Here is a 115,343-nt window from a genome sequence, read left to right as displayed (position 1 = left end):
TGGGGTTTATTGATTAAAGGCCCTTATAGTTGTGAAAGAAACAGCGAGCATAATAATCCAAGGGAAGCGATTAAACCAACAATTGCACCACCTTCTTCAAACGCTTCAGGCATCATCGTTGATGCAACCATTGCCATGATTCCTCCTGCAGCAAAAGCGGAAATAAACGATAAAATGGTTGTTGATGTATTTTGCAGCAGTGAATAGCCAAGCAATGAACTAAGTGAAGCGAGGAATACAACGATAAGCCACATCGAAATGAGCATTTTTTTACTATAGCCGTCTTTTTTTAGCCCTACCGTACTTGAGAGCCCTTCAGGAAAGTTGCTAATAAAAACAGCAATAACCATTAAATAGCTGACAGTGCCCTGCTCAAGTAAGCTTACGCCAATAATCACCGATTCTGGAATGGCATCGATGATGGTCCCGATAAAAATCGATAACCCGGAATGATTCGTGTTCCGCTTTTTTGTCCGTTTCCTCTCGTTACCGCCTCTTTTCGCGATGATTGCTTCCGAAATGGTAAAAATGGATGCGCCAGATATAAACCCAACCGATGTTGCGATAAGACCGCCCTCTTTGACAGCTTCTGAAAGCAGCTCAAAAGAAGCAGCCCCGATTAAAACACCGGTACCAAATGACATGATCAAGCCTGTTATTTTTTTTGGCAAATCTGTTAGCAGCCCGATTAGCGCACCAATTAAAATGGAAGAACCGGCAAATGCTCCCCAAAGTCCAGCTTGAAGCAAATTTCTCATCTCCCGTCACTTCTTTTGGTGTTATTTTCCCCGACTTTCTTTAGAAAAAACAATGAAAACCTCAAATCATAAATAAAAAAGGCGGCTAACATTTGTCAGCCGCCTAACGCTTATTCAGCTAAAATCTTTTCAAGATCGTCTAGTAATTTATTTGCCGCAATGACACCGCCTGCAGTGTTCCAAATAGCATCATCCACTTTATAAGCTTTTCCTTCTTTTACGACATTAAGGTTTTTCCAAAGAGGATCATTTGTCCATTCTTCCTCTGTTTTTGTTGCTTCTGTATCACCAGGAGGTGCATAAGTAAAGTAGAATAAAAGATCTGCATCCATTTTTGGAATGACTTCTTTACCAACCTCACGAACAAAAAGATCATCTGGATTATCTGCAAATAATTCTTGAACAGAGCTTGAGTGTTTTAAGCCAAGCTTGTCAAATATTACTCCAGAGAATGTATCAGTATAATAAACTCTTGTTAAACCAGCCATAAAACGAACGACAGAGACCTCTTGGTTCAATTTATCACCAGCTGTTTCTTTTAATTCTGTAATACGTGCTTCAAAATCTTCAATTACTTTGTTGCCTTCCTCTTCACGGTTTAAAGCTTTAGCATATAATTTGAAGTTTTCCTGCCAGTCGCCTCTTAATGTTTCAGCAAAAACAGTCGGTGCAATGGCACTTAATTTATCATAAATTTTTTCCTGACGCATTTTGTTGCCGATGATAAGATCTGGTTGAAGTGCGGCAATTGCCTCAACATTCACTTCACTTTCTGTTCCGACAACTTCCACATCCTTCATGTCATCTGCAATATGATCATACCATGGTTCACCTAACCAAGATTGAACTGCCCCAACAGGCTTAACACCCATTGATAGAAGGGCTTCAGTTCCTTCATTAGTTAAAATGACAACTTTTTTTGGAGTTCCTTTAATTTCAGTTGATCCCATTGCATGTTCGATTGTATAGGTTTCTTCAGCCTTCGCATCAGTACCTCCCTCAGCACCTTGAGATTCAGTGCCTTCTTCTGTTGCATTATTGCCGCAAGCAGCTAATAAAAGCATTACAAAGCTTAATACGAATAATGATAGCCATGATTTTTTATATGTAGCTTCCATTGTTTGTCCTCCTCGACATGATAATCATTTTCATTTACAAAGAGAATGATAAAAGTTATCAAGTAAAAAGTCAATATATAATTGAAAATGATTTTCAAGATCAACTGTTTTTGATATGATAGATATAGATATAAGTAGTGGTAGGGAGTACAACATGTTAATTAAATCTAATAAATTAAAAGTAGCTTGCCTTTTAGCAGGAGTTATCATCCTTCTATTTTTAATGTGTGGGAGTCTTATTTACGGCTATACAAATACAAACTGGAGAATGGTGTATGAAGCTTTTACTCAGTTTAATGGCTCTAATGAACATATCATCATTCAAAATGTTCGACTGCCAAGAGCATTAATAGGGGCGGTTGTTGGTGCAAGCCTGGCGATTGCTGGAGCGATTATGCAAGCATTGACGAAAAACCCGCTCGCATCACCGAGTGTTTTTGGGATCAACGCAGGTGCGGGATTTTTTATCGTTGTTGCCGTTTCCTTATTTTACGTTGACTCTTTGCAAGCCTATACTTGGATCGCATTTGCTGGAGCTGCTTTAACAGCCTTTTTAGTCTACTTCATTGGCTCCTTCGGAAGGGAAGGGCTGACTCCAATGAAGTTAACATTAGCTGGTGCTGCAATGGCGGCATTATTTTCTTCGTTAACACAAGGGCTGCTTGTTGTGAATGAATCAGCATTAGATCAAGTTCTATTTTGGCTCGCCGGTTCCATCCAAGGCAGGAAAATGGAAAGCCTAACGACTGTGTTACCTTATGTAGGAGCAGCGATTATTCTAAGTATGTTTTTGACGAAGAAAATCAATATCCTCACAATGGGGGAGGATGTGGCAAAGGGGTTAGGGCAGCGCACAGGAACTGTAAAGCTTCTTGCAGCACTTATTGTAATCGTGCTTGGCGGCGGTTCTGTTGCAGTAGCTGGACCGATTGCTTTTATTGGAATTGTGATTCCTCATTTTACAAGGTTTTTAGTCGGACACGATTATCGCTGGATTCTTCCGTATTGTGCTGTGCTCGGTGGGTCGCTTTTAGTATTGGCTGATATTTTGGCAAGATATATTATTATGCCTGAAGAGGTTCCGGTAGGAGTTATGACAGCCTTTATTGGAACTCCCTTTTTTGTCTACATTGCACGCAGGGGGTTCGGACAAAAATGAAAAAGTATTTAAAACTGCGGATTGGCTCAGATAAAATTTCGTTTTTAATTGATAAAAAAGCACTTATTACATCTGTTATTTTACTTTTAATTGTCAGCGCAATTTTTCTTATCAGTACCGGGATTGGAGAGGTTTTAATCAGTCCGGTGAATGTTTTTAAAACACTTATCGGATATGGAACGGACATGGAGAATTTATTTGTTTTTTCATTCCGTTTACCAAGGATTATGGTCGCTTTATTAGTTGGAATTTGCTTAGCAACAGCAGGCGCTATCCTGCAAGGCCTGATCAGAAATCCGCTGGCTTCGCCAGATATTATTGGGATAACGGGAGGAGGTTCAGTAGCAGTTGTTGTTTTCCTGATGTTATTCAGCGATAAAAACAATGCTTTAACTGTAAGTATTGAATGGATGCCTGTTGCAGCCTTTTTAGGGGCGACCCTTTTGGGACTGCTTGTCTATCTTCTGTCTTGGAAAAATGGTTCATCCTCAATCAGACTTGTCTTGATTGGAATTGGTTTATCCATGCTTACCCAATCATTAACAACTCTTTTTATGATCAGGGGGCCGATTTATCAAGCTGCACAAGCAAATGTATGGATTACAGGAACAGTATATGCAGCTACTTGGGAACAGGTTCGTGTGATGCTGCCAGTTGTTCTTATATTATTAGTTATCTGTATGATTTCGGTGCGAAATGTGAACATTCAGGAGCTAGGTGATGAATTAGCAACAGGTGTTGGGAGTGCTGTTCAAAAAAACCGGCTTTTCCTGTTGATTTTAAGTACAGCCTTAACAGGTATTGCGGTAGCATTTGCCGGTGCAATTAGTTTTGTCGGATTAATGGCTCCGCATATAGGCAGGAGGCTTGTCGGATCGTCTTTTGGTTCTTTATTGCCAGTTTCAGCGCTGATCGGAGCAATTCTGGTGATGGTCGCAGATTTAATCGGGAGGTCACTATTTTCTCCGTTAGAAGTTCCTGCAGGCGTGTTTACCGCGGCAATCGGGGCACCCTATTTTATATATCTATTATTTAAGACACGGAATACGTAAAGCCTTAAGAGTTTTTGATAAAAGGAGTGGTTTACAATGCATGCAATTGAAACAAATGCCCTCACACTTTCATACGGCGATACAATCATAATCAATGAATTAGATGTGAAAATTCCCAAGGGGGAAATTACGGTTTTTATTGGTAGTAACGGTTGTGGAAAGTCTACATTGCTTCGCTCAATTGCGAGGCTGCTAAAGCCAAAGGAAGGCTCAGTATTACTTGAAGGAAATGCGATTGCAAAATTACCGACAAAGGAAGTAGCGAAGCAGCTTGCCATCTTGCCTCAAGGCCCTGTGGCTCCTGAAGGGTTAACCGTTTTGCAGCTAGTAAAACAGGGAAGATACCCTTATCAAAGCTGGTTAAAGCAATGGACGAAGGAAGATGAAGAGGCGGTTACAAGTGCCCTTGAAGCGACTGGAATGGAAGCTTTTGCCGAAAGACCTGTTGACTCATTATCCGGTGGTCAAAGGCAGCGTGCATGGATTGCCATGACGTTAGCACAGAAAACAGATATTATTTTGCTTGATGAACCAACGACCTATCTTGATATGACACATCAAATTGAAATTTTAGATCTGCTCTTTGAATTAAATGAACGTGAAAAACGCACCATTGTCATGGTGTTGCATGATCTAAATTTAGCTTGCCGTTATGCGCATAATCTAGTGGCTCTAAAAGACAAAAAAATCTATGCTCAAGGCAGACCGGAGGAAGTCATCAATTGCAGTTTAGTTCAACATGTTTTTCAAATGAATTGTGAAGTAACGGTTGATCCATTATTTGGAACTCCATTATGTATACCGCACGGAAGGGGCAGATGCATCGTGAGAGAAGTAGGGGTTGTAAATGGTTAAATTAAACGAGATTGAGATTGCTGCATTAAAAAAGTATCGCTTAAGCACAGAAGAAGCTGCACCATATGAAACGATTAAAGGCTTGGATTTGTTAAATGATGATTTGATGAAGCGGATTTTTGATAAAAAGCTTCAAGAAAAGCTAAATACAGATAAACAAAATGTTATTGGTTCAATGCTTGTAAAAAGATATGCGTTTATCGCTGCATTAGTGTTATATTCGATGAGCGTGTTTGATAAAGGAATAAACAGCTCGATTGAAAATGTTTCCTTGCAAACAGATGAAAATGATCCTTTATGGCTTCCAAGCTTTAACTTTGGAAACCTTGAAGTAACTACTCCTGGCTCTGACCGGGCAGACTGGAGAGCTGAAGTTGTTCAAACTCTATTTTTGAAAAATATCACAAAAGTTGTTTCATCCATATCGAGTCAAACGAAGATTGCTAAATCAGTGCTTTGGGAAAATATTGCCGTTTATGTCTTCTGGATGTATGAAACCTTGTTAAAGGATGAGAGCCTAACTAATGAACAATATTCAAAGGTCCAAGAGGATTTTCACTATGTTGTCATTGATGCTCCTCCATCATTGTTCGGGACAAAGTCACGTAATCCGCTATCACAATTTTATCAGCCAAAACAAAATGATATCAGAACGCGAAAGACATGCTGTCTGTTTTATGTAACCTCAACGAATGGTGATCGCTGTACAACATGCCCTATTGAGTGCAGTAAAACGTTCATTAAGGAGGATGCTAAAAATGGATCATGAACTGGTTGAAAAGTTTGATGGACTCCTTGAAAAATATACAGAATTACTGTTAGGGGATGCATCAGATGAGCTAATGGAAAAGGTAAAAATGTGGGCGCTATATTCCCATATAGCAAAATCGATGCCGCCTTTAGTAAAGCATTGGAATGCAACCTATCCAGATGCCAAAAATGAATTAAAAACGTTGATTAACGAGATTAAAGCGCTTAATGAAAAACATCGTGAATCAGCTAATAAACAATAAAAAAACCTCAGCTTTGAAGAGAAAGTGAACTGCACCCCAATTGTTAGACACCATCTAACAGTTGGAGGTGCAGTTTTTTATGGCTAAATTTTCTGCAGAAGATAAATTACAAGCAGTTCAACGTTATTTAAATGGAAATGAGAGTTCATATGAATTAGCTAAATCTTTGGGAACTGATAATAAAGCAATTCTTAAATGGGTCAAACAATATGAATACAATGGTGTAGAAGCATTCGTAAAATTATATACAAATTACACCCAACAGTTTAAACTAGACGTACTAAATTATATGATTGAACACGGTACGTCCATAATGGAAACAGCGGCTATCTTTAATATAGCTGCTCCATCCACAATACTTGTTTGGAAAAAGCAATTTGAAACACAAGGATTAGATGCCCTTCAATCAAAGATAAAGGGGCGTCCATCCATGAAAAAAGATACGAAAAAACAAACTAAATCCACACCACTTGAAGGGTCTGTCGAGGCACTGGAATCACGTATTAAACAACTTGAAATGGAAAACGAGTATTTAAAAAAGTTGAATGCCTTAGTTCAAAACAAGAAAAAATCACCAAACAAGACAAAGCGCAAGTAGTCTATGAATTAAGGCATAAATATCCGGTGAAAGCACTCGTAAAACTCGCTGGCATTCCACGTAGCACTTACTATGATTTAGTGGAACGTATGAATCGTCTAGATCCAGATGCTGATCTAAAAGTGGAAATAAAGGCAATTTATGAAGAACATGAAGGGCGTTATGGCTATCGCCGTATTCGTGATGAACTTGCGAATCGTGGGCAAAAAGTGAATCACAAGAAGGTTCAACGGATTATGAAAGAACTAGGGTTAAAGTGTATCGTACGAATGAAAAAATACAAATCTTATAAAGGTTCGGTCGGTAAAATAGCGCCAAATATTTTAGACCGCCATTTTACGGCAAATACCCCAAATGAAAAGTGGGTAACAGACATTACAGAATTTAAGATATTCGGTGAGAAACTTTATTTTTCGCCTGTCTTAGATTTATTTAATGGGGAGATAATCACGTACACAATTGGTTCTAGACCAACCTATTCTCTTGTTTCAAATATGTTGGAGAAGGCTTTCGAACGTTTACCTGATATCCACCAGCTACTTCTGCATTCCGATCAAGGCTGGCATTATCAAATGAAGAAATATCGTCACGCACTTGAATCCAGAGGGATAGTCCAAAGTATGTCTCGTAAAGGAAACTGTTACGACAACTCTGTTATGGAGAACTTCTTTGGAATTATGAAATCTGAGTTCCTCTACATAAGAGAATTTGAGAGTGTAGAGCATTTTAAAATAGAATTAGAAAAATACATCGATTACTACAATACAAAGCGAATAAAGGCAAAATTAAAAATGAGTCCGGTGCAATACCGAACTCATTTTACCCAAGTTGCCTAATGAAATAACCGTGTCTAACTTTTAGGGGTCACTTCAAAGCTAAGGTTTTTTGTCTTATTGGGAAATACCGTTATAAGGTGATTGCTGCCCAAGATAGTTTGAAAATTGTTGATAAGATTGTTGAAGTTTTTGAGTTTCTGCTGCTTCAAGTGAGTACCAGCCATTTTTGAACATAAGATTGAAAAGGTCCCGCTGTGCTTGTTGTGTTTCATTGGTAATAGTTAAGATATCTTGATATAAAGCTTGATGGCTTGCTTCATTAAGGACTGTTGAATAAGCATCGGTCATATATTTTTCAGTCGATAAAAAATCGTTAACAAAGTCACGATCATTCATTTGTGAATTTTTTTGCATCTGTGTCGCAGGGTTCTGAATTTTCTGCTGATTATTATTCATGCCTATCACTCCTCACTTTATTGAAACTGTGAACTTGATTGTGATTGTTGCCCGGATCCAAGATGGGTTAAGATTTTCTGATAATGCTGATGGTGCATTTGACCAACTTGATCCAGTTGTGCTTTGATTTCTTGGTCCTGACATTGGGATGCATAAAAATGAGCTTTTTTCATCGCTAATAGATTCCAAGAAAGCATATCTGTCAAATAAAGCTGATCCTTTGTTGTTACAACCGCAGGCGGCTTCTGCATGATCCCTTGCTGCTGCATATTTTGTTGTTGCATCATATACCCTCCTAAGATCATAGTGTCACACATATCGTTCCACTAAACACAGGAATTATACACAATCTTTCACTCGAGGACATATTGATAAGATGGGCAGAATACAGTCTGTAATAAGACATTTTGCCTAAAGATTTAAATTCGCTCTTTATGTATGTAGTGTTGGATTAGAAACGGTATAAAAACGATTAAGGAGGGTTTTATGATGGAACAGCTTCTGCGAAACTCTTTTATGTTTTTATCCAAAAATAGAATGATAACGAAATTAGCAAAAAAATATGGCTTAAAGTTCGGAGCGGCAAGGTTTGTAGCTGGTGAAAACATTGAATCCGCCATAAAGGTCATTAAGGACTTAAATGAAAAAGGTCTAGATGTAACGCTTGATTATTTGGGAGAATTTATTAAAAAGGAACAAGAAGCAAATGAAATGGCTGATCATTGCATACAGGCAATCGAAGCAATTTCACAAAATCAATTAAAGTCACAGCTTTCTCTGAAGTTAACCTCAATGGGGTTGGATATTTCAAATGAAGTAGTATTAAACAATATGAAGCGCATTCTTACGGCAGCTAAGCAATATAAAGTGTTTGTCACAATCGATATGGAGGATTACTCAAGATGTGAAAAGACACTTACTCTATTTAAACAACTAAAAAAGGAATTTAACAATGTCGGGACTGTTCTTCAAGCTTATCTTTATCGTACAGGCAGGGATATTGAGGAACTAAAGCGGTTTAATCCGAATTTGCGGCTTGTCAAGGGAGCATATAAAGAATCCTCCAAGGTAGCATTTCCAGAGAAAAAAGCAGTTGATGAAAACTTTAAGCAAATCATAAAAGCTCATATGCTGAATGGAAACTTCACAGCAGTTGCCACTCATGATGATATGATTATCAACTATACAAAAAGGCTTGTAAAAATTCATAAAATACCGAAGGAGCAATATGAATTCCAAATGCTTTACGGAATTCGTCCGGAAAAACAGCTTGAACTGGTAAAAGAAGGGTACCGCATGCGTGTATATGTGCCATATGGGACCGATTGGTATGGATATTTTATGAGAAGACTTGCAGAACGACCAGCAAATGTTGCCTTTGTATTAAAAGGAATTTTGAAAAAATGAATGAAGGCTGGCCTTTTAAGTCAGCCCTCACACAACCTAAAAATTGTCATTCCCCATATTATCCTGCTTGTATTGCTGGTTTTGACTTGTGCGTTTACCGCCGCCAGTCTTTTCATTTGTAGGACCAGCGTTGCCCTTTACACTTGCAGCACTTACACCTGCTTTGGAAGGATTCTTTTTTAAACGTGCCATCAATTATCACCTCCTAACAATGTAGCTTTTCCAAAGTAGAAATTGATTATTTCGAAAAAAAGCGCTGAATGTATTGAAGAAATTTTCGAAATCTTTTATATTAAGGATAGAGGAACATATTTGCAATGAATTTTTTTTGGGAGAAAAATGAATGAGTATTCATTCAAATGGAGGGGAAGTAGCATGATCCAACGAATTAGAAAAGCTGCCGTACTAGGTTCTGGGGTAATGGGCTCAGGCATTGCAGCACATTTAGCGAATATCGGCATCCCGGTGCTGCTATTGGATATCGTGCCGCGTGAATTGGATGAAGGGGAAATCAAAAAGGGATTAACATTAGCAGAAAAGTCTGTACGAAACCGAATCGCTCAAACAGCAATTCAAAAGCTATTTAAACACAAACCAGCTCCATTAACTGTTTCCGAAAATTCTTCCCTCATTGAGGCCGGAAATCTTGAAGATGATCTGCATCGACTTTCTGAGGTAGATTGGATCATTGAGGTTGTTGTTGAGAATCTAGCTGTAAAGCAAAAGGTTTTTGCTGAGGTTGATAAACATAGAAAACCGGGGAGTATTGTTAGCTCAAATACATCAGGAATTTCTGTAGAGGCTATGGCTGAAGGGCGGTCGGAGGATTTTAAAAATCATTTCCTTGGAACGCATTTCTTCAATCCCCCTCGTTATTTAAAGCTTTTAGAAATTATTCCGACTAAGGACACAGATGAAAATGTTTTATCGTTTATGAAATCATTTGGTGAGGATGTTTTAGGAAAAGGTGTCGTCATTGCAAAGGACACACCTAATTTTATTGCAAACCGTATCGGTACGTACGGACTTTTAGTAACAGTACAACAGCTCATGGAGGAAGGCTATAGCGTTGGAGAGGTTGACTCTGTTACTGGACCTCTGATCGGCAGACCGAAAAGTGCCACCTTCCGTACACTAGATGTCGTTGGCTTGGACACCTTTGCTCATGTGGCCAAAAATGTTTATGACCAAGTGGAAGGAATGGAAAGGGAGGTTTTTGAGCTTCCTGGATTCATGCAGAAAATGCTTGATAATGGCTGGCTTGGAAGCAAAAGCGGGCAAGGCTTCTATAAAAAGGAAGGGAAGGAAATTCTCGAATTAAACCCGGAAACGCTTGAATATGAACAAAGAAAAAAGCTTTCTACCCCATCGATTGAAGCAGCAAAGCAGACTAAAGGTTTAGAAAATAAATTGAAAGCGCTTATCTATTCGGATGACCGCGCGGGTACCCTTCTGCAAAATATTACGATTCCTACACTCATCTATTCTGCAGAACTTCTTGGAACCATTGCAGACGATATCGTTGCGATTGATCGCGCGATGAAATGGGGCTTTGGCTGGGAAGCAGGGCCGTTTGAGCTTTGGGATGCCATTGGGGTTGAAAAATCAATTGAATTAATCGCGGCACGTGGCTTTGACGTTCCGGATTGGATAAAAGAAATGATAGCGAAAGGCTATGAGACATTTTACCGCAAGGAAAATGGGGTTCTTTTCTTTTATAACAATGGTGAATATCGTCAAGTGCTCCAAAATTCAAAGGTGATCGATTTAAAAACACATAAAGAAGTACATGGTGTCATTAAGAAAAACAGTGGAGCAAGTTTGCTTGATATCGGTGAAGGTGTTGCCTTGCTTGAATTTCACTCAAAAAGCAATTCAATTGGTTTAGATATTATTCAAATGATTAATTTTGCCATTGATGAAGTTGAAAAAAATTACAAAGGACTTGTGATCGGAAACCAGGGGAAAAACTTCTGTGTCGGAGCAAACCTTGGCTTAATTTTAATGGAAGCTCAAGATGATAACTATTTTGAAATTGATATGGTCATCCATCAATTTCAACAAGCGATGATGAAGATTAAATATAGTAAAAAGCCGGTCGTTGCAGCACCATTTGGTATGACGTTAGGCGGTGGTGCAGAAATATGCCTTCCAGCAAGCAGCATTCAGGCTTCAAGTGAAACCTATATGGGATTGGTTGAAGTTGGCGTTGGCTTAATTCCAGGTGGCGGCGGCAATAAAGAGCTATATATGAAGCATTTAAACAGCATGCCTAAAGGTATTGAATTTGATTTACAATCTGTTGCAAATAAAGTGTTTGAAACGATTGCAATGGCTAAAGTTTCCACCTCAGCAGCAGAGGCAAGAAAGAATCGATTCTTAAATGATAATGATAGAATTAGTGTAAATAGTGATCACTTGCTATACGATGCAAAGCAAAGAGTCATTGAACTCTATAATAACGGCTACCAGCCGCCAATTAGAAAAAAAGTACCTGTTGTTGGAGAAACCGGATATGCAACATTATTGCTTGGTGCGCAATCAATGTACTTGTCAGGTTACATTTCAGATCATGATTTAAAAATTGCCAAGAAGCTTGCCTATGTGATTGCAGGAGGAAAGGTTCCATTTGGAACAGAAGTGGATGAACAATATCTGCTAAATTTAGAAAAAGAAGCCTTTTTAAGTTTAGTAGCGGAAGGAAAATCTCAGCAACGTATGCAGCATATGCTTGTAAAAGGTAAACCGCTAAGAAATTAATGTTCCGTTTCTTGAGGAATTCCTTGAATGTTCTAATAAGCAAAGCTTTGATGATAGAGATCACAAAGGGAGGCATGAATGAATGCGCGAAGCTGTCATTGTAGCAGGTGCAAGAACACCTGTTGGAAAAGCAAAAAAAGGGTCATTAGCAAATATGCGGCCAGATGATCTCGGTGCGTTGGTCGTAAAAGAAACGTTAAAACGAGCAGGGGATTACAAGGGGAATATTGACGATTTAATCATCGGCTGTGCCATGCCTGAGGCTGAACAGGGATTGAATATGGCAAGAAACATTGGAGCGCTTGCAGGTCTTCCATATACAGTGCCGGCGATTACGATTAATCGCTACTGTTCATCAGGATTACAAAGCATTGCATATGGGGCAGAAAAGATCATGCTGGGTCATGCAGATACAGCCATTGCCGGTGGTGCAGAATCAATGAGTCTTGTCCCAATGATGGGGCATGTCGTGAGACCGAATGTACAATTAGCGGAGAATGCGCCAGAGTATTATATGGGAATGGGGCATACGGCAGAACAGGTCGCCCAAAAATATGGCATTTCCCGTGAGGAGCAGGATGCCTTCGCAGTTAGAAGTCACCGAAGAGCGGCTAATGCGATTAAGGAAGGAAAATTTTCTGAGGAAATTGTTCCAGTAGAGGTTCCGGTAAGAACAGTTGGCGCAGATCATAAGCTGAAAGAGCAGATTATTTCTTTCACTCAAGATGAAGGAGTACGAGAAAATACAACATTAGAAGTGTTAGCGACGCTTCGACCTGCGTTTTCCACAAAGGGTTCGGTAACAGCTGGCAACTCTTCACAAACCAGTGATGGAGCAGCGGCAGTGATGATAATGGACAGAGAGAAGGCAGAATCAGAAGGTTTAACACCAATGGCCAGGTTTCGATCATTTGCAGTAGCAGGCGTTCCGCCGGAAATAATGGGAATCGGCCCAATTGCTGCCGTTCCATTAGCTTTGAAATATGCTGGATTAGCACTAGAGGATATCGGTCTATTTGAATTAAATGAAGCGTTTGCTTCCCAATCGATCCAAGTGATCCGTGATCTTGGACTAGATGAAGAAAAAGTAAATGTCAATGGAGGAGCGATTGCTCTTGGGCATCCGCTCGGTTGCTCAGGCACCAAATTAACACTCTCTCTTATACATGAAATGAAACGAAGAAATGAGCAATTCGGAGTTGTTACCATGTGTATCGGCGGAGGTATGGGTGCTGCAGGGGTATTTGAATTAGTGTAAAAGCAGATTTTTAGATTTATTGAAGCCTAGCGTATTAAAAAAATGCATAAATGGGGGAGTTTTTCATGGCAAAAGCAACGGATGCAGTGATTAAAGGCGGCAGTTTTTTAATTGAGGATCTACCGTATGACCGTTTATTCACACCAGAGGATTTTACAGATGAACATAAAATGATTGCCAAGACAACAGAGGACTTTGTTGTAAATGAGGTGTTACCGCATCTTGAAGATATCGAAAATCATCAGTTTGATAAATCTGTAAAGCTATTAAAACAAGCTGGTGAACTTGGTCTTTTAGGTGCAGATGTTCCTGAGGAGTACGGTGGTTTAGGGCTTGATAAAATCAGTTCGGCTTTAATCACAGAAAAGATTTCAAGAGCGGGAAGCTTCTCCTTATCCTTTGGCGCACATGTCGGAATCGGCTCGCTTCCAATCGTGTTATTCGGTAATGAAGAACAGAAGCATAAGTACTTGCCAGGTCTTGCTGCAGGTGAAAAGCTTGCCGCATATGCATTAACCGAACCTAATTCCGGTTCAGATGCCCTTGGAGCAAGAACCACTGCAAAGCTTAACGCAGAGGGTACCCATTATGTGCTTAATGGTGAAAAGCAATGGATTACAAATTCAGCTTTTGCTGATGTCTTTATTGTCTATGCGAAAGTAGATGGTGAGCATTTTTCAGCTTTCATCGTTGAAAGGGAATATCCGGGAGTATCGACAGGACCTGAAGAAAAGAAAATGGGGATAAAGGGCTCCTCAACGAGAACGCTTATATTAGAAGATGCACTTGTACCGAAGGATAACTTATTAGGTGAGCTTGGTAAAGGTCATGTTATTGCTTTTAATATCTTAAATATCGGCCGCTACAAATTAGCTGTAGGCACTATCGGCGGGTGTAAACGGGTCATAGATCTTGCAGTTCAATATGCAAATCAGCGCCAGCAATTTAAAACACCGATCTCACGTTTTTCTCTGATCCAAGAAAAGCTGGCGAATATGGCAGCCAAAACTTATGCAATGGAAAGCTCGGTATATCGCACAGTTGGTCTGTTTGAGGACCGCATGGGCCGTCTAACAGATGAACAATTAAAAGATGGAAAAGAAGTAGCTGCCGCTGTTGCTGAATATGCAATTGAATGCTCGCTTAATAAGGTGTTTGGCTCTGAAGCGCTTGATTATGTTGTAGATGAAGGGGTTCAAATCCACGGCGGATATGGTTTCATGGCAGAATATGAAGTAGAAAGAATTTATCGCGACTCACGGATTAACCGAATTTTTGAAGGGACAAACGAAATTAACCGTTTATTAGTTCCTGGAACTTATTTACGAAAAGCTATGAAGGGAGAGCTTCCGCTATTCCAAAAGGCTCAAAGCTTACAGGAAGAGCTTATGATGCTTATGCCTGAGGAGGTTGGTGAGGGAACACTCGAGCAAGAAAAATACCTATTGAAAAACGCTAAGAAAATTGGAATCCTCATTGCCGGATTGGCAGCACAAAAGTTTGGAAAGGACCTACAGAAGGAACAAGAGATTCTTGTTAATATTGCTGATATCGTAAGCAATGTTTATGCGATGGAATCGGCCATCCTGCGGACAGAAAAGGCAATTGCCAAATCTGGAGAAGAAAAAAATAAACAAAAACTCTTATACACGCAAGTATATTGTCAAGAAGCCTTTAATGAAATTGAATCGAATGCAAAGGAATCATTAATTGCGGTAGAGTCAGGAGATGCATTACGCATGATGATGTCAGCATTACGCAAATTTACTCGCCATACCCCAATCAATGTTATTGCAAAAAAACGTGAAATTGCTTCTGCATTGATTGATAAAAACGCTTATCTAGCATAGGCAGGTGGCTGAGGCTGTTTTTAAAACAGCCTCTTTTTTACCTATAATAACAAAGAAAATAAATATCGCTAATTAGGCTTGTACGTCTTGATATGATAAGATAAAGTTAAATTAAGTAAAAAGAGTAGGTGGTGAGATGTATGGCTTTAAATTTTTATTGGTATCCTAAATGTGGTACTTGCCGTAAAGCAAAGAAATGGCTTGAAGAACATAATATTGCCTTCAATGAAATACATATTGTTGAAAATCCACCGAGCAAGGACGAGCTAGCGTCTTTTTTTAAAAAAAGTGGATTGGAATTAAAAAAATTCTTTAACACAAGCGGTCAGAAATACAGGGAGCTAGGCTTAAAGGATAAACTAGCGACAATGTCAGAGGAAGAAATGCTTGAACTGTTAGCTTCTGATGGCATGTTGATTAAGCGGCCAATTGCTGCAGACGAAGATGCGGTTACTGTTGGGTTTAAAGAAGAGCAATATGCTGAAATCTGGGGATCTTAATAGATAATTCTTGCATACTTTGCTGCAAACTGGTACAACATTATTGAATAACTTCAAAAGTAAACGAGTAATAACAATTGATCAATTAAAAATGAACGAATGCTGGAGGTAAAGAACATGAACACACCTAAAGAACTGCGTTATTCTGAAGAACATGAGTGGGTAAAGGTTGAAGGAGATAAGGTTCGCATTGGTATTACGGATTTTGCACAATCAGAGCTTGGTGATATCGTATTCGTTGAGCTGCCGCAAATTGGAGACGAAATCCAAGCGGACGAGCCATTCGGCAGTGTTGAGTCTGTGAAAACTGTTTCCGAACTTTATGCGCCAATCAGCGGAAAGGTTGTAGAAATTAACGAAGATCTTGATGATAGCCCGGAATTTGTTAATGAATCACCTTATGAAAAAGCGTGGATGATTGTTATTGAACCAGCAAATGTAGCTGACGTTGAGAATTTAATGACAGCTGAACAATATGAAGAAATGACAAACGAAGACTAATAAGGATGATAACATGATTTATGGACACCCTACAAATAGATAAGGAGGGTGTCCATATGTCTTTTGAAAAACAACGTTTAGCAGTGGAACGCTCCATTGCTCTTTTTAAAGGTGGTTTCTATCAATCGTTTTTTCCTGAAATTTTAAATTTGAGAAAAAACATTTAATAAAAAGGAAACAACCTCGACAAATCGAATAGTTTATAGAAAAGACTTTACTTTAAAAACAGGTGATGTTTATGTCGTTAGTTGAGGTTGAAAAGGTATTAATTGTTGAAGGTAAATCAGATAAGAAGAAAGTGCTTAATGTCTTAAATGAACCAATTGAAATTATCTGTACAAACGGGACAATAAGTGTGGCAAAGCTTGATGAGTTAATTGATGAATTATTTTTAAAGGATGTATATATTTTAGTTGATTCTGATGATGCAGGTGATCGCCTGCGTAAGCAATTTAAAAGAGAATTACCAGAGGCTTCACATCTTTATATTGATAGAGCCTACCGTGAAGTAGCAACAGCGCCAGATCACCATGTTGCATCTGTGCTATTAAGTGCGAATATTGATGTGAATACGAAATATTTATAGAAAGGTACTATTTTTTTACTTATGGTTGAATGGGAAAAAAAGCAGCTTACGATACAAAACGAGGGTCTTATGTTTTTGTATTTATATACCCCAATGTGTGGAACATGTCAAGTAGCTAAACGGATGTTATCTGTTATAGATGAACTATTACCGTCAATAACGATCCATTCTCTAAATCTTAATTATTTTCCTACTGAAGCAAAAGAATTGGAAATTGAAAGTGTGCCATGTCTACTTATTTATGAGAATGGTTTGGAAAAGGAAAGGGTCTATGCATTCCAATCTGTGAGCTATCTACATGAATTAATGAAGCAATATATCCATTAAACTGACATATTTCTTGGGAAATAGTAACGAAGGTAGCATGAAAATGATAAAAAGGGCAGAAAGTGTCGACTTATTTTTAAAGGATTCTTCCGTTATTCAATGAAGTTAGTAAATAACTTGGTTGAAATCGGGAGGTTTTTTTATGTTTATGAAAACATTTATTGCTAATTTTAATAAAGCGCAATTTTTAGCACCACTTTTCATGAAACACTCTCTTTTTATTGAAATAAAACCTCATCATGAGAATAGCTATTATATTGAATTGTCATCAGAAGGCGCTAAAACATTAGCATATCCCCCTAATCATATTGACTTTCTCATAGAGGGTGAGCTTGAGGACCTGGAAGAGGTTTTATTAAACCACGCTAGTTTAAAACAATTGATTGCCTCTGGAAAAGTGAAAATTAAAGGATCTTATCGTCATTTTTTAAAGTTTGACGCGATCATTAAGCTAAGCGCATGTTGATTATCCTTGAAATCTTCGATTGAAATCGCTTACCATATAAATAGTTGGAATATTCACAACTTTATATTAACGTTCTCTGACAAAAGCTTTATAAATAAAGAATGAGGAGGAAAACAGATGGAGAAGAAAAAGTATCGGCCTGAAACAATTACAATCCACGGGGGATTACAGAAAGATACGATGACTGGTGCTAGATCTGTACCAATTTATCAATCAAATGCTTATTTATTTGAGAGTACAGAACATGCGGCAAATCTCTTTGGATTAAAAGAACCAGGTTATATTTATACACGAATCCATAACCCGACAGCAACCGTTTTTGAAGAAAGAATTGCTCAGCTGGAAGGCGGGGTAGGAAGCTTAGCTGTTTCCAGCGGTATGGCAGCCATTACACTTTCTATATTAAATATAGCCGAAGCTGGGGATGAAATAGTTTCAGCAGCAACATTATACGGCGGAACCTATAATCTATTTGCTAACACATTACCTAAATATGGAATTAAGGCGGTTTTTGTCGATTCAAAGAATCCTGAAAATTTCCGCTCTGCTATTACGCCAAATACAAAAGCCATTTTCGCTGAAACGATCGGAAATCCAAGCTTAGATGTACTGGATATTGAGGCAGTTGCCGATATTGCCCATGAATCAGGGATTCCTTTAATCGTTGATAATACTTTTGCCACTCCTTTCCTTTGCAAGCCGATTGACCATGGAGCAGATATTGTTGTACACTCAGCGACAAAATGGCTGCTTGGAAATGGGACAACCCTTGGAGGCGTCATTGTTGATGGCGGAAAATTTGATTGGAATAATCCTAAGTTTCCTAGTTTTATAACTCCTGATCCAAGCTACCATGATTTAGTCTATGCGAAAGCATTGGGCGAACAAGCATTTATAATAAAGGCTCGGGTCCAATTGTTAAGGGATTTAGGTCCAGCAATCAGTCCTTATAACGCTTTTCAATTTAATTTAGGTTTAGAAACGCTTCACGTTCGAATGAAGGAGCATGTTGCAAACGCACGAAAAATCGTAAAGTATTTAGAAGAGCATCCAGCTGTTGAATGGGTGTTATACCCTGAACATTCAGACCATCCTGCAAAGGAATTGGCTGCTAAATATTTACCAAAAGGTGCCGGCTCGGTTGTTGTATTTGGTATAAAAGGTGGTCGTAAAGCTGGAGCTGCTGTGATTAATCATGTTGAATTATGGTCACATGTGGCAAACGTGGGTGATGCAAAAAGCTTAATCATTCATCCTGCCAGTACAACCCATCAGCAGTTAAGTGCAGAGGAATTAAAAGCATCAGGTGTGACAGAGGATTTGATTCGCTTATCTGTTGGTATAGAGCATATCCAAGATATCATGGAAGATCTTGATCAAGCAATTTACAAAGCAACTGGTGTAAAAGGACTAGAACAGCTTCAATCATAAACTATCAATTGGGGATGGCTTAGAAATCTAGGTCATCCTGTTTTATTTTCTTTAGCAAGGCCATCCACTTTTTCAAAATAGTTTAGTAGTAAATTAATTTTTGGTAGTTAAGGAGATTTTGTTGACATCCTTTTAAAATGCATGATACAATCACAAACGTATTTAAAGCTCATCATGAATTCTATGAAAAACTTTTATTATATAATTTGATCTCTTATCAAGAGAGGTGGAGGGAAGTGCCCTATGAAGCCCGGCAACCATCAACGCTGTTGAAATGGTGCCAATTCACGCAAAGCAAAAGCTTTGAAAGATGAGAGAAAGGACATTTGCTATGCCTTTCTGCTCATTTAGCAGAAGGGTTTTTTTCTTATCTTTGTCTTACAACCATTTTTTAGGTGAGATTTTAAGAATCGAAAGAAGGTGACACAATGATTACATTAAAGAATGTAAAAAAGATATATCAAACAAATTCAGGTAATGTAACGGCTGTAAATAATGTCAATTTAACGATAGATAAAGGGGAAATCTTCGGAATCATTGGTTACAGTGGTGCAGGAAAAAGCTCTTTAATTCGATTGCTGAATGGCTTGGAAAAACCAACAAGCGGAGAGATCAATGTCGCAGGAAGCCAAATTGACTCGATTAGCGGGAGTAAATTACGTAAAGCACGCTTGGAAATTAGCATGATCTTTCAACATTTCAATCTATTATGGTCACGAACGGTAAGAGAGAATATTGCATTTCCATTAGAAATAGCTGGCGTAAATAAAACCGAACGTTTAAAGCGTGTTGATGAGCTAATTAAGCTTGTAGGGCTGGAAGGCCGTGAAAATGCATACCCATCTCAATTAAGCGGCGGTCAAAAGCAGCGGGTAGGAATCGCTAGGGCATTGGCCAATAATCCGAAGGTATTACTGTGTGATGAAGCAACCTCTGCACTTGATCCGCAGACAACAGACTCCATCTTAGATTTACTGGTTGATATCAACAAAAGATTAGGTCTTACAATTGTTCTGATAACACATGAAATGCATGTTATTCGAAAAATTTGCCATCGTGTAGCAGTTATGGAAAATGGACAAGTTGTTGAGGAAGGAAATGTACTTGAAGTATTTAAGAATCCTAAACAGCCAATTACGAAACGGTTTGTGAAGCAAGTCACAGAATCGGAAGAAACAAACGAAGTGGTTGCCCATTTAGCGGAGCTATATCCAAAGGGCAAAGTGATTCAATTAACATTTGTTGGCGAATCAGCTGAACAGCCATTGATTACAAACTTAATCAGAAGGTTTGATCTTGATGTTAATATTTTGCAAGGGAAAATTTCACAAACACAAGGCGGCTCATATGGAAGTTTGTTCATCCATTTAGATGGGGAAGAAGAAGAGCTCAATAAGGCTTTAGAATTTATTTATCATCAACAAATTGAGGTGGAGGTGATTGCAAATGCTTGAACAGCTTCTACCTGAAGTGGATTGGGAAAAGGTATTGGAAGCCACGAATGAAACCATTTATATGACCGGCATATCTGTCGTGGCAACATTCTTTTTAGGAATTATCCTGGGATTATTGTTATTTTTGACAGCAAAGGGAAATATATGGGAAAACAAGCTTATCAACGCAATTGTAGCTGGGATCGTCAATATTTTCCGCTCCATTCCCTTTATTATCTTAATTATTTTATTACTGCCATTTACAAAAATAGTGGTGGGTACTATTTTAGGTGCTAATGCAGCCTTACCTGCACTGATCATCGGTGCAGCGCCATTTTATGCACGTATGGTTGAGATTGCCTTACGTGAAATCGATAAAGGTGTTATTGAGGCAGCTAAATCAATGGGGGCTAAAACAAGCACGATTATCTGGAAGGTTCTCATTCCAGAATCAATGCCAGCGTTGGTTTCTGGTATTACTGTAACAGCTATTGCGCTAATTGGATATACAGCAATGGCAGGGGCAATTGGTGCCGGCGGTTTAGGAAATTTGGCCTTTTTGGAAGGTTTTAACCGCGGCAATAACCAGGTTACATTTGTAGCAACGATAATTATTTTAATCTTTGTGTTTATTATCCAATTTATTGGGGATATCATAACTAAATCTATTGATAAGCGATAGGAGGAAAAGGAATGAAAAAGACTTTATTTGCAATCATTCTTGCGATTTTCACAACTGCATTAGCTGCTTGCGGCGGTGCAGCACAAGAAGAAGGAGCCGGTTCAGAGGGAGACACTAAAACATTAAAAGTTGGTGCATCACCAGTACCGCATGTTGAAATTTTAGAAGAAGCAAAACCTTTATTAGAGGAAAAAGGTATTGAATTAGAAATTGAAGAATTTACAGATTATGTTTTACCTAATAAAGCATTAGCGGAAGAAGACCTTGATGCAAACTATTTCCAACATGAGCCATACTTACAGTCACAAATTGCTGATAATGATTATAAATTTGTCAGTGCCGGCGGAGTACACATTGAACCTATTGGTGTTTATTCAAAGCGTTATAAATCATTAGAAGATCTTCCTAATGGTGCAAAGATCATTATGAGTAACTCTGTTGCAGATCACGGTCGTATGCTTTCAATGTTAGAAGAAAAAGGCTTAATTAAGCTAAAAGAAGGCGTAAATAAAACAGAAGCTACGATTGAAGATATTGCAGAAAACCCAAAAAACCTAGAGTTTGAAGCAGATATTGAAGCACCAATGCTTACAAAAGCATATGAAAACGATGAAGCAGATGCATTTTTAATAAATGGTAACTATGCATTAGAAGCAGACTTAAACCCAGCTGAAGATGCGATTGCTCTTGAATCTCCAGAAAACAACCCGTATGTTAACCTGATTGTTGTTCGTGAAGGTGACGAAAACAGAGAAGAAATTAAAGCACTTGTTGAAGTATTACAATCAAAAGAAATTCAAGATTTTATTAAAACGAAATATAAAGGCTCAGTTATCTCCGCTGCACAAGGAGAATAATTGTGACAAAGCTGACAGCATGGATGTATGCTGTCAGCTTTTTTAGTATGGGCTTTAGAAAAATGATAGGTGGTTCAATTATTAGTGAGAGTGGTTTGGAAAAAGCGGTGGATGGTTCGATTCTTTGTGAGAGTGGTTCAAAAAGTGTAATAGATGGTTCATTTCTTATTGAGTGTGGTTCGATTCACAGTATACTTTTCCCTATGTACAGCATACTAACCGTGAAAAATTACTGAATGGAGCTGATGATAAAATGGAACATACACATGAACCTCGAAATTCAACAGAAGCTGCTTTGTTAGAATTTAAGACGGGAATAGGAACGTTTACACAAAAAATGCCGGAAATTGCTCATCATTATAATGCATTTACAGAAGCCTGTTTTAAAGAAGGGGTTTTGTCTCAAAAGCAAAAGCATTTGATTGCTTTAGGGATCAGTATTCAATGTCAGGATGAATATTGTATGATCTACCATACAAAAGGCTGCTTAGATCATGGTGCAAGTGAAGAGGAAATTTTAGAAGCCATTGGCGTATCAGCAGCCTTTGGCGGCGGGGCAGCTATGAGTCAAGCAGTAACCTTAGTACAGGAATGTATAACTGAGCTTAATCAGTTAAAACAATAATTTTCAACTTGTAAGATTTTGTTACCGTAACAGCGTGAAAAGAACCTGAGGTCGAGGGATTCAAAGGATCGTTGAGGGAATGTGCGAAAAAATCACCTGTTTTTGCATAATGGATTCATAAGAAACATAAATCATCGTCACATTATCTTACGGACTTTGAATAGTTAGAAAATTCTTGATAAAGTTTTTATTGTAAATAAAAATTGAAGGGATTGGTTATTATCCACTCGAGTCAGGAATTACTTGACCTCACCTACACGTCCGAAATGGAAAAGGCGATGTATCACGCACATGGTATTGGCTATGCTGAGTACTCTAGGAAATTATCGAGACGTATGGATGTAGAAATCAGTCGTGAAGAGGACCATCGGAAAAGTCAGCTGCTATTTGCTGGTCTTGATAGACGAATGAAAAAATAAATGAGATGAAAACAAGGAGAATCAGTCATTCAAGGCTGGTTCTTTTTTCGCATATAATATCACTTAAAAAGCAGATCACGTTCACATTAAACCGGGCATATCGTCAAGAACGGAGAATGTTTTTTTTAGAAAAGTAAAAACTAATCTAGGTGATGAAAGGTAGATTCACGGGCAAAGATGTTATATAGTAGAAAAAGGCTCATTTTCTCTCTCTTAGTACATATGATGTGATGATTATTTAACTGGAACTTTCACATTTTGACATATTTCGAGTGAATTCCTAAAAGGTTGTGTTCACTTTTAATTTGTTATAAGATAAGAATGAGAATAAACTGAGAATCAGGAAACTTTATATATTATGGAGGTATAGTTATGGCAGGTTCTACATTAATCATTAAGGATTTACACGTAGAGATCGATGGGAAAGAAATTCTTAAAGGTGTAAATCTTGAAATAAAAGGCGGAGAGTTCCATGCAATTATGGGACCGAACGGAACGGGTAAATCAACTTTATCATCAGCAATCATGGGTCATCCAAAGTATGAAGTGACAAAAGGAAGCATTACATTGGATGGCGAAGACGTGCTTGAAATGGAAGTAGATGAGCGTGCACGTGCAGGTCTATTCTTAGCCATGCAATATCCAAGTGAAATTAGCGGTGTAACAAACGCAGACTTTTTACGTTCAGCGATTAACGCTCGTCGTGAGGAAGGCGATGAAATTTCTTTAATGAAATTCATTCGTAAAATGGATGCAAATATGGAAGAGCTTGAAATGGATCAAGATATGGCACAGCGTTATTTAAACGAAGGCTTCTCAGGCGGGGAGAAAAAACGCAATGAAATCCTACAATTAATGATGATCGAGCCAAAAATCGCAATTCTTGATGAAATTGATTCCGGACTAGATATCGATGCCCTTAAAGTTGTAGCAAAAGGTATCAATAAAATGCGCAGCGATGAGTTTGGCTGCTTAATGATTACTCACTACCAACGCTTATTAAACTACATTACACCAGATAAAGTACATGTTATGATGCAAGGCCGTGTTGTAAAATCAGGCGGACCTGAGCTAGCACAACGTTTAGAAGCAGAAGGATATGACTGGATTAAACAAGAACTAGGTATTGAAGACGAAACTGTTGGGCAAGAAGCTTAAGCGTAAGGGGGAGTAATGAGACATGGAAACAAAAACGTACAATCAGGACTATGTCACAAGCTTTTCAAAACAGCTTGGTGAACCGGACTGGCTTACTGATCTTCGCTTACAAGCTCTTGCGAAATTAGAGGATCTTCCAATGCCAAGACCGGATAAAACAAAAATTGACAAATGGAACTTTACGAACTTTAAGGAGCATACCGTTCCAGGAAAAGAATTAAGTTCTTTAAATGAGCTGCATGAAGAAGTAAAATCATTAATTGACATTGAGTCAGATACTAAAAACTTATATGTCCAAATTAATAATACAGCTTCATACACTTCTTTATCTGATGAATTAAAAGATAAAGGTGTTATTTTAACAAATATTCATACAGCTGCAAGCGAGCATTCTGAATTGCTGCAAAAATACTTCATGAAAGACGGCGTAAAGGTTGACGAACATCGTTTAACAGCTTTACATGCTGCTCTAGTAAATGGCGGAGTTTTTGTTTATGTTCCTAAAAATGTAGAAGTAGCGGAACCAATTCAGGCAGTGTTTGTTCACGACAACCCAAATACAACATTATTCAACCACGTCATCGTAGTTGCAGAAGATAATAGTTCTGTTACGTACGTTGAGAATTATATTTCAACTGTGGAAAATGTTGAAGGAATCTTCAACATCGTTTCCGAAGTATTTGCTAATACAAATGCAAAGGTAACATATGGTGCGGTTGATACCCTTGCAAAAGGAATCACAACCTATGTGAATCGCCGCGGTGTTGCCGGCCGTGATGCTCGTATTGAATGGGCATTAGGGTTAATGAATGACGGAGATACAATCTCTGAAAATGTGACAAATTTAGTTGGCGATGGATCTTTCGGTGATACAAAATCAGTTGTTGTCGGCCGCGGAGAGCAAAAGCAAAACTTTACTACAAAGGTTGTCCATTTTGGAAAACACTCTGAAGGCTATATCCTAAAACACGGTGTTATGAAAGATAGTGCATCATCTATTTTTAACGGGATCGGAAAAATCGAGCATGGTGCATCTAAATCAAATGCCGAGCAGGAATCACGCGTGTTAATGCTAAGTGAAAAAGCTCGTGGTGATGCGAACCCGATTTTATTAATTGATGAGGACGATGTAACAGCAGGCCATGCTGCGTCAGTCGGCCGTGTTGATCCAATTCAGCTTTATTATTTAATGAGCCGCGGTATTCCAAAGGTAGAAGCAGAACGCCTGGTTATCCACGGATTCTTAGCGCCGGTTGTAAATGAGCTTCCAATTGAAGGCGTGAAAAAGCAATTGGTGAATGTGATTGAAAGGAAAGTTCAATAATGAATATCCATGATATTCGTTCACATTTTCCGATTTTGGATCAGCAGGTTAACGGGAAAGACCTTGTTTATTTAGATAGTGCTGCAACCTCACAAAAGCCATTAGCTGTGATTGAAGCATTATCTACCTATTATCGTGAATATAATTCAAATGTTCACCGTGGTGTGCATACGTTAGGCACAAAAGCAACAGATGGTTATGAAGGAGCCCGTGAAAAAGTAAGAAGATTTATTGGGGCAAAATCGACTCAAGAAATTATTTTTACCCGTGGGGCAACAACAGCCATTAACATGGTAGCGCAAAGCTATGGATTAACGAATGTTCGCGAAGGCGACGAAATTGTGATTACGTATATGGAGCATCACGCAAATGTAATTCCTTGGCAACAGGTTGCAAAAGCGACAGGTGCGACCTTGAAATATATTCCTTTACAAGAGGATGGCACGATCGATCTAAAGGATGTTGAAGAGACGGTTACCGAAAATACGAAAATTGTTTCGGTTATGCAAGTTTCAAACGTCCTTGGCACGATTAATCCGATTAAGGAAATTGCCAAGATCGCTCATAAGCATGGGGCTATCATGGTAGTGGATGGTGCCCAAAGCACGCCGCATATGAAAATTGATGTTCAAGATTTGGATTGTGACTTTTTTGCTTTTTCGGGACATAAAATGTGTGCTCCTACAGGCATTGGTGTTCTTTATGGAAAGAAGGAGCTTCTTGAAAATATGGAGCCGGTTGAATTTGGCGGGGAAATGATTGACTTTGTTGGGTTACAGGAGTCATCGTGGAAGGAGCTTCCGTGGAAGTTTGAAGCAGGAACGCCAATTATCGCTGGAGCCATTGGTCTTTCGGCAGCAATTGATTTTCTGGAGCAAATCGGCTTAGAAAACATTGAAGCACATGAGCAAAAATTGGCTCAATATGCTTTAGAAAAATTAAGTGAAGTAGAAGGCATTGCCATTTACGGACCGAAACATCGAGCAGGTTTAGTAACATTTAATATCGAGGATGTACACCCGCATGATGTTGCAACAGTATTAGATGCTGAAGGAATCGCTGTTCGGGCAGGTCACCATTGTGCACAGCCGCTTATGAAATGGTTGAAGGTTTCTGCAACAGCAAGAGCTAGTTTTTACCTGTATAATACTGAGGAAGAAGTTGATAAATTAGTAGCAGGTTTAATTAAAACAAAGGAGTACTTCAGTAATGTCTAATCATATTAACCTTGATACTTTATATCGCCAAGTGATTATGGATCATTACAAGAACCCTAGAAATAAAGGGGTGCTTGAGGATAGTCTAACAATCGATATGAATAACCCGACATGTGGGGATCGTATCCGTTTGACACTTGATCTTGAGGATAATGTAGTAAAGGATGCGAAATTTGAAGGAGAAGGCTGCTCCATTTCAATGTCATCTGCATCTATGATGACACAAGCAATTAAAGGCAAAACAGTTGAAACAGCGCTGAAGCTTTCGGAAATCTTTTCGAATATGATGCTAGGGAAAGAGTATGACGACGATATTGACTTAGGTGATATCGAGGCATTACAGGGTGTAGCGAAATTTCCTGCACGCATTAAATGTGCCACATTAGCTTGGAAAGCTATGGAAAAGGGCGTAAATAGCAGTAAATAATAGTAATATCGACTCTTCTCCATGAGATTGTTGCTTTTAAATTGTAAGGGATATTTAAGTAAGGCAATTGGTGGTCGCAAATTGCTTCTAGTCCGGCTTCTGACATCTGACCTCAAGTGGATTAAGATGTTCGAAGCGATTGACATGAATAATAAGCAACAAAATTTCGAAAACAGTTTAAATTTAATAGGATAGGGGAGTGAGTGTAGATGGCAAAAAAGGCACCTGAAATCGGCGATTACAAATACGGGTTTGCTGACAAGGATGTTTCCATCTTCCGTTCAGAGCGAGGGTTAACGAAAGAAATCGTTGAAGAAATCTCTCGTATGAAAAATGAACCACAATGGATGCTAGATTTCCGATTGAAATCATTACAGCATTTTTATGAAATGCCAATGCCGCAATGGGGCGGTGATTTGGCTGCATTAAACTTTGATGATATTACGTACTATGTAAAACCATCTGAAAAATCAGAGCGTTCTTGGGATGAAGTACCAGAAGAAATCAAACGTACGTTTGATAAGCTTGGGATCCCAGAAGCTGAACAAAAATATCTTGCAGGTGTATCGGCACAATACGAGTCAGAGGTTGTTTATCATAATATGAAAGAAGACCTTGAAGAGCTTGGCATTGTGTTTAAGGATACAGACACAGCGTTGAAGGAGAACGAAGACATTTTCCGTGAGCACTGGGCAAAGGTTATTCCGCCAACAGATAATAAGTTTGCTGCTCTTAACTCAGCTGTTTGGTCTGGCGGATCATTTATTTATGTTCCTAAAGGCGTAAAGGTTGATACACCATTACAGGCGTATTTCCGTATCAACTCTGAAAACATGGGTCAATTCGAACGTACGCTGATTATTGTTGATGAAGGCGCACATGTTCACTATGTTGAAGGATGTACAGCACCGGTCTATACAACAAATTCACTTCATAGTGCGGTTGTTGAAATCATCGTAAAAGATGGCGGTTATTGCCGTTATACAACGATTCAAAACTGGGCAAACAACGTCTTTAACCTTGTAACAAAACGTGCTGTTTGCGAAGCAAATGCAACGATGGAATGGATTGACGGTAACATCGGTTCTAAGCTGACAATGAAATATCCTGCAGTTATACTTAAAGGTGAAGGGGCACGTGGTATGACATTATCGATTGCCCTTGCAGGTAAAGGTCAGCATCAGGATGCAGGTGCGAAAATGATTCACTTAGCACCTAATACTTCTTCAACAATCGTTTCAAAATCCATCTCAAAACAAGGTGGGAAAGTAACATATCGCGGAATTGTTCACTTTGGACGTAAAGCAGAAGGCGCAAGATCAAATATTGAATGTGATACACTCATTATGGATAATCAATCTACATCAGATACAATCCCATACAATGAGATTTTAAACGACAATATTTCTCTTGAGCATGAAGCAAAAGTATCGAAAGTATCAGAAGAACAATTATTCTATTTAATGAGCCGCGGTATTTCTGAAGAAGAAGCAACAGAAATGATCGTAATGGGCTTTATTGAGCCATTTACTAAAGAGCTTCCAATGGAATATGCAGTAGAGATGAACCGTCTGATCAAGTTCGAGATGGAAGGTTCAATCGGTTAATAAATGGGGGACTGACAGCTTGTCAGTCCTTTTTATACTATCAAAGTATAAAAATTTATGGATGATAGTATAAAAAAAACTAAGGCTTTCGCTATTAGGACTTGTACTCATAGAGCATAAGTCATTCTAAGCAAGCAAAATACGCTTGCTAAGTAATGCCATAGCGACAAGCCAAGTTTTTCTAATCTTCTTAAACAATATTCCCCTTTAACGATAAAATACAGTTCAATTTTCTATCTCCCCTAGTCATGGTATAGTATGTGTAGACAAACATTTCTAAAGGATGATTTGAATGTCAACAATTCAAATTGGTTTAACGGGGTGGGGTGACCATGATTCTCTCTATCCGTTAAAAACAAATACAACAAATAAATTGCAGGAATATGCTGCACATTTTCCGACAGTTGAGATTGATGCCAGCTTTTATGCGGTCCAGCCGGAACGAAATATCGTGAAATGGATAAATGATACTCCTGATACATTTCAATTTATCCCTAAAGCGTATCAGGGGATGACAGGACATCTTCGCGGGGATATTCCGTTTGAAAATAAAGAAATGATGTTTAAAGCATACATGCAATCACTAGAACCATTAAAAATAGCGAATAAGCTTGCTATGGTGTTGTTTCAATTCCCTCCGTGGTTTGATTGCCGGAAAGAAAATGTTGCGTATTTAAAGTGGTGCAGAGAACAAATGGGTGATATTGAAGTAGCTCTCGAATTTCGGAATAGGACTTGGTTTTCCGTTGAATATTTTGATAAAACCTTGCAGTTTATGGAAGCGGAAAAGTGGATTCACAGCATTGTAGACGAGCCGCAAGCTGGAGAGAGGTCGATACCTACAGTTCTTCATCCGACTGATCCTGCTAAGACACTCATTCGTTTTCATGGAAGAAATGTTCATGGCTGGAATAAGCCGGCTTCTGGAGATAATTGGCGAGATGTCCGTTATTTATACCGGTATAATCAAAAAGAACTGCTAGAATGGAAACAACATATACAGTCATTGCAAAAAGCGACAGATGTTATTTATCTGCTTTTTAATAATAACTCTGGCGGTGATGCCGCTGATAATGCAAAGATGATGATGAATCTATTAGACATCTCCTATTCAGGTCTTGCCCAAATGCAGCTAAGCTTGTTCAGTGATGAAGAGGAGAGGTAACGAAATATGGAATGGGTTATTCTTTTAATTATCGGTTTTATTGCCGGAACAATCGGCAGCCTTGTCGGATTAGGCGGCGGGATTATTGTTGTCCCGATGCTGCTTACATTAGGCTCTTATTTCCCGAATTTTCAAGATGTTTCTCCACAGGTAGCTGTGGGGACATCATTATTGGTGGTTATTTTTACAGGGCTTTCCTCCACTCTGACCTATATAAAATATAAGAAAGTAGATTATAAAAGCGGACTTATTTTCTTTATCGGAAGCGGACCAGGCGGAATTGTCGGAGCTTATGTGAACAAGCTTTTTGACACGGAATCGTTTTCCTTATGGTTTGGATTATTTATGATTTTTATATCGATTGTTTTAATGATAAAGGATAAGCTTCCAAAACGAAGAGAAAAACAACAATCAAAGAACGCAGTTGTTCGTTCCTATATAGGAGAGGATGGGAGTGAACGTTCATATTCCTATCATCCTGTTCCTGGCATTATCATCTCGTTTGTAGTCGGATTGATATCTGGTCTCTTTGGCATTGGCGGAGGGGCATTAATGGTTCCGGCGATGATCTTATTGTTCATGTTTCCAGCCCATATTGCGGTGGCGACTTCAATGTTTATCATTTTTTTATCAGCGTCGACAAGTTCGGTTACACATATCGCATTAGGAAACATTAACTGGATGTTTGCCGCTGTGCTTATTCCTGGTGCATGGTTTGGCGGTAGATTTGGTGCAATGATTAATACGAAGCTGAAAAATAAAACAATCGTTCATTTACTAAGAATTGTTTTAATTATTGCAGGTTTAAAATTAATTTATGAAGGATTCACAGGATAATTGGATGTGAACGTAAAAGTAAGGAAGTATGATTGTTAACAAGAAGAACCTTATGTGCAAGGAGAGAAGGACATGCTAGAGAAAATTCACCTTTACCATACAAATGATCTACATAGTCATTTTGAAAATTGGCCTGCGATCGTTCAATTTTTAAAAGGCAAAAAGGAATTGCATGAACAGAATCAAGAACAAATGATCCTTCTTGACATTGGAGATCATGCGGACCGTTTTCATCCATTAACAGAAGCAACTAAAGGGAAAGCCAATGTGACACTGCTAAATATGCTTCAATATGATGCGGTAACGATTGGGAATAATGAGGGAATTACGTTTTCTCATGATGATCTAAATACGTTATATGAGAGGGCAAACTTTCCTGTTATTCTATCGAATTTATATACAGAGCTAGGTGAACGCCCGCCATGGGCAGTGCCTTATAAAATCATAACGTTACACAGTGGAATAAAGCTGGCCCTGTTAGGAGTTACCGTCTTTTATGAAAAATTCTATGAATTGCTAGGGTGGAAAATAAAGGATCCTTTTCAAAGTCTCTTAGAAACCATCGGCCAAGTGAAAGAACAAGCTGATATCATTGTACTTCTTTCACATCTTGGGATTAGTGATGATGAGGTGATCGCAAGGGAATTTCCAGAAATTGATCTTATTCTTGGCGGCCATACCCATCATGTGTTGCCATCTGGTAAAAAAATTGAGAATACACTGGTCGCTGGTGCGGGGAAGTATGGGCAATATGTTGGTCATATTTCGTTAACAATCGACCATGAGCAAAAAACATTGGTTGATCGCAAGGCGACTCTCCATTCAATGTTAGAGCAACGAGAGATTTGTGAAGAAACAGAAGCATGGCTGCAGCAAGCGTTAGAGCAAAGCGAAACAGAGCTTGCTGAAACCGTAGGAATATTGGATAATGACCTAACCTTGGATTGGTTTAGCGATTCTCCCTTTCCGTTATTTTTAGTGAGAGCCATTCGCGAATGGTGTGATGGAGAGGTGGCAATGGTAAACTCGGGAATGCTTTTAGAACCATTAAACAAAGGGCCAGTGACGAGAAAGGATCTTCATCGAATTTGTCCACATCCTATTAATCCATGTAAGGTTTTTTTGAAGGGTGATGTGCTAAAGGAAATCATCGTTCAAGCACGAGAGGAAAAAATGGAACATCTAAAGTTAATGGGCTTAGGGTTCAGAGGAAAGGTAATGGGACGAATGGTGTTTGACGGTATTGAGGTGAAAATGGAGATGCTGGCAGACGGAAAAAAGCATGTTGCAGAAGTGCTCGTCCATGGAAAGCCTATCGATTATGATCGAATTTATGCTGTGGCAACCGTTGATATGTTTACCCTTGGCCCCCTGTATCCGGAAATCAGCCATGCAGAGAAAAAAATCTTTTATATGCCTGAGCTTTTACGAGATCTCTTAGCTTGGAGATTAGCGGAAAATTCACTAACAAAGTAGGCGAAACATCTACACGCATCCTTTCATTACTCATAAAGATATAGTAAGAAAGGAGTGTAGAGATAGCGATGATCAGCATGACTCCAATTGTCATTGAAGGAAAACAATTTACAGCAATCACAGTTGCTTTACCAAAAACGAACTTTATGGCAGTCACAAATGATAAAGGCTATATTATGTGTGGTGCCTTAGACGTAGCTTTATTAAATGAAAAGTTAAAAGATAGAGGAATCATTGCAGGCAGAGCAGTTGGTGTTAGAACAATTGAACAATTACTTGAGGCGCCATTGGAATCTGTCACATATGAAGCGGAAAAGCTGGGCATTGTTGTTGGGACAAAAGGAAAAGATGCCTTGGTTATGATGGCATAAGGATTACTGTTCCATTTAATTCGTTAAATGGTTTAATGTTTTTAATAAATAAAGAATTTGAGTTGATTGTAAAAAAATAATGCGTACATCCCTCCTTCCATGCATACACATAACATGTAAAGGAGGGATTTGTTTTGCCTAAGTTCCGCGCCCGTCGTCCGCGCAGAGGGCCATTGCCTCTTCGGTATGTATTATTACTAACCTTGGTTATTTTTATATTTTTAACAGCTACAAGCTTTTGGATTGTGAATGTTCAGATCGAAAAAACGATGATGGAAATTGCAACGTTAGAGGCGAATAAAGTAGCAACAACGATTATTCATGAGGCAGTCGAAGAGGAAATCCTTACAAAAGAAGAACAAGAGAGTTTAGTTGTTGTTGGCAAGGATAATGAAGGAAATATCAATTCATTTTCCTTTAATCAACGTTCTGTAGCTGCAGCCAAAAAAAGAGTAACAGATAATGTAACGAAAAAGCTAAGTGAAATTGAACGAAATAATTTTCATGATATATCGCCTAATCAGCAAAGAATTGATGGAATCGTCTATGAAATTCCGTTAGGGAAGATCACGGGTAATTCTATTTTAAGTACATTAGGACCAGGTATTCCAATTGAATATTATTTAATAGGTGATGTTTTTACAGATATTAAAAGAACGACAGAGGAATATGGCATTAATAATGCTATCCATGAAATAGAGATTTTTGTGGAGGTTAGTGTTCAGGTTGTCATTCCATTTGCAACAGATGTCATAAAAGCCAAAAATTCAATCCCGATTATTATCCAGACTGAACAGGGAGATGTTCCGCAATACTATAATGGAAACGGTGAGATGGATCACTCAATTGAATTACCAAAAAAATCATAGTTGTCGTATCAGTAACGAATTTACATTATTCATTAAAAGGAGTATAGATAGATTATTTTCTATCATTACTCCTTTTTACGTTTAGTCCATCCTTTAGCCCGCTAATAGAACCTTCTAAATGGTTACTTTTTAGTGGAATTACATCATATGTTAAGCTTTTTATCATCAGATAAAAAAGGTAGATATTATTTGCACCATTTTATCCAAATAATACCATTCATTGTTTTCTATTAATAGTTTTGCTTCTATGAATAAAATATATTAATATTACACTTGGAAAACAATTTACAGAAAAAAATAATGGTTTTATGCTTTACAGGAGTAATAAGCAAAAGGGGAAATAAGTGATTATAAGGAATAAGTTGAATCTATTCATACTCTATTTTGAAAAATGTGAAACTTCTGAAAATATCATATTAAAATAATATTTTTTAGAATTTTTTGTGGACATAGGCATAAAGTCCATTTATACTATGTATAGATTATAATAAATAATCAGAAAATTATATAATTTCAAATTGTTTCCACATTTTAGGTGAATTTGAAAAGGAGGAAAAAAGATGGAAAATCGTCCACAGTGGGGGACAAGGGCAGGGTTTATTTTAGCAGCTGTCGGTTCGGCCGTTGGTTTAGGAAATATATGGCGTTTCCCAGCGACAGCATACGAAAATGGAGGAGGAGCGTTTTTCTTACCTTATTTATTCGCGCTCTTAACTGCTGGTATCCCATTACTAGTTTTAGAGTTTGCTTTAGGGCATAAATATCGCGGTTCATCACCGATGACGTTTGCGAAAATAAGCAAAGGAAAAGAATGGCTGGGCTGGTGGCAAATTGCGATTGCATTTGTTATCTCTTGTTATTATCCTGCCATTATTGCATGGGCATCTTCTTATTCTGTGTTTGCATTTAATCAAAACTGGGGAAGTGACCCAGAAGGCTTTCTTTTTGGAGAATACTTAAAGTTGGCAGAAACGCCAGGACAATTCGGTGGTATGGTTCCAGGTGTATTGATACCGATTATAGTTGTATGGATTGTGACATTGGGTGTAATGTATGCCGGGGTTAAAAAAGGAATTGAAGCAGCAAATAAAGTCTTTATTCCACTTTTAGTGGTTATGTTTACAATTATCGTGATTCGGGCTCTTACATTAGATGGGGCAGTCCAAGGTTTAGAAGCCTTTTTCAAACCAGATTGGAGTAAGGTTTTAGACGGTAAAGTTTGGGTTGCAGCTTACGGGCAAATTTTCTTTAGTTTATCAATTGGTTTTGCTATTATGATTACTTATTCAAGTTATCTTCCAAAGAAATCAGATTTGACGAACAATGCCTTTATTACAGGATTTGGAAACTCGGCATTTGAAGTTTTAGCTGGGATCGGTGTATTTAGTGCTCTTGGGTTTATGGCAGCACAACAAGGGGTTCCTGTTGCAGAGGTTGTTTCCTCTGGAGTGGGTCTTGCATTCGTTGTATTCCCGCAAATTATCAATGAGTTTCCAGCATTTAACGGACTATTTGGATTCTTATTCTTTGGTTCATTAATTTTGGCTGGTTTAACCTCTTTAATCTCTATTATTGAAACATATGTTGCCGGAATTCAAGAGAAGTTTCATGTCTCACGGACAAAGGCTGTTACAATTGGTGGAGGTTTAGCGGCGCTTGCTTCTTTAGTATTTGCAACAAGAGGCGGACTGTACTTCTTGGATTCTGTCGATTATTTTATCAATACATTTGGAATTACATTAGCTGGATTCATTGAAGTAATTGCTATTGCTTGGTTTGCTAAGGAATTAAAAAATCTGCAAAAGCATGCGAATGATATATCTGACATTCAGCTTGGTGCATGGTGGAGAATCTGCCTCTCAGTCATCACCCCAATTGTTTTAGGTTACATGATGTTTGATAATTTAAGAACAAACCTTACTAGCGAATATGAAGGTTATCCACGAGAATTTCTATTTAATTGGGGCTGGACAGTTGCGCTAGGAGCTATCTTTGCAGGAGTTCTCCTATCAATTAGACGTAAAAATAAAATAGCTTCTTCAAATAAGGAGGTATCACAATAATGAGTGCATCTGCAATTACAATGATGGTAGTTGGTATTGTGGTTATTTGGGGAGGTTTGGCTGCAAGTATTACCAATGCAGTTATTAAGGCTAAACAAAATAAATAAACAGAGAAGATAGGCTGACTGCATGTGTCGGCCTATCTTCTTTTTCTTTCTGCACGCTCCCATGCCTTTAAGTGAGGATAAGGATCAAATGACCATTCTGTTCTCCCGTTATCCTTATAAAGTCCATAATGCAAATGAGGCGGGAATTTTCCTGCGGTACCAGGGGGACCATAGCCAGAGCTTCCTACAGAACCGATTAACTGTCCCGGTTCGACAATTTGTCCTGTTTGCAATCCGTCAGCAAAACCATTTAAATGGGCGAAATAATGGTACGTATTATCAATGTCCCGTATTCCAACTCGCCAGCCTCCATAGCGATTCCAGCCCTTCATTTCAATTACCCCATAGCATGTTGCCCTAACAGGTACTCCGTAACTTGCAAAAATATCTGTGCCCTCATGAATTCTTCTGCCGCCCCAGCCGCGAGCATCACCCCATGTGTTTTTGTAGCTATAATTGTGGTTTAGGGGAACAGGGAAGGCGTGCTTATCCAAGTCTAAGTGGCCATATTTTTTATATAGCTTCATATGCCCCATAATAAGTCCAACTGCTTTATCCCGTTGATAATAATCCCATAACCCAATTTTTAAATTGTCGAGATCTGTTCCATAGGATTGCAAATAATGAGCAAATGAATAAAGTACATCTTCATCATTTGTCGGGTCAGCGCGATTGTCACCATTTCCGTCCTCGCCAATTCCTCCGAATAACCCGATGCTTTTAGGATTTGTATCCTCTTTATTCGGATTAAGCGGTCCGGCCCATGCTTCTGGTTTGATATAGATTTCAATCAATCCATCAGCTTTGGGAATGTCCTTGCGTGAATGGCGGACATTTCGTTCATATTGATCAATAGCAGCTAAGACATACCATGGTATCGTAGTAATAGTTTCAACTTTTTTATACAAGCTCATTAGCCTTTTGTATTCTTGATTTTGGTCTGTTTCAGTTTCAGCACCATAAGCCAGAGGTTGAACTGAAAAACATATCACCGTAAAGATAAAAATGGTACTGAGAAATTTGCGCACAGTAATAAGCTCCTTTCAGCCGGTTTCATAGATCCCGTATGTGCTGGCAGTTATACCAGCAGCAAGCAAATAAATATTAGGGATACAACTGCCAGTAAATGCCGGATAAGATCAACTAACCTAATTACTTGGAAGTTTCTCTTACTAGTTTGGTGTTAGGGGTGCTTTTTCATTAATAGCAAATGTTAGAAATTGCATAAGCACCTTTTCTTGTCCAGCTTGAATTCATATGTTAAAGTGGAAACGGATATATTATTTTTTAGGGAAAATGAGATTATGTAATTGGAGATGAATCAGATGGCGAAAAAGGAAGAATACTTACGTAAGCCAGAATGGTTAAAAATAAAATTAAATACGAACGAAAATTACACAGATTTAAAAAAGCTAATGAGAGAGAAAAACTTACATACCGTTTGTGAAGAGGCGAAATGTCCAAATATCCATGAATGCTGGGCTGTACGAAGAACAGCAACCTTTATGATTTTAGGCTCTGTATGTACCCGCGCATGCCGATTCTGTGCAGTAAAAACAGGTCTTCCTAATGAGCTTGACTTAGCTGAACCAGAACGTGTGGCAGATTCTGTTGCTTTAATGAATTTAAAGCATGCTGTTATTACAATGGTAGCTCGTGACGATTTAAAGGATGGCGGTGCGAATGTATTAGCTGAAACTATTCGTGCTATTCGTCGTAAAAGCCCATTTACAACCGTCGAAGTATTACCGTCGGATTTAGGCGGTGTTTATGAGAATCTGAAAATGGTCATGGATGCAAAGCCGGATATTTTAAATCATAATATTGAAACAGTTCGTGAGCTAACACCAAGAGTTCGGGCACGTGCTAAATATGAAAGATCGTTGCAATTTTTAAAATGGGCAAAGGAAATGCAGCCTGAAATCCCGACAAAATCAAGTTTAATGATCGGTTTAGGGGAAACAAAGGAACAAATTATTGAAACAATGGATGACTTACGAGAAAATGATGTCGATATTATGACGATCGGTCAATACTTACAGCCGACGAAAAAACATCTTAAGGTGCAAAAATATTATCACCCGGATGAATTTGCAGAGTTACGTGACATTGCACTAAGCAAAGGATTCAGCCATTGTGAAGCTGGCCCGCTTGTACGTTCATCCTACCATGCAGATGAGCAAGTAAACGCAGCAGCAAAACAAAGACAAGCACAGGCGTAAAGGGAAAAAGGAAGAGAGTCTCTTCCTTTTTTCATACCATTATTTATTTCTCTCATTGTTATAGCGCGTTTTTTCATATTGATCCTTTTGATCATCATCAAGTTCTTCGTTTGTTTCGCCATAACCCTCTCCATTAGGATTCTCACCTTTATTTAGAGGCTTTCCCTGCGGAGATTTAAGCATTTCTTTAATTGTCTTGTCTAAAATCTGATTAATATCGCGGCTATTTGAATCGAGCGGGCTGTATGCCTCGATTTGCTGAATCATATTGGCGTTATCAGACACATAGACGTGGTAATATCTGGGAACGACAGATATCGCGGTTTTCTTTACTTGGTCTGCCGTATCATTACGATTTTTTGAATCTGTTTTATATGCTATTAATACTTCTTCATCTGTTACTAATGTAGCAACATCCTGTACGTTAGGAAGCTGAACAATTAAGCTGCTTATCGTGTTCGCGGTTTGTTCCCGATTAATGCCAGGTGTAGGTGTATGGGCGACATCTTGAGGAATCCCGCTCTTTTGATGTCGAACGTATCCAAAGTTTGCTGTATTCGAATCATCTCCATTTGGATGTCCTTCTTCATTGTAAAGATCGGTACGGTCCTGTACATTTATTGTATTACCGCTTTCGTGCATTAATTGAGCATCTTCTTCAGCACCATACTGACAAGCCGATAAAAGCGATAGACCAATGACACTTATGGCTAATTTTAATTTTATCAATATTAGCACCCCCTCAATTTTAGGATGACCAAAGCGGTTTGAATTTTTCTTAGTAATTGATGGTTAGGCATGTATAGATTATGATAAGAATAAGGAATATGGATGGGGTGATAAAGAACATGATCGTTGTACAAAACCAATGCTTTGAGTTGGTTAAAGAGGAAAGAAACGGCTTTAATGAAGAAGTCTTTAAAGAAAGATACAGTGATATCTTAAATAAATATGACTATATCGTTGGTGATTGGGGGTATAGTCAGTTAAGGCTGCGCGGATTCTTTGATGACCAAAATCAAAAAGCATCCTATGACACGAAGATAAGTACACTTGATGAATATATTTTTGAATACTGCAATTTTGGATGTGCTTATTTTGTCCTGAAGAAAATAAAAAAATAAGGTATGTTAAAAGAAAACGTGGCTAAGTAAAAAAAGCCACGTTTTGTAATCCCTAAATAATTTCATATAAAAAATCTCGAAGTTCTTCCGCATCTTCTTCCTTAAGCTTGTATGCATATTCTAAATAGCCTGGTTCTTTTAAGTCATCCTCGCCGATAATGGCAAAGCGATTACTTTGTATATCAAGAACGATATGCTTCCCGTAGTAACGGTCACTTTGGATAATGGCCAGATCAAATCGCTGGTTTTCCCCCATAAAGCTTACAAATCTTGTCTTCGTTTCAACAGTATCATCATATAAAAAAAACCGTTCAGACATCCTTTATCCCCTTTCTAAGTCCTCTTTAAAAGGTATTTTCATCATATCAAATAGTGGGTATTGAATGAAGCTAAAAAGATCATCAATCTATAGATGTATACAAACTTAAAACTTTTGTACGTAATGTTTGTGTCTAGCTTCAGGCTCCATCGGCGAAGAATAGGACATGCAAGTGCAATCAAGAGATAAGGGCGCCCTAGTCAAATCGGAATGGAAGGTAAAGAACAGCTTCTATTCCTATTCGCCTTATACTTGTCGCCGAATGCTTAGCACCTTGCGCTTTTCTAATTAAATTTTCCAAGAAATAAGTCGAAATATCCATATTTGTGGTAAAATATGATTACGCTGCGGTGACTACCAGAAGGGTTGAATGCTTATGGCCACTGGATTTTGGGAAAAGCAATACAAGAGGGTGAAAAAGTGGAGCAAGTTATTTCTGCCACACCAAAAATTACGTTATTTCCCACCCAAGTTTGTCTTAAGAGATCCTGTTTTAGAAGGGGTTATAGATGCGCTGTCTAATGGTCAGCAAGTGGCAGTTGTGGTGTTATCGATTTCAAATCTTAAGGAGTTTTCCCAACAATTAGAACTCGCTCAATTACATGAATACAAAGACGAACTAAGAGTAGGGTTTCAATTTATTTTTAAGGATTCTGCTTATAAAGATGATCTAATTATTGTTCATGATTATTATAGTGATGGATTAACGATTTTTTTGAGGATTCAAAGTGAAAAGCATCGGGTCATACATATTGAAAACATGTTAAAAACGATGATGCCAAAGCTGGAAAGGTGGATAAATACAAAATATCCATATTTTCAGCATACGTTTGATATTGGTTATATGTTTATTGAAAGGCAGTATTGTACGACACAGGATGCATTGTATATCGCACAGCAGCAAGCGGTCGCAATGGCGGAAAAGCGAATACATTCCCGGTATATCAATACATTATTAGAGGTGCGGCAAATCATTCAAAAGCGGCAAATTACCTTATTGGCACAACCTATTATTGATTTACCGAAAAATGAAATTATTGCCTGGGAATTTCTCACGAGAGGGCCAAAAGGAACCGCTTTGGAAACACCTCTTCAATTGTTTTCGCTTGCTAGACAATCCAACCTTATTTATGATTTAGAGCTATTAGTGTTGGAAAAAGCATTTAAGTTGATTAGTAAAGCTGGGTGCTTGGATGACATCTTTTTAAATTTCACACCCATTACTCTTGGGAATAAACGTTTTATACCTGCACTAGAAAAATTATTAGAGGAATTTCCTGAAATCGAGCCTACAAAGCTTATTTTTGAAGTAACCGAACGTGATTCGATTGAAGGATTAGCCTTTTTCCTTGATAATATAAAGCAACTGCGTCAAAAAGGATTTCGGATCGCTGTAGATGATACGGGTGCAGGTTATTCAAGTCTGCATACTATCAATGAATTAATGCCAGATATTATAAAAGTAGACCGTTCTGTCATTCAAGATATTGATACGAACAAACTAAAGGAATCCATGTTAAAGGGCTTAATTTTGATTGCAAAGGAAGCGGGGTCCCTTGTTGTTGCAGAAGGAATTGAGAAAAAGGAAGAGGCAGATGTATTGCTGCGAAATCAGGTTGATTTAGCTCAAGGTTACTTTTATGCGAAGCCTGGGAGGCTTGAGAAGGATCGAGTTGTGTTAGTATAAGGAAGGTGAATGATAATGTATTTTGTTGATCGTGAATTAATAGAAGCAAAGCTGAACTATCTTGATAAACAGGTCGAACTATTTGCCAAGCAAAAAGATTGGACTAGTGATATCGAAAGAGCGGCTCTTGAGAGGATCTGCCATATGTGCATTGAAACCATTCTGGATGTGGGAAATGCTATGATTGATGGTTTTATTATGAGAGACCCGGGAAGCTATGAGGATATAATTGACATCCTTTTAGATGAAAAGGTGATAAACAGCAGTGAAGCAGCGGGGTTAAAGGACGTCATCCTGCTAAGAAAAGTGATTGTTCAGGATTACTTAGCTGTTGATTATGATCATCTGGTGCAGGTTCTTTCTCTTCAAGAGCCCCACCTTAGAGCGTTTCCAACAAATGTTCGAACTTATATCCAGAATGAACTTGGACCTGTTTCAGCATTTAAACCATTATAAATTGGAAAGGGTGACTTATTTTCGGTCATCCTCTTTCAATTGAAATCCAAACGGAAGAAGTGATGTTAGATGAAGCAGTATAAAGGCTATTTAATCGATTTGGATGGCACCATGTATCGTGGAACTGAACAAATTGAAGCAGCAGGGGAATTTGTCGCATTTTTGGCTAAAAAAGAGCTTCCTTATCTTTTTGTGACAAACAACTCCTCACAAACGCCGGAACAAGTGGCAAAAAAGCTGCAGGAATTTAATATCCAGGCAACAAAGGAAAGTGTGTTTACCACTAGTCAGGCTACAGCAAATTATATTTGGGAGAAAAAGCAGGATGCAACGGTTTATGCAATTGGAGAAATTGGCCTTAAACAGGCATTGCAACAGCGGGGATTGAGGTTTGTCGACCATGATCCTGATTTTGTTGTAACTGGAATTGATCGGGAAATCACGTATGAAAAGCTTGCAAAGGCATGTATCGCTGTTAGAAACGGTGCAGTATTTGTTTCAACAAATGCAGATGTTGCGCTTCCGACAGAAAGAGGCCTTTTACCTGGAAACGGCGCCATGACATCTGTAATTACCGTTTCAACAAATACTCAGCCAATCTTCATAGGAAAACCGGAGGGCATTATTGTGGAGCAGGCCTTACAAGTTTTGGGAACTGCAAAACACGAAACCTTGATGGTTGGCGACAACTATGATACAGATATCAAGGCTGGGATTAATTGTGGACTCGATACGTTACTTGTTCATACTGGGGTAACCTCAAAAGAACACTTAAAAACCTATCCGATTCAACCTACTTATTCAATGGATTCTTTAGAGGAATATGTTCGTTGTGTATTGAAGTAAGTAAAAGGGACTGTCTTAAAAGGGTCATTCCCCCTATGTTAAGACAGTCCTTATTTTTGATATTAGTAGACTCTACCTATCGTTATTCTACATCTCTTGCTCGATGGGCAAGTCTGCTGGATGCCGCTGCGGCAATTGCCCCTACAATATCATCTAAAAACGTATGGCATTTTCCGGTTGATTTGTCATTTAAATATTGCAGAATACCTGGCTTAAGCTTATCGATATAACCGTAATTTGTGAAGCCGATTGAACCGTAGATATTTACAATTGAAAAAGCTAAAATTTCATCTACTCCATATAAGCTTTCATCTGTTCCAATAATGGTTTGTAACGGTTCCTCTAATTGACCCTTTTCAGCTAATATATCAAATTGAATTCCGGTAAGAACGGCGTTTTGTACCTCCCGCTTTGTCAGAACACGGTCAACATTTTCTAAACACTCTTGCATTGATAAATCAGGGTGATACTTTTCTTGTAAAAAGTATACGAGGTCAGCAATATCTTCGGGTTTAACTCCTCTTTTAACCATCCATTCTCGTGCAGTTTTTTCAACGATATCCATCTTTTCTTCACTTTTCATTAAAAATCACCCAATTCTTTTTGTTTTGCGCATTTATTTAGTTTATGAATCGTATCTATAAGATATTACACTATAAAAAATTTTTTTATGAAAGTTTCCCTTAACATTTTAAACCTATTTCGAAAGAATAAACCTTTATCCTATATTCTTCTACAAAAACATCTATTCTCCCTGCAGCAAATAATCATAATCATATGAATCGTCGCTTACGATAGAATAAGGGCAATTTGTTTACTGAGGAGGAGTGTTAATGAAAAAGGCGATTTATGAAGAGTACGGCATAAAGGTCCAGGATCTAAGAAAAATAGGAAAATTCGATTCCTTTCGTGTTCATCAAACTGATTTTTTAATTGTACCAATTACAAATATAGATGAGGAAGAAATGTACGAGTTATATCAATTAAGTGAATTCATGGTGGAAAAAAGAGAGCCTAATATCGCCCGTATTGTGGTAACGAAAAAAAACAACTTGTTTTTTGAAAAAGATAAGGCTAAATATGCGCTTGTCAAATACGCTGCGTTTACTCAAGGGAGATATCAGCAGATAGGGAGAAATTTAGCAAGGTTTCATCAAAAGGCAAGAACATATCCCTATCAATTATCCAAAACACAACGAATTGGACAGTGGAAGTATTTATGGGAAAGGAGGCTTGATCAATTAGAATCCTTTTGGAGCGGGAAGATTCATAGCCAACCTTTCACTCAGTTCGAAAAAATGTTTATCGAATCATTCCCATATTATTTAGGATTAGCGGAAAATGGAATTCAATATTTGGTCGATACGGAGCTTGATGAGGAGCCACAGCCAATTGATTCCGGAACAATTTGCCACCATCGCTTTCATCCCACTACATGGGGCTCTGCTCAAGGTGTAAAATTACCGACTGATTGGGTGTTTGATCATGCCAGTAGAGATATTGCTGAATATTTGCGCCATCTATTCTTTGAAAGACAAGAGGAGCTGCAGGAAAATGGCTTTCGTTTTTTAGATGATTATGATCGCACCACTCCGCTCTCCGCATTTACATGGAGATTGATATACAGCAGATTATTATTTCCGATCCACTATTTTGAGTGCGTAGAAAATTATTATTTATCATCTGACAACGATAAACCAATCTTTGAAGCAAAGCTAAAGGAAATTTTAACGGCTTCGGATCAGTACGAGTTATTTCTAAAGAGTTATTCCAACATGTTATCCATGAGGAAAAAAAGGATTGTTCTTCCAAGCTTGGAATGGCTATCCTCATAAGCTGTCAAATCGTTTGTGTGACTGATTCAAACAGATGAATCAGTCACGGTGTTCATCTTGTGGTAAAATAAGAAAAAACAATTTATGAACCTGAGGTGATCACATTGACAAGGCCGTTTATTTATGTGACAAGGAAATGTTCCAAAGAGCAGCTTCAACCACTTTACGAGATTGCAAATGTTGAAATGTGGCCAGAAGAGGAAATACCTTGTCCAAGAGAATTATTACTTGAAAAAGCAAAAAAAGCTGATGCATTATTGACGATGCTGTCAGATGCGATTGATAAACAATTATTAGATGAAGCTAAGCAATTAAAAGTGGTAGCAAATTTAGCAGTTGGCTTTGATAACATTGATGTTCGCTATGCAAAAGAACGAGGAGTTGTCGTCTGCAATACACCTGATGTCTTAACAGATACGACAGCAGACCTGACATTTGGCTTAATTCTTGCTACAGCACGCCGGTTAATGGAGGCTAGTGATTTTGTGAAAAATAACCAATGGAAGAGCTGGGGACCATTGCTGCTAGCTGGACATGATGTTCATCATAAAACAATCGGAATTGTTGGCATGGGGAAAATTGGACAAGCTGTTGCAAAACGGGCGACAGGCTTTGAAATGAACATTCTTTATCATAACCGTTCGAGAAATGAGGAAGCGGAATCAAGGTTTGGTGCCAGCTATGCTTCACTGGATGAATTGTTAGCAAAAGCTGATTTTGTAATATGTCTAACCCCGCTAACGGAAGAAACACGTGAGCTATTTAATAAAGAGGCATTTAAAAAGATGAAAACCTCTGCGATCTTTATCAACGTAAGCCGCGGTGCCGTTGTAAATGAAGATGACCTTTATGAGGCGTTAACCAAAAATGAAATTGCCGGAGCAGGACTTGATGTCTTTTTAAACGAGCCTATTGAAGCTGATCATCCATTAGTTGGCTTAAACAATGTCGTAGCATTGCCTCATATTGGCAGTGCAAGCTTTGATACAAGATATACGATGATGAATTTATGTGCGGAAAATATCGCATCTGTTTTAAAGGGAGAAGAGCCAAAAACAAGGGTAGTTGTAAAATAAGAAAAGATTTTAGTGTTTTACTATCGTAATAAATTTTCTACATAGTAATAACCTGGCTGTTAATAAAAATTCAGCTAAAAAATATATACTTATATATCAACGTAGGAAGCGTTTTCAAAATAAAAACTGAAAATTCGCCCTTGTAAAACAGTTCTTAGCATTTTATAATGACAAGTATATTAATAGTGTCTTTTATGAGGATACAACTGTACTCTCTAGATGAACATAAAGGAGTGGAAACCTGTGGAGGCAATACATGTAGGGCTTTTAGGTCTTGGAACGGTTGGAAGTGGTGTTGTTAAGATTATCGAGGATCATCAAGATAAGCTTATGCATCAAGTTGGATGTCCGGTAAAAGTGAAAAAGGTCGTAGTAAAAAATTTAAATAAAGCTCGACAAGTTCAGATTAATCAAGATATTCTTACAACAAATGTAGATGATGTCATTAAAAATCCTGATATAGATGTTGTGATTGAAGTAATGGGCGGAGTTGAAGAAACGAGACAACATTTAATTGAAGCATTACAAGCAAAAAAACATGTCGTAACAGCGAATAAAGACTTAATGGCTGTATACGGAACGGAATTGCTATCGATTGCTACTGAAAATGGCTGTGATCTTTTCTATGAGGCAAGTGTAGCAGGAGGGATCCCGATTTTACGAAGCTTAGTCGATGGTTTAGCCTCTGATCGGATTACGAAGATGATGGGGATTGTTAACGGAACAACAAACTTTATCCTAACAAAAATGACGAAGCATGGAAGTGCATACGAGGATGTTTTAAAGGAAGCCCAAGAGCTAGGATTTGCAGAAGCTGATCCAACATCAGATGTAGAAGGATTGGATGCTGCCAGAAAAATGGCGATTCTAGCCCGCTTAGGCTTTTCCATGCACGTTGATTTAGAGGACGTAAAGGTAAAAGGTATCTCATCTGTAACGGACGAAGATATCGGCTACAGCAAGCGTCTAGGCTATACAATGAAGCTGATCGGAATAGCGCAGAAGGAAAACGGGAAAATTGAAGTTGCGGTTGAGCCAACATTATTACCGGAAACACATCCATTAGCTGCGGTTAATGATGAATATAACGCTGTGTATGTTTATGGTGAAGCAGTTGGTGAAACGATGTTCTATGGTCCTGGAGCAGGAAGCCTTCCTACAGCAACATCTGTTGTATCTGATTTAGTCGGTGTTATGAAGAATATGAGACTTGATGTCAATGGCAGAAGTGCAGTCGCACCTCAATTTGAAAAACAGCTAAAAAGCCCAGATCAAATTTACGCACAGCATTTCTTAAGAATTAGTGCAAAAGATCAAGTTGGTGCTTTCTCACATATTACATCTCTTTTCTCTGAGAGAGGTGTCAGCTTCGAGAAGATCCTTCAGCTTCCAATTAAAAATAGCAATCTAGCTGAAATTGTCATTGTGACACATGAAGCAGCACAAAGTGATTTCGAGGAAATTTTACAACGTTTAAATGATCTAGAAGTAGTTGAAGAAGTAAAAAGTACGTATCGAGTAGAAGGGAACGGTTCAATATGATGTGGAAGGGTCTTATTCAAGAATTTGCAGAGTTTTTACCAGTAACAGATAAAACACCAAAATTAACATTACAAGAAGGAAATACGCCGCTTATCCATTTGCCAAAGCTTTCTGAAAAGCTTGGTGTCGAATTATATGTGAAAACTGAGGGGACAAATCCTACAGGGTCATTTAAAGACCGCGGAATGGTTATGGCTGTTGCTAAAGCAAAGGAAGAGGGCAGTGATACCGTCATTTGTGCATCAACAGGAAATACATCTGCAGCAGCTGCGGCTTACGCTGCGAGAGCAAACATGAAGTGTATTGTATTAATTCCAGATGGCAAGATTGCATTTGGGAAGCTTGCGCAAGCAGTTATGTACGGAGCAGAAATTTATGCAATTCAAGGGAACTTCGACCATGCGTTAACAATGGTTCGCAACTTAAGTGAAAAATTGCCGATTACATTAGTAAACTCAGTGAATCCATATCGAATTGAAGGACAAAAAACAGCTGCATTTGAAGTCTGTGAGCAGCTCGGCAGCGCTCCGGATTACCTTGCTATCCCAGTTGGAAATGCTGGTAACATTACAGCATACTGGAAAGGATTTAAAGAGTACAATGAAAAGAAACAAACAGGTCTGCCTAAGATTCATGGCTTCCAAGCTGAAGGTGCAGCAGCGATTGTTCGCGGTGAACCAATCGAAAACCCTGAAACAGTAGCAACAGCGATTCGCATTGGAAACCCGGCAAGCTGGGAAACAGCTGTAAAAGCAAAAGAAGAGTCAAATGGAAAAATTGATTCGGTTACAGATGAAGAAATCTTGGCAGCTTACCAATTAATTGCCCGTGAGGAAGGTGTGTTTGCTGAACCTGGTTCTTGTGCTTCAATCGCCGGTCTCATCAAGCATCGTAAATTAGGATTAATTCAAGAAGGCAGCAAGGTTGTAGCTGTATTAACTGGAAACGGCTTAAAAGATCCAAACACAGCCATCGATGTTTCTGAAATCAAACCGGTTGTGCTTCCAAATGATGAAGAAGTCTTCATGCAGTATTTAAACGGGGTAACAGTCCGATGAAAGAAGGCGACATGTTAAAAATTACAGTACCTGGCAGCACAGCTAATTTAGGTCCTGGATTTGACTCAATTGGGCTTGCGCTCGGTAAATATTTAACACTTGAGGTAAAGAAAGCCGATCAATTTCTTTTTATCCCAATGACAGAGCATGTCAAAGATATTCCTGCTAATGAAGATAATCTAATTGCAAAGGTAGCCATTGAGGTTGCCTCTTTGCATCATCAGCAATTGCCTCCATGCGAGGTAAAAGTATGGAGCGATATTCCGATGGCAAGGGGAATCGGCAGCAGTGCAGCAGCGATTATTGCTGGAATCGAGCTTGCTAATCAGCTTTGCAATCTGCAATTAACGAATGACGAAAAGGCGCGAATTGCCAGTCTTGAAGAAGGTCATCCGGATAATGTCGGGGCATCCTTATACGGAGGTCTAGTTGTCGGTCTTCACCAAGAAGAGCAAACCGAATTAGTTTGTGTAAAGGATATCGATGTTGATACCGTTGTGATTATTCCTAAATATGAGGTCTTTACAAGTGATGCGAGAAACGTCTTGCCTGAATCGCTTGATTATAAAACAGCCGTTGAAGCTAGTGCGATTAGCAATATGCTTGTAGCAGGACTGCTTACGAACAACTGGAAGCTTGCTGGGGACATGATGAATAAGGATCTTTTTCATCAACCGTACAGAAGCAGTCTGATCCCGGAAATTCAGGCTGTCCGTGAAAAAATTCGTGACCTTGGTGCATATGGCTCAGCCTTAAGCGGAGCCGGCCCTACGGTCATTTGCTTCACTGAAAAAGGAAAAGGTGATTATTTAGCCGAGAAGCTTTCCAGTGAATTTTCAAACTGTGATGTTGAGCGGCTTGATATTGACTTTGAAGGATGTAAGGTTGAACAAATACAAGAAGTAAAAAGCTAAAAAATAGGGGCTGTCTCATTGATGAGACAGCCCCATTGTATTAAAATACTTGCTCCACTTCTACAACACCAGGTACTTCTTCTAATAATGCACGTTCTATACCAGCTTTTAAAGTGATTGTTGAGCTTGGGCAGCTACCGCAAGCACCTAAAAGACGAAGCTTCACAATACCATCTTCTACATCCACTAATTCGCAGTCTCCTCCATCACGAAGTAAGAATGGACGAAGTTTATCTAATACTTCTTGTACTTGATCAAACATTGTTGTTTCAGTCATTTCAATCGACTCCTTTCCTTGATACATATTATATTTGAATTAAAGCGAAAAATCTAATCGAAAGATTTTGGCAATCAAGCCTATTATTTATTTTACCATATTTTTATGATGAAAAAAATGGTTCATCACCCGCCAAGAGGATGGAAACATTTCAGAAATTCGAATACAATGAGAGAAAAGAAGGGTGGAGGGAACTATGAAACCAGTAGAAATTTGTGTCTATGGAGCGGAAATTCTTTGTCCAAGCTGTGTGAATATGCCATCAGCTAAAGAAACGTACGAATGGCTGGATGCGGCTTTAAAACGAAAATACAAAGACCAGCATTTTACGATCTCCTATATTGATATCAACCAGCCGCCTAATGATCCAGATAAGCAGGAGATGGCAGAAAGGGTCTTGAATGATGAGTACTTTTACCCGCTCGTTGTCATTGAAGGCACGGTTGTTGGAGAAGGAAATCCAAGATTAAAAAGGATTTATGAAGTAATGGAATTACATGGGTATGTGAGTGAGGCGCTATAATGAGAAGAGGATGTCCACCGTTGGTTAGACATCCTCTATTTTAAAAGGTAAAAAGGCATAAAATTTGAACTTAGTTTTAGTGTCTAGCTCCAGCGACTAGCCCCTTGAGGTCATAAGCCAAATTGGAATTGAAGGCAAAAAACACCTTCTATTCCAATTCGTCTTATTTGCCCTAGGCTGATCAAGGCGCTTGCGCTTTTCTTATTATCCGTTATGATACTTGTACATCCAAAGTACCCCTGATTTTAATAAACGCGGAACCCGGCCCATTAGCGGGCGATCGTTAACAAGACCAAATCCCTGCTTTTTACCTAGTGAACCTAGAACACCTTTAAGCTTAAATGGAGGGAAGGATTCTGGCAGAGGCTCTCCATTCCATTTTTTTTGTAAAACCTGAACGATTTGTTCAGCTTGAGCTTCGGCAAGCTGGGCACTAGGAGCATGCGGGAGGCTGGCACAATCTCCTACGACAAATGCATCCTCATAATTTGGAATAAAATGTTGCGCTGTTAAAACAACACGACCTTGATTATCTTTTTCAACCTCCAGATCGCGAACAATTTTATTCGGCTGAATGCCTGCAGTCCATACAACGACATCACATTCAATCGGGTGATCATGGTTATAAACAATATTTGGTTCTACCTTTGTAATATTAGCCCCATTAATTATTTCAACACCATGCTCTAGGAACCATTTCTCAACATAACTGCTTAGTCGTTCCGGAAAGCTGGCAAGGATATGTTTTCCGCGATCAAACAGCTTGATGTTTAAATCTTTACGGCTTTCTCTGAGCTCACTGGCAAGTTCAACACCGCTTAATCCAGCTCCAACAATGGCAACGGTAGCACCTGCGCTTAAATTATTTAGATTTTGATACGTTTCCCGAGATTGGTCAATCGATTGGATGCTGTATGTGTATTCTTTTGCACCTGGAACATTATGATATTTGTCCTCACAGCCTAAGCCAATAATTAAGTCGTCATAAGGTACAACCTCTTCATCTTTTAAAACAATTTGCTTGTTATCAAGGTCTACCGAAAGTACTTCAGCAAATTTTGTTTGAAGTCTTGGATGTTCTGGAAATGAAACACGAATATGATGGTCAGAAATCGTACCGGCTGCAAGTGCATAATATTCGGTTTTAAGACAATGATAGGGATTTTTATCTATCAGCGTAATTTGAACATCTTCTGGCAAATGATTTGGTAATAATCTAAGGAGAATACGCATTCCACCGTATCCGCCGCCAAGGATCACTAGGTTCTTCATAATCGATACCCCTTTTTCCCCACGTTTTTAATAAAATTGATAAATTGAGAAATTATACGTAAATAATTCAAAATTCCATAAAAAAGTATAACGAAATTAAGCTAAAATAACAACACATTATCAGAAAAAACGTTTTATAAATGATGAACTTTATAAATAGATAAGAACATTAGTTATTGTTTACAATCCGTTAAATATTTTTGATGAGAAAATATCCCATTCAAAGTTGTATACCTTGACCTAACTATAATTGTATAATAAAGTTTGATATAAGTGTTTATTAAGATCGAGCGCATTGTGAGAGGTGTAAAAATTGAAGCCGATTATTGAATTTTGTATTAGCAATTTAGCAAATGGCTCACAAGCTGCTTTACAACAGCTTGAAAAAGATCCAAATTTAGATATTATTGAATACGGCTGTCTGGGATACTGCGGCAAATGCAGCCATTCACTTTATGCATTAGTAAATGGTGAAATTGTGACAGGAAACAGTCCTGATGAGCTTGTTGAAAATATCTATACTTTTCTTGAAGAAAATCCTATGTTTTAATATAGAAGGAGCTAGGGTCGTTACAATCAGCTCCTTTTCCACCTTGCGTTATCCTCGTATTTCCTTCCAAAAGTACCCTTCGATTCAGTAAAAAAGAAAAGCTCCCTACAATAAGCAGGAAGCTTTTACTTCTATAAAACGGGGGATATATGTATTGTGCTCATATTTCCAACATTTTATACTAATAAAAACAAAAGTTCATGGAGGACAAAATGAATTCATTTACATTCACAAAAATGCACGGATTAGGAAATAATTATATTTATGTTAATCAATTTGAGGAGCAGCTTGAAGAAGCAAGCCTGCCTGAAATTGCTAGACAAGTATCAAATGTGTATACAGGCATTGGCTCTGATGGATTAATTTTAATTTGTCCATCTGATCAGGCACCTGTAAAAATGAGAATTTTTAATAATGATGGCTCAGAAGGGAAAAATTGCGGCAATGGTTTACGATGTGTTGCGAAATATGCATATGAGCATAAATTAGTAACAAGTACAGAATTTCAAATTGAAACCTTATCTGGCCTTGTTCATGCAAAGGTGCATGTTGAAAATGATACTGTCAAATTAGTGACGGTTGATATGGGGCAACCGCGTTTAGAAAAAGCACAAATTCCGATGGCAGGAAACAGTGATGAAAAAACGATAAACGAAAAAATGGACTTTGCCGGAAATTTATATGATGTGACAGCCGTTTCGATGGGAAATCCGCATTTGATTTTTTATGTGGATGATATCCGTAAAGCACCTGTTACAACATTGGGGCCGATTGTTGAGAAGGATGAACGTTTTCCAGAAGGTGTTAACGTTGAATTTGTAGAAGTGGTATCAAAAAATGAGCTGCATTTTAGAGTGTGGGAGCGCGGATCTGGTGTCACACAAGCTTGTGGTACAGGCGCTTGTGCTGCTGTTGTTGCTTCCGTATTAAACGATCTAACAATTCAAGGTGAAGAAACAACAGTCCATTTAGCAGGCGGAGACTTAAAAATCAATTGGACCCTTGAAGGAACAGTACTGATGACAGGTCCTGCTGAGGTTATTTGTAATGGAACCTATTATTTGAGTGAGTGACAATGAAGCTGTATACTAAAGATAGAATCCTTTCATAAATGATTAAGGAGGTTGTAAAATGACAGATGTAGTGAAAATTACAGAAGCTGCTGCTTTTCAAATAAAAGATATGATGAAAGAGCATGAAGAAGAAAATGCATATCTTCGTGTAGCTGTAAAGGGTGGAGGCTGTAGCGGTCTATCCTACGGTATGGGGTTTGAACACGAAATGACAGATGAAGACCAAGTTTTGGAACAACATGGACTAACCATTCTCGTGAAAAAAGAAGATGCGCAAATATTAAACGGAACGACGATTGATTATAAGCAATCGATGATGGGCGGCGGTTTTACGATCGACAACCCTAACGCAATCGCATCATGCGGCTGCGGTTCATCGTTTAGAACAGCACAGGTTGCTGGTACACCTGAGGAATGTTAATTAATTGAATAATTGTTCGGGGTTATGAATTACAGACTTATTTTGGGTGTACACAAGCCTCAAAATGTGTGTTAACAACCCTAAAAGCTTCAAATCTAGGTTGTGAATTACATGCCTTCTCGGTAGTTAATGTCTAAAACATTACTATTTGAGGAGGCTTTTTTAATGTCTTTAAACAAGCGAATCAGAAAAAAACCCGTTGGAAAAATGTCTAACCAAAAGGAATATCCAAAATTAACAATGGAACAAGCAATTGACTTAGTTATTGCTGGGAAGAGTGCAGAAGGTTTAAGGGAACGAACGTTAAAAGATTATCGAAAGGATTGGAAGTATTTTGTTTTATGGCTTCAAAAGAACTATGAAATTGAATCAGTAGATGAACTATCACCACAGGTTTTTAGGGATTACATTAACTATTTAAAATATGATGCACCAAAGTATGACGGACATAAGTATATTCAAAGTGAACAAGGCATTGGCTTATCTGATACAACGATAAACATTCGCTTAAGGGTATATCGGGCAATGTTTAATTTTTTGGAGCGGGAGGATTTGATTGAAGTAAATCCAATGTCTGGTGTGAGATTATTAAAACAAGATATAGACCTTACAAACTGTTTTACAGATGAAGAGGTCAAAGAGGTTTTAAAGCAACCAAATCAACGAGATTATGTTGGATTTCGGGATTACGTAGCCATGATATTGTTGTTAGATAGTGGAATCAGAGCAAATGAACTTTTAAGCTTACAAGCGGGCGATATTGATTTCCAAACTAGGTTCATTACCCTTGGAGGAGAGAAAAATAAGAATCGAAAACCACGTATTGTTCCGATTTCAGCACATACAGTCAAATTACTATTGCAACTGATTAATGAAAATAAAAAGCATTTTTCAACTGATAGGATTTTTCTTTCTTCATATGGTGAACCGCTTGGACAAAATCACTTTAACAAGCGATTGAAATATTACGCAGATAAGGCTGGTATTAAGGATAAAAAGGTTACTGCCCATGTCTACAGACATACATGGGCAAAGAACATGACCCTTAATGGCTGTGATGCTTTTACACTCCAAAAAATGGGAGGATGGTCAGATATTCGGACAATGAGAAGGTATATACAAATGGATACTGATGACCTTCGAAAAAGTCATGATACATTTTCTCCAGTGATGAAGATGGTTACTAAGAAACGATGAGCAAAAAGTATTGTCTTCATGTATAATCCGTTAAATTCATTAGATATTTAAGAGTCCTCGAATGAATAAACAAATGAAGCACATTGCCTATTACACAAAGAAAGTTGCTCAAGAGGGTGCGAAGGCAAACCCACATATAGAGGGTATAGAAATTCCTATCGCAGTAATCGCTTGCTTTTGTATAAACGAATGTTGAATGAAATGATTAAAGCTACTATGTAACTTGAATTGATTGAATTACTTGTGGCAGGGGCAAGTTCCTGCTCACTAGTAATGAAAAAGAAAGCCAAGAGCTTTAAACAAACCAACGAAGTGGGATTCCTGTCCTTTCAAATGGTATTTATCAACTTTATGATAAGGAGTGGTCTTTTATATATTGGGAAAGGTAAAAAGGTTCTTAATAGAGTTCTTGACCATATGACAGGTAAAAGTTCAAATACGAGGCGTTTTTTCGAGGAATAGAGCGGGCAGAAATTTACTTATTAACTCTGTATAGTTCATTGAAGACAGAAAACCTTGAGCAATACCTAATTAAAGTATTAATCCAAGATACAATGAACTAAAATCGTCTGAACATGCCATTATGATTAGAAGTAAAGAGTTTGAAATATGAAACAAATTAAACCGTTCATCAATTACGGTGGACGGTTTTTATCGCTGCTATTGAATCAGTCCAAAAACCATCATAAAGGGTGTTTCCTAAGGCAGTTGCTGAACCATTAGGCATGAATACTTAAGGAGGGAAAAATTAGTAAATTGATTGATAAAAATGTGATGTGACTAAATAGCAGAAAGAAGTATCACAAAAGGACGGTATCGGGCTACAACTTACGTATTTATCTGTAAGCAGTTCTCCAATGTCAAGGAAAGACAGAAGAGGGAGAGAACCATTCTAAAGCTTGAGTGATTCTCACCTTCTATTTGTTTTTTTGTAATAAACCCGCACCGTAAATGTACAGGAAAATAGAATTCATATTTCATTTACATATCCAATGATACTTGTTCCACCTTAGAAACTGCCTTAGATTTCCTTTTCAGTACCTTTCGCTCTTGACTTAATAATGGAGTAAACAGATTTTCGTAATCCTTATCTCCTATAATCTCGATGAAAGGATGTTCTAGAGACATTTGATTTTCCAAACTAAAAATGTAGTTAAATACCTTCTCTAACTTCTCTCTAGCTTTAATATAAGATACATCAACTGCATCATGTATAATTCTGTGAATGGTTTCTGTTTTTTTATTGTTAGGAACGTCACCTAAGCCCATAGCACGTTCAAGGTTAGGGACTGAGCCAAAGATTCTAGTAGAATCTTCTTTTAAAGCGTATATGTTATAACAGTTTGTTTGTTGAGCCTTCAGCGTTGAATGTGTAAATCTCTCGTGATTGTCTATGTCATGCAAGATGTAATATCTGGTGTTAAATTGGTTAAGAATTTTCATGAGGGAGCAGATTGTTGCCTTGCCTCTTGCTCTAATAACATGAATGTTCAAACCACGCTCTTTAATAAAGTGCTTAAATGCAACATATTCAGTATCGCCTTCTACAACAATTATCTTATCAGCAAAGAAGAATTCATTGACATATGAATCCACATAATTCAAGAGCTTCATATTTTTTATATCATCTTCGTCAAACTGGGAGCTGGATGATTGATACAGCTCAATGGCTTCGGTTTTTCCAATTCTAAATACTTGAATAGTAGTATGGCTCTCAGAGAGGTCAATCAGTACAGGAGAGTGGGTAGAGATAATTAATGGCAACCTATTTCCGATAGCATAAAGCGACCTACTTAAAGCTCTAACAGCTTCTGGGTGTAAAAATGCTTCTGGCTCATCAATAAGTAGCATTTTCTGCGTGCTGTTTGTCCCCATTAATCCTTGTTCAATCATGTTTTGGATGATGTATATTAAACTCATTCTTTGTATTCCTGTACCTTGTGTAGAGAGGGGCATATCACTGCTTTGCGTGTTTCCAATTAGCACACTGGAGCTAGTAGACTTGACTATATCAGATACCGAAAAGCCATTACTTTCTCCACCTTGAACTGAAAGCTGAAGAGAGTTATTAGAAAATACACTTTGTAAACTTTTTGAAACGCTCTCACTAACATTTGAGAGTGAAAAATCTGTCTTGCTTTTTAATTTCTTTAATAATTTTGGGATTGAGCTTTTAAGCTCTAAGTATTCTCTCTTTATTGCTTGTAGCTCTTCCTCAACAAACTCTTCCATTTCCAACTTGCTTAATTCTGCCGTAATTATCTGTGAGTAAATTTCTTGAACTTGCTTGTCAATTTCTTCAGTAGTCATATAGGGTGTGATGTAATAAGGGCTATTTGCCAAAATTTCATCTAATGTTTCTTTCAGCTCATGAGTTCGTTTAATTTCAGCACCTTGCGTATCAAAGTATTTTCCATTATCATTCGAATACTTTTTCACAATGGTTACTGTTTCACCAGTCTCGCTGTCCACAACAAACTCAGCTTCTAATTCAATGGTTTTGTTCTCGTCTTGGTTGGAGTAGCACTCAACTGGTATCTTCCCTTTTGCGGTAGTAGGAAGATAAAACTGGTTAATTGCTTCTAGAAATGTTGATTTACCCGTATTGTTTCTTCCTGTCAAAATAACAATGTCCTCACTGGAAAAATCAATGCTGAACTTTGTATTAAAGACTTTGTAGTTTAAAACACTGAACTTTTTCAGTCGCAAGGAAACACCCCCAATATGTAAATGTATCTATAACAATCGTCCTAATTATAACAAAAAATTACATAAAAACCCATAATATTCTATAAATTGCGATTTATTAATGAATAATCTGGAGGATACTGGTTCGGAAGGGCTTTCAGTAACATGAATGTTCTGTTAAATTTACATATTGTGTTTAAGGATAATGTATTAATTACCATAAGGTAATTTGTGCAAGTCTTTTGAGAATAAGTAGAGAATAAACTTTGTTTTCAAGCCTTCAAAAGCGAATTTGTGGTTTTACTGATTTGTTTTAACACTAAACATCTGATTTGATACAATGCTAATGTAATTCTTTCACCATGAATTAGGCGAGAGAAATTACTACCCTAATTTCTCAATATCAATAAATCTCAGTCGATACTGAACATTGAAAGTGTAAATGCCACAATTTACCTATAAAAAAGTTCTTGGTTGGCACTTTTGCGAGATTAGTAAGCTTTTTCCTAAAGGTTTTAACGAAAATCATCATTTTTGAGTTTTGTATAATAGAAGTATGAACTGCATAAAGGTTACTAGTCCCAACGTGAATGGATGATATAGTGACCTTTGCTAATAGAAATAATCGAAACAGAAAGAGAGTGACCTTATTGGAAAATATGTTAAACCAAAAACCAATTAAAATAATAGATGCGACTTGTGGAAAAGGAAAAACTTCTTGGGCAATTCAACTTATGAATGAGGCTGATAAACCAGAGAAGTTTATGTTTATTACTCCATTTTTATCGGAAGTCAAAAGGGTTAAAAACGCTGTTACAAACAGGAAGTTTTCAGAGCCTGAGGTGGATAAAGACAACGTAACAAAACTAGACAGTTTAAAACGATTAGTAAGGCTTGGAAAAGACATCGTTAGCACTCATGAGTTATTTTCTAATATCGATGAAGCAACATTAACTTTTATCAAATCTCATAACTATACACTTATTTTAGATGAGGTAGCGAACGTTATTGAACAAGCACAAATTTCGAAAGATGATATTAAATTATTGCTTGGGCATGATGGGAATGAACCATACGTAACGGTTGATGAAAATGGTTTTGTTGCTTGGAAAAAAGAAAAATATGATGGAACGTTTAAACGAATTGAAAGGCTAGCTAAGACAAACAATCTAATGATTTTCAACAATACAGCTATGTTTTGGACATTTCCTGTGTCAGTATTCAAAGCGTTCAAGGATGTTTTCATACTCACTTATATGTTTTGGGGACAATCGCAGCGGTATTATTTCAAAATGTTTGAAGTGCCAATGTATTTCAATTCTGTGGAATTAATCCGTGAAACAGGTCGCTTTGAGTTAATTCCATATGTTAAACCAACGCAAGAGAATGTCGCATTCCTTAAACAAAACATCAATATTTATTACCCGACTAGATACAATGAAAAGGATATGAACGCTGTAGGAGATAAAAAAGGTGCTTTCAGTAAAGCATGGTTAACAGAGAATGTAAAGGATAAAGAGATGGTTAAATTTAATTAGCAGTCACGCTTATAACTTCTACTGGAACAAATGCAAAGTAAAGTCTGAAAAAGTAATGTGGACATGTTTGAAGGATTTCGAAAAGAAATTGACCCCTAAATCAGCAAAGAAACAGTTCGTATCACTTACTGCTAGAGCAACAAATGATTATATAGATAAAGAAGTTTGTATTTACCTTGCAAATCGATTTATGAATCCAGTTGAAGTGAAGTTTTTTCAATATCACAAAGTCAAAGTTGACGAGGATTTCTGGGCATTATCAGAGTTAATTCAATGGCTGTTCCGAAGCAGAATAAGACGTGGAGAACTAATCGAATTATATATTCCTTCGAGTAGAATGAGGGGTTTACTAGAGAAGTATTTAAATGGAGAAGCTGTTGCGTGGTTTGAAAAAGATGAAGTATTTGTAGTGCAGTAGAAGGTTTTAAACTTGATGTATAAAATTTTGCATAAGTGATTCTTCAAACCCTTGTGGTTGTTGTGGTTTGATTCATTTTCCTTATAGAAGATTATATGAAAAACGCATAAGTATTGATGGGAAAGAACCATATACATGTGTCTAATCGTAGCGTAGCGAAGATTAGCACATGGGCGGGGAGGAATGAGTGAGGAACGAACTCATGACGGGATGCCAAGCCTAAAAAGCTTTTAAAAGAGACTAAGAAGGCGTTGTCCACGCCCGTCACTACGCTATCGCTCCGTTCCTCCTCGGCAGTTGCTCGTTCTTCACTACGTTCAGAACGGCAACTATCATAATCATTATGGGGATAATTGGAGAGTTGTTTGAAGACAAATTTGGGTATTTGGTACTATAGGAAGTAATTAAGAAAGATGAGAAGTGACCATATACTGAAGCAGATAAGAAGCTAATAAAGGCATTGTATGAAGAGAACTTTTAAGAGGTTTATTCAAGTAGAAAATATAATGAGGTATTTATACTTCATGAGAATGACTAAGCGAACAACTCCAAGCGGAAAAGTAATATTTGAGCCTTATACTAGATTCTATTAGAGAGGAAAAACTGCCGTAGAGGCAATCATAAATCTTGCGACTGAAACTCCACAAGCATTTCAGCTACATGTCCCTGCGATAAAATGGTTAGAAACTACAAGAGAACACGTTCTAGAACCAATCTCAAAGGAGGTTAGTTCCTTACACCTCACGGTTAATCTCATGAAAAAGCCACCCTACCTAACCAAAGGAAAAAAGGGTGGCTCTTCTAAACGCAACAAGTAATCCTTTTTCAATATTGCTCCTCTTACCTACCTTCCCTCACACCTTTAATTCACCTATATGAAATCGCCCTGCAATCTACTTCGCCATCAATCCGTAGCTTAAAATACCGTAACCGAATTTCTATTATATACCAATATAGACTTCACAATGAAATGGATAACTACATTAAAATAAGAAGAAATTAAGATGAAAAGGAGTTGCTTTCCAATCGTTTAGATAAAAAGACAAAAATGGAATGAAGGTAAGGAATTGTGATAATCTATACAGCTACTAATAAGGTTAATGGCAAAATTTATGTGGGTCAAACAATTCAAGTGTTTAAAAATAGGAAGAAACAACATAGAGTTGTTGCATATAATCCCGAAGCAAAAAATTATAATAGTAAATTCTATAGAGCCATCAGAAAGTATGGTTGGGATGTCTTTGAATGGAAGGTTATTGACAAAGCTGATACACAAGGTGAGTTAGACAATAAAGAGAAATATTGGATAAGCCACTTTAACTGTCTTGACGATAGTTTTGGATATAACCAACAAGAAGGTGGCAGTGGTGGCTCTCCTACTAAAGAGGTTAGAATTAAAATATCAAAGGGAAGAGGTGGTAAACCCTTTTTAATATACAGGGCGAACGGAGTGTTCGTAAAAAGATATGATATTCAATTAGAGTGCGCAATAGAATTAGGATTGAGCGCAGGAAATTTGAATCAGATGTTAGTTGGAGAACATCATAATCTCAATGGATACTTTGCTATATATGAAGATGAATTTACAGAAGAATTACTAATAAAAAAGATTAAGAAAGCAAACTCAATTAGAAAAGGCTCTGATAATGGGTTTTCTAAATTAACTGAGGAAAATGTTATAGCAATAAAAGAGATGTTAGTGTGTGGTATTAGCCAATACATAATTGCAAAAGCGTTTAATGTAGGACAAACAACTATTTCGGCAATCGCAAGAGGAGAAATATGGGGTTATATAACAGTTGACAAGTGGATTCCAAGCAATAGAGGAAATAGTAAACATCTAAAATTAGATGAGGTAATTGAAATTAAGCGAATGCTGATTCAAGGAGTTCCTCATAGGAAAATAGCAAAAGAGTTTGGTAGAGGTAAAACAACAATAACTCAAATAAACAATGAGGAAACGTGGTCAAACCTAAAAATTGATGGATGGTATGAATATCAAGCTAAACGTCAAGATAAAATGAATAAGAAATCGTAAACGAGTGCCATACAGGTACTCTTTTTTTATGACTCACAGCATATTAACCGAGTTTCTTCTAACAATAACTAATAAAACTGTGATTTTATGAAGCGTACACTCCTTCACTCTCTAACCCTTTTCGATATTAAGATAAAATGAAAAAAGATAATCATCATTAGGAAGCAACGCTTTGTGTTTTTCCATGTTCCGAGCAATTTGAATTTAAGTACATTCACCTAACATAGTGCATAGGATAATTTGATAATCTGTGAAGGGATTGAGGAAAATGTACTACTATCCAAATATGTATCCACATCAATATCCTTATTATGTTAATGTACCAATGAATAACTATGGTAGACAGTCTGTTTATTGGAATATTCCTGTTGAGGGACATGCAAACAGTTCTTTTCGTTTTTCCAATGGTGATGCCAGAATTTCATTAAAAGATTATGGAGCAGAACCGTTTGTCGTTAATATCAATGAAGCTACGAAGCAAAACAACACGTACCGTACCGCTTTATGGACAGGAACTCATTTGCAAGTTACCTTAATGAGTCTAAATGTTGGCGAAGATATTGGTTTGGAAATGCACCCTAACGTTGACCAATTCTTACGTGTTGAACAAGGTCAGGGCATTGTTCAAATGGGCAAGCGGAAAGATAATTTAAATTTTAAAAGAAATATCTATGATGATTCTGCAATCATGATACCTGCTGGAACATGGCACAATGTAATCAATACAGGTAATATCCCGCTAAAACTTTACTCAATATATGCTCCTCCCAACCATCCGTTTGGTACTGTTCATAGGACTAAAGCAGACGCAATGGCTGCAGAAGAAGGCTATGGTAACGAAAATGGAAATACAGTAGTTTTTGGAAGGACTCCAGATGAATGGATAAGATATACGGAATTTTTGGTAAAAGAAGGCTTGGAAGACGTTAAAAGAGGAATTAATATGACACACATTCTTCAAGAATTTATTCTAATGGGAGTTCTTGTAGGGAAAGGGTATTCTCCTGAGAAAGCATATGAAACAGTTGAAGAATGGGAACGTACAGGAGAATCCAAACTTCTACAGAAAAGCAAAAAGATGCAGAATTAGAGTAAAAGCATATAGTTAAAAGAAAAAATCCTCTTGATAAAAGATTTACTTAACCTTTGCTAACTTTAGGTTCTACTAGTAAACAATACAAAAGGAGTATGATTCCATTAATAATCATACTCCTTTTTCTGTATTTAAAACTACTGAAAAAAGGATTCCATTAGAAAAATTATTAATGATGTAAATTGACATAATTACACCTTAATCTAAAAAGTTCTTGCAAGACCTCTTTCAAATGCTGCAAGATGATTCAAAGAGGCGTTACGAAGTTGTGAAAAAACCGTTCTCATATCGTTAGGGATATCAAGTGATAAAAATCTTTCATACATAGAAATATTGTCTATTTCTCCTTGAACGCCAGCAGCATATGCTGCCTTAATGTTTTCTGGAGTTGAAACGAATGACTGCGATATATCTACAGGTAAAGGTACTTGATAACGTTCAAAAAGAGGCAACAACGCATTTATATGTCTCATTTCGGCTTCTTTTATTTGTGCAAATGTACGAATATATCCAAAAGTTCCTAGAATATTATCATATCTTGCTTGTGCCAAGTATTCGTCTTGAAGGGTATAAGTCAGCATTTGAGGTACGGACAATGTGGAAGCACTTAATGCTCCTTTAGCACCGTAATTTTCAACTTGCCGATTAGTGTGTGTTACCTTGGATTTAAAAAAAAAACAAAAACCATACAGCGTGATTTTGTTCATCTGCTGCTGCACGACGAAATCTATCTTTAATAGTAGCATCCTGTGCCTTATCTGCGATATCTAAATAAAAATCAACGGCTTCTTGTTCATCTTTAAAGGCAAATTCGATTCCTGCTCTGTACTTAGCTGGACATTCCTCACTGATTTTAAAAGTTGGCTGCCTACCTGTTAGATTTGTATAAATTTTACTGAACTCTTCAAGATGACGCTTTTCATCTTTTTGTATCTCAAGTATTTTGTTCCTTTCATCCTGTGTAGGTGCTAGTTTGGCTAACTTTTCATAACAAGCAACAGCACTATATTCTGCATTAATTGCTTTCTGAATATCATTTACAAGTTGAGTGTCATTTGTTGTACGATAATAGTCATTATAATAAACACCATAATTATAGAAATTATGATTTGAATACATGATTGTCCTCCTTTTGCATAATTGTCAACGTATCTTATGCCTTATACATAGGTAGGTGTGCAAGGTCAATTATCGGAGGAATAGTAAGTTAGAGAAATTGGAGGGGTTCTTACCACTTTTGTTCATTTATGCTTGGATTAAATCTGGAGCATAATGAAACCTACTGTAAAGTTCCATGTTAATTTGTTGGTGGATACAGAAACCATGCTCATCCACAAACAAGTATTCGGTAAATTTCCGACACGACTCAAATATTAGGTTGGTTTTAGTATGATAAAGTAATTAAACATATAGCGACAATCTGATTAACTTCGATAATGATATCCGACAACAGAAGTAATTCTATACGTGAGATTAGAGGGGAAATCTCACTGCTGCTTTTGTTATGTTGTTTCTGATTAGCTATAGTTTCAAAAGGTACACTTTCTGAAACGCATTTAATGAAACGGTCGAATAAGGGTTTGGATAGTCTCATATGGTATTGAATTCACTTTTGAGACGTATCGTAATTTATATTGACCTTTTGATACGATATTCTTTAAGATAAGAGTATTAAATAACAAGGTGGAATTAACCATGGAGAACAAAGAATTCGGATATGTACGAGTAAGCAGTAAAGACCAAAATGAAGTACGACAACTTGATAGCATGTATGCTCTTGGAATTGATGAGCGTGATATTCATATCGATAAGCAAAGCGGTAAAGACTTCAATAGACCTCAATACCAAGCTTTGAAAATGCGATTGCGTAAAGGTGATACGCTATTCATTCATTCTTTAGATAGGCTAGGGCGTAATAAAGAGATGATTCTAAACGAGTGGAAAGATATCACCCAGAACATCAAAGCAAATATTGTTGTAATTGATATGCCACTATTAGATACACGAAAATACAATGATAAAATTGGTTCTTTTGTAGCTGATTTGGTATTACAGGTATTATCATGGGTTGCTGAAGAAGAAAGGACTAAGATTAAGGCTCGTCAAGCTGAAGGCATAGCTTCAGCAAAGGCACAGGGTATACACCTAGGAAGACCTAAAACATCTATTACTTCTGAATTTAAAGAGGCTTATAAGCAATGGAAAGCAGGAGAAATTACTGCAGTTGAAGCAATGAAGAAATCAAATATGACTAAGGCTACATTTTATCGCAAGGTTAAGGAATATGAAGTAGTTTAAGGAGACTTCCAAGGGGGTCTCTTTCTTTATGCTGAGGATATGGGGGCGATATTTCCACATTTCTTTAACACTTTTTTTATAGAGTCGATAAGCAGTAGCCTTTTTCACATAATACTTAAATTACTATTAACCGATACGACAATGAGTTGTTCTCTTTGTAGTTTCTGTTTATATATCAAAAAACAAGTCTTCTTTTCAGTATTTTAAAGAATTTTGCTCAACCATACATTGAAAATATTATTTAAAAAGGAGTAAAGAGTCTCAACTTTCATGTATTTATTATAATATAATGGTAATATGGAAAAAATTCATAAAATAAATTTAGAAAAATTGAATAGTGTATTTACCTTAAAAGAAGTTTACATTACTGGTTCATTTTGTAAGGGCGAGACTACAGAGTGTTCAGATTTAGATATGATTATAATATCTGATGATTTTCAGGGAATAAGTCATTTTAAACGAAGAGAGATAGTGGAGAAATATATTGAATTGTCTTTACCAATAGATGCAATTTGTTTAACCTCCTTTGAACTCCAAGTGGCAACTAAAAAATCACCTAATTTCTTTGAAAATGAAAAATTAGAAGGTATTAAAATATGGGGGTGAATGAAAAATGAAACAGTTCTTTATTAACGACTTTCCAGCTTTAATAGCTGGAATAGAGCTTACTGAAGAGCGTCTCACATACAAGAGTATTGAATTTTTAGGAAATGCAGCATTATTAGTCGATGATGTTCTTATTAGTTTAGACATAGAACCTCATGAAAGGGTTATCCTTGAAAGAATTTTACATAATATTAATGATATTTTGTTCTACAGAGAGAGTTTGTGGTACTATAGCAGTTTTTATTACTTCCCTAAAAGCGTAAAAGGCGATAACCTTGAACAGGATTTTAGAAGAGTTAATAATGATTTTTTAACAATGAGAGTTCGTATTCGAAGTTCTAATATTGGAAATTATTCGTTAGGTGATTCAGTAGATAATAATTTCTTTAAGCGAATTAACAGCGGATTCTTCAGAGGAATAAAAATGATATTAGATGGGGATTCTTCAGAATTTTTTGTTCCTGCAATATATACTTTATTAAATGCCATCCAAACTCTTTATGAATATATTCAATCAAATGATGTTATTTATCAGGAGCAGGCGTTAAGTAATTTAAATGCTTTCCATGATTACATGTGGAACTGTTGGAACAATCCGATAATAAAAGAAGTAATAAAAGAAAATCGTAAATTGCATCTGTTCTTCTTAGAACAGCGTTTTAAATATTTACATTTCATTAAGAAAGAAAAGCTTGCTGACATAGAAGATAAGTTAGTATCATTAATGTCTTGCGACATTAAAGTTTGGAACATTAATGATAAAATATGGGGATATCTTAACCTACAATCAATAAATCCAAGCCTTTTTGTTAGATTGTTTAAGGATGATTATAATTTATTTAAGGAACACATCCAAAAAGGACAGATTAGGTCAGTAAATCATATAACTTTACTTAGAAATGTAGTAAAAAGCCTTAAAGAAACAGAAAATCCAAAAATAGGTGAAATGGGTATTCCTTATCCCAAAACCACCAAAATACCAAGGTGGTTTCGACTTCAAGATTATTTTAATCAGTATGATAAAATACCTACAATTAATGTTACCGAAGAAGATATGGGCAAATTATTAGATTTTGATGATGATACTTTAAGAAGAAAAATTGCTAATTTAATGATTAACATAGATGAGGGAATTGCGCAAAAAGAATCCCAAAAACCGCATGGTGCATTTGAAATTTCTGATATGGAGATTCCGATAGGAAAAGCTTTCGAGCAATTTTATATCTGTATGCCGTTTAAGTCAGGAAGAGAATTTAAGAAATTAGTGCCAGAGAAAATTGCTTACCAGATATTCAAACCATTTTCTTATTTAGGTGATAAAGCTATTGTTGTATTTATTTCAGCTGCCAAGGTATCTGAAAGTCTAGATACTTATGTTAAAAGAATGAAGACTTTACTTAATTGGGAAATACATATAATTTCGCATGAGCAGCTAGCAGCCCTATTGAAGATAAACAATCAACTGTAGCAGAGTTAATTTTAGTTTCATCTTATTAAGGATGTTTAAGGGGAATAACACCTATTAATAGACTGCTTTACATGTTTTTACCACTACTTTCAGTGGTAAGGAGTGTCTTATAGGTAACGTGAGAACCAAATCCTATCTCCTTTGGAAGGTAGGATTTTTTACTACCCAAAGGGAATTGATAGTTGGTTATTGCTTGTTTGAAGGTAAAACTTTGGGTATAATTCAGTTAACGACATTAACAATCGAGTTGGCTAGCAATTAACAATCATAATTGCAATTCATAATCATCGAAAACTATAAAAAACCTTGATATATCAACATTTATAAGCAATCGATGATGGGCGGCGGTTTTACGATCGACAACCCTAACGCAATCGCATCATGCGGCTGCGGTTCTTCATTCCGTACCGCTACAAATACTGGTACGCCTGAAGAGTGCTAAGTTTTATATAAACAGATCGCTTTAGATTGTTGTTTTTTACAGTCTGAGGGGGTCTGTTTTTTTCAGCATCAATCACCGAATCAAGATAGCAACAATCTCACTAGTAACGTGCATATGAATTTATTAAAACAAAGTAGGATTTTTCATTTCTTCTATCGAATAACTAACTAAGATAATAGTTAGGAGAGTGGAGACATGAAAATTAAAGTTATTATGAATAGTGGAAAAGAGTATGTGATAGTAGAAGAAAATTATTCAGTAAATGACTTTAAAAAAACCCTTTACAATGACCGGCCTGAGGGAAGGGAATTGTTTAATGGCTTTATTTATTTGGATCGAGCTAAAAAAATTACGATTAATCCGACCCATATCTCCTCAATTGAAGTTTTACAAGAGTGAAAAAATAAATAGGATCTGATCCCCTCTAGCACAAAACTCCTATATACAGATAGTTGTGGGAGGGGGCAGACCCTTATGTGACTGCCAAATTAATTAAACAAACTAGTACTGTGCAATGGCTGAACTCTTGCCTTTGGATCGATGAAGGCTTTTGCGTTGTTAACAGCGGTTGGGGCTTCACCAAATCCGCTAGCAATCAGCTTCACTTTCCCATCATACGTGCAGATGTCTCCAGCAGCATAAATTCCTTCAATATTTGTTTCCATTTTGGAGTTTACTTTAATTGAATTTTTCTCAATTTCTAAGCCCCAATTCTTAATTGGTCCAAGGGAGGAAACAAAGCCATAGTTGATAATTAAATCATCTATTTCAAGTGCTTCTTTACGGTCTCCTTTTACTTCTTCTAATAAAATTTTCTCAATGTTTTCCTCACCGACTAATTCCGTAGGAACAAATGGTGTTAGGATATTTACCTTTGATTTTTTTAATAATTCGACACTATGTTCATGTGCTCTGAATTTATCACGTCTGTGAATAAGGCTGACGCTTTTGGCAATTGGTTCAAGCATAAGCGCCCAGTCCACAGCAGAATCGCCTCCCCCACAAAGGGCGACACGTTTGCCAGCAAACTTGTTTAAATCATCGACAAAATAATGGAGGTTTTTGTTTTCGTACTTTACGGCTTCAGCTAACTCTAGCTTACGAGGTTGAAACGCTCCGTTACCGGCAGTAATAATAATTGTTTTCGTGTAATGAATTTCAGCGTTTGTTGTTAGCTTAAAGACGCCATCAGCCTGTTTTTCCACATGTTCTACCGCTTGCTCCAGTACAACTGATTGGGAAAACATACCCATTTGTTCTTTTAAATTGTCAACAAGCTCCTGTGCTCTTACTTTTGGGAAGCCTGCGACATCGTATATGTATTTTTCGGGGTATAACGCAGAAAGCTGACCACCTAATTGCGGAAGACTTTCGATAATTTTGACGCTTGCTTGTCTCATTCCGCCGTAAAAGGCAGTAAACAAACCGACTGGCCCTCCGCCAATGATGGTAATATCATATACTTTCGTATCTTCTTGCATTTGCCATCCTCCTCTTTAAAGGTATACGGAACCTATGTAAAAATCTTACCATAGGTCGATAAAGGATTTCATTTACTTTTGCTTCATTGTCCCAACTATCATATGACATTATTCGTGAGATTCATTTGAATTTAAGGTTATATGTAAGCGTTTTAAAAAGCGGGTGTAAAAAACAATATAAGATTATAGATTATTTTTAGAAAAATATGTACTCCTTTGTAAGAAAAAATTACTTGAAAAAATAATTTTAAATAGTAATATGGAATATAGGCATAATTATATCTATTTCTATTTTTGATAAGCTTTTTCCTTCTTTATGTGAAGGTAAGTGAATGATTTCACAAACTTTTATCTCTTATCCTAAAATAAAATGTAGTCCTTCAGTGGATGATAGTAAGAGACATTATTCGTTTTATTTTAACAATTATTAAAAAAGGTGGTTGTATTCGGTGAGAAAGCCAAGAGTTGTCATTTTAGGTGCAGGTTATGGTGGATTAATTACAGTTACACGTTTACAAAAGCAAATTGGCGTAAACGAAGCAGACATTACATTAGTGAATAAAAATGATTATCACTATGAAACGACATGGTTGCATGAAGCATCAGCTGGTACTTTACACCATGATCGTGCTCGTTATCAAATTAAGGATATTATTGATAACAGCCGTGTGAAATTTGTAAAGGACACTGTTGTGTCAATTGATAAAGAAGCAAAGAAAGTTGTCCTTGAAAATGGCGAAGTTGAGTATGATTATTTAGTTATTTCTTTAGGTGCGCATCCGGAAACATTCGGTATCAAAGGCTTAAAGGAATATGCATTTGGGATTACAAGCATCGATTCTGCTCGTCAGTTACGTGAGCATATTGAATATCAATTTGCTACTTATAACATGGAAGCTGAGAAAAAAGACGAGCGTTTAACAATTGTTGTAGGTGGAGCAGGCTTTACCGGAATTGAATTCTTAGGTGAGTTAGGAAACAGAATTCCTGAGCTTTGCAAAGAGTATGATATTGACTTTAAAAAGGTACGCATTATCTGTGTTGAAGCAGCACCAACTGCATTACCAGGTTTCGATCCTGAGTTAGTTGAGTACGCTGTAAACCATTTACAGAAAAAAGGCGTTGAATTTAAAATCGGTACAGCGATTAAAGAATGTATCGAAGACGGCATCATTGTTGCAAAAGATGACAAAATGGAAACAATCAAGGCTGGCACTGTAGTTTGGGCTGCAGGTGTTCGCGGTAACAGCGTTGTGGAAGAAGCAGGTTTTGAAAACATGCGAGGCCGTGTAAAAGTTGATGAATTCTTACGTGCTCCAGGACATGAAGAAGTGTTCATTATCGGAGATTGCTCATTAATCATCAATGAAGAAATCAATCGTCCTTACCCGCCAACAGCGCAAATTGCGATGCAGCAAGGTGAAACATGTGCTAAAAACCTTGCAGTTGCGATTCGCGAGCGTGGTGAAATGGAGAAGTTTTCACCAGATATTAAAGGATCTGTAGCATCTTTAGGTGAAGACGATGCAGTTGGTGTTGTATTCGGTAAAAAGTTAGTCGGTACAAAAGCATCCTTCATGAAAAAAATGATCGATAACCGTGCATTATATATGGTTGGCGGACCTTCATTAGTATTGAAAAAAGGTAAGTTTAACATTCTTTAATTTCATCATATTTTTGTAAAAGAGGCTGTTTTTTGGAGACAGCCTCTTTTATACTATTAGAAAGTATAAAATTTTATGGATGATAGTATAAGAAATACTAAGGCTTTCGCCATTAGGACTTGCACTCATAGAGCATAAGTCATTCTAAGCAAGCAAAATACGCTTGCTAAGTAATGCTATAGCGACAAGCCAAGTATTTCTAAAAAGGTAAGAAAGTATAAAATTTTGAACTTAGTTTTAGTGTCTAGCTCCAGCGCCTAGCCCCTCTAGGATCTAGCCACTCATGAATAGAAGGCAAAGAATGCCTTCTATTCATGAGCGTCTTATTTGCCCTAGGCTGATCAAGGCGCTTGCGCTTTTCTTATAATCAATCTGGCAAAAGGGGTTAAAAACGATGTTGAAGTCAAAACGGGGAAATGTCTGGCTGGCTGTAGCAGGTATTGTTCAGAATGAAAAAGGTGAGTGGCTGGTTGTCAAGAAAAAATATGGCGGGTTAAAGGGGAAATGGTCATTGCCAGCTGGTTTTGTTGAACAAGCAGAAACAATTGATCAAGCGGTTGTGAGAGAAATTCGTGAAGAAACAGGAATTATCGCAAAAGTTGAAAGTGTTATTGGAATACGATCTGGTGTCATTAGAGATGTGATAAGTGACAATATGATCATCTTTAAGCTCCAAGCTGAAACCACCTCTATTATTGTTCAAGAAAAAGAGCTGGAGGAGGCTGCTTTTATTCATCCTCAGCAGCTTATTCATAATCCTGATGCCTCTTTATTGCTTGTGAACTTTGCTAACTCTTCCTTTGATACTGAGTTGAAAAAATATGATCATCACAATCCTGGAGACCATTTTGGCTATACAGCGTATAGACTATTTTTGTAATTTTCTTAATTCTACGAAAAACAGAGCATTCAAAAGAGAATACAATATGTATTCGCTTACATCAAAAAATATGTCAGATTATCTTCCTTTAAAATTGTCAGAATACTTGGTATATTATCAAGACCTATTACAATTTTAAAGGGGAGACATTTATGAATACTGCAACAGAAGTTAAGACACAAGAATGTCCTTATTGCTCTGGGAACGGCTATTTTCAGTTATTACTAGGCGGCTCCGAAACATGCAAAAGCTGCGATGGAACAGGTAAGAAGTCATAAAACGTTCACTGACTTAGGATTGACTGTCTATCTTTCATTTTAGTACACTTAAATAGGTGTAATGGAGGTGATAGGCATGTTAAGCTTACCTGTTTTATTAATTTCAATGCTATTATTTTTAGTCTTATTTTTTGGAATCGGATTTTTACTAAATATGCTATTACGGATGTCATGGATCATGGCGATTGTGTATCCAATTGTTTGTATCTTTATTATAGATAATGTGAGGTTGATTGAATATTTTGTAAGTCCTGGTGAATCATTTTCTGCCTTAGGCAATAAAATTGTTTCATTAGCACTTGCCGATATCCTTATTTTAGCTTGCGGCCTTGCCGGAGCCATTCTTTCTGGTATCGTGATTAAAATGCTTCGTAAAAGGGGCTATCAAATGTTTTAGGTATGAGAAAAGAGTAAGCGCTTTGCTTAAACTTCTATATAATACTGGATAGATTCATGATAAAACTTGTCATCAATAACCAATGGCAGGTTTTTTTATCGTTTACCAGGAAATTATAAAATTCTTGAACTGTGGATAAGCGCTTTGACATCCAGCCCCAGCGCCTAGCCCCTCGAGGGGGCGGGGCTGATCAAGGCGCTTGCGCTTTTGCTCTTTTACTGCTGAGACTCCTTCGGGAAATGCAAGTTAAAGGGAGCTAAAAGAGCACCCAAACCGTCGCTTAAAGGGATCCATTTGCAATGGGAAACAACGTCAAGATTTGAGAACCATTTCAAGAATATGTGCAAACGATCAATTTTCTTATTTATGAATATTCTCTCATCAATCTGGGAACGATTAGATTTGTGAGAGGAGTGAATAGGAAATATATGATAAGTATAAAGAGAATTGGAAAAAGGATGTTAATGAGCCTATTATTTTTAGGAGCATTAACGACAACATATGAAGCGATTTCAGGTGTTGAAGCAGAGGATGTTGTGCATTGGTATACTCATGATTATTCAAATTCAAGTGAAAGCTCGGATCAAGACAATGAAGATAATGACGATACATTTCGATTTTTAGGCTTAACATTTAAATCAATGAAAAGTGAACCAACTGTTGGAACACAAATATCCTCAAGTGTTGAGGCAAGTAATCGCAATGTTTCACTAGAGGATGCATTTGATTGGTCTAAGTATCCTGCAAAGAAGGTTGTTGCAACAGGGTACACAGCCGGTGTTGAGTCGACTGGAAAAAAACCCGATCATCCTAGCTATGGGATTACGTATTCAGGAGTAAAGGTTAAACGTGATTTATACTCAACTGTTGCAGCAGATATCAATGTGTTTCCTATAGGAACAATCTTATTTATTCCGGAGTATGGATATGGTGTTGTCGCTGATATTGGCGGGGCCATAAAGGGCAATCGATTAGACCTTTATTATGAGACAGTAGAAGATGTATATAATAATTGGGGAAAGAAACAATTAGATGTATATGTCATCAAAATGGGCGATGGAACATTAACGGAAGAACAGTTGGAGCGTTTGAATAATGATGAGTCGATGCAAGTTTTTAGACAAAAATATTTAAAGAATAAAACAAAGAGCTAGCAGCATTCCGCTAGCTCTTTGTTTCAGTTGGCTTTGGAAACAAAGCGGGATGTAAAAGATGGGCAAGCTGTTTTAATCCCTCTATCAAACGTGGTGAAGGTCTGCAAAAAAGTGATTCTTCTAGTAAATGGATGTGGTCATTTTTCACAGCCTCAAGGTTTGCAGCATGCTCCCTTTTTAGTACATGCTCCCGCTTCATTCTTGATTGCTTTACACCTACCCATGATAAGCAAATATGCTCGGGATTTCGATTGTATACATCTTCCCAGGTTGTTTTCACACTTGCAAGCTCAACATCATCAAAAATGTTCTTTGCCCCGGCTAATTGGCTAAGCTCAGTAAGCCAGTTGATTTTCCCGGGAGTAAAGATAGGATTTGGCCACCATTCGAAATAAACAGTTTTAGGCTTTTCAATAGTTGCAGCGATTTGCCGATATGTATCAAGAGTGTGTTGATAGTCTTCAATAGCATGTGAGGTTTCTTTTTCTTTTCCCATCAAGTTTCCGAGTGTTTTTAGGTTTTCGGCAATATCTTGGAAGGATTGGGGATGAAACACAATATGAGGAATGTTTCGTTTTATTAATTCATCCACATTTTTCTCCATTCCAGGGACACTTAATGAGGCAAGCACTAAGTCAGGCTTATATGTCTCTAATAAATCGATATTAATGGAGAGGTCAGGCCCTAGCCGCGGCAGGTGGGAAATCTCCTGCGGCCAATCGGAATAATCATCCAGTGCAACAAGGTGATCGGTTAATCCGAGATAAGCGACAAGCTCTGTATTGCTTGGACAAATCGAAATAAGTCTCATTGTAATCCTCCTACAACAAAGTATAAAAATAGAGTGAGAAGTATTCCAGTTAATCCGCCGAAGAACACTTCAATTGGCTGATGGCCTAGCAGCTCTTTTAATTTTTTTTGTTTATCCTGCTCCGCTTTTTTAGGCCAAACCTTTGCTTCCTCAACAAAACGATTAAAATCAAGCACAAGCTGGTTTAAAACCGTTGCCTGTTCTCCAGCATGTCTTCTCACGCCTGTTGCATCAAACATGGTAATAATGGCAAACACTGCTGAAACGGCAAAAATGGAGGAGTCAAGTCCATGATCAAGTGCAACCCCGGTAGATAAAGCTGTAACCGCTGCTGAATGTGAGCTGGGCATCCCGCCTGTACTTGTTAGGAGGGACCAATCCAATTGTCGTGTAGCGATGAATTGAATAGGCACTTTGATAAATTGGGCAAAAAATATTGCTGCTAATGAGGAAAGTAAAGGAAAATTATAAAGTAAATCCAAGTGTATACCCCTTTCATAGATGTACAGAAAACCGCCATGATTAATTTTCACGTTTGTTTTTGATATGCTTACATAGAGTCTGACTGCTACGTTTTGTATACTAGTAGAGTATCATCAATCGATCGTTCTGCAAAAGATTTCCTTCATTATAGCACATCTTAAAAATGTTCGATCGTATTTATCATGAATTCGGAGGTGCCGCATTTGTTTAAGGTACATAATAAATTAGAACTTAATAAAATGAATGAAACATTTATCATTGGTATGTTTCAGCAAAACAGGAAATTATCAGGACTTGCTGCTGAACTGGATCAGCTACTAGATGGGCAAATCACTGAATTGATGAAAGAAGGAGATCTGTCCACAAAGCAGAAATCGATTACTAAATTACATACCCTCGGAAGACTGGAAATCAAACGCATCTTTTTTGTTGGATTAGGAAAGGAATTGACATTTGCTGATGGAAGAGAAGTGTTTGGAAAACTGTTCAAGACTGTTCAACAAGCAAAATTACAAGATGTCACCATTGCTTTAGACACATTTGTAACAGAAGATTTTGACCGCAGTGAAGCTGCCTATACACTGGCAGAAGCATTTGCGTTATCTACTTATAAAATTGTCGATTATAAGCAAAAATCCAATGAGCCTGAGAAAAATATAGAAACGATCAATGTTGTGATTGATGGGGAAGAGCTGGACGAAATAAAAACAGCATTAGAAGTCGGCTATGCTTTCGGAAATGGAACTAACAGTGCAAGAACGTTAACAAACATGCCGCCTAATCTTTTAACAGCAACGGAATTAGCAAACTATGCAATAGAGTTAGCAAACAAATATCAATTTGAGTATGAAGTGCTTGAGAAGGAAGAAATGGAAAGACTCGGCATGGGGGCTCTGCTGGCTGTCAACCAAGGGTCTGAAGAACCGCCAAAGATGATTGTTCTGAAATATCAAGGAAAAGACGACTGGACAGATGTTATCGGCTTAGTTGGTAAAGGGATTACCTATGATACGGGCGGCTATTCGATTAAGCCGAAAGCTGGCATCGTCGGGATGAAAACAGATATGGGCGGTGCTGCTGCTGTGTTGGGGGCAATGGAGATCATAGGTGAGATCAGACCTGAACAAAATGTTGTAGCTGTTATTCCTTCAACAGATAATATGATTAGCGGCAAAGCATTTAAGCCGGACGATGTTATTGTATCTTTAAGTGGAAAAACGATTGAGGTATTAAATACGGATGCAGAAGGCAGATTAGCACTTGCTGACGGAATAACGTATGCTAAGCACCATGGTGCCAATTATTTAGTGGATGTTGCAACCTTAACCGGCGGTGTCATCATTGCATTAGGAAACGATACAACTGGCGCTATGACAAATAATGAACAATTATTTGAACAAGTTTTGCAAGCCTCTCATGAATGTGTAGAGCCAATTTGGCGCCTGCCGATTACAGAAAAAGATAAAAAACGTGTTCGTAACAGCAAGATGGCTGACCTAAATAATTCACCAGGCCGAGAAGGACATGCAATTATGGCCGGAACTTTCTTAGGAGAGTTCGCGGAAAATACGCCATGGGTGCACTTGGATATCGCCGGAACAGCTACCACATCAAAGGAAACTGACCTTGGCCCTTCAGGAGCAACTGGTGTAATGGCAAGAACATTAGCAGCGTTTGTTGAACGCTTTGAAACAGGAGAGTAAAAAATCGGCCGTAATGGCCGATTTTTTTGAATCTATAATAATTGCTTGAAAGAATCGTAAAGTTGCTAGAATAAATGAAAAGTTTGCAAGAAAAGGTAAGCTTTTTTCGAAAAAAATCTCCACACTAAAATTTTTCATTATACTTCTAAAGCTTAGAAAATGTCTCTCTTTTACTTTAGTCTGCTAATTAGATAAATTTCTTAGTTGACACGATAAAAAAGGTTGTGATAAATTTAGTTCTGTTGTTTTTATTTCTCTACCATATTAGTAAACTAAAGGATTTTTGGAGGTTTTATTGGTGAATGCTGTTGTAATAGCTGTCATTGTGATGCTCATATTGAGCTTATTAAGAATAAATGTGGTGTTCGCCCTTATTGTTGGATCCTTTGTTGGCGGGTTAACAGGCGGGTTGGACGTGGCTACAACGATCGAAACCTTTACTAGTGGTTTAGGCGCGAATGCAACGGTTGCTCTTAGCTATGCCTTATTAGGAGCATTTGCTGTTGCGATTTCAAAAACAGGGCTGCCAGATGCGATGGTTGCAAGTGCGATCAAGCTTGTCGGTCGTGAAGGGGAGACAAACCGAAAAACTCTTTCTAAGGTACTTATCGTTTTCATGATTTTAATCATGGCGATCTTTTCACAAAATGTGATCCCTGTCCATATTGCCTTTATTCCAGTCCTTATCCCACCGTTATTAAAGGTGTTTAATGAGCTCCAATTGGATCGTAGATTAATTGCATCTGTCTTAACATTTGGATTAATTACACCTTATATGTTTTTACCAGTTGGATTTGGCGCGATCTTCCATGGAATTATGCAGCAAAACATGGAGGAAAGTGGCTTAACTGTATCTTTGGCAGATATTCCAACGGCTATGGCTATTCCTGCGATTGGAATGGTTGTTGGACTTTTGGCAGCGGTATTCTTCTCTTATCGCAAAAAAAGATTGTATGAAACTCGTGAACGATCAGGCCAAGAAATCACTCAACCATATACGAAAAAATCTCTCATTGTTGCATTTGTTTCAATCATTGCCTCTCTTTCTGTTCAGCTTTTTCTTTCCCAAAAGCTTGAAGTTGACGGAATGATTTTTGGCGCCTTAGCCGGTTTAATTGTTTTATATATCGGGGGTACTCTTAAACTTAAAGAGGCGGATGTTGTTGTGACAAATGGAATAAAGATGATGGCATTTATTGGATTTGTCATGATGACTGCTTCCGGCTTTGCTAGTGTTTTAAATGAAACAGGTCATGTTGAACAGCTAGTAGAAGACTCCGTAACGATTATTAATGGCAGCCAGGCGATTGGTGCGTTATTAATGCTAATCGTCGGTTTACTTGTCACAATGGGAATTGGTTCTTCCTTTTCAACGATTCCGATCATTACGACCATCTTTGTTCCATTATGTTTGGAGCTGGGCTTTAGCCCAATGGCAACGATTGCTATTGTTGGGACAGCAGGTGCTTTAGGTGATGCAGGCTCCCCTGCGTCTGATAGTACGCTTGGGCCAACCTCAGGCTTATCTGCTGATGGGAACCATAATCACATATGGGATACATGTGTTCCGACATTTATTCACTATAATATCCCGTTGATTATCTTTGGCTGGATTGCAGCACTTATTCTATAAAAAGCAAAAAAGGCTGATGCTGTCGCAAAAGGGTTAACCTTTTTTTAGAAGGTAAGCAAGTATAAAATTTTGTACTTAGTTTTAGTGTCTAGCTCCATCGCCTAGCCCCTCGAGGTCATAAGCCACTCATGAATTGAAGGCAAAGAACGCCTTCTATTCATGAGCGTCTTATGCTTGTCGGGGCTGAGCAAGGCGCTTGCGCTTTTCAAAGACAGCATCAGCCTTTTCATTTTATCTATTATGTTTAATTCTCTCCAGTAACTCCTCGTCATCCCATTCTAGTATTGTTTCTGCTAGCTCAGGATGTTTTTCTAGCATTTCTTTTTCAAGCTGTTCTCTTTCATTTATATCTAAAAAATATTTTTTAACCACGATTGTTTTCATTGCTTTCACACCCTCTTCATGTACTCTACTATTTTTATGGTCAAAACTAGTATCAATTATACATTTAAAATGGAAAAATAGTAAAAAAGTACGATTGTGGGAAATTTAGACAATTCTTTCTCTTGTCTACCTTGTTTTTAACGTTGTATCATGAAGATATCCTAATTTTTAGGAGGTAAAAACTGTTTAAATAAATATAATCAACCCTTATAATAAATGGTATAATCTAAAGTAATATATTACCATGTTTACAGGGCCCAAGCGAAGAGGAAAAATCAGTGTTAAATAATTTAATGCGGGTATTTCCATCCATGAAACGATTTGCTTTCAATCGGTTAAAAGACGGAGAATCAGCGAAGCTTTTAAAAAAGACACTTCCTCATATTTTTAACGTAAATATACGGTATGCTGAAGATGCAGTATTGCTCGCACAAGGAATTGTTACAAGTCAACAGGAACTGCTTCCTTTACGGATAGAAGATACAAAAGCAAAGCTTCAAAAGACAGAACGAAAAATATATGACTATGAAACAGGTAAAAAGAAGCCAAAAAATGTTGATCTTCACACTTGTTTAGTCGGTTAAAGAACGAGAAAGGATAAATTACAAGCTACTCTTAACAAATTAGTACAGCATCAGGAGAATCGTACAATTCCAACTGTCATTTTTTGTGGGCAAAAAAACTTCCTTCTTCGTCGAAAAGGGAAAATCTCGAATGAAGAGTGGAAAGATGTACGTTCGAACGAACTCTATGCCCGTGGAGATAAAAGTAAAAAGGGAAATCTCAATATTCGCATTCTTTTTAACGAAACAGAATCATCTTTCTCCCTCAGTATTTGTAACCCCCTTCACCGAGTAGAGGGAAAACGAACTCTTCCCTGTCTAACTATTAGCCTCCATGTGCCTGATAAATTTTTTGAAGAGATTTTAGACTTTACCATTCCAGATGTGGAAGGCATGACTCCTAAAGGAAAGCCAATAGAGGTCTTTAAACCGTACACCATTCAAATCAAGCGCAAAAACGGAGAATATTACGTTCATTTTATTTATGAGGAAAACGAATATGGAAGAGAACTTTATTCGACTGATATCATCAAAAAAAATGTAATCGCAGGAATTGATATTAATATCGATCGTATCGCGGTAAGCCTTGCTTCAAATCAAGGGAACTTCCTGGAAAGTAAAGTATTTTATTGTCATGAACTGGAATATGTTCGTGCAAATAAAAAGGGCAATCTCGTTGGTGAAACCGTTAAAACAATATTTGAATGGCTAAAGTTAAAAAATGCGGGTGCAATTGTTATCGAAAATCTAACATTAAAGCAACAGCATGATACAAATAAGAAATTCAACCGTTTGACACATAATTTTAAAAAGAAAAAGCTAATGGACACCATCATACGCCGTGCGTTAAGGGAAGGCTTTCTTATTAAAAAAGTGAATCCGGCCTATACATCAGTTATTGGCCGTTTTAAATACAGTGAAAAATATGGTCTATCCGTTCATGAAGCAGCATCATTTGTGATTGCTAGACGTGGGTTAGGTTTTGAAGAAAAGGTACCAAAGGCATTACTCCTCGAGTTAAAGAAAAAAGTAAAACCTTATCTAATTGCAAGACTCGGTTCAATGGAAGAATCCGAAAAGCATTCAGAGCAAGGCAAAAAACAACGTCAATATATCGGTATGTTACTAAACAATATTAACAACTTTAAGAACATTCATTTATGGTCATTATGGAATGTCGTACATAAAACCTTATAGTTAACTGAACATCAAATAAAACTGAAGGAGGTGTAACCTGGAGCTAAAATCTTTACCCTTGCGATAGGCTGATCAAAGGAAGAAATGGTGTATCGCAACTAGCCGTCCCTAACAGGGAACCGCAGATGGTCTTGTACAGTAGGTACATGACAGAGGTCCTATCCCTCTTCTGACGGAATGGAGTGCGAGTCTCCACGGTAAGTCACGTTTTCTTGGTTCCGTGGCGTTTTAGACTTTTATAGATTTTAGTAACCAGGAATTTCATGACCTGGATAAAGGAACATAAGCTTATTGTGACATGTATGATTGTATTCGCTATTTGTTTAGGGGGATTAGGCATTATTTTAGTAGATATGATTGATCAAAAAGCTGTCTCATCTTCTACACAAGCCTCATCAACAGAGGATCATGCGGCTTCAGCTCCGTCAACTTCTGAACAAGTAAATGTGGAAGCGGTAACAGAAAACCCTTTTGATCATGGGAATTCAAGCTTAACAGAGGATGAGCTCCTTAATTATATGCATGGCATGTCCCATCAAAAGGTTGAAGCTGAAGAAAAATGGATTCATTATGAAATGACTGAGGAACGAATTGGATTTTTACTAACTATTGTTGAGAATGGAAGCTTTAAAAATGAGGATCTCTATTTAGACATTCTAAATCGCTGGGCTGAGGGCGACTTCACTCAGGCAGATAAGGACCATAATGCGATTTGGAAATTGCAAGGTGGAACGATTGGAGAGGCGACAGGAGTTTTGTCTCCTGAGGAAGAACAGCAATATTTAGAGGATTATAAGAGTAGTATAAAATAGTGAAGACAGCTTTGGCTGTCTTCTTATTGTTATGCAGCGATTCGCCTTTGTGCTGCCTTCGTCACAGCGAAATAAATTCTCGGGGCAATAAGTGCGCCTAAAATGGTAAATGCTGCGTCCTTGACAATAAACCATGCCATAACTCCCCAAGCAGCTCCATAAGACATTGGTGCATTCATCCAAACATTTAAAGCAAGCCACATATAGGTTGTACCTATTACATAAATAAGGGCAATTCCCACAAAGGATGCCGTAAAAAATGTTGCCTGCTTTTTCTCCTTGCTTAGCTCAATGACTTTGCCAACAGCATATGCACTAATAATATAGGAAAGAATAAATCCGCCAGTACTGCCAAAAATAACGCCGATCCCGCCACTGAATTGAGCAAAAACAGGTGCGCCTGCAACCCCTATTAACGCATAAATCGTCATTGATAATGCGCCAAGCCTGCTCCCTAAAAGGAGACCTGCCAAAATACAGAAAAACGGCTGCATCGATAAAGGAACATTTGCAATTTGAAGAAATGGCGCCCAGGATGTAATATTAGCACCAACAGCCATTAAAGCAGCAAACATTCCAACCAATGTTATATCATATGTAGTTAATTTTCTTTTCATCGTGATCTCCCTTACATGTTAAGATCTCTTAAAGAAAGAATAATCGAGGATAATTAGTGTGTCAACTTATTTTTGGTTATGGTTAACTAAAGAGGAGGGTATAAGTAAAAATGTATTTTGGGAAAAAGCGAAAAACACATTCATCAGACCGAGTACCGCCGAATCAAAATGTAACCACCAAGCTGCCGGTACTGCATGCCGGGAATGTCCCCTATTATGAAGATATCTCGAAATGGAATTTGCAAATCTATGGTTTAGTAGAAAATCCGAAGCTTTATACTCTTGATGATATCATGACATTATTTCCGCAGGTCGACCTTTCCAATGATATTCACTGTGTAACAGGCTGGTCAAAGCTTGATGCCTGCTGGAAAGGAATTCGAACACAGGACATCGTAAAGGACATAAACATTAAGGAAAATGCCCATTATGTCATTTTACATGCTGAAGAAGGTTGGACAACCAATCTGTCCATCGAAGATTTCTTAAAAGAAACCAGTCTGCTCGCCCATTCGTTTAATAACGAACCGCTAACACCAGAGCATGGATTTCCGCTGCGAGGCGTATTCCCGCATCTCTACTTTTGGAAAAGTGCGAAATGGCTCCGCGGGATTCAGTTTACCGAACAAAATCATCCAGGCTTTTGGGAGCGGAACGGGTATCATATGAAGGGGAATCCTTGGAAGGAGGAGAGATATAGTTTTGATTAGAGAAAAACCTTCACGTGTCAAAATACGATCATTTGAGGACTTTTAAGGCTTTGCGCTATTCAAGGTCTTTTTCCTTTTATACAGATGGCTGAACAAGTTCCTAGTAATGAATGGTAAAATCATAATAGGAACTGAACTTAAATATTGGGGGGAATAGTTGTGAAAGCAGTTAAGGTTTATCATTATGATGCATTTAGTAATCAACCAAATAAAGGGAATCCAGCAGGTGTTGTTTTCAAAGGAGAGGATCTTACCGATAAGGAATTGCAAGAGATTGCTTTAAAAGTAGGTTTCAATGAAACTTCTTTTCCGGTTAAATCTGCTATCGCTGACTTTGGAATTCGCTATTTTACCCCAGGGCATGAAATGAATTTATGCGGGCACGCAACAATGGCAACTGTGTTTGCGTTAAAAATGAACGGATTATTAGGTGATAAAACAGATTTTACCATTGAAACAAAAGCAGGTGTTTTACCAATAAAGATTAGGTCAACTCCTAAAACATCCATCACGATGAAACAAGCTTCACCACAATTTAAAGAATTTAACGGTTCAAAGGAAGATTTAGCTAACTCAATCGGGTTAACAATAGAGGATCTTGCTGGTGAATTCCCTATTCTTTATGGTAGTACAGGTACTTGGACACTATTAATTCCAATAAACACACTTGATTCCTTTAAAAAAATGAAACCAAATAATAAGCTATTTCCAACTATTTTAAAAGAAATGCCAAAAGCATCTATTCATCCGTTTTGTTTAGAAACCTATGACCCTCACGCAGATATGCATGCTAGGCACTTTTCATCACCTTACTCCGGGACGATCGAGGATGCAGTTACGGGAACTGCTTCAGGGGTAATGGGAGCATATTATGCAACATACATAAACTCCGATTTTGAAAAATCTCTAAATCTTGTAGTTGAACAAGGTCATGAAATCGGAAAGGACGGTCGGGTTATGGTACAGGTCTTAAAAAACAATGACAATTATGATATCGAGATTACGGGAAATGCAGTATATGTTAAGGAGTTTGAAGTGGTTCTGTAGAAGAGGGATAAGCTCCTAAAATAGCTGTTGGTTTCGTTTTAGGTGGCAATCTTACTAATAGGAGATGATAGAGGATGAAGCAAAACAAGTATGATGATGTAACTTTCTTTGCTAAATATGAAAAAATGCCACGTTCAGTAAAGGGACTTGAAGGTGCAGGCGAATGGCATGTCTTAAAAGAACTTTTACCGGAATTAAAAAATAAACGTGTTCTAGATTTGGGCTGCGGTTTCGGCTGGCATTGCCGGTATGCTCGTGAACAACAAGCAAGTTCTGTTATTGGCATCGATATATCTGAAAAAATGCTTCAGAAAGCCCGTGAAAAAACAGATGATCCTTTCATTTCATATATCCAATTACCGATTGAAGATATTGATTTTTCAGAAGCTTTTTTTGATGTGGTCATCAGTTCTTTGGCTTTTCATTATATTGAATCGTTTGAGCCAATCTGCAAAAAGGTCTATGAATGTCTAAAGCCTAATGGTTCTTTTGTTTTCTCCGTAGAACATCCAATTTTTACTTCACGTGATGAACAAGATTGGTATTATGATGAACAAGGAAACCGGCTGCATTGGGCAATTGATCATTATCAATCAGAAGGAATACGAAAAACAACTTTTCTTACTGAAGACGTTATGAAATACCATCGAACGTTGTCAACCTATGTAAATACCTTAATTAATGCCGGTTTTCGTATCAATGCAGTCAAGGAACCAACTCCTTCTGATGAAATGTTAAAGAAGTACCCTGATATGAAAGATGAACTCCGGAGACCGATGTTTTTAATGATCTCAGCTGAAAAGTGAAAATTTAGTTTGTGCGTTCCTGCAAGAAGTAGGGACGTTTTTTCTGATTGCTTAGGAAATAATAAAATGCTATAACTGTGGATAAGCGCTTTGACATCCAGCTCCAGCGCCTAGCCCCTCGAGGTCATAAGCCAAATTTGAATTGAAGGCAAAAAACGCCTTCTATTCAAATTCGTCTTATGCTTGTCGGGGCTGAGCAAGGCACTTGCGCTTTTGTTCTTTATCAGCACCTTTCCCGTATATCAGCAAGTTATCCAGGACCTTCCCAAAATACCAGCAAATTACCATATATTCCCCAGTGTAATCCCATAATCTAAACAAAAAAGCGCCATCTAGACGCTTTTTTATTCAATATTCAATTTTCTCAACGATCCTCTTTATCCAATTCCCGTCGCTCTGGTGTTAGCTCCTCAGAAGCTTCGGTTTGAAACCTTACATTGTTCAGCTTTTCATTCGTCTCAACGTTATTCAATACGTTTGCTTTCATATAGCGATGGAAGAAGGCTTCAAACAAGGAGACACCGACTGCTATTATTAGTGATGCGATAAAGGCATTCGTATCATTGTAGGTTATATTTGCGAGGTAAAACCATGTTAAGAGCAGTGCTAAAGCAAAATCTGAAATAACTGCTGTTGTATTGCTTGTTCTTGGAAGCAAAAGGAGATCACCAAGAATATATGAGATAATCCCTAATAAAAATGTAATCGCTAGAATATTGCCAAAGGAAACATCGAAGCCAATTCCTAAAATGACAAAAAGGAGAACGAAAGTCGCGACCGCTTTAATAATCAGTGCTTTTATATGCTGCATTTACATCACCCTTCTTTTTTCATTTATTATTTGTGAAGAATGACATAATTATGCAATAATAAAGCAGAGCAAGCCGTTACCGAGAAACAGGGCGCTTAAGCGAATAGAGGTCCTCCTCGGCATTCATATTTCGTTCGTTGATGATTTTAATAGCATCCTGTACACCCTCGTTATAAAAGTAAGGACCAAGCTTTTCCATGCAAAAATCCAGGAAAGAATCTGAAGCAATTTCTCCAATTTCTTCATCTCTTTCATTGTAAAAAAAGCTTTTAATTTCTTCCTTTATCATTTCCTTTGCGTCTTTAGAAAGTTGACTAAACATTGATAAAACCTCCATTAGTTTTTTCGTCATATACAAATAAGGAGACAGGCTCATCCAAGCTGTCTCCTTTTATCCTAATACATTAAGTGTTCCTTCGCTAATACTTCTTCAACTGTTTTGTAAGGATAGCCAAGATCACGGGCAACAGCTTCATAGGTTACTTCGCCAGCTAGTACATTAACGCCGGCTTTAAGAGCATCATTGTCACTGATTGCTCGATAAACACCTTTGTTGGCAATTTGCAAAGCATATGGCACCGTTACATTCGTAAGGGCAATGGTTGATGTACGTGGAACAGCCCCTGGCATGTTGGCAACGGCATAGTGGAGAACCCCGTGCTTTTCATAGGTAGGCTGGTCATGTGTTGTAATATGGTCAACTGTTTCCACAATTCCGCCTTGATCGATGGCCACGTCAACGATAACAGAGCCTGGATTCATGGCTTTTACCATTTCTTCGGTAACTAAGGTTGGCGCCTTTGCACCTGGAATTAATACAGCGCAAATGAGTAAATCAGCTTCTGCTACAGCAGTTGCAATGTTGACCGGATTAGATATTAATGTCTTGATTTGCGTTCCGAAAATATCATCTAGTTGACGCAGACGCTCCGCACTTAAGTCGATAATTGTTACATCAGCACCTAAGCCAATGGCCATTTTTGCTGCATTTGTTCCAACAACACCACCGCCGATGATCGTAACTTTTCCTCTGTTAACGCCTGGAACACCTGCAAGCAGAATGCCTTTACCGCCCTTTGGCTTTTCAAGGAATTGCGCTCCGATTTGCGCTGCCATTCGGCCCGCCACTTCACTCATTGGTGTTAACAATGGCAATGTCTTATTCACTGTCACTGTCTCATAGGCAATCGCTGTTACCCCTTTAATCTTTAAATGTTCAGCTAAAGCAGGCTCAGCTGCTAAATGTAAATACGTAAATAAAATAAGACCTTTACGGAAATAACTATATTCTGATGGAAGCGGCTCCTTCACCTTCATAATCATTTCTGCTTCTTCCCAAACTCTTTCAGCTTTTTCAATGATTTCAGCGCCTGCTAATGAAAAGGCTTCATTTTGAAAGCCGCTCCCTATCCCGGCGTTTTTTTCTACTAATACACGATGACCGCAAGCAACCAATTGAGTTACTCCGCCTGGTGTTAGTGCAACACGGTTTTCATTATTTTTTATTTCTTTTGGAATCCCGATAATCATAAAAACCCATCTCCCTAGAAGCTATATTTCTTATAAAAAAGTATAAAGAAAATGCTTCTAAACATCTTTGTTTAAAAAAGAGAAAAATGTTTCTTGTCTTTGTGAAATTTTACAAAGACATGCGATCGAGCTTTAAATCGAGGTAGATGGTCATTTTTTGATTCGGGTTTTTCAAGTTTAATTCTGCAATTTCAGCAATTCTTTTTAACCGGTACGATAACGTATTCACATGGATATTTAACGCTTTGGATACTTCATGGACTTGGCTGTCATGGTCTAAAAAGACCTCTAGTGTTTGGACCAAATTGGTTTTGTGCTGCTTATCATAGTCCTTTAATTTTTGTAAGGAGTAGTTTGTGTATCCTTGTTGTTTACGTTGTTCGTATAAGAGATCTAAATACTGATAGATCCCTAGTTCCGAAAAACAGGATAATTCGTTTGTTTCGGCCGGAAATCTTTTTTTGATACCTTGGACAGCTTGTGCTTCCTTATAGCTTTTTTCAATAAAACCAGGTTGTGAATAAATGCCGCCAATGCTAGCGATAACATCCTTCATCGAATAACGTTCTTTAAGCTGACGAATAAGCGAGCGGGTGAACAGTTTTATGTCCGTTAAAGGCGCAGCGTTTTTTGTAGATAATAATATGATTAACTCATCGTAATCAATGGTATCAAGCACGATGTGAGCCTGCTGTGTTGTTTGTAATAAATAGGAGAGCTTTCTTTCCGCTGCACTGTTTATCTCATGTGGGAACTTAAAGACAACTACGGAAAAGATAAAGGGAAGAGTTAAGTTTAACTCATGAAAGCCTTCACGAATCTCATTTTCGGTTGAAATATGTCCGGTCAATAGCTTCCAAAAAAACTCCTGGTTCCGTTCAGCTTTTTCCGTTTTTCTTATTTGCAAATGCAACATTTTATTTTTAACAGCTTGGGCAGCCTTTTTTAACAGATGGAGTTCGTTCTCCTGAAGGCGCTTTTCAATTTCCAGCGCCCAAATGAAGCCTAATACCTCATTATTTTTCCAAATGGAAATTGCGATTCGATTCCCTAAACCAACCTCATCAATCTGTCCAACCCGAATCGGTTCATCTGTGCTTAACAGCTTTGGGATGGTCCCATCCTTCCATAAGCTATTAATCACCTTTTCGGGAACACGTCGCCGGATAATCGTAGAAATTCTTGCTTGGTCAGTGGATTCGTCATGTGTACTATAGGCTAGTAATCTATGGTTAACATCTTCAATGGTAATTGGACATTGCAAAACTTCACTTATTTTGTCTGCAACATCTTCTAATCTATCAAAATGATAGTGAAATGGATTATTTGAAAGCTCATTCATCATATCCCTACTTTACTCTTATAGATGAGGATAGGAGCCATTTATTTGACTCCCCATGCATTATTTTATCGCTTGTCATTCTTGCTTTTCAATAAAAGCTATGAAAAAATGGCTAGTGAATCATGCTTGAACGTGTAAGAAATTTGCTAATGAAGGGATGAAAAGAATGAATTATTACATTGTAACTGGTGCATCTCGTGGGTTAGGCGAAGCTATAGTAAGCGAATTGTTAGAAAAGGATAATACGATATTTTATTTGTCTAGGACAAAAAATCATTCCCTTGAGGAAGCTGCTTTGGAAAACCAAACTGACCTTCAATTTATCGAATGTGATTTAACTAATGTTGCTCAAATAAATGCGGTTATAGAAAGTGTGTTTGCAAAAATCGATGTATTTAAGGCAGCGAAGATTACATTGGTGAATAATGCAGGAATGGTAGAGCCGATTAAAATTGTTGGCGATGCCGAGGAGAATGATATCATTGCCAATGTTCAGCTTAATTTACTCGCGCCAATGCTGTTGTGTGAGTTTTTTATGAAAAAAATGAAAGACATTCCATGTGAAGCAGTCATTGTTAATATTACCTCAGGTGCTGCAAACCGGCCGACATCAGGTTGGAGTGCCTATTGCAGTACAAAGGCAGGATTAAATATGTTTACAAACACAATCGGTGTTGAACAAAGCGAGCGTAACAATAAAGTAACTGCCATTGCTTTTTCGCCTGGGATTATGGATACACAAATGCAAGGGACGATACGTTCTGCAGGAAAGGAAAACTTTTCATCACTTGAACAGTTTAAAGACTACCATGAAAAAGGGTTATTACGGTCACCGAAATTTGTTGCTAATGTGTTGATCCAGCTTCTTTCAGGTTCATTAGAAAATGGACGGGTATACGATATAAAGGAGTATGTCTAGGTCGAATTATAAATTCTTTGTAAATTTTCTATTTTATTATAAAAAAAGATTCGCAAAAAATATCAACTGATGCAATAATATTTTATGAAGGAAATGGGGAGGATGCATCACGCTGGCTTATGAAAACCTTCCTGCTTATGTTTCACGTAGAGCGATCATTGATGAAGGTAAAAAGTGGCTTAATGTGCGCTTTTCTTTATATATTGTAAACAGTTTAGAGGTGGCTGAATATTAATCGGATAAAACAAAAAAAGGTTGCAGTCATCATCTCCGTAACAATTTTACTTATTGCGTTATTATCTTTCATAAACTTATATGCAACCTATGCTAGTACGCGCAAAACGATTGAAGTAACAATTGCAAACCAAGGAATCTCAACAGCTAGAGCTGTGCTGAATCAATTTAATGTACCTACATATGAGGCTTATTTAAAAGACGAGGATTCTATGTCCAAACTTCAAAGGCTTGAAGAAAATTTGCGAAATGCAAAACAGGATATCGGTGTAAAGTATGCTTATATCTTAAAGGTTGGTAAAAAGCACCAACTAAAGGTGGTTGCAGATAGTATTACAGTAGACGATTCTGTATCAATTAGCGGAGAGTGCTGCAAACTTTCCAATGAACTCAAGAGGGAATTTACAGAAAATCAATCCTTTTCTATTAGGGTAAAGGATGACATAAATGGGACATATGTGCTGGCAGGAGTCCCTATTATAAACAATAGCGGGCAATCTATTGGATCACTTGTTATCGAAGAAAATGCTGCAACGGTAGACAATATAGTGGATAACGTGATAAAAAGCAGTTTTCCATTTTTTCTATATAGCGGATTGTTTACGTTTTTTACATTTAGTATTTTTCTAGCTTTTCAGTTATGGCTTCGGCGCGATGCGATCTCTCAAGTAGGTGATGCAGAAGAAACCTACCAGGGGGAGTATCAATCGATGCTTCAGACAATGAGGTCGATTCGACATGATTATATTAACCATATTCAAGTTATACAAGGTTTATTAAAGCTAAAAAGGGAAGACCGGGCATATGAATATGTGAATTCTTTAACGAAAGAAGTAGAATCTATGGAATTGCCACAAAAAGTAAACCATCCGGCTCTTTATATTTTATTACAGTCAAAGTGGGTAAGGGCGCAAAATGATAAGGTAGATATGCACCTGCTAGTAGATGATGATCCTTTTCACAAAATGAAATCAATTGATATCATCAAGGTTCTCTCAAACTTGATTGATAATGCATTTGATGCAACGATGATGCTTCCTGAGGCTGAACGGTTCATTAGCATTGAAGTCAGAGCAACTCCATCTCTGTACATTTTTAAGGTTGAAAACATAGGACCGAAAATTCCAAATGAATTAAAAAAGGAAATTTTCAAGGCGGGATTTTCAACAAAAGAAGAGAGAAGAGGAGTTCCAAGAGGAGATGGACTTAGTATTGTCAAACATGTTGTTGATCAATATGGCGGAATAATTGAGGTTGATTCCAATAAAAATTCCACAATCTTTGTTATTACAATTCCAATAAAATCTTGAGACTGTCTTAAAGGAAGTGGCTGATTCCTTAATTTTGACAGTCTCTTATTTTTACTAGATTTTCTCTTCATTAAATTGAAAAATTGTTCCATTCTTCAACATTTTACATATATATAATAAAAATGCTTTATAATTGAGAGAAAACCTGCCTTTCTAGTTGAAGATGCTGACTGGATATGTTACATTGATCTGAATATTTAACAAAAGGAGGATGACCATGCGACGAGTAAGAATCATGGATATATTTATCCATCCTATTGCACAAAAGTATTTAAATCGATCTGGAGTTTTACATGCGATTAGGGTTGCCCAATATGCTGTTCAACTCGCCATTAAGCATGGAGTGAATCCGGATATCGCAGCTAAAGCAGGCTTGCTTCATGATATAGGTCATTATGAATGGTATACAAATGGAAAATGGGATTATGAGGAATATAGAAAAAATGACATTCATGCTATTAAGGGGGCAGAGCGTGCCCATAAGCTTCTCATCCGACTTGGCGAGGATCGGCAAAATGCAAAGGAAATAGCGTTAGCTGTTTTATTGCATACAGATTCCTATTTGCCAGAAAACTCAATGAAGAAAACGTCACTGCAGCAGATAGTTCGTATGGCGGATGAAATGGATGAAGAGCCTCTTGGAAAACATCATTATCGGAAAATTAGTGAAGAAGAAGCGCTGAAAATAGTCGAACGCTTGGATCAGGAAATAGACCGGTTATTAACGAAATATCGAAAAACAGTATAATATAAATAGATCATGGTAAAACAAGCTTTCTTATCGTTTAGTAAATTATAAAATTCTTGAACTGTGGATAAGCGCTTTGACATCCAGCTCCAGCGCCTAGCCCCTCGAGGTCATAAGCCAAATTGGAATAGAAGGCAAAAAACGCCTTCTATTCCAATTTGGCTTATGCTTGTCGGGGCTGATCAAGGCGCTTGCGCTTTTGTTCTTAAAAGCAGGTTTTACCATTTCTTTATATACATAGTTATTTTGCATATGAAATAAATGAACAAACCATAACGTTTGACTGTACAGTTTTAAAACGATAAAATGAAGGTATTACTAGTAGTACGAGGTGATTTGATGGGGTTACGCTGTATAAAATTGGTGAAATAGCAAAAAAGGCAAATGTTTCGAAACGGACCATTGATTATTACACTCAAATAGGACTGCTGCAGGTGGAATCAACTTCTTCCTCAAACTACCGTTTATATTCTGAACAATCGATTAATGATATTCGCTTTATTGAAATGTGCAAAGAATTAAATATGAGCTTACAGGATATTAAAGAACGTCTGGAGCTGAAGCGTTCGGGAAGGCAATCGGGCCAACAGCAGGATAAATGCTTAAAACAGGCGGAAATTTTGGCAGCCCATATGAAGCAGCTTGAAATTGAAATTAACGAATTGAAGCCGATTTTTGATCGCTTAAGCGAGGATTCACAAAAAAAGGTTTCAAAGCAGATTACTCCGCAAAGCAGGGCTCTAATGCAATCGTTGTTGTTTCTTTTGCAACAGTTTTAATTGTCTAATAAAACATAAGAAGGGCCAGAATAAACAGGGGTATAATAGATGCAAATAAAATTCAAACTCACTAGTCAGTGAGATTTTAAAAAATTTCTTTATAGGAGGTTTTACCAATATGGGATTTCTTATTTATTTTATTATCATAATGGCTGTACCATTATTGATTCAATTGTATTTAAGAAACACTTATAATAAATATTCAAATGTAGGGACATCATCGGGCATTACCGGTGCTGAAGCTGCAAGGCGGGTTTTAGACGAGAATGGATTATATCATGTTAAAGTTGAAGCAGTAAGAGGTAAACTAACGGACCATTATGACCCTAGAAGTAAAACAGTACGTTTATCTCAGGACAATTATTATGGAAATTCGATAGCGGCTATATCAGTAGCCACACATGAATGTGGTCATGCTGTTCAAGATCAAGTGAACTATGCCCCGCTTAGAATCAGACACGCTCTTGTACCAGTGGCGAACTGGGGTTCAAACCTATCCTTTTTCTTTATTCTAGCTGGTATACTGATGCAGGCTTCCGGAATGTTACTCCTTGGAATTGTATTCTTCGCGGCTTCTGTACTCTTTCAGGTAGTTACTCTGCCGGTTGAGTACAATGCTTCATCAAGAGCACATGATTTTATGGTGAGCTCTGGTATGATTCGAAACAACGAAGAGGGTGGAGCGAGAAAGGTCTTAAACGCTGCTGCTCTGACATATGTTGCTGCGACAATAGTTGCTATAATGGAATTGTTACGTTTTATCCTAATGTTTACAGGGATGAATAATAGCGAGGAATAATATGTAACAAGCTCGTGTGTAAAAAATGATCCTTAACGATGAAGAACATTGCATAAATAAATTGTTAAGTGCCGCTGCTTTAACATATGTAGCAGGAGTATGAATGGCTCTTTTTGAAAGTTTAAGATTTGTTATGATCTTCTTCTAAAGAGAGGAAAAATAACCTGACAGAGAAAATTTCATTTCCTAGGAGGTGACTGGGACTGTCCAAGCGAGAAAGTTAATGGTTTACCATTGAAGGCCAGTCCCTTATTTTGGATATAGTTAACCTGGTAATTGTTGCGATATTAATAGCAATAACGGCATTTTTCGTAGCTTCGGAATTTGCGATCGTTAAATTAAGAAGTTCACGGCTTGATCAGCTTATTGCAGAGGGGAGCACTTCTGCAATAGCTGCGAAGAAAGTGACTTCAAATCTTGATGGCTATTTATCGGCATGTCAGCTAGGAATAACCATCACTGCATTAGGACTGGGCTGGCTCGGAGAACCGACAGTAGAAAGATTGCTCCATCCGCTTTTTGAAACCTTTCATTTGAATGAGTCGCTTGTCCACCTTTTAACTTTTGTGATTGCCTTTCTTGCCATTACATTTTTACATGTTGTCATTGGAGAGCTTGCTCCTAAAACAGTGGCGATTCAGAAAGCGGAATTTATTACATTAGCCTTTGCAAGACCGCTTATCTTATTTTACAAGGTGATGTTCCCATTTATTTGGATATTAAATGGATCAGCTAATTTGCTTGTTAGGTTATTTGGTCTGAAACCCGCATCAGAGCATGAATTAGCCCACTCAGAAGAGGAGCTCCGAATTATTCTTTCTGAAAGCTACAAAAGCGGTGAGATCAATCAGTCAGAATTTAAATATGTAAACCGTATTTTTGAATTTGATGAACGAATCGCAAAAGAAATTATGGTGCCGCGGACAGAAATCGTAACAACATCAGTGGAAAAAACGTTTCATGAAAACATAGAAATCATGAGAAACGAAAAATTCACCCGTTATCCTGTCGTAAACGGGGATAAAGACCATATCATTGGTATGGTTAATCTAAAAGAAATTTTTACAGATTTGTATTATTTAACACCCGAAAGAAGAAATGCTACAACAATAGAAAAATATATTCGTCCCGTGATTCAAGTAATTGAATCCATTCCGATTCATGATTTATTAATTAAAATGCAAAAAGAGCGCGTGCATATGGCAATATTAGTTGATGAGTACGGAGGCACAGCCGGTCTTGTGACAGTAGAGGATATCATTGAAGAGATTGTCGGCGATATCCGCGATGAATTTGACCAAGATGAGGTACCGGACATTCAAAAGCGCGGTGACTCGCATTTTGTAATTGATGGAAAAGTGCTTATTTCCGAGATTAATAATATGCTAGGCTTAGATATAAATGATGAAGACATTGATACACTTGGCGGTTGGATTCTTACCCAAAATATTGAGAGTAAACAGGGAGATAAGCTGAATTACAATGGTTTTGAGTTTCATATTCTTGATATGGAAGGTCATCTCATCCGCTCAGTTGAAATTCAAAAAATACCTGAGCTAGAACCAGTACAGCTACTGGAAGTTGAGGATTAGGTTTACGTAATTGGAGAAGTGGTTAGATTATAAGTCTAGCTGCTTTTTTCGTTTTACAAAAAGAAAATATGTAAGGAAGCAGGATATTATTGGTAAACGTAAGAAAAATATTGTACATTTGTTATAGAAAGAAAGACATTTTTGAAACCATTTATCAAAAACATTCGTATACATAATTAATTCTTATGCCTGCTCTAGCCATTTTGCCTAGAACAAAAGGTTCTCACGAAACAGGAGGAAAAAGTGTGTTTAAATCAAAGATTCATTTTTGGTCATTGCAGATTTTATTGCTGCTCTTAATTATTTATGTTGGTACAAAGGTATCCTTTTTGTTTGAACCGATCATTGTCTTTGCTTCGACGCTATTCTTTCCGATTCTCATTGCAGGGATTTTGTATTTTATTTTTGCTCCATTAGTGAAGCTGCTTGAAAGAGGAAAGGTTCCGAGAACATTGGCAATATTAATTCCATATATTGTGTTTATCGGAGTTATTTCCGCACTTATTGCCTTTATTGGCCCCATTCTTTCGGACCAGGCCACTGACTTGGTTGAAAATTTTCCTACATATATTGGAGAAATAACAGAGTTTATTTTAAATATGTCGCAATCACCTGGATTTAAATGGCTGATGGAACAGGAGTATGTTTCCTTTGAGCAAATCGAGGCTACACTATCAGACTATGCAACAAGCTTGCCTGAAAACATTACTGCCAGTTTTACAAAGATTTTAGGCGTTGTAACAGATATTACGTTAACAATCATTACGGTTCCGTTTATTTTATTCTATATGCTAAAGGACGGTCACAAGCTGCCTTCAACCGCAGTGAAAATCCTTCCTTCTGCCTATCGTCGTGAGGGAATTAAAATTTTCCATGATTTAAATGAAACCTTATCAGCTTATATTCAAGGACAGCTAATCGTGTCACTTGCCGTTGGTTTAGGGTGTTTCATCGGTTATACAATCATTGGATTAGATTATTCGTTAGTTCTTGGAATTGTCGTGGCTGTTGCGAACATTATCCCTTATTTAGGACCGTTCATTGGTGCTGCACCTGCTGTGATTATCGCTCTGCTTGAGTCACCAACGAAGGCGCTCTTGGCAGCTCTTGTCGTACTTGTTGTTCAGCAGATCGATGGGAACTTTCTCTCACCTCTTATTATTGGGAAACGATTAAACACTCATCCGTTAACGATTATTTTATTATTAATTGGTGCAGGAAGCTTTGGAGGAATTATCGGGATGATATTAGCTGTTCCAACCTATGCCGTGTTAAAGGCGGTCATTCTGAATATTATTAGACTAATAAAATTAAGAATGAAATACAAAAAGGAGCTTAAGATGGAGAAAGCTGAAGGGTAAGTAGAACCCTTTTTCCTTTTGCCCATATAATGACGTTAAAGCTGCTTTATGGGCAAGAAAGGGAGGAAGAGCAATGCCTGCAATTGTCGGTCCGGTTCAATTGAACTCGATTGAGGGAAATGCGATTTTTAAGGTAGGAGATTCATTCAGCTTATCTCCAAAAAGTGCAGATAAGTCTTCATCAGGCTCTGGTGTAGCCAATAGCGGGGATTTTATTGAAATGCATAATCTATTCAATATAACAAATTTTAGTGATATTGACCTGTTTGATCAATCCGATTTCTTTAATAGCTAACAAAAAAAGGGGCAGACTCCAAACTAAAATGTACCCTATAGAAAGAGCACTTTTTTTTAGTGCCTACTCTATAGGATACATTATAAAAACGGGTCACACCCTTTTTTTGCTTTGCAAAATTTACTATAATTATAGCAGATGAAAGTGGGAAAGGATGTTGTATATGAAAATAAGAAAAGCAAACGTACATAATGGAAATGCTTTTATAGAAAATGTTTACATATATGAAAATAAAAAACAGGAATTCACCATGATTGCGATACCTGAAATTGAATGGTCAACAACGGTGCAATATGAGGAGGAAAGAGAAGAGCTTAAAGCTCGGCTTATTGCGTCCTTGTCGAAAAACGCAGCGGAAAATACAGCGGAAGAGTTGGCGGCTAAATTAATTCACTGGGTTGGAGAAATGTAAAGCAATTAGTAGAGGCTCTAAGATTAGTGAGCCTCTTTAATTTATTCTAAAAAATCTTCAACTTGTTTAATATATTCATCCCTTGGGTAGCTGTTATAGATATTGGAAGCCAGCTTCACTGGGTCTCCAAAAAAATAACGTTCATATTGTGTTTGGCGCGTTCCAAAGGCACTCATGGTTAAGTCCCAGGCAAGCCTGAAAATTTTCGTTTTTGTGATTGCATCACAGGCAGTTCCCTGGCAATACTGAGCCATTTCTACATTTAATTCGGACTGGAAATCCTCTTCATTTGGAAGAGAAACTAAGCCCCCTGCTCCAATAAGCTGTAAGATTTCAATGATCCGTGGATATAGTTTTGGAAACATCGTTATGGCAACATATAATGAGTTCACATTCGGAACTACGGATCCCCAGTCATCCTCACTAGCTTGGAGCTCAGCGCGATCCAATAGCGCCTTCATCGTTTCTAACCCGATGATGATTTCACTTATTTTTTCCTTAATATGCTGATATTCTGATACATTCAAAGTGAGCACCATTTTCTGGGCAAGCCCTAAAATGAACTCAGTTTTTGTAATTTGCCTAATCACAACTTGGTGAAGCGCTTGTGATGTAAAGCTGCTTTTGGAAAAGAGCTTTTGTGCTATATCTTGCCGGTGATAAAAAAATACACGCTCCCAAGGTACCAGCACCTTATCAAAAATCATGATTGTATCCATTTCATGAAAACGCGATGAAAGGGGATAATTAACCGTTGATTCACCTTGATAATAAGATTCGCGGCATACAAACTTTAAGCCCTTTGTATCAGTCGGAATACTAAAAGAAAAAGCATACTCTTCATCCATTGGATAAGAGCCTGATGGTAATACAAAGACCTCATCAGTCATGCCCCCTTGAGTCGCCAAAAGTCTGGCTCCGTTAACGATAAGTCCATCTGAAGTTTTTTTCACAATCGTGAGAGCAATTGGCTGACCAGATTGTTCAACATAGCTTGAGGACCGATTCACCTGTGGATTGATAAAGCTATGGGTAAAAGAAAGATCTTTTTCACGCGCCATTTCATAGAGATTGATAAGGTTTTTGCTAAACTCTTCGTCTTGATCATTAAGAATACTTGCCGAAGCGGCTAACGTCATAAGAACTGTATTCAAATAATCAGGCGTTCGTCCCATCATTCCCGCCGTTTTTGTCGCCCAAATCTTGATCATATGCCTCCTCGCTTCAAGATCTTCCTTTGATTTAGGCTGTAAAAACGATAACCCGACCCGATCATTTGTTTTGGGCGACCTATATGTCATGTTATTGATTAACTCAGGATGAACCTGTAAATCGTAAAGAGCTGCTTTTGTCTTCATCGCCCCTTTATATGCAGGGTGCATTGATAAATTCCCTTTTATCTTTTCACCTTTTATCCACACCTCGGGCTTTAATTGGTTCATACGTGCTAAGTACTGTTTCCCGTTAATGGCAGGCATACTTCCCACTCCTTACCAATAATATGTAACACTATATGCGGATAAAATAATTAATGTGTTTTTATCTTTTAAAAATAGGGAAAGTTAAAAACAATGTAAGAAAATGAAGAAATTTTTTCGAAGGAATTAAGCTTCTAGAAACGGAATAAAGATAATAGCAAGAAGGAATAAAAAATGTAAGCGTTTTCTAAATGTTTAAATACATACACCATGGAAAAGATAGGATTAACATCTAATTTTGAGAGGTGTGAGGAAAATGCACGAAGAAAACTTTATGAAAGGTATGTTTTGGGCAACATTATTAAGTATCCCATTGTGGTTATCCTTTTTCGGTTGGATAAAGATGACAATTAGCTTTTTAAAACACTTTTAATACTTTCGATTCTATAAATGTTAATTTCAGATATGATTTCAATATTAGAAGTGCTAGTTAACTTTCACTAACTAGCACTTTTTTCTCTTGTTTCTTCACTTAAAATGTTGCGCTTCATTTTAATATAACCCACAATTAAGATGGCTGCCACGACAATGATTTCAAAGGCATATTGAACCCATTCATCCGCAAAAAGGTTTTGAAGAAAAGGTTCTTTTACAATCATTTTTGTAGCTGTCCAAGCGACAACTGCGGCACCCACTAATATAATTTGCGGGTATTTTTCCATGAATTTCAAAATGACTGTGCTCCCCCAGACAACAATTGGGATGGAGATTAACAAGCCTAAAATGACTAATAAAAAGCTTCCGTGTGCTGCTCCAGCTACTGCCAGCACATTGTCAAGCCCCATTGCTGCATCTGCAATGATAATGGTGCGTATCGCTGCCCAGAAGCTATAGGTTGATTTTACCTCATGACTATCTTCTTCCGTCATTAAGTTGTAAGCAATCCATAATAAAACCAAGCCCCCAACAAGAAGAAGTCCAGGTATCTTTAGCAAATAAACAACAACCAAAGTTGCAATAGCCCTTATAAAAATGGCCCCTATCGTTCCAAAAAGAATCACTTTCTTTTGCTGATCCTTAGGAAGATTACGGGCAGCAAGCCCGATGACAATAGCATTATCACCGGCAAGAACTAAGTCAATCATTACGATTGACAGAAGTGCAGTAAAAAACTCAATAGAGAAAAAATCCAATTTTTTTCACCCCACTTCTTCTAGTTTTGACGGGATAAAGCAATGTATCCTTGTTAAGATTTAACACCAATGGGTAAAGGAAAATAGCGTAAGTTTTTAGCGTTTTAGAGCATAATGAGGAATAAGAAAAATCCTTTTTTTAAAATTTTTTTTCCTACAGACAAAAAAATAAAAAATTAAGAAAAATAAAAAGGAAACATACATAGGCCGTAGAATTTTAATAATTGTAAAAGCCTTTTTTGAAAATGAAAAATGAGCAATTAAAGGAGGTCTTTATCTCTATGGGAGGGCAGCCAACATTTTTTGTCTTGGACGATAAGATGGTTGCAGTATTTTCGGTTATGAAAGACAATTGCAAAATTAAAATGGAATGCTTGTTTTCAAAAACTGGAATTGAAGACTACACCTTAGAGTATCAGGGGCCAAAAGAGAAAAAAGCAGAATTAATTGAACTAGCAATTATAAAGGCGCAGAATATTTTTGATCATAATATCCTAACAGTATAAAAACAAATGGGTTGACTTCCTCCGTATGCATGTTTGAATACGCTAGGGAGTCAACCTTTTGTTTTGAATAAAAAAATAACAGCATCCCCCCAATTTGCTTCTAAGAAGACACGTATCGTTAAGCAGGAGAAAAAAGACATAGAGATGACTGAATCAGGTATAAAGATGTATCGAAAATACATAATTTGGACTATTGCGTTTGTTTGCGGTATCACGCATTGAGTATTACGTATTATTTTCGGTGAAAATCAACGGAAAGTATTTTAGAATTTTAATAGATAGAACAATAATGTTGTGTACGTTGGCCATGCATTCGCTTACCAACTTATAAGGAGTGTGAAACGATGGATCAGCAAAAGATTGAAGAAATGACGAAGCTGCTACTGAAACTTGAACAAGAAATTAAAGAAACGAAAGAATCATTACACAGTATAAATAAAAGTATTGATAAGTATGATAAATATGCAGTATTGAACGTCTCTTAAATGAATAAGCTTAAAAAAACTTGGCACTTTTGCCAAGTTTTTTTGTGTTATTAATTGACATTTTTAAGTGAAATAGGTAAAAATGGAATGGAATAGGGTACAATATACTATTTTTACTACTCAAATCCTCTTTTGTATAGTAATATTAAGCCGAAGGGGTGATTGTGATAGTAGATGTAGACTTTCAATCTATAAAGCAACAGATGAACCAGGCGATTGCCATAAATGTTAAGAATCCTAATCTGCAAAACCTATTACACTCCTTTGTTAATGAAAAAAAAAGTTTTAATTTTGGTCATTTGGCACTAGTTCATCATAAGGTGTTCGGGGGAAAAGACCCAGAAGTTCTGCGGATGGCAGCAGCTATTGAATTGTTAATTTTATCGTTTGATATGTTTGATGACCTGGAGGACTTGGATAATAAGCTTGAGCCTTGGATGCAAATTGATCCTGCTATTGCTTTAAATGCTGCTACGACACTGTATACAGTTAGCCAACACACTTTTTTAACACTATCTTCACCGTTTCAACATCAGATTTTGCATGCTGTTAATAAATACGCTGTTCAAGCAATGGAAGGGCAGCACGATGATTTGCAAAATTCATTAAATACAGAAAAAGAATGTTTAGAGATGATGAAGCTTAAGTCAGGGTCGCTTATTGCACTGGCCTCTGTTAGCGGGATGCTGTTAGCGAATGCCCATTACCCTGTGGTAGAGGAATACTCTTATCAGATTGGTATTGCTGCCCAAGCTGATAACGATTTCAGAGACCTCTTTCATCCGATGAAAAATGACCGTTCGCTCCAAAAGAAATCCTTGCCGATTTTATATTTGCAAAAGGGCTACAACAAGCATGCTCATGACCTGTTAACGTTTTTTGCGAGTGGAAAAGAGATTAATGAGGAATTTGGCGATATCAAAAACTATAAACAAAAACTCATCGATTCTGGAGTTGCCCAGTATTTAAATGTTATTAGACAAGTTTCCATCAATAGGGCGATACGAATGATCGAAGAATTGAAAATCGATGCAAAGCAAATTGAAACCTTGAAAACTAATATCATTAAAACTAATAAAACATTCTAAGGAGTGATAAAACCATGAACGAAATTGTAAACTTTTTAATTGAAAATCCCGATGTATTAGAAAAAGTTGTTAATGGTCAAGCAAGCTTACTTGGTGTGGATGTAGATGATGTTTTGGGTGTGGTTGAGGGAATTCTTGGAACAGGCTCTTTAAAGAATTTTTATTGGTATTAATTTAAGCTGAAAGGTGTTTGTAATGCGATTTACTTTTAATAGGATACTCCAACTAACAGTAATATTCAGTATAATTCTAGTTGCTTATATAATACTGCTAAATTTCAAGTATCCCTACGTTGGAGCTGGAGTAGAAGTAACAAATGAAAATAAAATGATTATAGCTAATATAGAACCAAAAACATGGGCTGAAAAAGTAGGAATAAATGTTGGAGATGTTGTAGTAGAGATCAATAATAAAGATCCTATGTTACATTATCCTGCTGTTAGAAATGGTCTTTTTGAGCAAGTTTTTACATTTAAATTAGAAAAAAAAGGAATAATACGGGAATATAAAGTTCCTAAAACCTTAATGAGTTTTCAAATTTTATTTATAACGGTCATACCTTTAACCGTCCTTTTTTTATGCTTATTTTGTATTTATTTTGTTTATCGTTCAAATAAAGAAGCAAACCTAAAATCTGCCCATTTATTAAATTTGTTTCTATTGATAATTGCATTAGCTTATATAAGTGCAAGTGGTTCCTCCAGAGGGGATATAATTAGCCGATACATTAATCTAACGCTATTTATATTAGTTCCAGTGAGCTATCTTCATTTTATTTATCAATATTTCAAAGAACTAGGAAAAAAGCTTTTTCATTTTAATTTCATCCGTTTCGGTTATTTGCTTGTTTTTATTAATATCGTTGCAGAAATAGTTTTTAATATGTTATTGGTAAATTTCAGTATTAATAGATTATTAAACCTTAGTTCTTTTTTTATTATGCTTATCTTAACCTTTGTATTAAAATTTACAGGATTGAAAAAAATAAAATATTCAGAACAAGCATATATCGTTAAGATCTTAATTGTAACAAATGTTCTTGCTTTTACACCGTTTTTATTATTTTACGTAATGCCATATTTGATCTTTCAGAGATATGTGTTTTCACCGACATTTCTATCAGCATTCCTATTGTTAATTCCTTTTTCGTTAGTTTATCAATTTATTGCTACTAAAATATATGACATAGAATTTTTATTGGGCAGGCTAAGGTATTATTCATTATTAGCGATCATTCCTGCCATTATTTTGGTTGGGATCATGTTGAATTTAAAGGAAAATAATCCTGGTTTTTATCCAATTCAGCTTTCAGTATATATTTATTTAGCTATAATTGGAGTATTTTATATTAAAGAAATCTTCGACTTCCGCTTTAGGCTGAAAAGGTTCTCGGAAAAATACAATTACCAGGACAGTATCTTTAAATATACGCAAAGTATTCGGAAGTCGAGCAATTTGGATCAGGTTGTTTCCGAGCTAAAACAGGTGATCGTGGACGTTTTGCTTGTCAGCAAGGCCTTTTTTATTGAGGTGGATAAGCAAAAAGAGATTAGGTCTGTTGACCCACATGCGAAAGAGGCGGACTATGGACCATATCTTTCAGAAATAAAAGCTGTTTCGAATGAAATTGGGAAAATTATTGAACTTGATAAGGGATTTGTCATCAATGTTGGAGAAACCGAGGATAAGAACTATGTGCTGCTTTGTCTGTCCATCTTAAATACGCCGAGACTTACACGTGATGAAATATCATGGCTGAAAACCTTATCTTTTTATACCAATGTTTCGTTAGAAAACTTTTTAAAAATTGACGAGCTCATGCAGCATTTGCAGAAGATTGAAACTGAGGGGCAAAATCCAGCATGGCTCACAAAGCTGTTATTTTCAATTGAAGAAAAGCAACGGTCTAATCTTGCAAAGGACCTTCACGATTCAGTGCTTCAGGATTTGGTTTCTTTAAAAAGACAGTGTGAGCTTGTCCTAACTGGAATTGATGTGGACTCAACAGAATTAAAAAAGCAGCTGCAAGAAATGAATAGCAATATGACCAAAATCATTAAAACCACACGCGAAACTTGCCAGGAATTGCGGCCGCAACTGCTTTATGATTTGGGCTTGGTTAAGGCACTTAATAAGCTTGTGATGCAGTATCAGGAAATTGTAGACTTTGATATAAGATTAAATACAGGAAACTTTACAATGAATCTCGATATTGATACACAATTAAATCTTTATCGTATTGTTCAAGAATTGCTGACAAATGCCCATAAGCATTCAAAAGCATCCCAAGTTTTAATCATTCTTGTTTGTATAAAAGAAAAAATAGTTCTTCATTATGAGGACAATGGGGTCGGGTTTGATTATAATCATATGTATGATAAAACCGAAAGCATGGGATTGTCAGGAATTAGTGAGCGGGTAAAAGCCTTAAAAGGATCAATTAACATTGACACAGCAAAAGGTAATGGATTAAAAATTGATGTTGAGATTTAGGTTCAGCGTCTACTAAAGGGGCTTTCTCAAAACGAAGGGGTCCAACCCTTCATGAGACAGCCCCTTCTTAATTGGACATCTCATTGCTAAGTACTTTATTAAAGGGTGAAAAAAATGAAAGAAAAAATAACGATTTTAGTTATCGATGATCATCCAGCAGTAAGAGAAGGGACAAAAGCTATTCTGGAAGCGGAGCCCGGAGTTCAGGTAGATTGCTTAAATCCTCCCTATACAGTTGAGGCTTTTGAACAATATGATTTTTCCCCATTTGATGCGATACTAATGGATTTGAATCTTGGGGACATTAACGGAATGGAGCTTTCTAAAACGATTATTCGCATGGAGCATTCATGCAAAATTATCTTGTATACTGGCTATGATGTGGAGGATTATTTAGAGGAGGCACTTCGACTTGGCATTCATGGAGCAATCAGCAAGACCGAGTCCAAGGAAAAGCTGCTCTCCTTTGTTCGTCATGCCATTAATGGAGATATAGTCGTCCCTTATCAATATTTAAGAAATCTGCTTCATCATAAACAATCAAAAACTGCTGATTCTGACTCTGTTCAAAATGTGTTTAACGAACGTGAAAAAGCGATTCTGCATGAGGTTGAAAAAGGGTTAACCAATCAAGAAATTGCCGATCAGTTGCATTTAAGCAAAAGATCGATTGAATACAGCTTGACATCCATTTTCAATAAATTAAATGTCAATACCCGTACAGAGGCAGTTCTCATTGCAAAAGCAGAGGGAATTATTGAATAGTAGAGGATAAGGAGCCTGTTCATTTGGCTTCTTTTTTGCATTTACAAAGTCTAATCTAGTTTTTACGAAAATTAAACATAGGATAAACATTGTCATGATGTTCATGCTTTATGATGGTAACAAAGCCTGCATGAAAACGGTTAACCGTTTTCATAAGATAGGGGGTTATCATATGGACATTCTGGCTATAACACCTACATTGCTATTTCTATGTTTCTATTTGCTTTTTGTGGTGGTTTTACTAAGAAAATAACGATTAGGCTGTGTTATACTCATTGTATTCTACATAAAGACATTACAAGATGAAGGAGGTAGTGAAGTGGACGTTAATGTGAAGAATACCTTAATGGAGGCATTAGGTATAGAGATCACATCGGTTTCAGCAGAGGGAGTAGTAGCGACAATGCCGGTTGATCACCGTACACATCAACCGTTTGGATTATTACACGGCGGTGCTTCTGTCGCATTGGCGGAAACAGTCGCAAGCATAGGCGCCTATTCTTTAATTGACCAGGAAACAGAAGCTTGTGTCGGACTGGAAATCAATGCAAATCATATTCGCGGGAAAAAATCAGGGACCGTGACCGCATACGCTAAGCCTGCTCATAGGGGAAAAACAACAATGGTATGGGAAGTTAAGATTGTTGATGAAGAGAATGAATTAATTTGTTTGTCACGGTGTACAATGGCTATTCTAAAAAAGAAGCAATAAAAGATATTTCGGTAAAAACTGCTAGCAGAACGGGATTTGTCGGTTTATTTTATAACGCTTTCGGTATTAAGTGTCGAAACGGTAATATTATTTAAAAATGGGAGGATTCTAATAGGAATCCTCAGATTGTTGAAAAACCCCCTATTTTCAAAATTCGATTTCGAAAAAGGGGGTTTTGATGTTTTAATTGTCTTTTTATCACAAATACGGGTATTAACACATTACATTAAAGTCAGTAGTTACTTGTTCTCTTCTTTCTTAGCTTTCCGTGCCGTTTTCAAGTCATCACGGACACTCTTAGCCCATAAAGGAACACCCATATTGTAGGCAGCCCTCATAATGAGATGACCAGCTACAGGTGATGTAAGAAAGACAAAAACAATTCCTAAGAGTATACGGGCACTAACATGATGATCAATTAGTAAATAATACATAAATAAGCCTAACAGAATACTTAAAACCCCTAAGGTTGAACTTTTTGAGGCAGCATGGTTGCGTGTGTACGTATCTGGAAGCCTGACAACACCGATCGCTGCCACTAAACTGAATAGGGAGCCAAGGAGAACGAGAAAGCCTACGATAAATTTACTGATCTCGATCATTTTCGATGATTTCTCCTTTCTCCAGCCATTTTGAAAAAGCAACGGTTCCAATGAATGCTAGAATCCCGATTAAGAGAATGATCTCCACAAATGCATTTGAATTGAGAACGATTGAGATGATGGCCGTAATGCCAATTAAATTTATGCCTATCGCATCTAGCGCAATCACTCGATCGGGTGTGGAAGGCCCCTTCACAAGGCGGTAAACAAATAATAAAGTTGAAATTGCAACAATGAGCAGCGAGAGGCCGATGACAAATTCAAACATTAACGGCTCACCTCCTTAATAGCCTTTTCAAATGAATTTTTAATATCAAGGCGTGCTTGCTCTACATCCTCAATATCCATTGCATGAATGTAGAGGGTTTTATTGTCCTCAGAAACCTCTAACACGAGTGTACCTGGTGTTAAGGTAATTAAATTCGATAGGATGGTAATTTCCCAATCCTTCTCAAGCTCTGTTTCTAACGCAAAAATGCCTGGGCGCATTGTAAGCTTTGGTGATAAAATGACTTTTAACACAGAGATATTTGCTTTAACAAGCTCAATGCAAAAAATAAAGAAAAGGTTGATGACAGCAATCACATTTAGTAAATAAAAGCGATGGTCAAAAAATTTCCTGAACGCAAAGATAATAAGTCCGCCAAAGAAATAACCTTTAAAAAATGCTAGAGTTGAATAATCATTTGATAGAAACATCCATATAAACGCTAGAAAAAAATTAAGTAAAATTTGAAATGCCATATTCACTACTCCTTCAATACTGCTTGAATATAGATTGTCGGGTCAAGCAGAGTTTCGGTAGCTTGCGATATATAAGGTGATATCCATTCAACACCTAATCCATATGCAACAGTTAATGTGAGCAAGATGACAATCGGTAAGAGCATTCCTTTTGCCGATCCTTTTTTGGATGCCATTTCCGGCTTCGGTTCTCCCCAAAAGCCGTTAATAAAGATCTTCATAACAGAATAAAGGACGAGCAGACTTGAGAGAAGGACGATAAAGGAAATCGTATATTCCCCAGCTTCAAAACCGCCTTGGATGATTTTCAGCTTTCCAACAAATCCGCTAAACGGCGGAATTCCTGCCAGTGATAATGCAGCAATAAAGAACATCCAGCCCAAAAACGGATGACTTGCAATCAACCCGCTTATTTTTCGTAAATTGCTTGTTCCAGTTATCGCAATGATCGCTCCAGCTAAGAAAAACAATGCCCCCTTAATGATCATATCATGAACTAAATAATACACGGACCCTTCAACAGCATTTGGCGTATTTGCAGCCACGCCAAATAGGATAATGCCTACAGCAGTGATAATATTGTAGATGACAATTTTTTTGACATCCCAATATGCGATTGCACCAATGACTCCGAAAATAATCGTGAAGGCAGCTAACCATGCCAATAATTGATGGGTAAAGGATGGATCATGATAAAAAATAAGCGTGAAAACTCTCGTTACTGAGTATATTCCAACCTTTGTTAACAGCGCACCGAATAGGGCAGTGACAACGGATGGCGGTGCTTGATATGAACCAGGCAGCCAAAAATATAGCGGAAAAAGGGCACCCTTCAGACCGAATACAATTAAAAATAGGAGGGAAATAACGGTTAGCAGCCCCGTTTGCCCCATTTCAGCTATTTTTACACTTAAATCCGCCATGTTTAATGTTCCAGTAACAGCGTAAAGGTACGCAACCGTGATAACGAAAAGCGCAGACGAAATGACGTTTACGAGAATGTATTTAATTGATTCACGAAGCTGAAATCTCGAGCTCCCTAATACGATTAATAAATATGAAGACATGAGCATCACTTCAAAGAAAACAAACAGGTTGAAAATGTCACCAGTTAGAAAAGCGCCTGATACACCTAAAATGAGAAATTGTACACCAGGATAAAAATAGAATTTTTCCCTCTCCATATTTATCGATGAAAAAGCGAACAATAACGATGTAAAGGCAATAATACTAGTTGTTAAAACGAGTAAACTTGAGTACATATCCGCAACAAAAACAATGCCATAGGGCGCCTTCCAATTTCCAATCTCCAATGTTTGTATTCCATTTGTGTGAACCGTTTGAACAATAATACACGAAATCATGATTCCGGCTAATGAAGCGATCGCACTCAGCCATCTCTGAATCTTGATGTTTTTATTAAAAAAGATTAAGATGATCCCTGCGAATAAAGGTATAGCGATTGGTAAGATAATTAAGTTATTCATTATAATCATTTCCCCTTAGTTGATCCATATCATCTGTTCCAAGCTCCTGATAGGATCGATAAGCTAGGACGAGGAAAAACGATGTAACCCCGAAGCTAATTACGATCGCTGTTAAAATTAACGCTTGCGGCAATGGATCAACATAGCTTTGAGCATGCTCACCAAGCAGGGGGGCAGCTCCCTTTTTTAGTCCGCCCATTGTTAATATTAATAAATGGGCGCCATGACTTAGTAAACCAGTTCCAATAATGATGCGCAATAAGCTTTTGGAAAGCATTAAATAAACGGCAGCAGTAAAAAGAACACCAACCACGATAGACATTAAAACTTCCATTATTCCGTCTCTCCAATCGTTTGGATAATGGTCATTGTTACACCAATAACAACGAGATAAACACCTAGATCGAATAGGACGGCAGTTGCTAATGAGGTTTTCCCAAGTACAGGGAGATCAACATAACTGAACGTGTGGGTTAAAAATGGAACATCGAAAAAGAATGAACCCACCCCGGTCATTAGAGCAATAAGCAGACCGGTTGCCGTCAATTTGATATAGTCAATTTTCAACGAATTCACAACTGTTTTTATATCAAATGCTAAAAGTAACAGCACAATTGCTGAAGCTGTCATTAATCCGCCGATAAATCCTCCTCCTGGAGTATAGTGTCCAGAAAAGAAGAGATGGAGGGAGTAAATAATAATAATAAACACAGCGACCTTTGTTACTGTCTGGAATATGAGATCGTTTGTTTTTATATTTGTTTTCTTCACCCTTCTTCCTCCCTCCTTACATTCAGGCGTATCATGCCATAGATTCCTAACGAGGCAATGCCCAAAACGGTAATTTCAAACAATGTATCAAAACCTCTAAAATCGACGAGGATGACATTTACCATGTTTTTCCCGCCTGCAAGCTTATAGCTGTTTTCAATAAAATAGCTTGCAATGGTGTCTGTAGTACGCTGACTGTTTGCTGACAATGCAATCAGTGTCACGATCGTTCCTACCCCTAAGGAAATGATTAGGTTCGTCATTCTAAACCGAAGCTTTTTCTCCTTCTTCTTAAACTCTGGTAAATGATAAAAGCAAAGTAAGAACAGAGCAACTGAAACGGTTTCAATACATAATTGAGTAAGAGCTAAATCCGGAGCTCTAAATAAAACGAAAAAGAGTGCTAACGAATACCCAACTGATCCAAGGGCAATGATTGCTGTTAAACGGGATTTGGAAAATAAAACAGTGATCGTTCCAATGATCATTACCGCAGCAAGAACCGCTTCATAAATTCCCACAGGTGCCGTGCCTTCTAGCGAAAAAGAAAATCCTTGTTTCAAGATAAGCGCAGTTCCTAAAATAACGATAAAAAATGTAAAGATATAAACTAAATAATCCCGAATAAATCCTGTCATATAGAATTTTGTTATCCCTAGAGAGGATTTATCAAGACGATATAAGGCTCGGTCATATCCTTTATTTAATGTAAGCTTTTCTGGAACGATGCGATAAACGCCGCGCCATTTTGTCAATGTGAAATAGCCCAGTGCTCCCAGCAAGACTACACCAATCGTCATATAGAGCTCAGGTGTAGGGCCGTGCCACTGGCTTAGATGAACATGGAAATGTCCACCGTCCCTAAGTAAGTTTGGCAAAATGGAAGCCATGGCAGGTTCTATAATCGTGTACGCTAAAATGTTAGGGAAGAAAAAGAAAATAATCACAAGCGACGCTAATATAATCGGTGAAATCAGCATCCCGATTGGCGCCTCATGCGGCTTTTTCTCAAGCTTCTCAGGCTGATATTTCCCGGTAAATGTTTTAAACACAAGAACCATGCTGTATATGAATGTAAAGATGCTTCCGACCCAAGCGATAATCGGGAATAAAAGCCCGATCGTTTCAGCATTAAAAAAGTCCATTTCAAGAACATGAAGCATACTAGTAAAGAACATCTCTTTACTCAAAAATCCATTAAATGGCGGCAAGCCTGCCATTGAGAAGGCCCCGATTATTGAAATTGTAAAGGTAATCGGCATTAGACTCATTAGACCGCCAAGCTTCCGAATATCACGCGTACCTGTTTCATGATCGATAATTCCTACGACCATAAATAAGCTTCCCTTAAATGTAGCATGGTTGATTAAATGGAAGATCGCTGCGAGTGTTGCGACGATAAAAAGATTATCATCAATTGAATCTAGTGCGATGGCAGCAGATCCGACACCAAGCATGGACATAATCATCCCGAGTTGACTGACGGTTGAAAACGCTAAAATTCCCTTTAAATCTGTTTGTTTAACAGCATAGAAAGAGCCCCAGAACATTGTGAAGATCCCAAATGCCGAAACAATCCAAAACCATTCAGGTGTTCCTGCGAATACAGGGCTGAATCTGGCAACTAAATAAATTCCGGCTTTTACCATTGTTGCTGAGTGTAAATAGGCACTAACAGGTGTAGGCGCCTCCATAGCATCTGGCAGCCAGATATAAAAAGGGAACTGTGCAGACTTCGTAAATGCCCCAAATAAAATCAAAATTAATGCAGGGATGAACAAGTCATGTTGAGTGATTTCAGGCACTTGTCCAATGATTTCTCTAATACTAAAGGAATTTGTCATGATATAAAGCATAATGAATCCGCCAAGCATAAGGAGTCCGCCAAAAATCGTAATAAACATCGATTTTTGTGCACCATAGCGGGATTTCTCACGCTTATACCAGTACCCAATCAAGAGAAAGGAGGAAAGGGAGGTGAATTCCCAAAACGTATACAGAACAATTACGTTATCGGATAGGACAACACCTAGCATAGCACCCATGAACAGTAACAAATAAACGTAAAACGTATGTAATTGCTCTTTATCTTTTGATAGATAATAAATCGAATATAAAATAACAAGTGCACCAATTCCTGTGATGAGCAATGCAAAAAGCAAGCCTAAGCCATCTATGTATGCAGTAAAATTAATGCCAAGAGAAGGAATCCAATTGGCTGTAGAGATGACTGGCTGACCGTTCATCGTCGTGTTTATATATTGGAAAAAATAGATAAAAAGTAGAATTGGTAAAACCAATACGAACCAGCCTGTATGAATTCTATTGAATAATTTATACAGGATTGGAACAAGTATGGCTATTAAAAACGGTGATAAAATGGCCAAATGTAATAATGTCATTTTTTAACCCCCTTACAGTATTGGCGTTATTTGGTAAATGATCTGGTTGCTGCTTTACTAATTTATTATGTTCTAGAATGCAGATTGGTATGAAATCGTCACCTGAAATGTTCATTTCAAGTTCATATGAACATAAAAATGATAACAAATTTCTGTGAACTTGTATATTCTTAAGATTAAAGAGCATCCTAAATCTTGAGGTGATTTCATGCAAAAAATGAAGCTTCTTGTCGCTGGATGCTTGTTTTCATGCATGTTTGGCAGCGGATGGTTTCTAAATGAAAAAATCAAAAGAGAATATGTTGATTCGATAATAGAGGGAGAGTCAACTATTCAACTTATTAATACAGAGGCAGAGGTTGAATTTTTACTTCAGGAAGAAAAAGTATTTGAAAAATTTAAACCACGGGAATATGTTCGAATCGTTAACCGGTAAACAGGATGTATACATAGAAGCATTCTGTTTTTTTATAGGTACATATTCATAGAAACTGTAAAAATTTACTTGTCAAATGGAGATCTCTACCTCATAATTATGAAGATGAAAAATCAAAGATAATTTGGGGAATGAAAATGAAAAATACATATTTTACTAGTTACTTTCCACTTATTACGATTTTATTATTCAGTACATCCTTGTCGATTGCGACCGTTATGGCGGTAATCGATTATCTGCAGATTTTTGGAATCTATGAAGGAATGCTAGAGTTTTTTTCGAATAATGGAATTAAACTGGCTTTATTTATTTTATTTGCGCTGCTCTATTTTATGGTTTTTTCAGCATTAAAATTAATTGCAAACACAGTCACCGAGCTTTCCCTTTTATTTTTCTCGAAGGATGTTACGGGTGAGAATCTTTCAAAAATAAGAGGCGGTTCAGCCATCTACTTAATCGCAGGAGCACTATCTCTAGCTGCAATTCAATTCCCATTAGTGATTGTAGCGATCTTTCTTGTGGCAACAGGCTGTTACTTTGTCTATATTGTCTACAAAATCAGCAACTCGCTCACTTTCTTTTCTTTGATCGGCTTGGTTTTGTTTCATGTCCTATTTTGGTTTATTTTTCTATTAGGAACGATGTATTTATGCTTTAAGTTGTATAACAGTATAATGGCAAGTTTGCCGGTTTAGAGGCGGTTGCGGCGGATATCATTAGAAAAGAATTCGCTGACAAAATCAGAATAGTGCCGATAAAATCTGAAATTCGCTGATAAAATCAGAATAACGCCGATAAAATCTGAAATTCGCCGATAAAATCTGAAATTCGCTGATAAAATCAGAATAACGCCGATAAAATCTGAAATTCGCCGATAAAATCTGAAATTCGCTGATAAAATCAGAATAACGCCGATAAAATCTGAAATTCGCTGATAAAATCAGAATAACGCCGATAAAATCTGAAATTCGCTGATAAAATCAGAATAACGCCGATATAATCTGAAATTCGCCGATAAAATCTGAAATTCGCTGATAAAATCAGAATAACGCCGATAAAATCTGAAATTCGCTGATAAAATCAGAATTACGCCGATAAAATCTGAAATTCGCTGATAAAATCAGAATAACGCCGATAAAATCTGAAATTCGCCGATAAAATCAGAATAACGCCGATAAAATCTGAAATTCGCTGATAAAATCAGAATAACGCCGATAAAATCTGAAATTTGCTGATAAAATCAGAGTAACGCCGATAAAATCTGAAATTCGCTGATAAAATCAGAATAACGCCGATATAATCTGAAATTCGCTGATAAAATCAGAATAACGCCGATATAATCTGAAATTCGCCGATAAAATCAGAAAAACGCTGATATAAATAGAAATCCGCCGATAAAATGATAAGCATTAAAAAGATGGAGCTGACATAAAGTCGCTCCATCTTTTTCTCATGATAAAAATCGTTTCCGAACTTCAGGGGAAGGAATCATGCATTGGTCGCTTTTCCCAAACCATTTATAGCGATTTTTCGCTACAAAATTGTAGAGAGCGTCTCTAAGCGGTTTTGGAACAATGATGAACAAGGAGCATAATGTCCAAAGCCATCCAAATTCTTTGCAAACTTGGATGGCAGCTGTTGATTTTTGATAGCAAGTGTTATTTTTGATAAGAACGAAGCTGTCAAAATCATGTAAAGGAAGATTGTGCTTTTTTAGCAGTTCTTGCCCAATAGGTGATTGAAGGGCCGCAAACTTAAATTTTCCCTGTTTATCATGCCGAATAACAAATTGAACCGAATGATTGCAAAAATGACATACCCCATCAAACAGCAATATGCGTTCATCTGAAATGTTCATTTACAGCCTTCTTTCTATTTCATGATATCTCTCCAAATCAGCAGTTGAGGTCCTTGGTCATAAAGATTGCTAACATTGCCAGCCTGATCTTTTCCAACCCAAACACCTGCTGTGTATCGATCTGTTAAGCCGACAAACCAAAGGTCGCGATAGTCACTGGATGTGCCAGTTTTTCCGCCGACATATTCGCTACTAACGGCCGCCTTCTGTCCGGTTCCACTTTTTACAACAGCAGCTAAAAGCTTGCGCATTTGATCATTTGTCGTTTCCTTCCAAACTCGAACAGGATTTTCCTTCCATTCATAGAGCGTTTTTCCAGATAAGTCGGTGACTTTATGTATCGCATGATTTTCAACATAAAGTCCATTATTAGCAAATGCTGTATAGGCCCCGGTTATTTCTAACGGTGAAATGTCAAGTGCACCTAATGCTGCTGATAGGTCATAATCATTTTGTAATAAAGCAGAAAATCCAAATGGCTCTAAGTAGGATAAACCTGTATCAATTCCTATTTTATCTAGCATGCGTACCGCTGCAGTATTATATGAATATTTTAAGGCTGTTTCGAGGCTCACCATCCCATAATTCTTTTTACTATAATTTTCCGGACAGTAATCAGCTTTACAGAAAGCTCCTGCGTCAATCTTAGAATTTGCTGTTGCCCCGGTTAAATCAATATAAGGTGCATAATCAAGCAAAGGTTTTATCGCAGAACCCGGATGGCGATATGCTTGATATGCTCGATGGAACGAGTACTTTTTATAGTCCTTTCCGCCAGAAAGGGCAACAATCTTATGTGATTGATGATCAATTACTGCCGCTGCACCCTGCACTCGGTCAGAAGGTATATGCTGCTCGAGTGCGTTATCAAGCTTCGTTTGTATGGACGAATCTAATGCTGTATGAATAATAATCCCTTTGCTTATGATGTCGTTAACTCGTTCTGAAAGCTGTTTTTCGATTTGCTCTTTGTTTTGTGATTTAGCAAGCTTTTTAGCATAGCCTTCTTTTTCTGAAATTAATTGTTTTAATTCTTCATGAACAAACGTAACATAATCTGGATAACTATCCACTTTTTTGTTAATTGAAAGTGTAATAGGGTAGTGGACAGCTTCTTCCATTTCCTGTTTTGAAATAGTCCCGGTTTGATAAAGCAGGCTTAACAGGCGCTCTTGGCGATCCTTTGTTTTACGAAAGTTTTTTATTGGGTCATACATGGTTGGGTTATTAGGGATAGCACTGATAAAAACAAGCTCTGCTAAATGAAGCTCTTGGATCTGTCTGCTAAAATAGAAGGTTGCTGCTGTTCCGATCCCGTACGTGCCGTTTCCAAAATAGATTGCATTTAAATAAGCCTCAAGAATCTGCTCCTTTGTAAAGTTTTTCTCAAGCTGGTAAGAATAAAGGAGTTCACTCAGCTTGCGGTTATAGGTTTGTTCATGAGATAAATAAACATTACGTGCAAGTTGCTGTGTAATCGTACTGCCGCCTTGCTCCACAGTTTGATTTTTCGCGTTGATAAAAACGGCTCTCAGCATTCCGGCAGCATCAAACCCAATATGCTCAAAAAATCGTTGATCTTCAGATGCAACATATAAAGCTTTAACAGCCTCAGGTATGTTTTCGTAACGTATATATACCCGATTTTGCTGGTTAGAGGTGATTTCTGAAATCAGCTCTCCTTCATGATCAAAGATATAACTGTTTTGTGCTAATTCTATTGCTTCGATCGGGATCTTTTCCTCCAAAACAGTCCCTAGTCCTTTAACGGCTTTCGATTCTTTACCAGCAGCAAATCCGCTGAAAAGAAAAATTGGCACCATGAGGACAATACAAATCCATCCAAATACACTTCGCACTCTAAGTCACACTCTTTCTTAACAATTATTCTAGTCTTATCTTAATCTTAATATGTAGTGAAGAATCTGCTTGTAAAGTTTCGATAAGTTTTGCCAATCATCAGTAGGAAAATCCACCTACTGACTTCATTGTAACCGATTCTTTCCAATTAGCGGATAAATTTTTTGCATGAAGGAGGAAAACCTTTTATTACTTAATCCATTTGAAAAAATAGACAAGGGATAATTCATTATTTTTTGAAAAATTGGAGTTAAATTGGCAGCTCCGATGATATAATAATAGAAACAAACTGTTGACTTTACAAAAAGGAGGGTTGAGATAGTATGAAGGGACAAGAGCGATTAGTATTTATCGATTTTGAATTTACGATGCCGGAAGGAAAGGCAAAGCCTAAAGGGTTTTATCCAGAAATAATTGAAGTTGGCATTGTTTCTGTTTTAAACCATGAAATAGAAGAGCAATTTTCCTCATATGTTAAACCGATTCGATTCCCCTTATTAAGCGAGCGCTGTAAAACCTTTCTAAAGATCTCTCAAGCTAAAATTGATGAGGGAATTTCCTTTTCAGAACTTCTAAAAACGTTAACAAAATACAATGATCCATCTCCTGCTACTATCATTACTTGGGGGAACATGGACATGAAGGTATTGCGGCAAAATTGTCAGATGAATGGTGAGGTCTTTCCGTTTACCGGGAATATCAGAGACCTATCAATGGAATATAAAAAATTTTTTGGTGACCGTAACCAAACTGGCCTGTGGAAGGCGGTGGAGGAATATGGGAAAAAAGCAACAGGTAAGCATCACTGTGCGTTAGATGATGCGTTAACAACCTATAATATATTTAAGTTGGTTGAAGAGGACAAACGATACTTACAGAAACCAACGCCTCCTACAATTGGTGATAGAATTGATCTAGCGAAGGTATTAAATAAATATGCAACATAACCAAACACAGACTATACCATTCATAGATAACATACTCAATAACAATAGTTGTCGTTTTGGTGTACGAATACTTATTGTTATTGAGTCATGTTGACCGATTACCCTTTATTAGGGAAGTAATCTGCCTCTAATGAAGAAATCATGGTGAGTGATTTTTGCGCCCACGGGGTATCCATCACTTCTAATTCGCTTTTTAGAGCAACCACTGCTTGCTTTAGCGAATCCTCATATTCTGGGATAGATCCATCATAAGGTTTGACCATTTGCTTAGGAATATTTGTTTGTTCATTGTACGCTAATGCACGTCTTTCATGAAAAAGCTGAACATCTGCTTG

Annotated in this window: 124 protein-coding genes, 1 pseudogene and 1 riboswitch (1 of these 126 cut by a window edge); of the genes and pseudogenes, 90 read left to right on the top strand and 35 right to left on the bottom strand. The window is 37.4% G+C overall.

Annotated features, from left to right (window positions below; translation table 11 throughout):
* Positions 1-23: 23 nt before the first annotated feature.
* Together ACSVDH_RS23900 and ACSVDH_RS23895 are read right to left on the bottom strand one after the other, a co-directional pair.
* On the bottom strand, positions 24-749 hold the full coding sequence (locus tag ACSVDH_RS23900; protein ID WP_439253006.1) for a ZIP family metal transporter: 726 nt from the start codon (positions 747-749) through the stop codon (positions 24-26).
* A gap of 119 nt (positions 750-868) precedes the next feature.
* Entirely contained in the window at positions 869-1,876 is a 1,008-nt protein-coding gene (locus tag ACSVDH_RS23895; RefSeq protein ID WP_439252995.1) for an ABC transporter substrate-binding protein, read from the bottom strand.
* A gap of 154 nt (positions 1,877-2,030) precedes the next feature.
* On the opposite strand from ACSVDH_RS23895, the gene ACSVDH_RS23890 reads away from it, so the two are divergent.
* From ACSVDH_RS23890 to ACSVDH_RS23865, 6 genes are all read left to right on the top strand, one after another.
* Complete coding sequence (locus ACSVDH_RS23890; protein ID WP_299087537.1) at positions 2,031-3,035, top strand: FecCD family ABC transporter permease; 1,005 nt, start codon at positions 2,031-2,033, stop codon at positions 3,033-3,035.
* Positions 3,032-4,087: a FecCD family ABC transporter permease gene (locus ACSVDH_RS23885; protein WP_439252996.1), complete on the top strand. Its 1,056-nt coding sequence runs from the start codon at positions 3,032-3,034 to the stop codon at positions 4,085-4,087. Before ACSVDH_RS23890 ends, ACSVDH_RS23885 begins: the two co-directional genes overlap by 4 nt.
* 36 nt (positions 4,088-4,123) lie before the next feature.
* Positions 4,124-4,942, top strand: coding sequence for an ABC transporter ATP-binding protein (locus ACSVDH_RS23880; RefSeq protein ID WP_439252997.1), 819 nt, complete (start codon positions 4,124-4,126; stop codon positions 4,940-4,942).
* Positions 4,935-5,711: an IucA/IucC family C-terminal-domain containing protein gene (locus ACSVDH_RS23875; protein ID WP_439252998.1), complete on the top strand. Its 777-nt coding sequence runs from the start codon at positions 4,935-4,937 to the stop codon at positions 5,709-5,711. Before ACSVDH_RS23880 ends, ACSVDH_RS23875 begins: the two co-directional genes overlap by 8 nt.
* Entirely contained in the window at positions 5,701-5,955 is a 255-nt protein-coding gene (locus ACSVDH_RS23870) for a YusU family protein (protein WP_439252999.1), read from the top strand. The genes ACSVDH_RS23875 and ACSVDH_RS23870 overlap by 11 nt, the downstream gene beginning before the upstream one ends.
* A 79-nt stretch (positions 5,956-6,034) precedes the next feature.
* Positions 6,035-7,389, top strand: a protein-coding gene (locus ACSVDH_RS23865) for an IS3 family transposase (RefSeq protein ID WP_518616872.1) whose coding sequence is annotated in 2 segments (ribosomal slippage) — positions 6,035-6,488 and positions 6,488-7,389 — 1,356 coding nt in all. Because the reading frame shifts where the segments join, the coding sequence is not laid out codon by codon here.
* A gap of 54 nt (positions 7,390-7,443) precedes the next feature.
* Here ACSVDH_RS23865 and ACSVDH_RS23860 read toward each other — a convergent pair.
* Positions 7,444-7,785 carry a spore coat protein gene (locus ACSVDH_RS23860; RefSeq protein WP_299087526.1) on the bottom strand — a complete coding sequence of 114 codons (342 nt, stop codon included), beginning with the start codon at positions 7,783-7,785 and terminating at the stop codon, positions 7,444-7,446.
* A gap of 17 nt (positions 7,786-7,802) precedes the next feature.
* On the bottom strand, positions 7,803-8,072 hold the full coding sequence (locus ACSVDH_RS23855; RefSeq protein ID WP_439251565.1) for a hypothetical protein: 270 nt from the start codon (positions 8,070-8,072) through the stop codon (positions 7,803-7,805).
* Positions 8,073-8,274: 202 nt separating this feature from the next.
* Between ACSVDH_RS23855 and ACSVDH_RS23850 the strand changes: the two genes are divergently transcribed.
* Complete coding sequence (locus ACSVDH_RS23850) at positions 8,275-9,192, top strand: proline dehydrogenase family protein (protein WP_439251566.1); 918 nt, start codon at positions 8,275-8,277, stop codon at positions 9,190-9,192.
* Positions 9,193-9,228: 36 nt separating this feature from the next.
* Here ACSVDH_RS23850 and ACSVDH_RS23845 read toward each other — a convergent pair whose 3' ends face one another.
* Entirely contained in the window at positions 9,229-9,384 is a 156-nt protein-coding gene (locus ACSVDH_RS23845; RefSeq protein WP_299087520.1) for a YuzL family protein, read from the bottom strand.
* 186 nt (positions 9,385-9,570) lie between these two features.
* On the opposite strand from ACSVDH_RS23845, the gene ACSVDH_RS23840 reads away from it, so the two are divergent.
* From ACSVDH_RS23840 to ACSVDH_RS23710, 27 genes are all read left to right on the top strand, one after another.
* Positions 9,571-11,952 carry a 3-hydroxyacyl-CoA dehydrogenase/enoyl-CoA hydratase family protein gene (locus tag ACSVDH_RS23840; RefSeq protein ID WP_439251655.1) on the top strand — a complete coding sequence of 794 codons (2,382 nt, stop codon included), beginning with the start codon at positions 9,571-9,573 and terminating at the stop codon, positions 11,950-11,952.
* Between the two features lie 82 nt (positions 11,953-12,034).
* Complete coding sequence (locus ACSVDH_RS23835; protein WP_299087518.1) at positions 12,035-13,210, top strand: acetyl-CoA C-acetyltransferase; 1,176 nt, start codon at positions 12,035-12,037, stop codon at positions 13,208-13,210.
* A 65-nt stretch (positions 13,211-13,275) separates the two neighbouring features.
* The gene (locus ACSVDH_RS23830; RefSeq protein ID WP_439251567.1) at positions 13,276-15,060 is read left to right on the top strand and encodes an acyl-CoA dehydrogenase FadE; all 1,785 of its coding nucleotides are present in this window, start codon (positions 13,276-13,278) and stop codon (positions 15,058-15,060) included.
* A 140-nt stretch (positions 15,061-15,200) separates the two neighbouring features.
* The gene (locus ACSVDH_RS23825; protein WP_299087513.1) at positions 15,201-15,560 is read left to right on the top strand and encodes an arsenate reductase family protein; all 360 of its coding nucleotides are present in this window, start codon (positions 15,201-15,203) and stop codon (positions 15,558-15,560) included.
* A gap of 117 nt (positions 15,561-15,677) precedes the next feature.
* Positions 15,678-16,061 (top strand): glycine cleavage system protein GcvH, encoded by a 384-nt coding sequence (gcvH, locus tag ACSVDH_RS23820; protein WP_299087508.1) that lies wholly within the window; start codon positions 15,678-15,680, stop codon positions 16,059-16,061.
* Between the two features lie 238 nt (positions 16,062-16,299).
* Positions 16,300-16,647, top strand: a complete 348-nt coding sequence (locus ACSVDH_RS23815) for a toprim domain-containing protein (protein ID WP_299087506.1) — start codon at positions 16,300-16,302, stop codon at positions 16,645-16,647.
* A 21-nt stretch (positions 16,648-16,668) separates the two neighbouring features.
* Complete coding sequence (locus ACSVDH_RS23810) at positions 16,669-16,974, top strand: thioredoxin family protein (protein ID WP_439251568.1); 306 nt, start codon at positions 16,669-16,671, stop codon at positions 16,972-16,974.
* Between the two features lie 148 nt (positions 16,975-17,122).
* Entirely contained in the window at positions 17,123-17,440 is a 318-nt protein-coding gene (locus ACSVDH_RS23805; RefSeq protein WP_439251569.1) for an SCP2 sterol-binding domain-containing protein, read from the top strand.
* Between the two features lie 117 nt (positions 17,441-17,557).
* A complete protein-coding gene (locus ACSVDH_RS23800) occupies positions 17,558-18,871 on the top strand; it encodes an O-acetylhomoserine aminocarboxypropyltransferase/cysteine synthase family protein (RefSeq protein ID WP_439251570.1) in 1,314 nt (437 codons plus the stop codon).
* Between the two features lie 211 nt (positions 18,872-19,082).
* Positions 19,083-19,188: riboswitch (SAM riboswitch) on the top strand.
* 111 nt (positions 19,189-19,299) lie between these two features.
* Positions 19,300-20,325, top strand: coding sequence for a methionine ABC transporter ATP-binding protein (locus tag ACSVDH_RS23795; RefSeq protein ID WP_439251571.1), 1,026 nt, complete (start codon positions 19,300-19,302; stop codon positions 20,323-20,325).
* On the top strand, positions 20,318-20,986 hold the full coding sequence (locus tag ACSVDH_RS23790; RefSeq protein ID WP_439251572.1) for a methionine ABC transporter permease: 669 nt from the start codon (positions 20,318-20,320) through the stop codon (positions 20,984-20,986). The genes ACSVDH_RS23795 and ACSVDH_RS23790 overlap by 8 nt, the downstream gene beginning before the upstream one ends.
* Before the next feature lie 11 nt (positions 20,987-20,997).
* Positions 20,998-21,843 carry a MetQ/NlpA family ABC transporter substrate-binding protein gene (locus tag ACSVDH_RS23785; protein ID WP_439251573.1) on the top strand — a complete coding sequence of 282 codons (846 nt, stop codon included), beginning with the start codon at positions 20,998-21,000 and terminating at the stop codon, positions 21,841-21,843.
* A gap of 2 nt (positions 21,844-21,845) precedes the next feature.
* Entirely contained in the window at positions 21,846-22,079 is a 234-nt protein-coding gene (locus ACSVDH_RS23780; protein WP_439251574.1) for a hypothetical protein, read from the top strand.
* 17 nt (positions 22,080-22,096) lie between these two features.
* Complete coding sequence (locus ACSVDH_RS23775) at positions 22,097-22,468, top strand: carboxymuconolactone decarboxylase family protein (RefSeq protein WP_439251575.1); 372 nt, start codon at positions 22,097-22,099, stop codon at positions 22,466-22,468.
* Between the two features lie 278 nt (positions 22,469-22,746).
* Positions 22,747-22,887 carry a YuzK family famiily protein gene (locus ACSVDH_RS23770; RefSeq protein ID WP_439251576.1) on the top strand — a complete coding sequence of 47 codons (141 nt, stop codon included), beginning with the start codon at positions 22,747-22,749 and terminating at the stop codon, positions 22,885-22,887.
* A gap of 372 nt (positions 22,888-23,259) precedes the next feature.
* Positions 23,260-24,045 carry a Fe-S cluster assembly ATPase SufC gene (gene sufC / locus ACSVDH_RS23765; RefSeq protein WP_439251577.1) on the top strand — a complete coding sequence of 262 codons (786 nt, stop codon included), beginning with the start codon at positions 23,260-23,262 and terminating at the stop codon, positions 24,043-24,045.
* A 22-nt stretch (positions 24,046-24,067) separates the two neighbouring features.
* On the top strand, positions 24,068-25,369 hold the full coding sequence (gene sufD, locus ACSVDH_RS23760; protein ID WP_299087485.1) for a Fe-S cluster assembly protein SufD: 1,302 nt from the start codon (positions 24,068-24,070) through the stop codon (positions 25,367-25,369).
* Entirely contained in the window at positions 25,369-26,586 is a 1,218-nt protein-coding gene (locus tag ACSVDH_RS23755) for a cysteine desulfurase (protein WP_439251578.1), read from the top strand. The genes sufD and ACSVDH_RS23755 overlap by 1 nt, the downstream gene beginning before the upstream one ends.
* Positions 26,579-27,013 (top strand): Fe-S cluster assembly sulfur transfer protein SufU, encoded by a 435-nt coding sequence (gene sufU, locus ACSVDH_RS23750; protein WP_439251579.1) that lies wholly within the window; start codon positions 26,579-26,581, stop codon positions 27,011-27,013. The genes ACSVDH_RS23755 and sufU overlap by 8 nt, the downstream gene beginning before the upstream one ends.
* Positions 27,014-27,222: 209 nt before the next feature.
* Positions 27,223-28,620 (top strand): Fe-S cluster assembly protein SufB, encoded by a 1,398-nt coding sequence (sufB, locus tag ACSVDH_RS23745; RefSeq protein WP_046512362.1) that lies wholly within the window; start codon positions 27,223-27,225, stop codon positions 28,618-28,620.
* Between the two features lie 292 nt (positions 28,621-28,912).
* The gene (locus ACSVDH_RS23740) at positions 28,913-29,785 is read left to right on the top strand and encodes a DUF72 domain-containing protein (RefSeq protein ID WP_439251580.1); all 873 of its coding nucleotides are present in this window, start codon (positions 28,913-28,915) and stop codon (positions 29,783-29,785) included.
* A gap of 6 nt (positions 29,786-29,791) precedes the next feature.
* On the top strand, positions 29,792-30,622 hold the full coding sequence (locus tag ACSVDH_RS23735) for a sulfite exporter TauE/SafE family protein (protein WP_439251581.1): 831 nt from the start codon (positions 29,792-29,794) through the stop codon (positions 30,620-30,622).
* 72 nt (positions 30,623-30,694) lie between these two features.
* Positions 30,695-32,098 (top strand): bifunctional metallophosphatase/5'-nucleotidase, encoded by a 1,404-nt coding sequence (locus ACSVDH_RS23730; RefSeq protein WP_439251582.1) that lies wholly within the window; start codon positions 30,695-30,697, stop codon positions 32,096-32,098.
* Positions 32,099-32,166: 68 nt separating this feature from the next.
* The gene (locus ACSVDH_RS23725; protein ID WP_299087473.1) at positions 32,167-32,469 is read left to right on the top strand and encodes a YunC family protein; all 303 of its coding nucleotides are present in this window, start codon (positions 32,167-32,169) and stop codon (positions 32,467-32,469) included.
* A 134-nt stretch (positions 32,470-32,603) separates the two neighbouring features.
* Positions 32,604-33,338 carry a sporulation protein YunB gene (yunB, locus tag ACSVDH_RS23720; protein WP_439251583.1) on the top strand — a complete coding sequence of 245 codons (735 nt, stop codon included), beginning with the start codon at positions 32,604-32,606 and terminating at the stop codon, positions 33,336-33,338.
* 560 nt (positions 33,339-33,898) lie between these two features.
* Entirely contained in the window at positions 33,899-35,401 is a 1,503-nt protein-coding gene (locus ACSVDH_RS23715; protein ID WP_439251584.1) for a sodium-dependent transporter, read from the top strand.
* Complete coding sequence (locus tag ACSVDH_RS23710; RefSeq protein WP_299087467.1) at positions 35,401-35,508, top strand: methionine/alanine import family NSS transporter small subunit; 108 nt, start codon at positions 35,401-35,403, stop codon at positions 35,506-35,508. The genes ACSVDH_RS23715 and ACSVDH_RS23710 overlap by 1 nt, the downstream gene beginning before the upstream one ends.
* Before the next feature lie 32 nt (positions 35,509-35,540).
* On the opposite strand, the gene ACSVDH_RS23705 is transcribed toward ACSVDH_RS23710, so the two are convergent.
* The gene (locus ACSVDH_RS23705) at positions 35,541-36,476 is read right to left on the bottom strand and encodes a M23 family metallopeptidase (protein ID WP_439251656.1); all 936 of its coding nucleotides are present in this window, start codon (positions 36,474-36,476) and stop codon (positions 35,541-35,543) included.
* A 357-nt stretch (positions 36,477-36,833) separates the two neighbouring features.
* Between ACSVDH_RS23705 and lipA the strand changes: the two genes are divergently transcribed.
* Entirely contained in the window at positions 36,834-37,730 is an 897-nt protein-coding gene (gene lipA, locus ACSVDH_RS23700; RefSeq protein ID WP_439251585.1) for a lipoyl synthase, read from the top strand.
* A 39-nt stretch (positions 37,731-37,769) separates the two neighbouring features.
* Here the strand turns inward: lipA and ACSVDH_RS23695 are convergent, their stop codons facing one another.
* Positions 37,770-38,459: a YhcN/YlaJ family sporulation lipoprotein gene (locus ACSVDH_RS23695; protein WP_439251586.1), complete on the bottom strand. Its 690-nt coding sequence runs from the start codon at positions 38,457-38,459 to the stop codon at positions 37,770-37,772.
* A 119-nt stretch (positions 38,460-38,578) separates the two neighbouring features.
* On the opposite strand from ACSVDH_RS23695, the gene ACSVDH_RS23690 reads away from it, so the two are divergent.
* Positions 38,579-38,854 carry a YutD family protein gene (locus tag ACSVDH_RS23690; protein ID WP_046512339.1) on the top strand — a complete coding sequence of 92 codons (276 nt, stop codon included), beginning with the start codon at positions 38,579-38,581 and terminating at the stop codon, positions 38,852-38,854.
* Positions 38,855-38,906: 52 nt separating this feature from the next.
* On the opposite strand, the gene ACSVDH_RS23685 is transcribed toward ACSVDH_RS23690, so the two are convergent.
* Positions 38,907-39,173 (bottom strand): DUF3055 domain-containing protein, encoded by a 267-nt coding sequence (locus ACSVDH_RS23685; protein WP_439251587.1) that lies wholly within the window; start codon positions 39,171-39,173, stop codon positions 38,907-38,909.
* Positions 39,174-39,549: 376 nt separating this feature from the next.
* Here ACSVDH_RS23685 and ACSVDH_RS23680 point away from each other — a divergent pair, with 376 nt between their 5' ends.
* From ACSVDH_RS23680 to nucF, 3 genes are all read left to right on the top strand, one after another.
* Entirely contained in the window at positions 39,550-40,860 is a 1,311-nt protein-coding gene (locus ACSVDH_RS23680) for an EAL domain-containing protein (RefSeq protein WP_439251588.1), read from the top strand.
* A 15-nt stretch (positions 40,861-40,875) separates the two neighbouring features.
* On the top strand, positions 40,876-41,316 hold the full coding sequence (locus ACSVDH_RS23675; RefSeq protein ID WP_439251589.1) for a DUF86 domain-containing protein: 441 nt from the start codon (positions 40,876-40,878) through the stop codon (positions 41,314-41,316).
* A gap of 69 nt (positions 41,317-41,385) precedes the next feature.
* Positions 41,386-42,162 (top strand): 5' nucleotidase NucF, encoded by a 777-nt coding sequence (nucF, locus tag ACSVDH_RS23670; RefSeq protein ID WP_299087451.1) that lies wholly within the window; start codon positions 41,386-41,388, stop codon positions 42,160-42,162.
* Between the two features lie 82 nt (positions 42,163-42,244).
* Here the strand turns inward: nucF and ACSVDH_RS23665 are convergent, their stop codons facing one another.
* The gene (locus tag ACSVDH_RS23665; protein ID WP_299087449.1) at positions 42,245-42,745 is read right to left on the bottom strand and encodes a phosphatidylglycerophosphatase A family protein; all 501 of its coding nucleotides are present in this window, start codon (positions 42,743-42,745) and stop codon (positions 42,245-42,247) included.
* Positions 42,746-42,995: 250 nt separating this feature from the next.
* On the opposite strand from ACSVDH_RS23665, the gene yutH reads away from it, so the two are divergent.
* From yutH to thrB, 5 genes are all read left to right on the top strand, one after another.
* Positions 42,996-43,997 (top strand): spore coat putative kinase YutH, encoded by a 1,002-nt coding sequence (gene yutH, locus ACSVDH_RS23660; protein WP_299087447.1) that lies wholly within the window; start codon positions 42,996-42,998, stop codon positions 43,995-43,997.
* A gap of 104 nt (positions 43,998-44,101) precedes the next feature.
* Entirely contained in the window at positions 44,102-45,073 is a 972-nt protein-coding gene (locus tag ACSVDH_RS23655; RefSeq protein WP_299087445.1) for a 2-hydroxyacid dehydrogenase, read from the top strand.
* Between the two features lie 243 nt (positions 45,074-45,316).
* Positions 45,317-46,615 carry a homoserine dehydrogenase gene (locus ACSVDH_RS23650; protein WP_299087443.1) on the top strand — a complete coding sequence of 433 codons (1,299 nt, stop codon included), beginning with the start codon at positions 45,317-45,319 and terminating at the stop codon, positions 46,613-46,615.
* Positions 46,615-47,673, top strand: a complete 1,059-nt coding sequence (gene thrC, locus ACSVDH_RS23645) for a threonine synthase (RefSeq protein ID WP_299087584.1) — start codon at positions 46,615-46,617, stop codon at positions 47,671-47,673. Before ACSVDH_RS23650 ends, thrC begins: the two co-directional genes overlap by 1 nt.
* Entirely contained in the window at positions 47,670-48,587 is a 918-nt protein-coding gene (thrB, locus tag ACSVDH_RS23640) for a homoserine kinase (RefSeq protein WP_439251590.1), read from the top strand. The genes thrC and thrB overlap by 4 nt, the downstream gene beginning before the upstream one ends.
* 40 nt (positions 48,588-48,627) lie before the next feature.
* Here the strand turns inward: thrB and ACSVDH_RS23635 are convergent, their stop codons facing one another.
* Positions 48,628-48,891, bottom strand: coding sequence for a NifU family protein (locus ACSVDH_RS23635; protein WP_299087439.1), 264 nt, complete (start codon positions 48,889-48,891; stop codon positions 48,628-48,630).
* A 169-nt stretch (positions 48,892-49,060) separates the two neighbouring features.
* On the opposite strand from ACSVDH_RS23635, the gene ACSVDH_RS23630 reads away from it, so the two are divergent.
* Positions 49,061-49,387, top strand: coding sequence for a YuzD family protein (locus ACSVDH_RS23630; RefSeq protein WP_439251591.1), 327 nt, complete (start codon positions 49,061-49,063; stop codon positions 49,385-49,387).
* 204 nt (positions 49,388-49,591) lie between these two features.
* Here ACSVDH_RS23630 and ACSVDH_RS23625 read toward each other — a convergent pair whose 3' ends face one another.
* The gene (locus ACSVDH_RS23625) at positions 49,592-50,659 is read right to left on the bottom strand and encodes an NAD(P)/FAD-dependent oxidoreductase (protein ID WP_439251592.1); all 1,068 of its coding nucleotides are present in this window, start codon (positions 50,657-50,659) and stop codon (positions 49,592-49,594) included.
* A gap of 313 nt (positions 50,660-50,972) precedes the next feature.
* Here ACSVDH_RS23625 and ACSVDH_RS23620 point away from each other — a divergent pair, with 313 nt between their 5' ends.
* From ACSVDH_RS23620 to ACSVDH_RS23605, 4 genes are all read left to right on the top strand, one after another.
* Positions 50,973-51,209, top strand: coding sequence for a YuzB family protein (locus ACSVDH_RS23620; protein WP_439251593.1), 237 nt, complete (start codon positions 50,973-50,975; stop codon positions 51,207-51,209).
* A gap of 212 nt (positions 51,210-51,421) precedes the next feature.
* Positions 51,422-52,282 carry a diaminopimelate epimerase gene (gene dapF, locus ACSVDH_RS23615; RefSeq protein ID WP_439251594.1) on the top strand — a complete coding sequence of 287 codons (861 nt, stop codon included), beginning with the start codon at positions 51,422-51,424 and terminating at the stop codon, positions 52,280-52,282.
* Between the two features lie 58 nt (positions 52,283-52,340).
* Positions 52,341-52,703, top strand: a complete 363-nt coding sequence (locus tag ACSVDH_RS23610) for a HesB/IscA family protein (RefSeq protein WP_439251595.1) — start codon at positions 52,341-52,343, stop codon at positions 52,701-52,703.
* Between the two features lie 165 nt (positions 52,704-52,868).
* On the top strand, positions 52,869-53,900 hold the full coding sequence (locus ACSVDH_RS23605; protein ID WP_439251596.1) for a tyrosine-type recombinase/integrase: 1,032 nt from the start codon (positions 52,869-52,871) through the stop codon (positions 53,898-53,900).
* A 981-nt stretch (positions 53,901-54,881) separates the two neighbouring features.
* Here the strand turns inward: ACSVDH_RS23605 and ACSVDH_RS23600 are convergent.
* Positions 54,882-56,609 carry an ATP-dependent nuclease gene (locus ACSVDH_RS23600; RefSeq protein ID WP_439251597.1) on the bottom strand — a complete coding sequence of 576 codons (1,728 nt, stop codon included), beginning with the start codon at positions 56,607-56,609 and terminating at the stop codon, positions 54,882-54,884.
* 638 nt (positions 56,610-57,247) lie between these two features.
* Between ACSVDH_RS23600 and ACSVDH_RS23595 the strand changes: the two genes are divergently transcribed.
* From ACSVDH_RS23595 to ACSVDH_RS23580, 4 genes are all read left to right on the top strand, one after another.
* Positions 57,248-58,126 carry a YonV family putative phage-derived protein gene (locus ACSVDH_RS23595; protein ID WP_439251657.1) on the top strand — a complete coding sequence of 293 codons (879 nt, stop codon included), beginning with the start codon at positions 57,248-57,250 and terminating at the stop codon, positions 58,124-58,126.
* A complete protein-coding gene (locus ACSVDH_RS23590; protein ID WP_518618362.1) occupies positions 58,101-58,544 on the top strand; it encodes a YonV C-terminus-related protein in 444 nt (147 codons plus the stop codon). The genes ACSVDH_RS23595 and ACSVDH_RS23590 overlap by 26 nt, the downstream gene beginning before the upstream one ends.
* 1,069 nt (positions 58,545-59,613) lie before the next feature.
* Positions 59,614-60,582, top strand: a complete 969-nt coding sequence (locus tag ACSVDH_RS23585) for a helix-turn-helix domain-containing protein (RefSeq protein ID WP_439251599.1) — start codon at positions 59,614-59,616, stop codon at positions 60,580-60,582.
* A gap of 268 nt (positions 60,583-60,850) precedes the next feature.
* Complete coding sequence (locus tag ACSVDH_RS23580; RefSeq protein ID WP_251624935.1) at positions 60,851-61,672, top strand: cupin domain-containing protein; 822 nt, start codon at positions 60,851-60,853, stop codon at positions 61,670-61,672.
* A gap of 206 nt (positions 61,673-61,878) precedes the next feature.
* Here ACSVDH_RS23580 and ACSVDH_RS23575 read toward each other — a convergent pair whose 3' ends face one another.
* Both ACSVDH_RS23575 and ACSVDH_RS23570 read right to left on the bottom strand, forming a co-directional pair.
* Positions 61,879-62,382, bottom strand: coding sequence for a DUF2202 domain-containing protein (locus tag ACSVDH_RS23575; protein ID WP_439251600.1), 504 nt, complete (start codon positions 62,380-62,382; stop codon positions 61,879-61,881).
* The gene (locus ACSVDH_RS23570; protein WP_439251601.1) at positions 62,342-62,794 is read right to left on the bottom strand and encodes a ferritin-like domain-containing protein; all 453 of its coding nucleotides are present in this window, start codon (positions 62,792-62,794) and stop codon (positions 62,342-62,344) included. Before ACSVDH_RS23570 ends, ACSVDH_RS23575 begins: the two co-directional genes overlap by 41 nt.
* Positions 62,795-63,370: 576 nt before the next feature.
* Between ACSVDH_RS23570 and ACSVDH_RS23565 the strand changes: the two genes are divergently transcribed.
* The 5 genes and pseudogenes from ACSVDH_RS23565 to ACSVDH_RS23545 all read left to right on the top strand — a co-directional run bounded on the left by ACSVDH_RS23565 (position 63,371) and on the right by ACSVDH_RS23545 (position 66,888).
* Complete coding sequence (locus ACSVDH_RS23565) at positions 63,371-63,973, top strand: recombinase family protein (RefSeq protein ID WP_439251602.1); 603 nt, start codon at positions 63,371-63,373, stop codon at positions 63,971-63,973.
* Positions 63,974-64,270: 297 nt separating this feature from the next.
* Positions 64,271-64,579 (top strand): nucleotidyltransferase domain-containing protein, encoded by a 309-nt coding sequence (locus tag ACSVDH_RS23560; RefSeq protein ID WP_439251603.1) that lies wholly within the window; start codon positions 64,271-64,273, stop codon positions 64,577-64,579.
* A gap of 7 nt (positions 64,580-64,586) precedes the next feature.
* Positions 64,587-66,047, top strand: coding sequence for a hypothetical protein (locus tag ACSVDH_RS23555; RefSeq protein ID WP_439251604.1), 1,461 nt, complete (start codon positions 64,587-64,589; stop codon positions 66,045-66,047).
* Between the two features lie 322 nt (positions 66,048-66,369).
* Positions 66,370-66,489: pseudogene (locus ACSVDH_RS23550) on the top strand (HesB/IscA family protein); the annotation flags it as partial.
* A gap of 195 nt (positions 66,490-66,684) precedes the next feature.
* Positions 66,685-66,888 carry a hypothetical protein gene (locus ACSVDH_RS23545; RefSeq protein WP_299087428.1) on the top strand — a complete coding sequence of 68 codons (204 nt, stop codon included), beginning with the start codon at positions 66,685-66,687 and terminating at the stop codon, positions 66,886-66,888.
* An 89-nt stretch (positions 66,889-66,977) separates the two neighbouring features.
* Here the strand turns inward: ACSVDH_RS23545 and yumC are convergent, their stop codons facing one another.
* Positions 66,978-67,970, bottom strand: coding sequence for a ferredoxin--NADP reductase 2 (yumC, locus tag ACSVDH_RS23540; protein ID WP_299087426.1), 993 nt, complete (start codon positions 67,968-67,970; stop codon positions 66,978-66,980).
* A 440-nt stretch (positions 67,971-68,410) separates the two neighbouring features.
* Here yumC and ACSVDH_RS23535 point away from each other — a divergent pair, with 440 nt between their 5' ends.
* The 5 genes from ACSVDH_RS23535 (at position 68,411) to spsC (ending at position 72,343) form a co-directional block, all read left to right on the top strand.
* Positions 68,411-69,634 (top strand): NAD(P)/FAD-dependent oxidoreductase, encoded by a 1,224-nt coding sequence (locus ACSVDH_RS23535; protein ID WP_439251605.1) that lies wholly within the window; start codon positions 68,411-68,413, stop codon positions 69,632-69,634.
* Between the two features lie 394 nt (positions 69,635-70,028).
* The gene (locus ACSVDH_RS23530; protein ID WP_439251606.1) at positions 70,029-70,514 is read left to right on the top strand and encodes an NUDIX domain-containing protein; all 486 of its coding nucleotides are present in this window, start codon (positions 70,029-70,031) and stop codon (positions 70,512-70,514) included.
* A gap of 152 nt (positions 70,515-70,666) precedes the next feature.
* The gene (locus tag ACSVDH_RS23525) at positions 70,667-70,792 is read left to right on the top strand and encodes a YuiA family protein (RefSeq protein ID WP_439251607.1); all 126 of its coding nucleotides are present in this window, start codon (positions 70,667-70,669) and stop codon (positions 70,790-70,792) included.
* A 76-nt stretch (positions 70,793-70,868) separates the two neighbouring features.
* The gene (locus tag ACSVDH_RS23520; protein ID WP_299087418.1) at positions 70,869-71,189 is read left to right on the top strand and encodes a YuiB family protein; all 321 of its coding nucleotides are present in this window, start codon (positions 70,869-70,871) and stop codon (positions 71,187-71,189) included.
* Positions 71,190-71,617: 428 nt separating this feature from the next.
* Complete coding sequence (gene spsC, locus ACSVDH_RS23515) at positions 71,618-72,343, top strand: stationary phase survival protein SpsC (protein ID WP_439251608.1); 726 nt, start codon at positions 71,618-71,620, stop codon at positions 72,341-72,343.
* 10 nt (positions 72,344-72,353) lie between these two features.
* On the opposite strand, the gene ACSVDH_RS23510 is transcribed toward spsC, so the two are convergent.
* Positions 72,354-73,154, bottom strand: a complete 801-nt coding sequence (locus ACSVDH_RS23510) for a cobalamin-binding protein (protein ID WP_439251609.1) — start codon at positions 73,152-73,154, stop codon at positions 72,354-72,356.
* Positions 73,151-73,636, bottom strand: coding sequence for a divergent PAP2 family protein (locus ACSVDH_RS23505; RefSeq protein ID WP_299087412.1), 486 nt, complete (start codon positions 73,634-73,636; stop codon positions 73,151-73,153). Before ACSVDH_RS23505 ends, ACSVDH_RS23510 begins: the two co-directional genes overlap by 4 nt.
* Positions 73,637-73,840: 204 nt before the next feature.
* On the opposite strand from ACSVDH_RS23505, the gene ACSVDH_RS23500 reads away from it, so the two are divergent.
* Together ACSVDH_RS23500 and ACSVDH_RS23495 are read left to right on the top strand one after the other, a co-directional pair.
* A complete protein-coding gene (locus ACSVDH_RS23500) occupies positions 73,841-75,340 on the top strand; it encodes a leucyl aminopeptidase (protein WP_439251610.1) in 1,500 nt (499 codons plus the stop codon).
* Positions 75,341-75,638: 298 nt separating this feature from the next.
* Positions 75,639-76,973 carry a Na+/H+ antiporter family protein gene (locus ACSVDH_RS23495; RefSeq protein WP_439251612.1) on the top strand — a complete coding sequence of 445 codons (1,335 nt, stop codon included), beginning with the start codon at positions 75,639-75,641 and terminating at the stop codon, positions 76,971-76,973.
* A gap of 231 nt (positions 76,974-77,204) precedes the next feature.
* Here ACSVDH_RS23495 and ACSVDH_RS23490 read toward each other — a convergent pair whose 3' ends face one another.
* Positions 77,205-77,357 carry a hypothetical protein gene (locus ACSVDH_RS23490; protein ID WP_439251614.1) on the bottom strand — a complete coding sequence of 51 codons (153 nt, stop codon included), beginning with the start codon at positions 77,355-77,357 and terminating at the stop codon, positions 77,205-77,207.
* Between the two features lie 236 nt (positions 77,358-77,593).
* Here ACSVDH_RS23490 and ACSVDH_RS23485 point away from each other — a divergent pair, with 236 nt between their 5' ends.
* The 3 genes from ACSVDH_RS23485 (at position 77,594) to ACSVDH_RS23475 (ending at position 79,929) form a co-directional block, all read left to right on the top strand.
* Complete coding sequence (locus ACSVDH_RS23485; protein ID WP_518618360.1) at positions 77,594-77,941, top strand: SSO2105 N-terminal domain-containing protein; 348 nt, start codon at positions 77,594-77,596, stop codon at positions 77,939-77,941.
* Positions 77,942-78,256: 315 nt separating this feature from the next.
* Positions 78,257-79,117 (top strand): IS200/IS605 family accessory protein TnpB-related protein, encoded by an 861-nt coding sequence (locus ACSVDH_RS23480; RefSeq protein ID WP_439251617.1) that lies wholly within the window; start codon positions 78,257-78,259, stop codon positions 79,115-79,117.
* A 263-nt stretch (positions 79,118-79,380) separates the two neighbouring features.
* Positions 79,381-79,929 carry a DUF6241 domain-containing protein gene (locus ACSVDH_RS23475; RefSeq protein ID WP_439251619.1) on the top strand — a complete coding sequence of 183 codons (549 nt, stop codon included), beginning with the start codon at positions 79,381-79,383 and terminating at the stop codon, positions 79,927-79,929.
* A gap of 29 nt (positions 79,930-79,958) precedes the next feature.
* On the opposite strand, the gene ACSVDH_RS23470 is transcribed toward ACSVDH_RS23475, so the two are convergent.
* Positions 79,959-80,546 (bottom strand): biotin transporter BioY, encoded by a 588-nt coding sequence (locus tag ACSVDH_RS23470; protein WP_439251621.1) that lies wholly within the window; start codon positions 80,544-80,546, stop codon positions 79,959-79,961.
* A 110-nt stretch (positions 80,547-80,656) separates the two neighbouring features.
* Here ACSVDH_RS23470 and ACSVDH_RS23465 point away from each other — a divergent pair, with 110 nt between their 5' ends.
* The 3 genes from ACSVDH_RS23465 (at position 80,657) to ACSVDH_RS23455 (ending at position 83,109) form a co-directional block, all read left to right on the top strand.
* Positions 80,657-81,256: a sulfite oxidase-like oxidoreductase gene (locus tag ACSVDH_RS23465; RefSeq protein ID WP_439251622.1), complete on the top strand. Its 600-nt coding sequence runs from the start codon at positions 80,657-80,659 to the stop codon at positions 81,254-81,256.
* 159 nt (positions 81,257-81,415) lie between these two features.
* Positions 81,416-82,303, top strand: coding sequence for a PhzF family phenazine biosynthesis isomerase (locus tag ACSVDH_RS23460; protein ID WP_439251623.1), 888 nt, complete (start codon positions 81,416-81,418; stop codon positions 82,301-82,303).
* Positions 82,304-82,377: 74 nt separating this feature from the next.
* Positions 82,378-83,109 (top strand): class I SAM-dependent methyltransferase, encoded by a 732-nt coding sequence (locus tag ACSVDH_RS23455; RefSeq protein ID WP_439251625.1) that lies wholly within the window; start codon positions 82,378-82,380, stop codon positions 83,107-83,109.
* A gap of 364 nt (positions 83,110-83,473) precedes the next feature.
* On the opposite strand, the gene ACSVDH_RS23450 is transcribed toward ACSVDH_RS23455, so the two are convergent.
* The 4 genes from ACSVDH_RS23450 to adeR form a co-directional block, all read right to left on the bottom strand.
* Complete coding sequence (locus ACSVDH_RS23450; protein WP_299087394.1) at positions 83,474-83,920, bottom strand: YndM family protein; 447 nt, start codon at positions 83,918-83,920, stop codon at positions 83,474-83,476.
* Positions 83,921-83,996: 76 nt separating this feature from the next.
* A complete protein-coding gene (locus tag ACSVDH_RS23445) occupies positions 83,997-84,242 on the bottom strand; it encodes a DUF2164 domain-containing protein (RefSeq protein WP_439251627.1) in 246 nt (81 codons plus the stop codon).
* Positions 84,243-84,316: 74 nt separating this feature from the next.
* The gene (ald, locus tag ACSVDH_RS23440; RefSeq protein WP_439251629.1) at positions 84,317-85,450 is read right to left on the bottom strand and encodes an alanine dehydrogenase; all 1,134 of its coding nucleotides are present in this window, start codon (positions 85,448-85,450) and stop codon (positions 84,317-84,319) included.
* A 109-nt stretch (positions 85,451-85,559) separates the two neighbouring features.
* A complete protein-coding gene (gene adeR / locus ACSVDH_RS23435; protein ID WP_439251630.1) occupies positions 85,560-86,792 on the bottom strand; it encodes a sporulation transcriptional activator AdeR in 1,233 nt (410 codons plus the stop codon).
* A gap of 166 nt (positions 86,793-86,958) precedes the next feature.
* Between adeR and ACSVDH_RS23430 the strand changes: the two genes are divergently transcribed.
* The 9 genes from ACSVDH_RS23430 (at position 86,959) to ACSVDH_RS23390 (ending at position 95,241) form a co-directional block, all read left to right on the top strand.
* Positions 86,959-87,711, top strand: a complete 753-nt coding sequence (locus ACSVDH_RS23430; RefSeq protein WP_439251631.1) for a (S)-benzoin forming benzil reductase — start codon at positions 86,959-86,961, stop codon at positions 87,709-87,711.
* 446 nt (positions 87,712-88,157) lie between these two features.
* Positions 88,158-89,255, top strand: a complete 1,098-nt coding sequence (locus ACSVDH_RS23425) for a sensor histidine kinase (protein ID WP_439251633.1) — start codon at positions 88,158-88,160, stop codon at positions 89,253-89,255.
* Between the two features lie 217 nt (positions 89,256-89,472).
* Entirely contained in the window at positions 89,473-90,003 is a 531-nt protein-coding gene (locus ACSVDH_RS23420; protein ID WP_299087383.1) for an HD domain-containing protein, read from the top strand.
* 350 nt (positions 90,004-90,353) lie between these two features.
* Entirely contained in the window at positions 90,354-90,782 is a 429-nt protein-coding gene (locus ACSVDH_RS23415; protein WP_518618358.1) for a MerR family transcriptional regulator, read from the top strand.
* 118 nt (positions 90,783-90,900) lie between these two features.
* On the top strand, positions 90,901-91,581 hold the full coding sequence (locus tag ACSVDH_RS23410) for a zinc metallopeptidase (RefSeq protein WP_299087381.1): 681 nt from the start codon (positions 90,901-90,903) through the stop codon (positions 91,579-91,581).
* Positions 91,582-91,835: 254 nt separating this feature from the next.
* A complete protein-coding gene (locus ACSVDH_RS23405; RefSeq protein ID WP_299087380.1) occupies positions 91,836-93,173 on the top strand; it encodes a hemolysin family protein in 1,338 nt (445 codons plus the stop codon).
* Between the two features lie 245 nt (positions 93,174-93,418).
* Positions 93,419-94,534: an AI-2E family transporter gene (locus tag ACSVDH_RS23400; protein WP_439251636.1), complete on the top strand. Its 1,116-nt coding sequence runs from the start codon at positions 93,419-93,421 to the stop codon at positions 94,532-94,534.
* 73 nt (positions 94,535-94,607) lie between these two features.
* A complete protein-coding gene (locus ACSVDH_RS23395; protein WP_299087376.1) occupies positions 94,608-94,829 on the top strand; it encodes a spore germination protein in 222 nt (73 codons plus the stop codon).
* Between the two features lie 163 nt (positions 94,830-94,992).
* On the top strand, positions 94,993-95,241 hold the full coding sequence (locus ACSVDH_RS23390) for a YueH family protein (protein ID WP_439251638.1): 249 nt from the start codon (positions 94,993-94,995) through the stop codon (positions 95,239-95,241).
* Positions 95,242-95,282: 41 nt separating this feature from the next.
* On the opposite strand, the gene hpaB is transcribed toward ACSVDH_RS23390, so the two are convergent.
* Both hpaB and ACSVDH_RS23380 read right to left on the bottom strand, forming a co-directional pair.
* Positions 95,283-96,719, bottom strand: a complete 1,437-nt coding sequence (gene hpaB / locus ACSVDH_RS23385) for a 4-hydroxyphenylacetate 3-monooxygenase, oxygenase component (protein ID WP_439251640.1) — start codon at positions 96,717-96,719, stop codon at positions 95,283-95,285.
* A 440-nt stretch (positions 96,720-97,159) separates the two neighbouring features.
* Complete coding sequence (locus tag ACSVDH_RS23380; RefSeq protein WP_439251642.1) at positions 97,160-97,852, bottom strand: TerC family protein; 693 nt, start codon at positions 97,850-97,852, stop codon at positions 97,160-97,162.
* 281 nt (positions 97,853-98,133) lie between these two features.
* Here ACSVDH_RS23380 and ACSVDH_RS23375 point away from each other — a divergent pair, with 281 nt between their 5' ends.
* From ACSVDH_RS23375 to ACSVDH_RS23345, 7 genes are all read left to right on the top strand, one after another.
* Positions 98,134-98,358: a hypothetical protein gene (locus tag ACSVDH_RS23375; protein ID WP_299087367.1), complete on the top strand. Its 225-nt coding sequence runs from the start codon at positions 98,134-98,136 to the stop codon at positions 98,356-98,358.
* A 344-nt stretch (positions 98,359-98,702) separates the two neighbouring features.
* Positions 98,703-98,843 (top strand): DegQ family regulator, encoded by a 141-nt coding sequence (locus ACSVDH_RS23370; RefSeq protein ID WP_046587683.1) that lies wholly within the window; start codon positions 98,703-98,705, stop codon positions 98,841-98,843.
* A 164-nt stretch (positions 98,844-99,007) separates the two neighbouring features.
* Positions 99,008-99,931: a polyprenyl synthetase family protein gene (locus ACSVDH_RS23365; RefSeq protein ID WP_439251643.1), complete on the top strand. Its 924-nt coding sequence runs from the start codon at positions 99,008-99,010 to the stop codon at positions 99,929-99,931.
* 14 nt (positions 99,932-99,945) lie between these two features.
* Complete coding sequence (gene comX, locus ACSVDH_RS23360) at positions 99,946-100,104, top strand: competence pheromone ComX (RefSeq protein WP_299087361.1); 159 nt, start codon at positions 99,946-99,948, stop codon at positions 100,102-100,104.
* A 22-nt stretch (positions 100,105-100,126) separates the two neighbouring features.
* Positions 100,127-102,424, top strand: coding sequence for a histidine kinase (locus ACSVDH_RS23355; protein WP_439251645.1), 2,298 nt, complete (start codon positions 100,127-100,129; stop codon positions 102,422-102,424).
* A 114-nt stretch (positions 102,425-102,538) separates the two neighbouring features.
* Positions 102,539-103,189: a response regulator transcription factor gene (locus tag ACSVDH_RS23350; protein WP_439251647.1), complete on the top strand. Its 651-nt coding sequence runs from the start codon at positions 102,539-102,541 to the stop codon at positions 103,187-103,189.
* A 346-nt stretch (positions 103,190-103,535) separates the two neighbouring features.
* Positions 103,536-103,901, top strand: coding sequence for a hotdog fold thioesterase (locus ACSVDH_RS23345; RefSeq protein ID WP_439251659.1), 366 nt, complete (start codon positions 103,536-103,538; stop codon positions 103,899-103,901).
* A gap of 239 nt (positions 103,902-104,140) precedes the next feature.
* Here the strand turns inward: ACSVDH_RS23345 and mnhG are convergent, their stop codons facing one another.
* Genes mnhG through ACSVDH_RS23310 form a run of 7 tightly spaced genes read right to left on the bottom strand, consistent with a single transcriptional unit; the run spans position 104,141 to position 109,907 of the window.
* On the bottom strand, positions 104,141-104,503 hold the full coding sequence (gene mnhG / locus ACSVDH_RS23340) for a monovalent cation/H(+) antiporter subunit G (RefSeq protein ID WP_439251648.1): 363 nt from the start codon (positions 104,501-104,503) through the stop codon (positions 104,141-104,143).
* Positions 104,487-104,771, bottom strand: coding sequence for a Na(+)/H(+) antiporter subunit F1 (locus ACSVDH_RS23335; RefSeq protein WP_439251649.1), 285 nt, complete (start codon positions 104,769-104,771; stop codon positions 104,487-104,489). Before ACSVDH_RS23335 ends, mnhG begins: the two co-directional genes overlap by 17 nt.
* Positions 104,771-105,247 (bottom strand): Na+/H+ antiporter subunit E, encoded by a 477-nt coding sequence (locus ACSVDH_RS23330; protein ID WP_299087351.1) that lies wholly within the window; start codon positions 105,245-105,247, stop codon positions 104,771-104,773. Before ACSVDH_RS23330 ends, ACSVDH_RS23335 begins: the two co-directional genes overlap by 1 nt.
* Before the next feature lie 5 nt (positions 105,248-105,252).
* Positions 105,253-106,734: a Na+/H+ antiporter subunit D gene (locus ACSVDH_RS23325; protein ID WP_439251650.1), complete on the bottom strand. Its 1,482-nt coding sequence runs from the start codon at positions 106,732-106,734 to the stop codon at positions 105,253-105,255.
* The gene (locus ACSVDH_RS23320; RefSeq protein ID WP_299087347.1) at positions 106,727-107,068 is read right to left on the bottom strand and encodes a Na(+)/H(+) antiporter subunit C; all 342 of its coding nucleotides are present in this window, start codon (positions 107,066-107,068) and stop codon (positions 106,727-106,729) included. The genes ACSVDH_RS23325 and ACSVDH_RS23320 overlap by 8 nt, the downstream gene beginning before the upstream one ends.
* Positions 107,068-107,490, bottom strand: a complete 423-nt coding sequence (locus ACSVDH_RS23315) for a Na(+)/H(+) antiporter subunit B (protein WP_439251660.1) — start codon at positions 107,488-107,490, stop codon at positions 107,068-107,070. The genes ACSVDH_RS23320 and ACSVDH_RS23315 overlap by 1 nt, the downstream gene beginning before the upstream one ends.
* 11 nt (positions 107,491-107,501) lie before the next feature.
* Positions 107,502-109,907 (bottom strand): Na+/H+ antiporter subunit A, encoded by a 2,406-nt coding sequence (locus ACSVDH_RS23310; protein WP_439251651.1) that lies wholly within the window; start codon positions 109,905-109,907, stop codon positions 107,502-107,504.
* A 208-nt stretch (positions 109,908-110,115) separates the two neighbouring features.
* On the opposite strand from ACSVDH_RS23310, the gene ACSVDH_RS23305 reads away from it, so the two are divergent.
* Both ACSVDH_RS23305 and ACSVDH_RS23300 read left to right on the top strand, forming a co-directional pair.
* A complete protein-coding gene (locus ACSVDH_RS23305; protein ID WP_439251652.1) occupies positions 110,116-110,343 on the top strand; it encodes a hypothetical protein in 228 nt (75 codons plus the stop codon).
* A gap of 137 nt (positions 110,344-110,480) precedes the next feature.
* Positions 110,481-111,038, top strand: a complete 558-nt coding sequence (locus ACSVDH_RS23300; RefSeq protein WP_439251653.1) for a DUF5366 family protein — start codon at positions 110,481-110,483, stop codon at positions 111,036-111,038.
* A 755-nt stretch (positions 111,039-111,793) separates the two neighbouring features.
* Here ACSVDH_RS23300 and ACSVDH_RS23295 read toward each other — a convergent pair.
* Together ACSVDH_RS23295 and ACSVDH_RS23290 are read right to left on the bottom strand one after the other, a co-directional pair.
* The gene (locus tag ACSVDH_RS23295) at positions 111,794-112,201 is read right to left on the bottom strand and encodes a thiol-disulfide oxidoreductase DCC family protein (protein ID WP_439251661.1); all 408 of its coding nucleotides are present in this window, start codon (positions 112,199-112,201) and stop codon (positions 111,794-111,796) included.
* Between the two features lie 14 nt (positions 112,202-112,215).
* A complete protein-coding gene (locus ACSVDH_RS23290; protein ID WP_439251873.1) occupies positions 112,216-114,024 on the bottom strand; it encodes a transglycosylase domain-containing protein in 1,809 nt (602 codons plus the stop codon).
* A 360-nt stretch (positions 114,025-114,384) separates the two neighbouring features.
* On the opposite strand from ACSVDH_RS23290, the gene kapD reads away from it, so the two are divergent.
* Positions 114,385-115,008, top strand: coding sequence for a 3'-5' exonuclease KapD (kapD, locus tag ACSVDH_RS23285; protein WP_439251662.1), 624 nt, complete (start codon positions 114,385-114,387; stop codon positions 115,006-115,008).
* Between the two features lie 98 nt (positions 115,009-115,106).
* On the opposite strand, the gene kapB is transcribed toward kapD, so the two are convergent.
* Positions 115,107-115,343 carry the 3' portion of a kinase-associated lipoprotein KapB gene (gene kapB / locus ACSVDH_RS23280; protein WP_439251663.1) on the bottom strand. Its footprint extends 153 nt past the window's final position, so only the last 237 of its 390 coding nucleotides appear in the window; its start codon lies off the right edge, out of view; the stop codon is at positions 115,107-115,109.

This window comes from Metabacillus sp. Hm71 (genome assembly GCF_051842955.2).
Taxonomy (GTDB): domain Bacteria; phylum Bacillota; class Bacilli; order Bacillales; family Bacillaceae; genus Metabacillus.
The sequence above is the reverse complement of the archived record's forward strand: the minus strand, read 5'-3'. Positions and strand labels throughout refer to the sequence as shown.

What these genes read in the sequence shown, in the direction of transcription:
- ACSVDH_RS23445 (WP_439251627.1), bottom strand. Translation starts at nt 84,242, where the DNA reads ATGTTTAGTCAACTTTCTAAAGACGCAAAGGAAATGATAAAGGAAGAA.
- ACSVDH_RS23430 (WP_439251631.1), top strand. Translation starts at nt 86,959, where the DNA reads ATGAATTATTACATTGTAACTGGTGCATCTCGTGGGTTAGGCGAAGCT.
- ACSVDH_RS23755 (WP_439251578.1), top strand. Translation starts at nt 25,369, where the DNA reads ATGAATATCCATGATATTCGTTCACATTTTCCGATTTTGGATCAGCAG.
- ACSVDH_RS23450 (WP_299087394.1), bottom strand. Translation starts at nt 83,920, where the DNA reads ATGCAGCATATAAAAGCACTGATTATTAAAGCGGTCGCGACTTTCGTT.
- sufD (WP_299087485.1), top strand. Translation starts at nt 24,068, where the DNA reads ATGGAAACAAAAACGTACAATCAGGACTATGTCACAAGCTTTTCAAAA.
- ACSVDH_RS23425 (WP_439251633.1), top strand. Translation starts at nt 88,158, where the DNA reads ATGTCCAAACTTCAAAGGCTTGAAGAAAATTTGCGAAATGCAAAACAG.
- adeR (WP_439251630.1), bottom strand. Translation starts at nt 86,792, where the DNA reads ATGAATGAGCTTTCAAATAATCCATTTCACTATCATTTTGATAGATTA.
- ACSVDH_RS23335 (WP_439251649.1), bottom strand. Translation starts at nt 104,771, where the DNA reads ATGTTTGAATTTGTCATCGGCCTCTCGCTGCTCATTGTTGCAATTTCA.
- ACSVDH_RS23320 (WP_299087347.1), bottom strand. Translation starts at nt 107,068, where the DNA reads ATGGAAGTTTTAATGTCTATCGTGGTTGGTGTTCTTTTTACTGCTGCC.
- ACSVDH_RS23715 (WP_439251584.1), top strand. Translation starts at nt 33,899, where the DNA reads ATGGAAAATCGTCCACAGTGGGGGACAAGGGCAGGGTTTATTTTAGCA.
- ACSVDH_RS23880 (WP_439252997.1), top strand. Translation starts at nt 4,124, where the DNA reads ATGCATGCAATTGAAACAAATGCCCTCACACTTTCATACGGCGATACA.
- ACSVDH_RS23800 (WP_439251570.1), top strand. Translation starts at nt 17,558, where the DNA reads ATGGAGAAGAAAAAGTATCGGCCTGAAACAATTACAATCCACGGGGGA.
- ACSVDH_RS23370 (WP_046587683.1), top strand. Translation starts at nt 98,703, where the DNA reads ATGGATCAGCAAAAGATTGAAGAAATGACGAAGCTGCTACTGAAACTT.
- ACSVDH_RS23510 (WP_439251609.1), bottom strand. Translation starts at nt 73,154, where the DNA reads ATGAGACTTATTTCGATTTGTCCAAGCAATACAGAGCTTGTCGCTTAT.
- ACSVDH_RS23725 (WP_299087473.1), top strand. Translation starts at nt 32,167, where the DNA reads ATGATCAGCATGACTCCAATTGTCATTGAAGGAAAACAATTTACAGCA.
- yumC (WP_299087426.1), bottom strand. Translation starts at nt 67,970, where the DNA reads ATGCAAGAAGATACGAAAGTATATGATATTACCATCATTGGCGGAGGG.
- ACSVDH_RS23565 (WP_439251602.1), top strand. Translation starts at nt 63,371, where the DNA reads ATGGAGAACAAAGAATTCGGATATGTACGAGTAAGCAGTAAAGACCAA.
- ACSVDH_RS23845 (WP_299087520.1), bottom strand. Translation starts at nt 9,384, where the DNA reads ATGGCACGTTTAAAAAAGAATCCTTCCAAAGCAGGTGTAAGTGCTGCA.
- ACSVDH_RS23545 (WP_299087428.1), top strand. Translation starts at nt 66,685, where the DNA reads ATGAAAATTAAAGTTATTATGAATAGTGGAAAAGAGTATGTGATAGTA.
- ACSVDH_RS23345 (WP_439251659.1), top strand. Translation starts at nt 103,536, where the DNA reads ATGGAGGCATTAGGTATAGAGATCACATCGGTTTCAGCAGAGGGAGTA.
- ACSVDH_RS23310 (WP_439251651.1), bottom strand. Translation starts at nt 109,907, where the DNA reads ATGACATTATTACATTTGGCCATTTTATCACCGTTTTTAATAGCCATA.
- ACSVDH_RS23875 (WP_439252998.1), top strand. Translation starts at nt 4,935, where the DNA reads ATGGTTAAATTAAACGAGATTGAGATTGCTGCATTAAAAAAGTATCGC.
- ACSVDH_RS23735 (WP_439251581.1), top strand. Translation starts at nt 29,792, where the DNA reads ATGGAATGGGTTATTCTTTTAATTATCGGTTTTATTGCCGGAACAATC.
- gcvH (WP_299087508.1), top strand. Translation starts at nt 15,678, where the DNA reads ATGAACACACCTAAAGAACTGCGTTATTCTGAAGAACATGAGTGGGTA.
- nucF (WP_299087451.1), top strand. Translation starts at nt 41,386, where the DNA reads ATGAAGCAGTATAAAGGCTATTTAATCGATTTGGATGGCACCATGTAT.
- ACSVDH_RS23625 (WP_439251592.1), bottom strand. Translation starts at nt 50,659, where the DNA reads ATGAAGAACCTAGTGATCCTTGGCGGCGGATACGGTGGAATGCGTATT.
- ACSVDH_RS23885 (WP_439252996.1), top strand. Translation starts at nt 3,032, where the DNA reads ATGAAAAAGTATTTAAAACTGCGGATTGGCTCAGATAAAATTTCGTTT.
- ACSVDH_RS23420 (WP_299087383.1), top strand. Translation starts at nt 89,473, where the DNA reads ATGCGACGAGTAAGAATCATGGATATATTTATCCATCCTATTGCACAA.
- ACSVDH_RS23610 (WP_439251595.1), top strand. Translation starts at nt 52,341, where the DNA reads ATGACAGATGTAGTGAAAATTACAGAAGCTGCTGCTTTTCAAATAAAA.
- ACSVDH_RS23575 (WP_439251600.1), bottom strand. Translation starts at nt 62,382, where the DNA reads ATGAACAAAATCACGCTGTATGGTTTTTGTTTTTTTTTTAAATCCAAG.
- ACSVDH_RS23730 (WP_439251582.1), top strand. Translation starts at nt 30,695, where the DNA reads ATGCTAGAGAAAATTCACCTTTACCATACAAATGATCTACATAGTCAT.
- ACSVDH_RS23410 (WP_299087381.1), top strand. Translation starts at nt 90,901, where the DNA reads ATGGGATTTCTTATTTATTTTATTATCATAATGGCTGTACCATTATTG.
- yutH (WP_299087447.1), top strand. Translation starts at nt 42,996, where the DNA reads ATGAAAAAGGCGATTTATGAAGAGTACGGCATAAAGGTCCAGGATCTA.
- ACSVDH_RS23555 (WP_439251604.1), top strand. Translation starts at nt 64,587, where the DNA reads ATGAAACAGTTCTTTATTAACGACTTTCCAGCTTTAATAGCTGGAATA.
- ACSVDH_RS23810 (WP_439251568.1), top strand. Translation starts at nt 16,669, where the DNA reads ATGGTTGAATGGGAAAAAAAGCAGCTTACGATACAAAACGAGGGTCTT.
- ACSVDH_RS23830 (WP_439251567.1), top strand. Translation starts at nt 13,276, where the DNA reads ATGGCAAAAGCAACGGATGCAGTGATTAAAGGCGGCAGTTTTTTAATT.
- hpaB (WP_439251640.1), bottom strand. Translation starts at nt 96,719, where the DNA reads ATGCCTGCCATTAACGGGAAACAGTACTTAGCACGTATGAACCAATTA.
- ACSVDH_RS23355 (WP_439251645.1), top strand. Translation starts at nt 100,127, where the DNA reads ATGCGATTTACTTTTAATAGGATACTCCAACTAACAGTAATATTCAGT.
- thrB (WP_439251590.1), top strand. Translation starts at nt 47,670, where the DNA reads ATGAAAGAAGGCGACATGTTAAAAATTACAGTACCTGGCAGCACAGCT.
- ACSVDH_RS23630 (WP_439251591.1), top strand. Translation starts at nt 49,061, where the DNA reads ATGAAACCAGTAGAAATTTGTGTCTATGGAGCGGAAATTCTTTGTCCA.
- ACSVDH_RS23470 (WP_439251621.1), bottom strand. Translation starts at nt 80,546, where the DNA reads ATGAAAAGAAAATTAACTACATATGATATAACATTGGTTGGAATGTTT.
- ACSVDH_RS23690 (WP_046512339.1), top strand. Translation starts at nt 38,579, where the DNA reads ATGATCGTTGTACAAAACCAATGCTTTGAGTTGGTTAAAGAGGAAAGA.
- ACSVDH_RS23770 (WP_439251576.1), top strand. Translation starts at nt 22,747, where the DNA reads ATGTATCACGCACATGGTATTGGCTATGCTGAGTACTCTAGGAAATTA.
- ACSVDH_RS23815 (WP_299087506.1), top strand. Translation starts at nt 16,300, where the DNA reads ATGTCGTTAGTTGAGGTTGAAAAGGTATTAATTGTTGAAGGTAAATCA.
- ACSVDH_RS23635 (WP_299087439.1), bottom strand. Translation starts at nt 48,891, where the DNA reads ATGTATCAAGGAAAGGAGTCGATTGAAATGACTGAAACAACAATGTTT.
- lipA (WP_439251585.1), top strand. Translation starts at nt 36,834, where the DNA reads ATGGCGAAAAAGGAAGAATACTTACGTAAGCCAGAATGGTTAAAAATA.
- ACSVDH_RS23525 (WP_439251607.1), top strand. Translation starts at nt 70,667, where the DNA reads ATGAATACTGCAACAGAAGTTAAGACACAAGAATGTCCTTATTGCTCT.
- ACSVDH_RS23580 (WP_251624935.1), top strand. Translation starts at nt 60,851, where the DNA reads ATGTACTACTATCCAAATATGTATCCACATCAATATCCTTATTATGTT.
- spsC (WP_439251608.1), top strand. Translation starts at nt 71,618, where the DNA reads ATGATAAGTATAAAGAGAATTGGAAAAAGGATGTTAATGAGCCTATTA.
- ACSVDH_RS23295 (WP_439251661.1), bottom strand. Translation starts at nt 112,201, where the DNA reads ATGAACATTTCAGATGAACGCATATTGCTGTTTGATGGGGTATGTCAT.
- mnhG (WP_439251648.1), bottom strand. Translation starts at nt 104,503, where the DNA reads ATGATCGAGATCAGTAAATTTATCGTAGGCTTTCTCGTTCTCCTTGGC.
- thrC (WP_299087584.1), top strand. Translation starts at nt 46,615, where the DNA reads ATGTGGAAGGGTCTTATTCAAGAATTTGCAGAGTTTTTACCAGTAACA.
- ACSVDH_RS23595 (WP_439251657.1), top strand. Translation starts at nt 57,248, where the DNA reads ATGTTAAACCAAAAACCAATTAAAATAATAGATGCGACTTGTGGAAAA.
- ACSVDH_RS23850 (WP_439251566.1), top strand. Translation starts at nt 8,275, where the DNA reads ATGGAACAGCTTCTGCGAAACTCTTTTATGTTTTTATCCAAAAATAGA.
- ald (WP_439251629.1), bottom strand. Translation starts at nt 85,450, where the DNA reads ATGATTATCGGGATTCCAAAAGAAATAAAAAATAATGAAAACCGTGTT.
- ACSVDH_RS23710 (WP_299087467.1), top strand. Translation starts at nt 35,401, where the DNA reads ATGAGTGCATCTGCAATTACAATGATGGTAGTTGGTATTGTGGTTATT.
- ACSVDH_RS23605 (WP_439251596.1), top strand. Translation starts at nt 52,869, where the DNA reads ATGTCTTTAAACAAGCGAATCAGAAAAAAACCCGTTGGAAAAATGTCT.
- ACSVDH_RS23560 (WP_439251603.1), top strand. Translation starts at nt 64,271, where the DNA reads ATGGAAAAAATTCATAAAATAAATTTAGAAAAATTGAATAGTGTATTT.
- ACSVDH_RS23300 (WP_439251653.1), top strand. Translation starts at nt 110,481, where the DNA reads ATGAAAAATACATATTTTACTAGTTACTTTCCACTTATTACGATTTTA.
- kapD (WP_439251662.1), top strand. Translation starts at nt 114,385, where the DNA reads ATGAAGGGACAAGAGCGATTAGTATTTATCGATTTTGAATTTACGATG.
- ACSVDH_RS23775 (WP_439251575.1), top strand. Translation starts at nt 22,097, where the DNA reads ATGGAACATACACATGAACCTCGAAATTCAACAGAAGCTGCTTTGTTA.
- sufC (WP_439251577.1), top strand. Translation starts at nt 23,260, where the DNA reads ATGGCAGGTTCTACATTAATCATTAAGGATTTACACGTAGAGATCGAT.
- ACSVDH_RS23805 (WP_439251569.1), top strand. Translation starts at nt 17,123, where the DNA reads ATGAAAACATTTATTGCTAATTTTAATAAAGCGCAATTTTTAGCACCA.
- ACSVDH_RS23490 (WP_439251614.1), bottom strand. Translation starts at nt 77,357, where the DNA reads ATGAAAACAATCGTGGTTAAAAAATATTTTTTAGATATAAATGAAAGA.
- ACSVDH_RS23740 (WP_439251580.1), top strand. Translation starts at nt 28,913, where the DNA reads ATGTCAACAATTCAAATTGGTTTAACGGGGTGGGGTGACCATGATTCT.
- ACSVDH_RS23395 (WP_299087376.1), top strand. Translation starts at nt 94,608, where the DNA reads ATGCCTGCAATTGTCGGTCCGGTTCAATTGAACTCGATTGAGGGAAAT.
- ACSVDH_RS23325 (WP_439251650.1), bottom strand. Translation starts at nt 106,734, where the DNA reads ATGAATAACTTAATTATCTTACCAATCGCTATACCTTTATTCGCAGGG.
- ACSVDH_RS23455 (WP_439251625.1), top strand. Translation starts at nt 82,378, where the DNA reads ATGAAGCAAAACAAGTATGATGATGTAACTTTCTTTGCTAAATATGAA.
- dapF (WP_439251594.1), top strand. Translation starts at nt 51,422, where the DNA reads ATGAATTCATTTACATTCACAAAAATGCACGGATTAGGAAATAATTAT.
- sufU (WP_439251579.1), top strand. Translation starts at nt 26,579, where the DNA reads ATGTCTAATCATATTAACCTTGATACTTTATATCGCCAAGTGATTATG.
- ACSVDH_RS23665 (WP_299087449.1), bottom strand. Translation starts at nt 42,745, where the DNA reads ATGAAAAGTGAAGAAAAGATGGATATCGTTGAAAAAACTGCACGAGAA.
- ACSVDH_RS23465 (WP_439251622.1), top strand. Translation starts at nt 80,657, where the DNA reads ATGTATTTTGGGAAAAAGCGAAAAACACATTCATCAGACCGAGTACCG.
- ACSVDH_RS23330 (WP_299087351.1), bottom strand. Translation starts at nt 105,247, where the DNA reads ATGGCATTTCAAATTTTACTTAATTTTTTTCTAGCGTTTATATGGATG.
- ACSVDH_RS23785 (WP_439251573.1), top strand. Translation starts at nt 20,998, where the DNA reads ATGAAAAAGACTTTATTTGCAATCATTCTTGCGATTTTCACAACTGCA.
- ACSVDH_RS23390 (WP_439251638.1), top strand. Translation starts at nt 94,993, where the DNA reads ATGAAAATAAGAAAAGCAAACGTACATAATGGAAATGCTTTTATAGAA.
- ACSVDH_RS23570 (WP_439251601.1), bottom strand. Translation starts at nt 62,794, where the DNA reads ATGTATTCAAATCATAATTTCTATAATTATGGTGTTTATTATAATGAC.
- ACSVDH_RS23790 (WP_439251572.1), top strand. Translation starts at nt 20,318, where the DNA reads ATGCTTGAACAGCTTCTACCTGAAGTGGATTGGGAAAAGGTATTGGAA.
- ACSVDH_RS23860 (WP_299087526.1), bottom strand. Translation starts at nt 7,785, where the DNA reads ATGAATAATAATCAGCAGAAAATTCAGAACCCTGCGACACAGATGCAA.
- ACSVDH_RS23890 (WP_299087537.1), top strand. Translation starts at nt 2,031, where the DNA reads ATGTTAATTAAATCTAATAAATTAAAAGTAGCTTGCCTTTTAGCAGGA.
- ACSVDH_RS23530 (WP_439251606.1), top strand. Translation starts at nt 70,029, where the DNA reads ATGTTGAAGTCAAAACGGGGAAATGTCTGGCTGGCTGTAGCAGGTATT.
- ACSVDH_RS23685 (WP_439251587.1), bottom strand. Translation starts at nt 39,173, where the DNA reads ATGTCTGAACGGTTTTTTTTATATGATGATACTGTTGAAACGAAGACA.
- ACSVDH_RS23895 (WP_439252995.1), bottom strand. Translation starts at nt 1,876, where the DNA reads ATGGAAGCTACATATAAAAAATCATGGCTATCATTATTCGTATTAAGC.
- sufB (WP_046512362.1), top strand. Translation starts at nt 27,223, where the DNA reads ATGGCAAAAAAGGCACCTGAAATCGGCGATTACAAATACGGGTTTGCT.
- ACSVDH_RS23835 (WP_299087518.1), top strand. Translation starts at nt 12,035, where the DNA reads ATGCGCGAAGCTGTCATTGTAGCAGGTGCAAGAACACCTGTTGGAAAA.
- ACSVDH_RS23290 (WP_439251873.1), bottom strand. Translation starts at nt 114,024, where the DNA reads ATGGTGCCAATTTTTCTTTTCAGCGGATTTGCTGCTGGTAAAGAATCG.
- ACSVDH_RS23520 (WP_299087418.1), top strand. Translation starts at nt 70,869, where the DNA reads ATGTTAAGCTTACCTGTTTTATTAATTTCAATGCTATTATTTTTAGTC.
- ACSVDH_RS23795 (WP_439251571.1), top strand. Translation starts at nt 19,300, where the DNA reads ATGATTACATTAAAGAATGTAAAAAAGATATATCAAACAAATTCAGGT.
- ACSVDH_RS23350 (WP_439251647.1), top strand. Translation starts at nt 102,539, where the DNA reads ATGAAAGAAAAAATAACGATTTTAGTTATCGATGATCATCCAGCAGTA.
- ACSVDH_RS23475 (WP_439251619.1), top strand. Translation starts at nt 79,381, where the DNA reads ATGACCTGGATAAAGGAACATAAGCTTATTGTGACATGTATGATTGTA.
- ACSVDH_RS23825 (WP_299087513.1), top strand. Translation starts at nt 15,201, where the DNA reads ATGGCTTTAAATTTTTATTGGTATCCTAAATGTGGTACTTGCCGTAAA.
- ACSVDH_RS23855 (WP_439251565.1), bottom strand. Translation starts at nt 8,072, where the DNA reads ATGATGCAACAACAAAATATGCAGCAGCAAGGGATCATGCAGAAGCCG.
- ACSVDH_RS23680 (WP_439251588.1), top strand. Translation starts at nt 39,550, where the DNA reads ATGGCCACTGGATTTTGGGAAAAGCAATACAAGAGGGTGAAAAAGTGG.
- ACSVDH_RS23305 (WP_439251652.1), top strand. Translation starts at nt 110,116, where the DNA reads ATGCAAAAAATGAAGCTTCTTGTCGCTGGATGCTTGTTTTCATGCATG.
- ACSVDH_RS23375 (WP_299087367.1), top strand. Translation starts at nt 98,134, where the DNA reads ATGGGAGGGCAGCCAACATTTTTTGTCTTGGACGATAAGATGGTTGCA.
- comX (WP_299087361.1), top strand. Translation starts at nt 99,946, where the DNA reads ATGAACGAAATTGTAAACTTTTTAATTGAAAATCCCGATGTATTAGAA.
- ACSVDH_RS23870 (WP_439252999.1), top strand. Translation starts at nt 5,701, where the DNA reads ATGGATCATGAACTGGTTGAAAAGTTTGATGGACTCCTTGAAAAATAT.
- ACSVDH_RS23675 (WP_439251589.1), top strand. Translation starts at nt 40,876, where the DNA reads ATGTATTTTGTTGATCGTGAATTAATAGAAGCAAAGCTGAACTATCTT.